This window comes from Rhizohabitans arisaemae (assembly GCF_025996515.1).
GTDB lineage: Bacteria > Actinomycetota > Actinomycetes > Streptosporangiales > Streptosporangiaceae > Rhizohabitans > Rhizohabitans arisaemae.
The window spans coordinates 1,377,962-1,491,856 of sequence record NZ_BLRH01000060.1 but is presented as its reverse complement, the minus strand read 5'-3'; the positions used below and the strand labels follow the sequence as shown (position 1 = coordinate 1,491,856).

General features: G+C 67.2%; 109 protein-coding genes, 3 tRNA genes and 1 pseudogene (2 of these 113 only partly in view). 41 read left to right on the top strand and 72 right to left on the bottom strand.

The window, feature by feature from the left end; all coding sequences use genetic code 11:
• Positions 1-330 carry the 3' portion of a potassium channel family protein gene (locus tag RUR_RS35340; RefSeq protein ID WP_283139580.1) on the top strand. It extends 153 nt beyond the left edge of the window, so the window shows 330 of its 483 coding nt (coding positions 154-483); its start codon lies off the left edge, out of view; its stop codon occupies positions 328-330.
• Positions 331-481: 151 nt separating this feature from the next.
• Here the strand turns inward: RUR_RS35340 and RUR_RS35335 are convergent, their stop codons facing one another.
• Positions 482-1,036, bottom strand: coding sequence for a GNAT family N-acetyltransferase (locus RUR_RS35335; protein ID WP_283139579.1), 555 nt, complete (start codon positions 1,034-1,036; stop codon positions 482-484).
• A 241-nt stretch (positions 1,037-1,277) separates the two neighbouring features.
• On the opposite strand from RUR_RS35335, the gene RUR_RS35330 reads away from it, so the two are divergent.
• Positions 1,278-2,600, top strand: a complete 1,323-nt coding sequence (locus RUR_RS35330) for an aspartyl protease family protein (protein ID WP_283139578.1) — start codon at positions 1,278-1,280, stop codon at positions 2,598-2,600.
• A gap of 53 nt (positions 2,601-2,653) precedes the next feature.
• Here RUR_RS35330 and RUR_RS36905 read toward each other — a convergent pair whose 3' ends face one another.
• From RUR_RS36905 to RUR_RS35265, 13 genes are all read right to left on the bottom strand, one after another.
• Positions 2,654-3,025, bottom strand: coding sequence for a ClpX C4-type zinc finger protein (locus tag RUR_RS36905; protein ID WP_428847044.1), 372 nt, complete (start codon positions 3,023-3,025; stop codon positions 2,654-2,656).
• Between the two features lie 227 nt (positions 3,026-3,252).
• On the bottom strand, positions 3,253-3,636 hold the full coding sequence (locus tag RUR_RS35320) for a VOC family protein (protein ID WP_283139577.1): 384 nt from the start codon (positions 3,634-3,636) through the stop codon (positions 3,253-3,255).
• Positions 3,637-3,739: 103 nt separating this feature from the next.
• Complete coding sequence (locus RUR_RS35315) at positions 3,740-4,006, bottom strand: hypothetical protein (protein WP_283139576.1); 267 nt, start codon at positions 4,004-4,006, stop codon at positions 3,740-3,742.
• A gap of 688 nt (positions 4,007-4,694) precedes the next feature.
• The gene (locus tag RUR_RS35310; protein ID WP_283139575.1) at positions 4,695-5,123 is read right to left on the bottom strand and encodes an NUDIX hydrolase; all 429 of its coding nucleotides are present in this window, start codon (positions 5,121-5,123) and stop codon (positions 4,695-4,697) included.
• A gap of 5 nt (positions 5,124-5,128) precedes the next feature.
• Positions 5,129-5,620: an NUDIX domain-containing protein gene (locus RUR_RS35305; RefSeq protein WP_346349093.1), complete on the bottom strand. Its 492-nt coding sequence runs from the start codon at positions 5,618-5,620 to the stop codon at positions 5,129-5,131.
• Positions 5,621-5,658: 38 nt separating this feature from the next.
• Positions 5,659-6,012 (bottom strand): signal peptidase I, encoded by a 354-nt coding sequence (locus tag RUR_RS35300; protein WP_283139574.1) that lies wholly within the window; start codon positions 6,010-6,012, stop codon positions 5,659-5,661.
• A gap of 321 nt (positions 6,013-6,333) precedes the next feature.
• Positions 6,334-6,406: transfer RNA gene (locus RUR_RS35295), tRNA-Ala, on the bottom strand.
• A 17-nt stretch (positions 6,407-6,423) separates the two neighbouring features.
• Positions 6,424-7,152: an HAD family hydrolase gene (locus RUR_RS35290; RefSeq protein WP_283139573.1), complete on the bottom strand. Its 729-nt coding sequence runs from the start codon at positions 7,150-7,152 to the stop codon at positions 6,424-6,426.
• Between the two features lie 69 nt (positions 7,153-7,221).
• Positions 7,222-7,341, bottom strand: coding sequence for a DLW-39 family protein (locus RUR_RS35285; RefSeq protein ID WP_283139572.1), 120 nt, complete (start codon positions 7,339-7,341; stop codon positions 7,222-7,224).
• A gap of 241 nt (positions 7,342-7,582) precedes the next feature.
• On the bottom strand, positions 7,583-9,934 hold the full coding sequence (locus tag RUR_RS35280) for an FAD-dependent oxidoreductase (protein ID WP_283139571.1): 2,352 nt from the start codon (positions 9,932-9,934) through the stop codon (positions 7,583-7,585).
• The gene (locus RUR_RS35275; protein WP_283139570.1) at positions 9,934-11,034 is read right to left on the bottom strand and encodes an alpha/beta fold hydrolase; all 1,101 of its coding nucleotides are present in this window, start codon (positions 11,032-11,034) and stop codon (positions 9,934-9,936) included. Before RUR_RS35275 ends, RUR_RS35280 begins: the two co-directional genes overlap by 1 nt.
• A 122-nt stretch (positions 11,035-11,156) precedes the next feature.
• Entirely contained in the window at positions 11,157-14,072 is a 2,916-nt protein-coding gene (locus RUR_RS35270) for a helix-turn-helix transcriptional regulator (protein WP_283139569.1), read from the bottom strand.
• A 298-nt stretch (positions 14,073-14,370) separates the two neighbouring features.
• Complete coding sequence (locus RUR_RS35265; protein ID WP_283139568.1) at positions 14,371-17,523, bottom strand: AfsR/SARP family transcriptional regulator; 3,153 nt, start codon at positions 17,521-17,523, stop codon at positions 14,371-14,373.
• Between the two features lie 227 nt (positions 17,524-17,750).
• On the opposite strand from RUR_RS35265, the gene RUR_RS35260 reads away from it, so the two are divergent.
• The 3 genes from RUR_RS35260 to RUR_RS35250 all read left to right on the top strand — a co-directional run bounded on the left by RUR_RS35260 (position 17,751) and on the right by RUR_RS35250 (position 20,137).
• The gene (locus RUR_RS35260) at positions 17,751-17,993 is read left to right on the top strand and encodes a hypothetical protein (protein ID WP_283139567.1); all 243 of its coding nucleotides are present in this window, start codon (positions 17,751-17,753) and stop codon (positions 17,991-17,993) included.
• Between the two features lie 546 nt (positions 17,994-18,539).
• A complete protein-coding gene (locus tag RUR_RS35255) occupies positions 18,540-19,736 on the top strand; it encodes a hypothetical protein (protein ID WP_283139566.1) in 1,197 nt (398 codons plus the stop codon).
• Complete coding sequence (locus RUR_RS35250) at positions 19,733-20,137, top strand: hypothetical protein (protein ID WP_283139565.1); 405 nt, start codon at positions 19,733-19,735, stop codon at positions 20,135-20,137. The genes RUR_RS35255 and RUR_RS35250 overlap by 4 nt, the downstream gene beginning before the upstream one ends.
• Here RUR_RS35250 and RUR_RS35245 read toward each other — a convergent pair.
• From RUR_RS35245 to RUR_RS35235, 3 genes are all read right to left on the bottom strand, one after another.
• Entirely contained in the window at positions 20,073-22,085 is a 2,013-nt protein-coding gene (locus RUR_RS35245; protein WP_283139564.1) for a tetratricopeptide repeat protein, read from the bottom strand. The two genes, RUR_RS35250 and RUR_RS35245, sit on opposite strands and share 65 nt — an antisense overlap.
• A 730-nt stretch (positions 22,086-22,815) precedes the next feature.
• Entirely contained in the window at positions 22,816-23,187 is a 372-nt protein-coding gene (locus RUR_RS35240; RefSeq protein WP_283139563.1) for a hypothetical protein, read from the bottom strand.
• A gap of 206 nt (positions 23,188-23,393) precedes the next feature.
• A complete protein-coding gene (locus RUR_RS35235; protein ID WP_283139562.1) occupies positions 23,394-23,651 on the bottom strand; it encodes a hypothetical protein in 258 nt (85 codons plus the stop codon).
• A gap of 86 nt (positions 23,652-23,737) precedes the next feature.
• On the opposite strand from RUR_RS35235, the gene RUR_RS35230 reads away from it, so the two are divergent.
• Complete coding sequence (locus tag RUR_RS35230; RefSeq protein ID WP_283139561.1) at positions 23,738-23,965, top strand: DUF2277 domain-containing protein; 228 nt, start codon at positions 23,738-23,740, stop codon at positions 23,963-23,965.
• Positions 23,966-23,969: 4 nt separating this feature from the next.
• Here RUR_RS35230 and RUR_RS35225 read toward each other — a convergent pair whose 3' ends face one another.
• The 12 genes from RUR_RS35225 to RUR_RS35170 all read right to left on the bottom strand — a co-directional run bounded on the left by RUR_RS35225 (position 23,970) and on the right by RUR_RS35170 (position 34,457).
• Positions 23,970-25,211, bottom strand: a complete 1,242-nt coding sequence (locus RUR_RS35225; protein WP_283139560.1) for an MFS transporter — start codon at positions 25,209-25,211, stop codon at positions 23,970-23,972.
• A 113-nt stretch (positions 25,212-25,324) separates the two neighbouring features.
• Positions 25,325-25,690, bottom strand: coding sequence for a hypothetical protein (locus tag RUR_RS35220; RefSeq protein WP_283139559.1), 366 nt, complete (start codon positions 25,688-25,690; stop codon positions 25,325-25,327).
• Positions 25,691-25,772: 82 nt separating this feature from the next.
• The gene (locus tag RUR_RS35215) at positions 25,773-26,417 is read right to left on the bottom strand and encodes a class I SAM-dependent methyltransferase (RefSeq protein WP_283139558.1); all 645 of its coding nucleotides are present in this window, start codon (positions 26,415-26,417) and stop codon (positions 25,773-25,775) included.
• A gap of 117 nt (positions 26,418-26,534) precedes the next feature.
• Positions 26,535-27,203: a response regulator gene (locus tag RUR_RS35210; RefSeq protein ID WP_283139557.1), complete on the bottom strand. Its 669-nt coding sequence runs from the start codon at positions 27,201-27,203 to the stop codon at positions 26,535-26,537.
• Positions 27,178-28,539, bottom strand: coding sequence for a sensor histidine kinase (locus tag RUR_RS35205; protein WP_283139556.1), 1,362 nt, complete (start codon positions 28,537-28,539; stop codon positions 27,178-27,180). Before RUR_RS35205 ends, RUR_RS35210 begins: the two co-directional genes overlap by 26 nt.
• Positions 28,540-28,588: 49 nt before the next feature.
• On the bottom strand, positions 28,589-29,482 hold the full coding sequence (pucL, locus tag RUR_RS35200) for a factor-independent urate hydroxylase (protein ID WP_283139555.1): 894 nt from the start codon (positions 29,480-29,482) through the stop codon (positions 28,589-28,591).
• Positions 29,483-29,484: 2 nt separating this feature from the next.
• Positions 29,485-29,799 carry a hydroxyisourate hydrolase gene (uraH, locus tag RUR_RS35195; RefSeq protein ID WP_283139554.1) on the bottom strand — a complete coding sequence of 105 codons (315 nt, stop codon included), beginning with the start codon at positions 29,797-29,799 and terminating at the stop codon, positions 29,485-29,487.
• Positions 29,796-30,287, bottom strand: a complete 492-nt coding sequence (gene uraD / locus RUR_RS35190; protein WP_283139553.1) for a 2-oxo-4-hydroxy-4-carboxy-5-ureidoimidazoline decarboxylase — start codon at positions 30,285-30,287, stop codon at positions 29,796-29,798. The genes uraH and uraD overlap by 4 nt, the downstream gene beginning before the upstream one ends.
• Entirely contained in the window at positions 30,284-31,312 is a 1,029-nt protein-coding gene (gene alc, locus RUR_RS35185) for an allantoicase (protein ID WP_283139552.1), read from the bottom strand. Before alc ends, uraD begins: the two co-directional genes overlap by 4 nt.
• Positions 31,313-31,421: 109 nt before the next feature.
• On the bottom strand, positions 31,422-32,375 hold the full coding sequence (locus tag RUR_RS35180) for a PDR/VanB family oxidoreductase (RefSeq protein ID WP_283139551.1): 954 nt from the start codon (positions 32,373-32,375) through the stop codon (positions 31,422-31,424).
• A 14-nt stretch (positions 32,376-32,389) separates the two neighbouring features.
• Positions 32,390-33,370, bottom strand: coding sequence for a DUF1152 domain-containing protein (locus RUR_RS35175; protein WP_283139550.1), 981 nt, complete (start codon positions 33,368-33,370; stop codon positions 32,390-32,392).
• Between the two features lie 97 nt (positions 33,371-33,467).
• Complete coding sequence (locus RUR_RS35170; protein WP_283139549.1) at positions 33,468-34,457, bottom strand: nucleoside hydrolase; 990 nt, start codon at positions 34,455-34,457, stop codon at positions 33,468-33,470.
• Positions 34,458-34,556: 99 nt separating this feature from the next.
• On the opposite strand from RUR_RS35170, the gene RUR_RS35165 reads away from it, so the two are divergent.
• Complete coding sequence (locus RUR_RS35165; RefSeq protein WP_283139548.1) at positions 34,557-35,084, top strand: MarR family winged helix-turn-helix transcriptional regulator; 528 nt, start codon at positions 34,557-34,559, stop codon at positions 35,082-35,084.
• A 56-nt stretch (positions 35,085-35,140) separates the two neighbouring features.
• Here the strand turns inward: RUR_RS35165 and RUR_RS35160 are convergent, their stop codons facing one another.
• From RUR_RS35160 to RUR_RS35130, 7 genes are read right to left on the bottom strand one after another with little or no spacing between them, the layout of a single operon-like run.
• Complete coding sequence (locus RUR_RS35160) at positions 35,141-36,064, bottom strand: ABC transporter permease (RefSeq protein WP_283139547.1); 924 nt, start codon at positions 36,062-36,064, stop codon at positions 35,141-35,143.
• A complete protein-coding gene (locus RUR_RS35155) occupies positions 36,057-37,196 on the bottom strand; it encodes an ABC transporter permease (protein ID WP_283139546.1) in 1,140 nt (379 codons plus the stop codon). The genes RUR_RS35160 and RUR_RS35155 overlap by 8 nt, the downstream gene beginning before the upstream one ends.
• Positions 37,193-38,806 (bottom strand): ABC transporter ATP-binding protein, encoded by a 1,614-nt coding sequence (locus RUR_RS35150; RefSeq protein WP_283139545.1) that lies wholly within the window; start codon positions 38,804-38,806, stop codon positions 37,193-37,195. Before RUR_RS35150 ends, RUR_RS35155 begins: the two co-directional genes overlap by 4 nt.
• Positions 38,806-39,888 (bottom strand): BMP family lipoprotein, encoded by a 1,083-nt coding sequence (locus RUR_RS35145; protein ID WP_283139544.1) that lies wholly within the window; start codon positions 39,886-39,888, stop codon positions 38,806-38,808. The genes RUR_RS35150 and RUR_RS35145 overlap by 1 nt, the downstream gene beginning before the upstream one ends.
• A gap of 5 nt (positions 39,889-39,893) precedes the next feature.
• Positions 39,894-40,976 carry an aromatic ring-hydroxylating dioxygenase subunit alpha gene (locus tag RUR_RS35140; RefSeq protein WP_283139543.1) on the bottom strand — a complete coding sequence of 361 codons (1,083 nt, stop codon included), beginning with the start codon at positions 40,974-40,976 and terminating at the stop codon, positions 39,894-39,896.
• A 34-nt stretch (positions 40,977-41,010) separates the two neighbouring features.
• The gene (locus tag RUR_RS35135) at positions 41,011-42,009 is read right to left on the bottom strand and encodes an aldo/keto reductase (protein ID WP_283139542.1); all 999 of its coding nucleotides are present in this window, start codon (positions 42,007-42,009) and stop codon (positions 41,011-41,013) included.
• 13 nt (positions 42,010-42,022) lie between these two features.
• Entirely contained in the window at positions 42,023-43,360 is a 1,338-nt protein-coding gene (locus tag RUR_RS35130; RefSeq protein ID WP_283139541.1) for an amidohydrolase, read from the bottom strand.
• Between the two features lie 104 nt (positions 43,361-43,464).
• On the opposite strand from RUR_RS35130, the gene RUR_RS35125 reads away from it, so the two are divergent.
• On the top strand, positions 43,465-44,442 hold the full coding sequence (locus tag RUR_RS35125) for a ribokinase (RefSeq protein ID WP_283139540.1): 978 nt from the start codon (positions 43,465-43,467) through the stop codon (positions 44,440-44,442).
• On the top strand, positions 44,439-45,212 hold the full coding sequence (locus tag RUR_RS35120) for an SDR family NAD(P)-dependent oxidoreductase (RefSeq protein ID WP_283139539.1): 774 nt from the start codon (positions 44,439-44,441) through the stop codon (positions 45,210-45,212). The genes RUR_RS35125 and RUR_RS35120 overlap by 4 nt, the downstream gene beginning before the upstream one ends.
• 87 nt (positions 45,213-45,299) lie before the next feature.
• On the opposite strand, the gene RUR_RS35115 is transcribed toward RUR_RS35120, so the two are convergent.
• The 11 genes and pseudogenes from RUR_RS35115 to dnaA all read right to left on the bottom strand — a co-directional run.
• Positions 45,300-45,659: a hypothetical protein gene (locus RUR_RS35115; protein WP_283139538.1), complete on the bottom strand. Its 360-nt coding sequence runs from the start codon at positions 45,657-45,659 to the stop codon at positions 45,300-45,302.
• A gap of 120 nt (positions 45,660-45,779) precedes the next feature.
• A complete protein-coding gene (locus RUR_RS35110) occupies positions 45,780-46,061 on the bottom strand; it encodes a hypothetical protein (RefSeq protein ID WP_283139537.1) in 282 nt (93 codons plus the stop codon).
• A gap of 385 nt (positions 46,062-46,446) precedes the next feature.
• Positions 46,447-46,520: transfer RNA gene (locus tag RUR_RS35105), tRNA-Ile, on the bottom strand.
• 110 nt (positions 46,521-46,630) lie between these two features.
• A complete protein-coding gene (locus tag RUR_RS35100; protein ID WP_283139536.1) occupies positions 46,631-47,383 on the bottom strand; it encodes a DUF3566 domain-containing protein in 753 nt (250 codons plus the stop codon).
• A 135-nt stretch (positions 47,384-47,518) separates the two neighbouring features.
• Positions 47,519-50,029 carry a DNA gyrase subunit A gene (gene gyrA / locus RUR_RS35095; RefSeq protein ID WP_283139535.1) on the bottom strand — a complete coding sequence of 837 codons (2,511 nt, stop codon included), beginning with the start codon at positions 50,027-50,029 and terminating at the stop codon, positions 47,519-47,521.
• A gap of 53 nt (positions 50,030-50,082) precedes the next feature.
• Positions 50,083-52,026, bottom strand: a complete 1,944-nt coding sequence (gene gyrB, locus RUR_RS35090) for a DNA topoisomerase (ATP-hydrolyzing) subunit B (protein ID WP_428847043.1) — start codon at positions 52,024-52,026, stop codon at positions 50,083-50,085.
• A 378-nt stretch (positions 52,027-52,404) separates the two neighbouring features.
• Positions 52,405-52,971 (bottom strand): DciA family protein, encoded by a 567-nt coding sequence (locus tag RUR_RS35085; protein WP_283139533.1) that lies wholly within the window; start codon positions 52,969-52,971, stop codon positions 52,405-52,407.
• Positions 52,961-54,079 carry a DNA replication/repair protein RecF gene (gene recF, locus RUR_RS35080; RefSeq protein WP_283139532.1) on the bottom strand — a complete coding sequence of 373 codons (1,119 nt, stop codon included), beginning with the start codon at positions 54,077-54,079 and terminating at the stop codon, positions 52,961-52,963. The genes RUR_RS35085 and recF overlap by 11 nt, the downstream gene beginning before the upstream one ends.
• A gap of 77 nt (positions 54,080-54,156) precedes the next feature.
• The gene (gene gnd, locus RUR_RS35075) at positions 54,157-55,032 is read right to left on the bottom strand and encodes a phosphogluconate dehydrogenase (NAD(+)-dependent, decarboxylating) (protein WP_283139531.1); all 876 of its coding nucleotides are present in this window, start codon (positions 55,030-55,032) and stop codon (positions 54,157-54,159) included.
• 58 nt (positions 55,033-55,090) lie between these two features.
• The gene (gene dnaN / locus RUR_RS35070; RefSeq protein ID WP_283139530.1) at positions 55,091-56,227 is read right to left on the bottom strand and encodes a DNA polymerase III subunit beta; all 1,137 of its coding nucleotides are present in this window, start codon (positions 56,225-56,227) and stop codon (positions 55,091-55,093) included.
• 406 nt (positions 56,228-56,633) lie between these two features.
• Positions 56,634-58,010: pseudogene (gene dnaA / locus RUR_RS35065) on the bottom strand (chromosomal replication initiator protein DnaA); the annotation flags it as partial.
• A gap of 953 nt (positions 58,011-58,963) precedes the next feature.
• Here dnaA and rpmH point away from each other — a divergent pair.
• The 8 genes from rpmH (at position 58,964) to RUR_RS35025 (ending at position 64,474) form a co-directional block, all read left to right on the top strand.
• Complete coding sequence (gene rpmH / locus RUR_RS35060) at positions 58,964-59,101, top strand: 50S ribosomal protein L34 (RefSeq protein WP_283139528.1); 138 nt, start codon at positions 58,964-58,966, stop codon at positions 59,099-59,101.
• A gap of 112 nt (positions 59,102-59,213) precedes the next feature.
• Positions 59,214-59,552 (top strand): ribonuclease P protein component, encoded by a 339-nt coding sequence (gene rnpA / locus RUR_RS35055; RefSeq protein ID WP_428847062.1) that lies wholly within the window; start codon positions 59,214-59,216, stop codon positions 59,550-59,552.
• Positions 59,553-59,678: 126 nt separating this feature from the next.
• Positions 59,679-59,909, top strand: a complete 231-nt coding sequence (gene yidD, locus RUR_RS35050) for a membrane protein insertion efficiency factor YidD (protein WP_283139885.1) — start codon at positions 59,679-59,681, stop codon at positions 59,907-59,909.
• 4 nt (positions 59,910-59,913) lie between these two features.
• Positions 59,914-60,861, top strand: a complete 948-nt coding sequence (gene yidC / locus RUR_RS35045; RefSeq protein WP_283139526.1) for a membrane protein insertase YidC — start codon at positions 59,914-59,916, stop codon at positions 60,859-60,861.
• A gap of 64 nt (positions 60,862-60,925) precedes the next feature.
• The gene (locus RUR_RS35040; protein ID WP_283139884.1) at positions 60,926-61,420 is read left to right on the top strand and encodes a Jag family protein; all 495 of its coding nucleotides are present in this window, start codon (positions 60,926-60,928) and stop codon (positions 61,418-61,420) included.
• A 238-nt stretch (positions 61,421-61,658) separates the two neighbouring features.
• Entirely contained in the window at positions 61,659-62,333 is a 675-nt protein-coding gene (gene rsmG, locus RUR_RS35035; RefSeq protein ID WP_428847061.1) for a 16S rRNA (guanine(527)-N(7))-methyltransferase RsmG, read from the top strand.
• A gap of 173 nt (positions 62,334-62,506) precedes the next feature.
• Entirely contained in the window at positions 62,507-63,463 is a 957-nt protein-coding gene (locus tag RUR_RS35030; protein WP_428847060.1) for a ParA family protein, read from the top strand.
• A 78-nt stretch (positions 63,464-63,541) separates the two neighbouring features.
• Positions 63,542-64,474: a ParB/RepB/Spo0J family partition protein gene (locus tag RUR_RS35025; RefSeq protein WP_283139525.1), complete on the top strand. Its 933-nt coding sequence runs from the start codon at positions 63,542-63,544 to the stop codon at positions 64,472-64,474.
• A 634-nt stretch (positions 64,475-65,108) separates the two neighbouring features.
• Here RUR_RS35025 and RUR_RS35020 read toward each other — a convergent pair.
• From RUR_RS35020 to RUR_RS35010, 3 genes are read right to left on the bottom strand one after another with little or no spacing between them, the layout of a single operon-like run.
• Positions 65,109-66,155, bottom strand: coding sequence for a threonine aldolase family protein (locus RUR_RS35020; RefSeq protein ID WP_283139524.1), 1,047 nt, complete (start codon positions 66,153-66,155; stop codon positions 65,109-65,111).
• A 31-nt stretch (positions 66,156-66,186) separates the two neighbouring features.
• A complete protein-coding gene (locus tag RUR_RS35015) occupies positions 66,187-67,134 on the bottom strand; it encodes a D-alanine--D-alanine ligase family protein (RefSeq protein WP_283139523.1) in 948 nt (315 codons plus the stop codon).
• Positions 67,135-67,189: 55 nt separating this feature from the next.
• Positions 67,190-68,437 carry an aminotransferase-like domain-containing protein gene (locus tag RUR_RS35010; protein ID WP_428847059.1) on the bottom strand — a complete coding sequence of 416 codons (1,248 nt, stop codon included), beginning with the start codon at positions 68,435-68,437 and terminating at the stop codon, positions 67,190-67,192.
• A gap of 344 nt (positions 68,438-68,781) precedes the next feature.
• On the opposite strand from RUR_RS35010, the gene RUR_RS35005 reads away from it, so the two are divergent.
• Positions 68,782-69,330 carry a GNAT family N-acetyltransferase gene (locus RUR_RS35005; RefSeq protein WP_283139522.1) on the top strand — a complete coding sequence of 183 codons (549 nt, stop codon included), beginning with the start codon at positions 68,782-68,784 and terminating at the stop codon, positions 69,328-69,330.
• A 68-nt stretch (positions 69,331-69,398) separates the two neighbouring features.
• On the opposite strand, the gene trxA is transcribed toward RUR_RS35005, so the two are convergent.
• The 8 genes from trxA to RUR_RS34965 form a co-directional block, all read right to left on the bottom strand.
• A complete protein-coding gene (trxA, locus tag RUR_RS35000) occupies positions 69,399-69,725 on the bottom strand; it encodes a thioredoxin (RefSeq protein WP_283139521.1) in 327 nt (108 codons plus the stop codon).
• A 32-nt stretch (positions 69,726-69,757) separates the two neighbouring features.
• Positions 69,758-70,687: a thioredoxin-disulfide reductase gene (gene trxB, locus RUR_RS34995; RefSeq protein WP_283139520.1), complete on the bottom strand. Its 930-nt coding sequence runs from the start codon at positions 70,685-70,687 to the stop codon at positions 69,758-69,760.
• A 141-nt stretch (positions 70,688-70,828) separates the two neighbouring features.
• Positions 70,829-71,680: an anti-sigma factor family protein gene (locus RUR_RS34990; protein WP_283139519.1), complete on the bottom strand. Its 852-nt coding sequence runs from the start codon at positions 71,678-71,680 to the stop codon at positions 70,829-70,831.
• A 20-nt stretch (positions 71,681-71,700) separates the two neighbouring features.
• Entirely contained in the window at positions 71,701-72,303 is a 603-nt protein-coding gene (sigM, locus tag RUR_RS34985; RefSeq protein WP_283139880.1) for an RNA polymerase sigma factor SigM, read from the bottom strand.
• Between the two features lie 180 nt (positions 72,304-72,483).
• Complete coding sequence (locus RUR_RS34980) at positions 72,484-73,983, bottom strand: protein kinase family protein (RefSeq protein ID WP_283139518.1); 1,500 nt, start codon at positions 73,981-73,983, stop codon at positions 72,484-72,486.
• Between the two features lie 261 nt (positions 73,984-74,244).
• Positions 74,245-75,870 carry a murein biosynthesis integral membrane protein MurJ gene (gene murJ, locus RUR_RS34975; protein WP_283139517.1) on the bottom strand — a complete coding sequence of 542 codons (1,626 nt, stop codon included), beginning with the start codon at positions 75,868-75,870 and terminating at the stop codon, positions 74,245-74,247.
• Positions 75,867-77,981 (bottom strand): DUF6049 family protein, encoded by a 2,115-nt coding sequence (locus RUR_RS34970; protein ID WP_283139516.1) that lies wholly within the window; start codon positions 77,979-77,981, stop codon positions 75,867-75,869. The genes murJ and RUR_RS34970 overlap by 4 nt, the downstream gene beginning before the upstream one ends.
• An 89-nt stretch (positions 77,982-78,070) precedes the next feature.
• Positions 78,071-78,604: an aminoacyl-tRNA deacylase gene (locus RUR_RS34965; RefSeq protein ID WP_283139515.1), complete on the bottom strand. Its 534-nt coding sequence runs from the start codon at positions 78,602-78,604 to the stop codon at positions 78,071-78,073.
• 132 nt (positions 78,605-78,736) lie between these two features.
• On the opposite strand from RUR_RS34965, the gene RUR_RS34960 reads away from it, so the two are divergent.
• Complete coding sequence (locus RUR_RS34960; protein WP_283139514.1) at positions 78,737-80,182, top strand: CCA tRNA nucleotidyltransferase; 1,446 nt, start codon at positions 78,737-78,739, stop codon at positions 80,180-80,182.
• Positions 80,172-81,440, top strand: a complete 1,269-nt coding sequence (locus RUR_RS34955; protein WP_283139513.1) for an adenosylmethionine--8-amino-7-oxononanoate transaminase — start codon at positions 80,172-80,174, stop codon at positions 81,438-81,440. The genes RUR_RS34960 and RUR_RS34955 overlap by 11 nt, the downstream gene beginning before the upstream one ends.
• Here the strand turns inward: RUR_RS34955 and RUR_RS34950 are convergent.
• Positions 81,381-82,697, bottom strand: a complete 1,317-nt coding sequence (locus RUR_RS34950) for an MFS transporter (protein WP_283139512.1) — start codon at positions 82,695-82,697, stop codon at positions 81,381-81,383. The genes RUR_RS34955 and RUR_RS34950 overlap by 60 nt on opposite strands.
• A gap of 123 nt (positions 82,698-82,820) precedes the next feature.
• Here RUR_RS34950 and idi point away from each other — a divergent pair, with 123 nt between their 5' ends.
• Positions 82,821-83,417, top strand: coding sequence for an isopentenyl-diphosphate Delta-isomerase (gene idi / locus RUR_RS34945; protein ID WP_283139511.1), 597 nt, complete (start codon positions 82,821-82,823; stop codon positions 83,415-83,417).
• Positions 83,418-83,513: 96 nt separating this feature from the next.
• Here idi and RUR_RS34940 read toward each other — a convergent pair whose 3' ends face one another.
• Together RUR_RS34940 and RUR_RS34935 are read right to left on the bottom strand one after the other, a co-directional pair.
• A complete protein-coding gene (locus RUR_RS34940) occupies positions 83,514-84,593 on the bottom strand; it encodes an inositol-3-phosphate synthase (protein ID WP_283139510.1) in 1,080 nt (359 codons plus the stop codon).
• A 12-nt stretch (positions 84,594-84,605) separates the two neighbouring features.
• Complete coding sequence (locus RUR_RS34935) at positions 84,606-85,280, bottom strand: PadR family transcriptional regulator (protein WP_283139509.1); 675 nt, start codon at positions 85,278-85,280, stop codon at positions 84,606-84,608.
• A 62-nt stretch (positions 85,281-85,342) separates the two neighbouring features.
• On the opposite strand from RUR_RS34935, the gene RUR_RS34930 reads away from it, so the two are divergent.
• From RUR_RS34930 to RUR_RS34910, 5 genes are all read left to right on the top strand, one after another.
• A complete protein-coding gene (locus RUR_RS34930; protein ID WP_346349090.1) occupies positions 85,343-85,810 on the top strand; it encodes a DUF5318 family protein in 468 nt (155 codons plus the stop codon).
• 516 nt (positions 85,811-86,326) lie between these two features.
• Positions 86,327-88,495 (top strand): transglycosylase domain-containing protein, encoded by a 2,169-nt coding sequence (locus RUR_RS34925; protein WP_283139507.1) that lies wholly within the window; start codon positions 86,327-86,329, stop codon positions 88,493-88,495.
• 4 nt (positions 88,496-88,499) lie between these two features.
• Positions 88,500-89,840 (top strand): glycosyltransferase family 87 protein, encoded by a 1,341-nt coding sequence (locus tag RUR_RS34920; RefSeq protein WP_283139506.1) that lies wholly within the window; start codon positions 88,500-88,502, stop codon positions 89,838-89,840.
• The gene (locus tag RUR_RS34915; protein ID WP_283139505.1) at positions 89,837-90,955 is read left to right on the top strand and encodes a mannosyltransferase family protein; all 1,119 of its coding nucleotides are present in this window, start codon (positions 89,837-89,839) and stop codon (positions 90,953-90,955) included. Before RUR_RS34920 ends, RUR_RS34915 begins: the two co-directional genes overlap by 4 nt.
• A gap of 64 nt (positions 90,956-91,019) precedes the next feature.
• Entirely contained in the window at positions 91,020-92,492 is a 1,473-nt protein-coding gene (locus RUR_RS34910) for an FG-GAP repeat protein (RefSeq protein WP_283139504.1), read from the top strand.
• Here the strand turns inward: RUR_RS34910 and RUR_RS34905 are convergent.
• Positions 92,447-93,208: a deoxyribonuclease IV gene (locus RUR_RS34905; RefSeq protein WP_283139503.1), complete on the bottom strand. Its 762-nt coding sequence runs from the start codon at positions 93,206-93,208 to the stop codon at positions 92,447-92,449. The two genes, RUR_RS34910 and RUR_RS34905, sit on opposite strands and share 46 nt — an antisense overlap.
• Positions 93,209-93,256: 48 nt before the next feature.
• A complete protein-coding gene (locus RUR_RS34900; protein WP_283139502.1) occupies positions 93,257-93,577 on the bottom strand; it encodes a hypothetical protein in 321 nt (106 codons plus the stop codon).
• Between the two features lie 170 nt (positions 93,578-93,747).
• Between RUR_RS34900 and rpsF the strand changes: the two genes are divergently transcribed.
• The 4 genes from rpsF (at position 93,748) to rplI (ending at position 95,509) form a co-directional block, all read left to right on the top strand.
• Positions 93,748-94,038 carry a 30S ribosomal protein S6 gene (gene rpsF, locus RUR_RS34895; RefSeq protein ID WP_283139501.1) on the top strand — a complete coding sequence of 97 codons (291 nt, stop codon included), beginning with the start codon at positions 93,748-93,750 and terminating at the stop codon, positions 94,036-94,038.
• A 191-nt stretch (positions 94,039-94,229) separates the two neighbouring features.
• A complete protein-coding gene (locus RUR_RS34890; protein WP_283139500.1) occupies positions 94,230-94,748 on the top strand; it encodes a single-stranded DNA-binding protein in 519 nt (172 codons plus the stop codon).
• 63 nt (positions 94,749-94,811) lie between these two features.
• On the top strand, positions 94,812-95,048 hold the full coding sequence (gene rpsR, locus RUR_RS34885) for a 30S ribosomal protein S18 (protein WP_283139499.1): 237 nt from the start codon (positions 94,812-94,814) through the stop codon (positions 95,046-95,048).
• Between the two features lie 14 nt (positions 95,049-95,062).
• Complete coding sequence (rplI, locus tag RUR_RS34880) at positions 95,063-95,509, top strand: 50S ribosomal protein L9 (RefSeq protein WP_283139498.1); 447 nt, start codon at positions 95,063-95,065, stop codon at positions 95,507-95,509.
• 69 nt (positions 95,510-95,578) lie between these two features.
• Here the strand turns inward: rplI and RUR_RS34875 are convergent, their stop codons facing one another.
• Positions 95,579-97,030: an amino acid permease gene (locus RUR_RS34875; protein ID WP_283139497.1), complete on the bottom strand. Its 1,452-nt coding sequence runs from the start codon at positions 97,028-97,030 to the stop codon at positions 95,579-95,581.
• Between the two features lie 306 nt (positions 97,031-97,336).
• On the opposite strand from RUR_RS34875, the gene RUR_RS34870 reads away from it, so the two are divergent.
• From RUR_RS34870 to RUR_RS34860, 3 genes are all read left to right on the top strand, one after another.
• The gene (locus tag RUR_RS34870) at positions 97,337-98,107 is read left to right on the top strand and encodes a peptidoglycan recognition protein family protein (RefSeq protein ID WP_283139496.1); all 771 of its coding nucleotides are present in this window, start codon (positions 97,337-97,339) and stop codon (positions 98,105-98,107) included.
• Positions 98,108-98,403: 296 nt separating this feature from the next.
• Positions 98,404-100,788, top strand: a complete 2,385-nt coding sequence (gene dnaB / locus RUR_RS34865; protein ID WP_283139495.1) for a replicative DNA helicase — start codon at positions 98,404-98,406, stop codon at positions 100,786-100,788.
• Between the two features lie 61 nt (positions 100,789-100,849).
• The gene (locus RUR_RS34860) at positions 100,850-101,278 is read left to right on the top strand and encodes a nucleoside deaminase (protein WP_283139494.1); all 429 of its coding nucleotides are present in this window, start codon (positions 100,850-100,852) and stop codon (positions 101,276-101,278) included.
• Between the two features lie 386 nt (positions 101,279-101,664).
• On the opposite strand, the gene RUR_RS34855 is transcribed toward RUR_RS34860, so the two are convergent.
• The gene (locus RUR_RS34855) at positions 101,665-102,342 is read right to left on the bottom strand and encodes a LysE family translocator (RefSeq protein ID WP_283139493.1); all 678 of its coding nucleotides are present in this window, start codon (positions 102,340-102,342) and stop codon (positions 101,665-101,667) included.
• Positions 102,343-102,410: 68 nt separating this feature from the next.
• Here RUR_RS34855 and RUR_RS34850 point away from each other — a divergent pair, with 68 nt between their 5' ends.
• Both RUR_RS34850 and dnaN (RUR_RS34845) read left to right on the top strand, forming a co-directional pair.
• Entirely contained in the window at positions 102,411-103,928 is a 1,518-nt protein-coding gene (locus RUR_RS34850; RefSeq protein WP_283139492.1) for an aminotransferase-like domain-containing protein, read from the top strand.
• A 35-nt stretch (positions 103,929-103,963) separates the two neighbouring features.
• A complete protein-coding gene (gene dnaN, locus RUR_RS34845) occupies positions 103,964-105,049 on the top strand; it encodes a DNA polymerase III subunit beta (protein WP_283139491.1) in 1,086 nt (361 codons plus the stop codon).
• 12 nt (positions 105,050-105,061) lie between these two features.
• On the opposite strand, the gene RUR_RS34840 is transcribed toward dnaN (RUR_RS34845), so the two are convergent.
• From RUR_RS34840 to upp, 6 genes are all read right to left on the bottom strand, one after another.
• On the bottom strand, positions 105,062-105,754 hold the full coding sequence (locus RUR_RS34840; protein ID WP_283139490.1) for a FadR/GntR family transcriptional regulator: 693 nt from the start codon (positions 105,752-105,754) through the stop codon (positions 105,062-105,064).
• A 114-nt stretch (positions 105,755-105,868) separates the two neighbouring features.
• Complete coding sequence (locus RUR_RS34835) at positions 105,869-107,212, bottom strand: helix-turn-helix domain-containing protein (protein WP_283139489.1); 1,344 nt, start codon at positions 107,210-107,212, stop codon at positions 105,869-105,871.
• A gap of 116 nt (positions 107,213-107,328) precedes the next feature.
• The gene (locus tag RUR_RS34830; protein ID WP_283139488.1) at positions 107,329-107,856 is read right to left on the bottom strand and encodes a PH domain-containing protein; all 528 of its coding nucleotides are present in this window, start codon (positions 107,854-107,856) and stop codon (positions 107,329-107,331) included.
• Positions 107,853-108,014, bottom strand: a complete 162-nt coding sequence (locus RUR_RS34825) for a hypothetical protein (protein ID WP_283139487.1) — start codon at positions 108,012-108,014, stop codon at positions 107,853-107,855. The genes RUR_RS34830 and RUR_RS34825 overlap by 4 nt, the downstream gene beginning before the upstream one ends.
• A gap of 132 nt (positions 108,015-108,146) precedes the next feature.
• Entirely contained in the window at positions 108,147-108,371 is a 225-nt protein-coding gene (locus tag RUR_RS34820; protein WP_283139486.1) for a hypothetical protein, read from the bottom strand.
• 114 nt (positions 108,372-108,485) lie between these two features.
• Positions 108,486-109,124, bottom strand: a complete 639-nt coding sequence (gene upp / locus RUR_RS34815; RefSeq protein ID WP_283139485.1) for a uracil phosphoribosyltransferase — start codon at positions 109,122-109,124, stop codon at positions 108,486-108,488.
• 184 nt (positions 109,125-109,308) lie between these two features.
• Here upp and RUR_RS34810 point away from each other — a divergent pair, with 184 nt between their 5' ends.
• From RUR_RS34810 to RUR_RS34795, 4 genes are all read left to right on the top strand, one after another.
• Positions 109,309-109,800 carry a tRNA adenosine deaminase-associated protein gene (locus tag RUR_RS34810; RefSeq protein WP_283139484.1) on the top strand — a complete coding sequence of 164 codons (492 nt, stop codon included), beginning with the start codon at positions 109,309-109,311 and terminating at the stop codon, positions 109,798-109,800.
• A 15-nt stretch (positions 109,801-109,815) separates the two neighbouring features.
• Positions 109,816-110,304: a tRNA adenosine deaminase-associated protein gene (locus RUR_RS34805; protein WP_283139483.1), complete on the top strand. Its 489-nt coding sequence runs from the start codon at positions 109,816-109,818 to the stop codon at positions 110,302-110,304.
• A complete protein-coding gene (gene tadA / locus RUR_RS34800; RefSeq protein WP_283139482.1) occupies positions 110,304-110,756 on the top strand; it encodes a tRNA adenosine(34) deaminase TadA in 453 nt (150 codons plus the stop codon). The genes RUR_RS34805 and tadA overlap by 1 nt, the downstream gene beginning before the upstream one ends.
• A gap of 35 nt (positions 110,757-110,791) precedes the next feature.
• A tRNA-Ser gene (locus tag RUR_RS34795) sits at positions 110,792-110,878 on the top strand.
• Positions 110,879-111,210: 332 nt separating this feature from the next.
• Here the strand turns inward: RUR_RS34795 and RUR_RS34790 are convergent.
• Positions 111,211-112,512, bottom strand: coding sequence for an aspartate aminotransferase family protein (locus RUR_RS34790; protein ID WP_283139481.1), 1,302 nt, complete (start codon positions 112,510-112,512; stop codon positions 111,211-111,213).
• A gap of 115 nt (positions 112,513-112,627) precedes the next feature.
• Between RUR_RS34790 and RUR_RS34785 the strand changes: the two genes are divergently transcribed.
• Both RUR_RS34785 and RUR_RS34780 read left to right on the top strand, forming a co-directional pair.
• Positions 112,628-113,488 (top strand): fumarylacetoacetate hydrolase family protein, encoded by an 861-nt coding sequence (locus RUR_RS34785; RefSeq protein ID WP_283139480.1) that lies wholly within the window; start codon positions 112,628-112,630, stop codon positions 113,486-113,488.
• 40 nt (positions 113,489-113,528) lie between these two features.
• A protein-coding gene (locus tag RUR_RS34780) for a helix-turn-helix transcriptional regulator (protein WP_283139479.1) crosses the window boundary here: on the top strand, positions 113,529-113,895 show its beginning. 692 nt of this gene lie beyond the right edge of the window; only the first 367 of its 1,059 coding nucleotides appear in the window; it begins with the start codon at positions 113,529-113,531; its stop codon lies beyond the right edge, outside the window.

Below are 113,895 nucleotides of genomic sequence, written 5' to 3'. Positions count from 1 at the left end.
CTCACCCTGGTTTTCGCCCGACGGACACTCAGGATGATGCGCGGGGAACCCGCCCGAATCCGTGATCTCCTTCTGCTCCTCTACATAGCCACCACGTTCTTCGCCCTGTCCCATTACGTCATCGCCACCAGCAGCCCGGAGCAGTTCGCCCAGCTGAACACCCGGACCGACGCGCTCTACTTCACCATGGCCACCATCGCCACCGTGGGTTTCGGAGACGTACACGCCCAAGGTCAACTCGCCCGGGCGTTCGTGACGGTGAACATCGCCTTCAACCTGGTGATCCTCGCTTCCCTGGTCGGCAGCTTCAGGCGTGCCTTCAAACAGTGAAAGCCCCGGGCGAGTGGACCACCCGCCGGGCGACGGGCGGTCATAGATCACCGCGTGGGGCCAATCGGGTCGACTTTACGCAGGTAGCTTCTTCAAGCCACCGCTGATCGATGTGGTCCTTCCAGCGGACCCGAATGCCCGATGGCCGCCTTCACCGGGCCGACCCATACGACGGGTTGGTGACTCGATAGAGGACGTGCCGGCGCAGCCGGCTACCCTCGGGCACCACAGGATGGTCGAAATCACCCTCGGTGTCGCGCACCATCCCGATTCGCTGCATGACGGCCTGTGACCGCTCGTTCGTCACCGCTGTGAACGACACCACCTCGCTGAGCCCAAGCCTCCCGAACGCGTCGTCCAGTACGGCTGCCGCCGCCTCACTCGCGTAGCCGTACCCCCATGCGGAGCGGGCGAGCCGCCAGCCGATCTCGACACAGGGCGTGAAATGCGCGGTGAACCGTGGCACCGAAAGGCCGGTGAAGCCGATGAACGCCCCTGCCGCCTCCACCGCCCAAAACCCGAAGCCGTGCATGTCGAACCCCGCCTTGATGCGATCGACCATCGCATCGCTCTCCTCCCGCGAGAATATGGCGGGGAAGTGCTCCATCACCTCGGGGTCGGCGTTCAGCGCCGCGAACGGCTCCCTGTCGCCGTCGCGCCAGCTCCGCAGAACGAGCCGCTCGGTCTCAATCACCATGTCAGTCATCAATCGACGATATCGGGTGGACACTCCCATTCGGGTCTCCCGAAAACCCGTCGCCTGCCACTCCCATCCCACCTGTCCGCACCCACCAACGATGGCGATACAGCCGACCAGCGGCGGATAGCCGTGAATGTGAAGGTCGTGCACTTATGCCCGTTGAACACCTCGGTGGATTGACTGGCCCTCCGCCCACATTGATCAACGCGGCGGCGTAAGACAAACGAGAATCACGTCAGGAGCCGACATGACCTCCCGAGACGATATTCACACCTTCGACAGGCGCATGTTCCTACGCGGGGTCGGCCTGACCGCGGCCGCCGGCGCCGCGCTTCCGCTGATGGGTTCGGGTTCGGCGGCTTTCGCCTCTCCCCCGGATCCGGACCAGCTTTTCAAGAACGGCAAGTTCGCCGAAGCCGAACGCGGCTACCGGCACCTGCTCCGCAAGAACCCGCAGAACGCGCACGCCGCCGCCCGGCTCGGCTACATCGCCCTGCTGTCCAACCGGTTCCACGCGGCCGAGAACTTCCTGTCCCGGGCTATCAGCCTGGCTCCCGCCGACATCGCCTCGAAGCAGCGGCTCGCCGAGTGCTTCGTACGGCAAGATCAGCACGCCCGCGCCGTACCACTGCTGCGTCAGACCGGCGACCAGCGCGACGCGGCCTTCGCCACCGTCTTCGCCAATCTCGCCGGCACACCGTGGCGGATACAGGGGGCGGCCGAAGCACATCTGCCTTTCCACACCCTCGACCCCGTACCCTCCGTCGAAGCGTCCCTCAACGGCGGAGCGACCAAGAAATTCCTGCTCGACACCTATTCGACCCTCGACCTGTCTCCGGAGGCGGCGGAAGAGGCGGGACTGCAGGCGCTGGCCACCGTCTCGGGAGGGGTCGTCAACAACACGCCGATCACCATGTACCTGGGCGTGCTGAACTCGTTCCGGGTCGGGGAGATCGAAATCCGCAACCTCCCCGTCCAGTGGATCGACACCCAGCGGCCGCCTCTTCCCGACGGCTCCCAGCCCGCCGGCGTGATCGGAACGACGGTGTTCTACCACTTCCTGACCACCATGGACTATGCCGGCCAAGCGCTGATCCTCCGCCGTAAGACCGAGGCCCAGCGACGGAAGTTCCGGGCGCAGGCCCGTCGTTCCCGGGTCGACGAGCTCCCCCTGTGGCTGGCCGGGGACCACTACCCCTGCACCGTGGGCAGTCTCCTCAACTCCGGGCCACGGCTCGTCACCGTCGACACCGGCGGCATTGCCCACGCCCTCGACACGACGGTGGAGATCGCCGAACGGACCGGGATCGAGGTGGATTACGCCAACCCGGTCGAGCACAACCGGAGAAAGTACTATCCGATCACGCCCGACCGGGTCAGCCTCGGCAAGGCCGTGGGGCGCAACGTGCGCGGCTACGCCTGGGAAACGGTCTTCCCGGGCCTTCCCGGCCCCGGCCAGTCCGCTCGCTTCGGCTTCGACCTGCTCGCCAACTTCACCCACGAGTTCTTCAAGCCGTTCGCCATCACATTCGACTACACCGACATGGACTTCATCATCACTCGCGGATGACCCGACAGTCGAAGTCGTTCTCTGGACAAGCAGACCTCGGTGCCGGGTTCGCGTCACTCTTCGCCGGAGAACCGCTCCCAGGCGGACTGGCGGGTGATTCCGAGAGCTTCGCCGATCTTTCGCCAGGTCACGCCGCGTCGGCGCAGTTCCTGCACCCATGAGCGCAGGTCGGCCTCGGCCTGGTCGATGTGCTCGGCGACGCGCGGAATGTGGCTCAGCATCTCCTCGTCCGCCAGCGACGCCCAGACAGGCACCCGCGGCCCCACGGGACTGTCGAGGCTTCCTTCGATGACCATCGCGGAGAGAGCCACACACTCATTGCAGATGTACACGCCGGCGCCGGCGACCAGCTTGTCGACCTCGGTGTCCGACTTGCCGCAGAAGGAACACCGAGCAAGTCCGGCCAGAGTGTCAGACGAAATCACAGCACACTCCTAAGGGGTCAGAAGCCCTAAGCTGTCAGGAACTTCCTGACAGCTTAGGGCGTCAGGGACTCCCTGACAACCGGGGTGCGAGTCCGAACCAGGAGACTGCCGTCACCGAAACACGCTCCTAACCGACCGGAACGCCAAAGGTCACCCAGGCGAAGCGTCAGCTCAGGTAGCCGACCTCAATCGACCGGCCGAGCGGCTTGGTGCCAAGACACACGTGATCAGAGGGGCTGAAGCCGGGTGCGCAGGAGGCAGAACTCGTTGCCTTCCGGGTCGGCCAGAACGTGCCAGCTCTCGGTGCCGGTCTGGCCGACGTCAACGGGCTTGGCCCCGACAGCGAGCAACCGCTCCAGCTCGGCGTCCTGGTCGCGGTCGGTGGCGCTGACGTCGATGTGCAGTCGAAGCTTCCCGGTTCGCGGGGCGCTACTGGGGCTGAGAACAAGGGTGGGCTGCAGGCCGCCGAAGCCGACGTCGGCCGGCCCGATCTCGATGCTCCCGTCGTCCTCCCGGCCGAGTTCGACGTAACCGAGAACCTCGCTCCAGAATGCGGCGAGCCGATCAGGATCGGCGGCGTCGATAACCAACTCACTGATGCGACAGGCCATGCCCGTCAGTGTACGCAACCAACGATCTTGTCGATCGGGCGACTCCATCCATTACGTCGGCGATCCGCCTGTCTACAACCCCTAGACGGAATCGCCCGGAGCTTCACTCGTCAATGTTTGCAGGCCGCCGTTTTGTCCGCGCGTACACAAGGAGAGCAGCCCCCACCCCAACCAGCAGAGCACCGACGCTCAGTGCGACGAGATTCACCAAGTTTGCATACGCGACTTCCTCGGCGTACTTCTTCGAGATCTCCGGCGTCGGATCCTGGTAAGGCAGATACGTTCCCGAGGTCACCATGAAAGCGATAACGGGCAGGAATAGGCCGACACAGACGGCCCAAGCCCCAACCGTCCTCTTCGTGATCGTCATGCGTGCAGGCCAAGCACCGAATCGGCCAGCCCAACGGCGCGGGCTGGACAAGCGAGCCGACCACCTCGGATCGGATCGGGCGTCAAGCGCCAGTACCTATAAGAGTTGTTCTTCTCATAGTCGGGGCGGGCGCGTCTGTACATAATCCGGTGCTGCGCATCGAACGGTCGATCCGCCACTCTGCACCTGCTGATCCCGCCTCCGACCACTTCTTCATCGCAACCAACCCTGCCCAAGATGCTCCCCCATGTCACACGTGCGCCCGGATCCGTTCCCGCCGTACCGCCTCGAACCCGAGGAATAGAGTGAGGTTAGAGGTCACCACTGACGAACAGCTTGTCGATCACTGGGAGGCCTGGGAGGCCACAGGCCAGGTGAGATCCACCCACCCGGCCACGATGACCCGGTACCGCACCCCCGGCTTACCCACCCCGTGGCTTTGGGTCGTGTGCATGCCCGTGCGATCGTGACGGTGCATGTCGGTGACACGACACTGACGATCGAGCTTCCCGACGATGTCCGTGTGGTCCGCCGCACCACGACTCAGCCTGTTCGCAGTGTCAAGGCGGCCCGGCCCCGCAAGGCCGGTCATGTTTCCTAGGGTGCCTGTCATGTATGTGGTGGGACCGAAGTGTCAAACATCAAATGGGACTAGACACCCGCGATGCAGGTCACGGAGCTTCACAGCTCAGAGCAGGCGGGTTCCGTCGTGGTGGCGGACAGCGGGCACCTGATCGTCGCGAATGGCGTCAATGACCCGGACGGCGAAGGCTTCGGATGCAAGTGAGCGGACCTCGTCGGCGGTGACCCATCGGAAGGAACGGGCCTCGTCGGTCTCGGTGAGCCGGCCACCGATCACTTTGCAGCGGAAGACCAGGGCGATGATCGCACGGGTCATGTTCTTGTAGACCCCAGTGAGGGCAAGAGGCTCGACTTCAAGGCCGGTCTCCTCCCTGACTTCGCGGACCAGGCCGGTGATGACGTCCTCGTCGCGTTCGAGGACTCCCCCGGGCGCCTCCCAACGGCCGTTGTCACGTCGCTGGATCAGGAGTGCCCTGCCCTCGTCGTCGACGACCACGCCTGCCACGCTCACAGAGTGCGTGATGTGGTGATCCATCCGGGCTACCTGTGGCATCCCATGAGATCAGTCGGCAACTGCTCGCCGTGCTCCAGGTAGAGCGTGCGGCCGAGTCTGCGGGCCGTGACGGCGGCGGTGACCCTGTGGGCAAGTCGCTTGATGAGCAGGTGAGGGAGTTCCTCGACGGGGTGGAAGCCGAATCCGGTGAGCTCGGCCTCAAGGGTGATGCGGTCGACGGTGGCAGGAGCCAACGTCCCGCCGTCGAACACGAACAGAACTTTGTCCCCTTCGGCAGGATGGGGCGCCCAGTCGACCACGAGCAGGCCACCGACGGGCGGCCGAATGCCGAGTTCCTCGTGAACCTCGCGCACGCAGGCTTGAAAAGGGGTCTCCCCCGGTTCGACGTAGCCCCCGGGTATGTCCAGGTGCTCCTTGTAGGCGGGCTCAAGCAGGAGAACCCGGCCGCGGTCATCGAGGAAGAGCGCTCCGGCCGCTGCTCTGGCGTGGGCCATGGGCGGGGTGTGCGCGTTGCTCACGGACTCGACTTTAGGGGAGCCCGAGATGCCTGCCACGCTTACGGGAGGGACGGCCACCGAACGGTCAATAGGACGGAGTCCTCTTCGGCCTCCCAGGAGTGATCGATTCCCGGCCCCCACACGACATAGTCACCCTGCCGTTTCAGGACCACTTCGCCAACGGTGAGGTCAAGGCGGAAGCGGCCTTGGATCAGCATGAGAAGGGTGGTCCGCTGTTCGTCGGTACTCCACTCGGGTCGACGCTCGCCGGCCGGGTGTGTGCCCCACTTCACTTCAAGGGCTCCCGTCGAGCGCACGCCTCCGGCCCCAGGGTCGATGAAGTGCCCCATGAGCCAGCCCCGGTGGCGGTCGGCGTCCTCGGTGGCGTTGCCGGTGTACCAGTTGTCGGCCACGGTGCTAACAGCTCCAATTCGAGAGTCGGAAGATCGACCCGGCTATGGCCGCGGTCGTCGAAGAAGAGCGCTCCAGCTGCAGCTCTGGCATGGACCATGGGCAACGTCTGCACATCGCTCATGATCTCGACTCCAAGGAATCCCCCGGCGAATGTGAGCCCGGCCGCACCCAGGCGAACCACCTCCCACCCGCAATGGCGAAGCCGAGCAAAGGGGGGGTGCGGGTGGCGAAGCCCCCGCCCGCGAGGCGAAGCCGAGCAAAAAAATGACGAGGCGACCAAGGTCCGCGCCCTCCGCGGACATAGGTCGCCTATCGCCGAGTGGAGCCTAGGGGACTCGAACCCCTGACCCCCTGCTTGCAAAGCAGGTGCTCTTCCAGCTGAGCTAAGGCCCCGTGAAGCTCTGCATAGCCTACCGGGCGGCGGACGGTATCTGGTGCGTGGAGAGGTCTTTGTCGAGGACCAATGCCGGAAAGTCGGCGATTGTGTCGACGATGTGTGTGGCGCCGGCTTGTTGGAGTCTGTCTTTGCTGTGTGCTCCGGTGAGTACACCGGCGACGATCGCGGCTCCGGCTCGGCGTCCGGAGAGGATGTCGGCTTCGGTGTCGCCGATGACGGCGACTTTTCGCACGTCGTCGATTTCGAGTTGGGTGAGGGCACGCAGGATCGTGTCCGGCCAGGGACGTCCTCGTTCGACGTCGTCGGAGCACAGGTGGAGGTCGATGCATCCGTGCCAGCCGAGGAGGGTGAGGATGCGTTCGAAGGTTTTGCGGCGGAAGCCGGTGACGAGGCAGGTTTTCACGCCTGAGCTGCGCAGCTTTTCGAGGGCCTCGAGGGCGCCGGGGAGGGGGGTCATTCCCAGGCGGTCGAGTGCGGATTCGTAGGAGCGCTCGAAGGCGAGGTTGGTGACTTGAGCTCTTGCCTCGTTGTCGGGGAAGATCCCTCGGAAGACGTCGATGGACGGGCACCCCCGGAACCGATGCACGTGGACCATCGCCCGTGCGTAGGCACTGGTTCCGGGGACTACACCCTGTGTCGCGATCGCCTCCGCGAAAGCCCGTTCTACCGTTCCTGCGTCACCTGCGGTGGTTCCCGACAGGTCGAGGCAGGCCAGCTTGATGGGCACGGGGATGTCGATCACGCAGACACCCCCGTCAAAGCGTCGGACCTTCGCGTCGCCGTCACCGGCATGTCTGCCGCCGATGGCTGGTCAGTTGTCGCTGCCGGTGGCCTCGGTCCAGAGATCCAGCTCGGCGCGGTCCGCCTGCACCTTGCGCCAGATGAGGAGCCCTCCGATGGCGATGATCACCAAGACGAGCAGCTTCTTCATGGTGTGACCCCACTTCTCAACGGTCTCACCATCCCGGGGTGAGACATCGCCCGGCCCTAACAATTACTAGCAGCCTAGCAAGGTATTGGGCCGCCGCCGGGTTCAGATGCCAAGCCAGGATCGCCAAATGGGGGTCAACGGAGATCCACACTGATCCGGCAATGGTCGTTCTAGCAGCAAGAATCCTGAACCTTGCCGCCGGAACGATAGAAAGAGGTCACCTTCGCGTGTCCTGGATGGGCTACTTCAGGTGGGGTCCGTACACGTCCCAGAGCTGGCCGAGGAAGAACTTTCCGAACCTGGCGAGCGAGAACGCCGCTTCGGGGCCGGACGCTCTGAAGGTGGTGAGGATCTGCACGAGGTCGGCGGGTCTGATCCGCAGGGTGCCCGCGCCGAGCACGGTGGCCTTCTCCTCGTCGCTCTCGGTGAGGTGCCCGTCGAGGAGCCGGGCGTACAGTGTCGAGCTGTCGAGCCACAGCCGGGTCGGCGGCCCGTCGTGGATGTCCTTCCAGCCGCTGAGGGTGCGGGGCTGGTTCTCTCCGTCGTAGAAGTACAACCGGTAACGCATTTCACGGCGGTCCGGTGTGCTCCCTGGGGTGAACAGGTTGAACCAGCCCCGCTCTATGCGACGCCGGCCCCCGCATATGGCGGCATCAATCCATCCCTCAGCCCGGGCCAGGTGCTCGGGATAACTCAAGAACCGATCAACGTCATCGGCGGTGATGGTGAGTTGAAAGCCGAACTGTTCGCCGTGCAGTCTTCCGATCAGCTCTCCCTCAAGTGGATCACCGGTACCGGCGGTGAAGTATCCGCGCATGGCCTCGGTGAACGAGAGCGATGTCACCGCGGTCTCCATTTCGTCGAGCACTTTCCCACCTCTGGTCGCTACGCTCATGGATGTGCTCTCCAGTAGTCGTGTGCACATGCGGTCCGCCATCGCCGCGATCGTGAGTGCGGGGTTGGCCCCCACCGGACCTGGAATCGCCGCCCCGTCGGCGATGTGAAGGCCCGGATAACCGAACACCTCGCCGTAGGTATCGCACACCCCTTCATCAGGACTCACCCCCATCGGAGCGCCACCGAGTGGATGTACGGTGACGACACGTCTGCCGAACCAGACGGGGCTGTCCGCGTACTCGGCCCCGAGTACGTCGGCGATCCGCCGCATGGTCCCGCGAAGCCTTTCGAAGTACTCGTCGCTCGATTCGCCGCTCCAGATGACGTCCAGCTTGCCGTCGCGCAACCGTAGCCGCCCGTCCGGAACGTCTCTCCCCATCCCCAGCAGCGGAAGCGAACTCCCGGAGAACTCCCCGTCGCCCAGCAGGTCCGAGATCTCCGCGGAGAGGTTGGTGTCGTGGGTGACGAAGGCGCGGAGCCGTTCGATCAGGAAGCGCATCACCCTGCTGAACTCGTTGCCCACGTCGGCGCCTTCGACCAGCCAGTCGACGAACCCCGGGTAACCCCCGTCTTCGATGTACGCACCGCGGTGTCCCCAGCTCGCCGAGGGGGAGCCGTCCCAGCCGTCCGCGAGGCGTATGGCACTCGTGATCACCGGGCCCTGGCTGGCGTTGATCGGTCGGGTACGGCTGCGGTCGGTGGCCCGCAGCAGGAACGAGAGCAGGTCGCCGTTGCCCGAGAACCGGGTGCCGAGGGCTTTGCTCATCCCGGGGAAGTTGAGCCGGCTCCGGAGCAGCAGGTAGGACGTGCCGTAGGTGCCGGCGGCGAGGATCAGCCGGTCGCAGCCGATCGTGTGGATCGGAAGGTCGCGCGGGCCGGTCTGCGGGTCGTGGCGGACGTAGTCGACCTCGTAGCCGCCTCCCGCCCGCGGGCGGATCGCCAGGACCTCATGCCAGGTACGCAGGTCTGCCCCGTGGTGACGCGCGGCGGCCAGGTAGGTGTGATCGAGGCTGTTCTTGGCGCCGTCGTTGCATCCGATGTTGCATTCGCCGCAGAGCCGGCACGTCCTGCGGGGCATACCGTGCAGGTTGCCGTACTCGCGGTCGACGATCGGCAGGGCGAGCCCGGGACGCTCACCGTAGGCGGGGGCGAAGCTGACTCCGAGCGGGGGCAGGGACCATTCGAGACCGAGTTCGGCCGCCGCGTCCTGCATCGCCCGGGTCTTGGCGGTGTCGGCGTAGATCGGCTGGTCGAGCGGAAACGGCATCGCGCCGAGCATCGCTTCGACGGCTTCGTAGTGCGGTTCGAGGTCGTCGCGGGTCATCGGCCACGACTCGTATCCCCCGCCGGGGAGCGGGTCGGCCTTGACGAACCATTCCTCGTCTTTTCTGAGCAGCACGTTGGCGTAGATCAGCGAGCCGCCGCCGAGACCGCTGGAGACCACCGAGTCGCAACCCCGGAAACTCCATACGTCAAACATCCCGTAGAGCCCTTTGGCAGGGTCCCAGAATGCCCGTCCCATCTGTGACGGGCTCCGGGGGAACGTGCCGGGCGGGTAGGCTCGGCCTCGTTCGAGGAGGACCACGGAGTGTCCCGCCTCGGCCAGCCTGTACGCCGAGACGGAACCTCCGAACCCCGAGCCGACGACCACGACGTCCACATGCTCGCCTGTGCCGCCGGTTTTGCGATACGACATCACGCGGCCTGTCTTTTCAGGAAGTCGACGATCTGGGGGAACACATCGAGGTAGGCGTTCTTCCCGATGAAGGGGTCGATATGGCCGTACCCGGGGATGATCTGCAGCTCATGGATCCCGGGAACGACCTGGGACAATATGCGATGGCAGACCACGTTGGAGTCCGCGAAGACATCGTTGTGGTCGCCCGTGACAAAGAGAATCGGTGTGGTCACGAGAGCCGCGTCATCAAGATAATCGTTGGGCAGATCGCGGTGGCGCGGATCCCGCGAGTCGTACTTCACTGCCCTGCCGGCTTCGACCATCTTGTGAACATGCCGGTAATAGTGCACGTCTGAGGCACCATTGAGATCGGCGAGACGCTCGTGAATATGGGTCTCCGGCAAGATGTTGGCATGCCGGTACATGGCCGGTTTTCCGCTGCCCCACATGAAGCTCTGCATGTGACAGGCGGATGCCCGGCATTCAGGGTGGAACAGTGACACCATCCGTGCGAGCAGCCGGCGTCGGCTGAGTGGTGGTGCCGCTTCGAAACGCGGATCGAGATAGGACAGGCCAAGCCCGTACTCCAGAAGGGTCGGGCCGAACTTGAGCTTCAGCCGCGACCAGGCGGGCACTCTCGGAGTGAGCCCGACACTGTTGGCGACCATACTGGTGATGCCGGTGACGGTCTGGCCGAACAGACTCATCATGAACGACACCGAGCCGAGACAGTGAGCGATCACGTGCACCCGTCGACTCCCCACGTGACGGCGGAGTGCCCGTACCGCGGCCGGAATGTCGTAGAGGGCGATGTCGTCGAGATTGTGACGACGGGTCTCCACGTTGTACGGAAACCGGCTGCTCATCCGGAAGTCGAGCGCCCAGACGTCGGTGAAACCGCTTGCGAGCAGGTGGTTCACCAGGTTGCGCTGCTCCGGCATGATGAACATGTCGCTGGATGAGGTCAGACCGTGAATCAGTAGCACGACGTCGTCAGAGTCTTCGCGCCGGAATCGGGTCAAGGTGAGCCCGAGTTCGTCTTCGGTCGCGAAGGGGTACACCGACACTTCGGCATCGGCGACACCATCGTGCGTGTACCGAGGAATGCGGTGTTCCATCTGGCCGTCCTTCCGTCCTCTGTCAACTCCAAGAATGCCAACGGCGGTGAAGGTACGGCATCGTGGAAAACCCGTACTTTCGGCTGGGCCGGGAGGGTTCGCTTGGGATGCCCGCGACGGTCCTACGGCTGCCGGTTGAGCGCCGTGGCGACTCCGACTCGCGAAGTCACCCCTAGCTTCATGAAAACCCTGGACAGATGCGTCTCAACGGTTCGAACGCTGAGAAAAAGCCTCTTAGCGATCTGCTGGTTGGTGTTGCCCTCCGCCACCAGCTTGGCTATCTCCAGCTCCCTGGGCGAAAGCCCGTGCGGACCGTCGCCACGCGCCGACGGCACGTGCACCCGTACACCGAGACGCCGCTGCTCCCGTACGGCCTGCGCATGGAGTGTCCGGGCCCCGCAGCGGTCGAACATCTCCGTCGCCGAACGCAGATTCTCCCGGGCCCGGCCGGAGTCCCCGGCGTCCCGATAGGCGAGTCCCGCCGTGAACATGGCCCGACCGGCGTCGACGCGCCGCCCGTACGCGACGAACAGCTCGGAGGCCCGGACGGCGAGGCCTGCGGCTCCCACCGGATCACTCGCCCGGGTCGCGTGCGCCCGGGCCAGGGCCACGAGCCCGGAGTCGATCTCCAAGTCCGGGTGGGCGACCGATTCCGCCCGAGCCGCCCACCCCGCCGACGCGTCGGCTCTCCCCTGCGCCGCCTCGATGGAAGCCATCACCTCACAGCAGGCCACCAGGGTGCCCGGATCGAGGGACGGCGTGGACGCATCGCCGCAAAGATCAAGGATCACCTCCGCGCCCTCGTCCACCTGACCCGAGTTGATCAAAGCCGTCCCCCGTGCGTATCGGGCCATCCCCTGCCACCACTCGCCCCCGCCGACGCTCATCCGCACCGCCTCCGCCCCCGTCCCCAGCGCGGCCTCGTGATCACCCGCCCACGCCGCCGCCAGCGAATGCTGCGCCATCGCGAAGACCAGCGCCTCCCCGGAACGGAGGAGCCGAGCCACCTCCGCGGCCTCCTCGGCCGCGGTCAAGGCGTCCGACAAACGGCCTAGCCGAGTGAACGTGAGAGCCTGCCCGGCGAGAAGATAGGTCAGGATGTAGCTCTGCCCCGTACGGCGGGCCACGCTGAGGGTCCGGTCGAAGTGGCGGAGCGCGTCGTCGTACCGCCCCATCATCATCTCGGTGTAACAGAGCCAGACCACGGCGTCGAGCCACTCGGCGAGGTGCTCGTCACGTGCGGACGCCACCAGCCGATCGGCTGCCTCCAGATACCGTACGGCGTCCGCGATGCGGCCGGCCGCGTAGGCGGGCATCGGCCGTACCGCGGCGACCGCCACGATCAGTCCGGGCTCCCAGTCGTCGGCCTTGTCCGGCATGAGGTCGAGTACGGCCTGCGCGGCCCGGAAATCCACGCGCATCAAACTCTCGGCCACCAGCCGCATGCGCAGCTCTATGGCCGCCGGCGCGTGCGGATGCGGAATCTGGCGCAGTTCGTCGAGAAGTAGGGCACGCGCCTCATGCGGGTGACCGAGTTGCCGCTCCATGACCCCGCAGAGCCGCGCCACCCTGGCCCGCCTGGCGTAGTCCTCGGACGGCAGCAGGCGCAGCAGCTTGCGCGCCGTGTCCCTGCCCTCGGCGAGCCGACCGCTCACGCTCTGCGCTCTGGCGAGCTCCATGAGCAGCCCCAGCCGGGTCTCCCTTCCGACCAGGTCGTCCGGCATGAGGCGCAACGCCACCTTGAGCCAGTGCGCCGCCGTGGCCGGAGCCTGGGTGGCCACCGCTCGCGCCGCCTCGGTCAGCGTCGAGATCGCCCGCTGATCACCAAAGGATCCCGAGCGCTCCACGTGGTGTGCCTGCGCTATGGCGGGCGCGCCGAGAACGGCCAGCCGACGCGCTGTCCGTGCATGGGCGGCCAGGCGCCACCCCGCTGCGGCCGACTCGTACGCCGCCTGCCGGACCAGAGGGTGCCGGAATCTGAACCGCCCGGCCGGCGAGAACGGGCGGACGATGTCGCGGGCGACGAGTTCGTTGATCGCGTTGAGCGTGGACTCCTCGGACACCTCGGCCGCCACCGCGGCGAGCGCGGGCTCGAACTCGTCGGCGGTGACCGCGGCCGCCTGAGCCACCAGAAGCGCGCCGGACGACAGATCCCCCAGTTCGACGTGGAGTGCGGCGCGCACCGAGGAGGGCAGCTCGTCGACCCCGCGCTCACTCATCCGGGCCAGCGCCTCAAGGTAGAAGGGGTTGCCGCGACTCGCCTGGTACAGCTCCCTCCGCCGAGCCTGGCTCACCTGGGGACCGAGAAACTCGTCGACCTCCGACTGGGTGAGCGGTCCCACCCCGATCTCGAACGCGTGGCTGCCCGCCGCGTGCGCGAGGGCGCTCAGCCGGGGTGGAGCCTGGGCCGGCCGGTAGGCGACGGCCACCAGCAACGGGGCGCGGGGTGGGTGCCGGACCAGATAGTCGAGAAACTCAAGTGAGGTGTCGTCGGCCCAGTGCACGTCATCCAAGATCAGCGCAAGTCCGGACGGGTGGGAGATTCCATCGAGGAGTTGCCGGACCGCCCGATACGAGCGGTAGCGGACAAGCCCGGTCTGATCGAATCCGGCCGGAAGCGCCTCGGTGCCCGGCGCGGCGTGTGCCAGCGTGGGGAAGACCTCGGCGAGCAGGCTGAGCTGCGCCTGCCCCATGCTCGCCAGCAGGTCGGCGGAGCTCTCCTCCAGGTGGTCGTCGAGCGCGTCCACCACCGCGCTGAACGGCATCATCTGCTCGAACTCGGCGGCACGGCCCCACAGGGCGGTGACACTCCGACGACTCGCCTCGGCGACAAGCTCCTGCAGCAGCCGGGTCTTGCCCGCCCCGGGGTCGCCGACCAAGGTCACGAAACGGAACGCGCCGCTCGCCGTGGTCTCCAGCGCGCGACCGAAGACGTCCAACGCGGCGTGCCGCCCCACCAGCGGCGTGGGGGCGTGGGGAAATGCCTCATACCTGGTGTCAGTCATCGCGTCGACCGACTGAATCGCGGGATCCTCCATGCCTACACCCCACAGCGACGCGGAGACAGCAGCACATCATGATCATTGGCGCCAAGTTTCAGAGGTGAGAAACTTTACAGGTCACGTCGTGACGGAGACCGCCAATGTGGCGTAGCACTAAAGCGGACGACTGAACATCCTGTATTCAATCAAAATATGAGTCCTGCGTGCACTGGTTATTCGAGTACAAATCGGCATCCGACAGAGCAGGGGCGGGTAGGTTCCTTGATCGAAAAACTCGACGAGTCAACCTGGTTCCGTGACGCGCGAGCAGCCTATCTCCCAGTCGAGAAGAGTGTCACAAATCAGAAGAAATGTGCCGATTGTCCAGATTAGGCAATCGTTGGGGAATCGAGTCCTCCAGGCTCTGCAAGCGGATGTCGATCTCCTCCGCACGCTTCAAACCGAGCTCCCGGAACAGCACATGGGCCTGCCGAAGCGATATGCGGGCGGCCTCACGCCCCTCGCGCTGAGTGATCGCGTCAGCCATTCGCTCGTGAATCTGTGCCTCCTCATAGCGTCCGCCGATGCCACGCGCCAGCGACAATGCCTCCTCGTAGCCGCCGAGCGCGGACTCCAGCCGCCCGAGGGCCCGATCCACATCGGCGACGCCGATCAACGCGAGGATCTTCTCGTATCGATCACCGATCTCCTCGGCCAGGCGCAAGGCCTGCTGGAAGTGGACGAGCGCCTCCCTCTTGTACCCCATGTCGAGATAGGTCGTCCCGATACTGTGGAGCACATCGGCCTGGTTTCGTCGATCACCCAGATGCACGTACTCAGCTCTTGCCATGCGATACGCGGAGAGCGCCTCCTCATGTCGGCCCTTGTACTGACATATGTTGCCCACGTTGTTGTTGATGATGGCGATATTCTGCCGACCGGGGATCTTCTTAAAGATCTCCAGCGACTCCTCGTAGAGCCTCATCGCATGCCGATGATAGCCACGATGTCGCTGCATGTCGCCGGCGTTGTTCAGCGCCTTGGCATAGCCACGGATGTTCCCGATCTCGCGGTGAATCTCCAATACCATCTCTATGAGCTGCCAAGACTCCTGATAGAGGCCAAGATTCCAGTAGGCGAGCGCGCTGTGCCCTAAAGTGTCCGCCTCTCCCAAGCGGTTACTCAGCTCCCGGTGAATCGCCAGGGCATCCTCGTAGTACGCGAGGGCCTCGCGGAAATTACCGGAGGCCCATTTCACGATGCCCACACGATCCAGCACCAAGGCTTCCCCTGCCCGATCCTTGAGCGCTCTGTATATGGAGAGAGCATGACGGTTGTCACGAAGTGCGGCGTCGTGGTTCCCCAGCCGATACCGGATGAATCCCAGATCCACCAGGGCCTGGGCCTGGGCGCGACGATCGCCGAGCTCCTCGGCACACCGCACCGCCAGCCGATGCCCGGCCTCGGCGTCTCCCCAGTGCCCTTCGGTGTCCAGGTACTCCGCGATCGCGTGAACCAGTTCGACGCACTCCGAATGCCTCTCGTGGTCCGCGGCATATCTCGCGATCTCCAGGACGTTTCTCCACTCCTCATCCAGCCATCGCTTCGCGGCCTCCGAAGAGATCGGCTTGGCGGAGTGGACCGGCGGCCTACCTCGTTGCGGATAGAGAGCGCCGTCGGCACCGTCCACCACACGGAGGTAGTGGTCTATAAGACGTCTCATGGAGGATCTTTGAACGCTTAGCGATTCTTCGCGTAGTACACGCCTATGAAGATATTCGTAGATCACATCGTGGAATCGATAACTCTCAGGTCCTATCTCCTGCAGCAAGTGGTGCTTACCGATGGTGACGAGCAGGTCCCGAGTGGGACCGATATCCCGATTGATGAGGACCGACGCCATCTTTACCGAGAAGACTCTGCCCGGGCACAAACTCAAGAGGCGAACGACTTGCTGCTGAACCACGGTGAGATCCCGGTAGGAGAACTCGACGGCGGTCGACAGCACCTTCATCACTTCAGCCGGCAGCTCGTTCTCCCCTATGCCGCCGAGCCTGGTCGACTCGGTGATAGAGCCGATATGCGGTGCCAGCAGTCGAATCAGCAGCGGCAGACCCGAGCTGACCTCGACAACACGCCCGACCGCTCTGGACGTGCGGTGCCAGCCGGTCAGACGGGCGCACAGGTCACCGGCGTCCGCCGTCGGAAGACCGTCGAGGGGGAGATACGTCAGGCCGTCGGTTGCCTCCGCGTCCAACCGGACCCTGCTCGTGATCAGAATCAGGCTCGCCGTCGAACGGGTCAGAATCGGTCGTATCTGCTCCATGTCCGCGACGTCATCCAGGACCACCAGCATCCGGCGGTGGGTAATCTCCGCCTTCCACAGCGCCGATCGACCCTCCAGGGTCGCCGGTATGCGTGACGACCGCACGTTCAACATTCCCAGCAACATGGACAGCGCCGTCGCCGGCTCAAGCCGCGGAGCCTGCGGGTCGTGCGAACGCATGTCCAGATACAGGTTCGCATCCGGATATCGCATGGCGAGTCGGTGCGCGACATGGACGGCGAGAGCCGTCTTTCCGACACCGGGCATTCCATGGATCAGCACTGTTGAACCTGGTGAATCCATCGTTCCGGAGAGGCCTGCGATGACATCCACCTCGTTCGCACGCCCGGTGAATTCCCGAACGTCCTTGATCTGGGTATCAGGCTGCGAGGTCCCTTCCTGCCCCCGATATGCGGGTGTTACCGCCAAATCGGCGTCCTGCCGCAGAATCCTCTCGTACAGTTCGCTGATCAGCGGGCCCGGAGAAATCCCTTCGCTCACCCGGAGCGTGCGGCTCACCCGACGATAGAGCCCCAGCGCGTCCGAACGGCGACCGCACCGATACAGCGCGGTCATCAGGTGGGTCGCCACGGTTTCGTCCGCCGGCTGCTGCCGGTGCATCTCGTCGAGCTCGCCCATCACCTGGACATGGCGTCCCAATTCGAGTTCGAACTCGATGTATTTCAGTCGGACCTCGTGCAGCTCCGCCAGGTATCGCTCGCCGACGCCTGCCGCCCATGTCCCAGGCAGCCCGGCGAGCGGCTTACCACTCAGGAGCTCTTCAGCTTGACGGAGCCGTTCAACGGCTAGATTGAGGTCCCCCGTGTCTGCCACCGCATACGCCTGTTGCTTCAGGCTTTCAAACCTAAACAGGTCGACCGCTTCCTGATCGATCTCCAGGACGTAACTGCCTCCGTCACATGGAGGGATACGTATTCTTTCCCCTACGGCAGCACCCAGTCGGCTTCGAAGCCTCGATATATAGGTGTGGAGCGTCTCCCGGGCCTTTAAAGGCGGGCGATTATCCCAAATAAGTTCGATGATCTTATCTATGGTAACGGGGCGACCGCGAGCCAGAAGCAGAATGGCGAGGACACACTGCTCCCGTGGCGTTCCCAGGTGGTGCTTCCGCTCGGCGACATAGAGACCTAATCCAACCCCCGAGACAAACCTGAAGTTCATCTCTGCCCCTCTGCAGAGCCCTAACCCTATTCAGCTCATCCTTCGGACTCTCTCACGCCCCCTGGATTCCCGCCAGAACCCATACCAAAGAAGCCCGATTGAAAATTGCCAAACCAGCTAATGGCCAATCAGGAATCTTCCGTTCGCCATACTCACCAGAAGATCACAAAAGTTTACATATCACCCATACGCATAGAAACCAGAACCAGTAGGTATATAGTGCCCCAATGAAGCACAAAACCCTAGGTATAGCAGCAACGGCGCTGCTGGTACCTGTCTGCCTCCTCGCCTTCGCTGGCACAGCCAACGCTCAGGCAGCTGCGGACAGGCCACGCCTGACCAATAGCACCAGTAACACCAGCTTGCACACCCCATCAAGGCCGTCGGCCAACGACCGCTCGGTATTCATGATTCGAGCTGCGATCACCGTGATCAAGGCTTACACCAAGCTGGCCAGGCTCACCCACTGATCACATCGCTGGTACTCCAACTTCTTCGGGCACCCAATCGGGTGCCCGATTCTTAGAGATATGTGCATCTGAAACTCATAAGGTCGCTCAAACGAGACGAGTCGATTCCCACGTCCTGATCTCCATGGAGCGGGCTCTGAGGGACAGCCCAGAGAGGCTCGACATCAACAAGCCCTTGTGGATGGACCGGAGAAACGTCGATTCCGGGTCACGTCCCGAACCCGGCCTGCTGGATGTGCCCGCTTTGACCCGGAAACTCAGGCGGTCCCTCGCGGCCAGGGTGCCATGGGTTAAGCGGTCAGCCGCCCAGGCGGGCGACGATCATGGAGGTAAGATCCGGAACTTGGGTTGTTGGCTACGGAGATGCGTGTGGGCCCGTATCGGAGCCCGATGAAGAGTTGCAAGCATTCCGTCAAGCGCTCCGCAAGGGTTCCATCCAGGCTGCTTCCCCACGCTCGAACCAGGCCCGATCAGGGGTCGTTCGACGACGGTGAAGCGAGGATCACCATGATGTACGGAGATCAGAACGTTCAAGGTCCTTTTACGTTGGACGCGGCCAAAGGCGGGACACGCCGGGGCCTGCGCACGGTGCTGGGCGTTGCGCATCACGTGGCCGGGGTCACCCGGTTGCTCGATGTGCTGCCCCTCATCGAGGGCGACCCCAGGATTCACGTGGCGTACACCGTGCCCCCGAACTCGATCTTCACGGGGGGAACCGACCGGTTCCTGGACGACCTGGGAGCACACGTCATTCCCTGGAAGCAGGCCATACTGAGCCGGTTCGACCTGGCGGTCACCGCTGGACAGGGGCTGCTGCAGCAGCTCCATGCCCCGATCATGTCCCTCTCCCATGGGGCGGGACCCAACGTCTTCGCGCATCGCTGGGACGGCCCCGGGCTTTCCGCCGCCCTCTCCGTCAACAGCACGGTGACGCAGTCCCTCGTCTGCCACGGACGAGTGGTTCCATCCGCGATCATGCTGGGCCACGAGGAGCACCGTGCCGGATTGGCGCAAGTCTGCCCGGACGCACTCCCGGCAGCCGTCGTCGCAGGTGACCCCTGCTTCGATCGGATCACGGCCAGCATCGGGCAGCGCACCCGCTATCGGCAGGCGCTGGGCGTCGACCCGGAACATCGGCTCGTGGTCGTCACCTCCACCTGGGGGATGACGTCGACCCTCGGCAGCCTTCCCGCCGGCTTTCTCACCCGCCTGGCCGCGGAGCTCCCCCGGGAGGCGTACCGGATCGTGGGGGTCATCCACCCCAACTTCTGGACGTGGCACGGCCGGCGGCAGGTGCGTTCCTGGCACGCCGAATGCGAACGCGCCGGTGTCCTCCTGCTTCCCCCGGAGGAGGGCTGGCGAGCCGCCTTGGTGGCCGCGGACGCGCTCATCGGCGACCACGGGTCGGTGACCTGCTACGGGGCCGCACTGGGCGTTCCCACCCTCTTGGCCTCGTTCCCGGCCGAGAGGGTCGTACCCGGGTCGGTGCTCGAGTGCCTCGGTGGGCTCGCTCCGCGTCTGGGTCTCGACCGGGATCTGGCATCCCAGCTCGATTCGGCGATGAGGGAATGGTCTCCCGACGGCTCCGAGCTGCTGCGCGGACGGCTTACCTCCGTACCGGGGCAGTCCGCCGAGATCATTCGGGCTGAGATGTATCGACTCATCGGGCTGGCCGAACCCACGCTCCCTGCCGAGACCCGGGTCGTCCCCAGACCGGTCCCGTTCCGGGACGTGATCGCATGACGGCGGTCTGGGTCCGTGCGGTCGTCTCCTCGCCGGGCATGGCGTCGGTCCTGATCGACGAGCATCTCCGCACCGACCTTCAGGACCAGGCGTGGCTGCCCTTAGCGGATGTGATCGTGGTACGGGATCACTCCCCCGGCGTCAATGCCTGGACCTTGCTCGCGGAGGTGTTTCTCCGGCATCCGGGATGCCTGGTCGCCGCGGTCGACTGCCGCCGGACCCGTGTTGTGGGGACCCGAGACGGTTGGGTGACGGTCATCCGGGAACCCGACTCCGGCCGGGCGGCCTCCGCCGTACACGCTTGGACGGTGGCCGGGGGAGAGCTGACGAATCGGGTCACGGTGGAGGCAACGTGGCCAGTAGTTTCCGAGCGGTCTCCGCTTCAGGCGCGTCGAGCGTGAGGAAGATCTCCAGAGCCTTCTCGAGGTGAGGCCTGGCGGCCGAGTGGTCGCCCAGGGTGGTGACGGCATCGGCCATAAGCATGCGGGCAACGGCGTGCTTATGGTCGGCACCCATGTGAGTGGTGATCCGCATCGCCTCGGTGATGAAGCCGACCGAAGCCTCGGGACGTCCGGCCGACAGGTGGGCACGCGCTAGCGCGATCAGGCTTCCGGCACGGTTGTAATCGTCCCCGGTTTCGGCGAAGTAGTCCCGCGCGGGCAGCAGGTGACGTACGGCCTCCTCGAAGTCTCCGGCCGCCCGGTAGGCGTCGCCCAAGCTCATCGAGGCGATCGCGGCTCCACGGTGCTGCGAGATCCTCTTATAGATCGACTGTGCTCGCCGGAAGTAGTCGATCGCTTGCTCCGGCCGTTCCAGGCCCAGGTGCGCCGTACCGAGCCGTTCCAGGGCTAGGGCCTCCCCGAGTGGGCGGCCTCCGGCGCGTTCTCGCTCCGCCATCGGTTCGCAGAGCTCGACGACGCGGGAGAAGCGATGGAGATTGAGGAAGGCTGATGCGAGAGCTCCCGCCATGCGGGACTCCGCACGCTCGTCCTGGCACCGCCGCGCCGAAGCCAGACCGAGTTCATGGGTCTTCACCCATTGCCGGTAGTACTTGCGGTGTACGAAAAGGCCCCAGAGTGACTCACAGAGCTGCCAGACATACTCGTCGAGCCCGTTTTCTTCTGCTTCATACAGAACCGCAAGCAAATTGGGTAGTTCGACTTCCAGCCAGTCGAGGGCTTCGGCCACGGTGCCGAAAGCCGACCGCTCGCGTTTGAGCTCCGCGTACACGGTCCCCAAGTGCCATCGGCCGGGTATCACCACCAAGTCGGCTGCGGCTGCGCTGCGCAGGTACCACCTGGTGAGGCGGATGATTCCTTTGCGGCGTTCGTCGGAGCTCTCCGATTCGGCTTTGTCGGCGGCGTGCAGGCGAAGGAGATCGTGGAAGCTGAAACGCTCCTCGCTCGGACTTTCCTGGACCAGGCTGGCACCACTGAGATGATCGAGCATCTGTGCCGCGTCGTCCTCGTCGACGCCCGCTACGGCGGCGGCGGCTCCCAGCCCGAAGTCGGGGCCCGGATGGAGCCCGAGCCGACGGTAGAACGCCGCCTGCTCGTCGGACAACCCGTGGTACGAAAGGTCGAACACCGCCTGCAATGAGATGTCGCCCTCAACGCTGAGCATCGCGAGCCGTCTCGTGGCGTCACGAAGCTCCCCGACGGCCCGCTTGATCGGCCAATTGGGGCGCAGCGCCAGACGAGCGGCGGCCGCGCACACCGCGATGGGTAGATTGCCGCACAGTTTTACCAGGGAACGAGCGGCCTCGGGCTCACGACTCGTCCGTTCGCTGTCCAGCATCCGATCGAGGAGCGCCAGCGCATCGGCGCCCTCGAACGGGGCGACCTCCAGGAATCTCGCCCCGTCCACGGTGAGCCCGGAGAGCCGTGCCCGGGTGGTCACCACCACGAGGTTCGGACCTGGACCGGGCAGGGTCGCGCGGACCTGGGCGGCGGAGATCGCGTTCTCGATCAGAATGATCAAACGTTTGCCTGTGGTCAGGGAGCGGAACATGGTCAGCCGCTCGTCCGGCGTCCGCGGGATTCGGTCCGGTGCCACGCCCAACGCGCGCAGGTGTCGCTCCAGCACCTCATCTGGATGGATCACTTCTGCCGCCGAGGGTGCGGAGCCACGGAGGTCGACATAGAGCTGGCCGTCCCGGTAGTCGTCCCGGATGTCGTGCAACCAGCGAAGTGCCAGGGAAGTCTTACCCACGCCGCCCAGACCGCTGAGCACGATGAGAGTCGACCGGCCTCCCTGTTCACCCAGGAATCGGGTCAGCTCGGTCAGCTCGTTCTTGCGATTGGTGAAGACTGCGGGAGCCGGTCCCAGTTGGGCGGGAATCGGAGTCACCGCTGTGCTGCCCAGGGTGAGCCGAATTCCTCCGTAGACCGCCCCCGCTTGGAGTGCCGGGCCGGCTACCGTCCCACTGATCTGATAGGTCCCTAGGTCGCCATCGGTGACGCTGAGCTCATCTCGTTCGCTCGGTTCCACCAATACCAACCCCACCCCACAGCCCTAAAATCAGTCGATAATGCCATTAAATACGATACTTATTGTGCTGAAAAGTTCCATGAGGCTTCTCCAAGAAATGGCCATCCTAATCATACGGTAGCGGACCTCTACTATTCACACTGCGGATGCGATTGATGCCATATTTATGACTATGTCCGATCAGTGATGCCCGCACCCCACGCGCCATGGTGACCTGGTCAGATACATCGGATACACGGGCTCTTGCCGACAATGAGGACCTGGAGCACCAACCGCCCGAATATTGCCAATAGTAATGACCGATTACCTGATGCATGTCGGAGACATACGTGGCAATTGGTAGACCAGCTCGCCGTACTGACAGGGACAACGCACCCAACATGGGTCTCAGTCCTGGAGACCCACTCCTTGCCGGGCCGAAAGCTCCCTTTCACGCAGAAGATCCTGCCCAGGCGGACAGGATCTTCCGAGTCGGCGACTTACCGGGATCGCCCCTCCCGTCATACAGGGTTATGCGATCCGACATCAGACCCGCCTGGGACCTGTACGGCCCCAGGCGGGTCTGATTCCGAACCCCGGGCGGATCCGGTCAGCTGACCGTGGCGCAGATGACGAAGACGCTGATCCCGACATCGCGGTAGCCAGGCTGGCGGCCGATGCCGATCCAGCCCCTGCCGTCGTCGGTGGGGAAGGAGCCGACCAGGACCGCTTCGTTGCCCTGTGCCTCGGCACCTCCCCCGATGGCCCGCTTACCGGCCGGGCACCACACCGTACGGCGCTGGAAGTTGGGAACATTGGCGTTCGGAAGCTTGATGAGCTGGTAGTCGGTGAAGTTCGCAGCCTGCTGAGGAGCAGCGATGGGTGCCACCTGCGACTGAGGAGCCGCCGCCCCCATCGTGACGAACCCGGTGCCGCCGATGAGCGCGGTCAGTGCGAGCGTCCTAAGCCACCGTGATTGCATGTGCCCTCCTTGTGGGGCTCCCCGATTCAGCTCACATCCAAGCGCCGGCAACGGGCCGGGGAACGCGTGACCGCCACGTCCGCGAGAACGACCCGAATCGGAGAGTAGTCAAACCGTCGCTCTGAGTATTCACAGCAGGGTGGCGTGTGTCCAGCCTTGGTGAGGCGAGGCGCCGACCGCTCCGCTCAGTATGTGAACTTCGGCGTCTACCGGTCTTCCGCGTCGAGGGCGATCACCATCTCGCGACCGTTCGAGTAGCTGATCACCGGCCGCTGCAGAATGAGCCCCACTCTGCGCGTCACGTCCTGGAAGAGACGGCGCATGTCGTCGGTCTTGGCGGTCACCCGCACCGATCCCTTCGCCGCCACCTCACCGCTCAGCATCTCGGCCATCGTCGCCGTGAACCGAGTCTCCTCCTGATCGGAGAGCGGGGTGACCGGCGTGCTTCGCGATACATCGGTCATCTGCTGACAACTCCCTCGGCTATTCAGGACACGTGGTCCAAGATAGATCAACACATGCCGTCCGGGACATGGCGTACGGTCGAACCATGTGCCGAAGTATCAAAACCCTGCGCGAGCCGTACACCGCCGATGTGACCGAGGAGGACGTACGGGCTGCCGCCCTGCAGTACGTCCGGAAGATCTCGGGCTACCGGTCGCCCTCCGCCCGCAACGCCGAAGCCTTCGAACGGGCCGTCGAGGCTGTGGCCTCGGCGACTCAGGATCTGCTCGATGAGCTGTACTCCAGGAAGCCGTCCGAGGCCCGTACGGGCTAGAAGCTCACGTCGCCGCCGCGGGAGCCGGAGCGCGAAGGCCCCGTACCCCGGGGGAGAGGAGCGCGGCGAGTGAGGAGAGCACCACGACCGCGGCGCACGCCAGTATCGCCGGCTTCAAGCCGATGAGGATCGACAGCGGCCCCGCGATCAGCAGTCCGATCGGTCCGAACATCAACGACCCGAGCGCGTCGTAGGAGCTCACCCGGGACAGCGACTCCGTGGGGACCTCGCGCTGCATCGTGGTGTTCCAGAGCACCCCGATCACGTCGAAGCAGACGCCCATCAGCGCCGCTCCGACGATGATGGCCCAGAGGGGTGCGCCCGACCCCAGGAGCACGTAGGGCAGTGCCGTCGGCACGCTCAGAATGGCGATAACCAGGATCGGACGCTTGGGCTGCAACCGCAGCGCGATGAACACCCCGCAGATCATGCCGACGGCTTCGCCCGCCAGGATCGCCGACCAGGCCGGTGCTCCGCCCAGATGCTCCTTGGCCATCAGCGGGCCGAGCACCCCGTGGGCGGCCTGCATGGCCATGATCAGCACGGAGAACTGGGCGACCACCACCCACAGCCATTGGCGGGAGATGAACTCACGCCATCCGGCGCGCAGGTCGGCGAGGACGGAGTACCGTGCCTCCGCCGAGCGCTCCGCCGGGGTCAGCCGCAACGCGCTCACCATCAACGCCGCCCCGGCGAACATGGCACCGCTGACGGCGAGCGCCCACCCGCCGCCGATCAGCACCACGGTGCCCCCGCTCAGGACGAGCCCGGCCACGCGTGCGCTGTTGGTCCCCAACCCGATCAGGGCGTTGGCCGTCTGGAGACGATCGGCTGGCACGAGTTCCGGCACGATCCCGGCCAAGGCGGGGAAGAGGATCGCGATGGCCACCCCGCTCAACGCCGCGGCGCCCATCAGAACCGGCAGCGGGGTCCAGCCGCTGATGATCATGACGGACAGGCCGAAGAACGCCATCGCGTTGACCGTCTCACCGATCATGATCACCCGGTGCCGGGGGAATCTGTCGGCGATAACCCCGCCGACCAGCATGAACACCACCATGGGCAGCGCTTCGGCGGTCAGGACCAGCGACAACGTCGTGGCGTTCGAACCTGGAAGAGCCAGCACGCTGAACGCCAGGGCGACCGGGGCGAACGAGCTCCCCAGCATGGAGATCGTCCGGGTCGCGAGCAGAAGAGTGAAACGCCGGTCCTTGAGCATGCCGAGATCTCGACTGTAGCTGTGCACCGACCGTTCCCCCGTTCGTCTTGCAAGGGGAACCATCTTGCCCTCGCGACACCTGATTGTCGTATCAATTATTCAGGCCGCGATTCCACCACCAAGGACCGGCTTGCCGGTACTCAGCAGGGGAAGGTGGTGACCGGGATCGCGTTGCCGAAGGCCGAGGGATTGCCGGACGTGTCGACGGTGCGAAGTGTGATCACACTCACTCCGGGGTGCCGGGCGTAGGCGAATCCACGCAGCGGCGTACGACCCCAGTCCCAGATCTCGCCGATGAACGCGCCGTCGGCGAACACCTCGTAGATCAGGGCCGACTGCGGGTCCTGGTTGTCGGTGGACCTGTTGAAGAGCACGGCCACCTCCAAGCACTGGTAGCCGTCCGCGTAGAGCAGCGAGGGGACCGTGGGTGGGGTGGTGTCCGCTCCGGCCAGGGCCGGAGTACCGGAGATCGTGAGCATCGCGGCCAGCGTGAGAGCGAGTGGCATCCGTCGCCGAATGGACATCGAACCTCCCGAAGGTGTACGAGCCTGTGCCTCCTACCACGCATCGGGTATCCGAACGGTTCAGCTACTGATGGGCCTGGTAGAGGGAGACGGAGAACGGGCGGTGCGCGGTGGTGTCCACAACCTCGTCGATCTTCACTACCGCGGGGTCGGCGTCCAGGTAGCGGTGCAGCCGGGCGGCCTCCGGCCACGGGTGAACCATGACCAGGAGCCCGCCGGGGACGAGCAACTCGCCGAGCCCTGCGGAAGCCTGCCGGAGCCGGTCGGGACGGCCTAGGTAGTAGAGGGTCTCCGCACAGAAGACCAGGTCGAAGTGTCGGCCTGGCCGGTGGGTCACGATGTTGGCGTGCAGGAACTCGACCTTGGCCGCGGTGTTCCGGGCCCGGGCGCGTTCCAGGGCGCGCTGGGAGATGTCGATCCCGGTGATCTCAGCCTGGGGGTACACCGCCGCCAGTTCACGGGTGAAGACGCCCTCACTGCATCCCACCTCCAAGATCCTCTTGTACGGGCGAGCGGGGAGCAGCCCGAGAGTGGTCTTGTACTTGTGCAGCTCATAGCCGTCGGTTCCCAGAGCCCAGGGGTCGGGCTTGCGATGCCACCAGTCGAAGTACCCGCGGAGAATCGCTCCCTGCTTTTGCGGTGTCAGCAACGACAGTGTTCTGAAGAGCGCGCGATGCATGACTTCTGGAATCTCCCGCACGACGTTCACGGACTCCCCTTCGCTGAGACGAAACCGATGTCACCGGCTTAACGGGAATCTACGAGCGGCGACTGTGAACGTCATGCCCCCTGAGCGCCATAATGTGATCTGGCTCTGAAGTATGAGTCAGATCGTTTCGGCCGGCTCCTCGCCGGGCTTCACCAATCCCGTCTCGAAGGCGTATATCGCCGCTTGGGTACGATCACGCAATCCAAGCTTGGTGAGAATATTGCTCACATGGGTTTTCACGGTTTGATCGGCAATCGAGAGGTGATCGGCGATCTCTGAGTTCGACATCCCGCTCGCGATGAGCAGGAGAATCTCGGTCTCGCGTTCGGTCAGCTGGTCAACCTTGATCAGACTGCTCGCCCGCGGCTGACCGAGCCGGGAGAAGGTGTCGATAAGACGCCGGGTCACCGAGGGCGCCAGCAGCGCGTCGCCGCCCGCGACCACGCGAACGGCATCGCTCAGCTCCCGCCCCGATGCGCTTTTCAACAGGAATCCACTGGCGCCGGCCCGCAACGCCTCGAAGACGTACTCGTCCAGGTCGAAAGTGGTCAGCACTATCACCTTGGTGCGGCTCCCGACCTTACGGGTGGCCGCCAAGCCGTTCAGCAACGGCATTCGCACATCCATGAGGACGACGTCGGGCCGGAGCTCGTCGACCTTGGCCACGGCGTCCCGTCCGTCCGTCGCCTCGCCGACCACCTCGATGTCGGGCTGAGCGTTGAGCAGTACGGAGAGCCCCTCACGCACCATGGCCTGATCGTCAGCGATCAGTACTCGAACGGTCACCCGTTCCCCTTTCACCCAGTGGCAGTCGTGCGGTGACCGCGAAGCCCCCGTCGGGCCGGGACCCGGCCTCCAGTTCTCCCCCGAGCATGGCGGCGCGCTCCCGCATGCCAAGGAGCCCGTGCCCGGGTGAAGCGGGGACGACCGAGGCTCCCCCGGACGGCCGGTTGACCACCTCAAGCTCCAGGAAATCCGCTCGATACACGACGCGAACCAGGACCTCCGCACCGGGAGCGTGCCGGAGGACGTTGCTCAGTCCCTCCTGCACGATGCGGTAGGCGGAGAGTTCCAGGCCGGGGGGAGCCGGGACCTTGGCACCGCTCCGCTCCACGCTGACGTCCAGCCCCGCTTCCCGTACCTTCGCCACGAGGTCGTCCAGCCGGTCGAGTGTCGGCTGCGGGTCCAGTTCCCCGTTCGGGCCGCCCTCCCGCAGCAGGCCCAGCACCCGGTGCAGCTCGGTGAGCGCGTCCAGCGCATGGCTCCGGATCACGGCGAAGCTCCGGGCCAGTTCCTCGGGGGGGTCCGCGACCCGGTAGGGCGCCGCCTCCGCCTGAATGGCGACCACGGACATGTGGTGGGCCACCACGTCGTGGAGCTCCCTGGCCAGCCGGGCCCGTTCCTCCAGCAGGGCCCGGCGGGCCTGCTCCTCGCCGCGGACCAGTTCGGCCCGGTTCATCCTGCCGACCGCTTCGCTTCGCTCGCGGATCGCCCCGACCGCGATCAGTACGGCCCCGGAGAGCACCGTCATCTCCACGGTCCCGAGCAGGTTGCCGTCCCCCGCCGACGTGAAGGACAGCAGGACCCCCGTCACCAGGGTGATGGCCCACATCTCCAGCAGCACCCGGTGCCGGACCGTGAGCCCGACCAGGGCCAGGACGCTCACATGGCTTGCGAGCAGGGGCACCGGCCAGACCACACCATGCGTCCCGGAACCGGCGACAGCGGTCAGTACGGCTGCCGCCAGCGATATCCACCAGGCGCACACAGGCAGGTACAGGCTGGTGACCAGAGCCGCGGAGAGGGCCAGGGCGAGCATCACGGCGTGCTCGTTGCCGACGCCGTAGTCCTCGATCAAGGTATGCCATGTGATCGCGCCGAGCAGTGTCGCGTACAGCACGACGAGCACCTGAACCAGCCAGCCGGCTGAGGAGACCCGATCCGGGGGCAGGGAGAACAGCGACCGGCCCGCGGTGGGGGAGAGGTCCCCGCACAGCGCCCGGAGCCCGGCGGAGACTCTTCCGCGGGGCCGGGATCTCGGCTGCCGGGTCAGGGCGGGGTACCTCCAGCGGGCAGGCCGGAGTGCGCTCCGGCGCGACGTCCCTCCAGTCTGCCCAAACACCGACTCACCTGGTCAACTTAGACCCAAGCGGGTTTCCGGCGGATGAACGTCAGATGTACCCGGGCAGGTCGCGCCAGGCTTCGGGTACCGGCCGGTGTCTGTCGTTCGCCACGGTGACTTCGATGAGGCCGAAGGGACGGTCCTGCGCCCAGAAGACCTCCCCGGGGTTCGGCAGCCCGAAAGGCGCGAGGTCGGCGAGAATGTGGTGTCTGTTGGGCGCGGACAGGCGGATCTCGGCGATGTCGTCGCGCGCTTCGAGGACGGCCTTGCCCATACGCCACAGGGTTTGCTGCAGCGCCAGACTGTGGACCTTCGCGAACCGGGCGACCAGGATCGCCCGGATCTCGTCGTAGGCGGCGTCCGGGTCGTCGGGCACGGCCGACCACCGCCAGCGGCTCGCCAGGGAGGTGGCCAGCACGCGGTCGACGGTGGGGGCGAGGGTGGTGTACCGGTCGGCCAGGAATCCGTGGAACTCCGACCCGGTGGACTTGAGCAGGACGAGATCGCGGAGCCCGGACAGCACATGGGTGTGCCCGTTCCCGGCGGTGACGGCGACGGTCCTGACGGCGCGGTCGGTCTGGGTGAACGTGTGGTCGTGGGGATCGCCGTCGACGGTCGCCCTGGTCCAGGTGTGTTCGTCGACGGTGACGCGGGCCGAGGTCACGGTCGCCACATCGTCGATGAAATGCCGGGCCAGGGCGACGGCGAACGCTTCGGGGGAGGCGACGCCGACCTGCTTGGCGTAGGCGAACACGGTGTTCTTCTGGGTGTCGGTGGGGAGCACGGCGGACTGGTCGCCGGTGGTGTGCGCCTCGTCGAAGCGGCCGTGCAGCGAGGTGGAGACCACAAGGTCGCGGATCCGGTGGCGCGGGGTGTCGCGTACGACGCGGACGACGTGGGTTTCGGCTTTGCCGTACCGGTTGCCGCCGAGCACGATGCCCATCGTCAGCTCCCTCGGTAGGTGGAATAGGAGTACGGCGAGAGGAGCAGGGGTATGTGGTGGTGTCCCTCGCCGAGGGTGACGGTCACCGGGACCTGGGGATAGAAGGTGGTGCGACCGGCGGCGGCGAACCATTCGCCGGTGACGAAGACGAGCCGGTGCTCACCGGGTCCGGCCGCGCCGAGGCTGGCCCGGCCGTCGTGATCGGTACGGGCCTCGGCCAGGACGGTCCCGTCCGCGCGCTGGAGCCGTACGGGCAGGTCCGCGGCCGGTCGGCCGAGGGCGGTGTCGAGGACGTGGGTGGTCACCGTCGTGGTCACGGGTCCTCCTGCGCCAGCCGCCGCAGCCGCAGTCGGTTGATCTTGGCGAGTTCGTCGCGTACCACCCGGCGTTCGGCGGCGCCGTCGTTGCCGAGACGGGCGCGCAGGAGGGCCAGCAGTTCCCCTCCGGTACGGCCGTCGGCGCACACCAGGTAGATGTGCCCGAACCTGGCCTCGTACTCGCGGTTGGCGGCGGCGAGCTCGGCGAGCGTCTCGGCGCCCGACACGCGAGCCTGTTCCCGGTGCGCGACGGGGTCGGCGCCGCGTTCCCCGATCCGGGGATGGCCGGCGAGGGCCTCGTCGACGTCGGCCTCGGTGAGCTGGGCCGATGCCGCGTCCGCAGCGGCGAGAAGGGCTTGCGTGTGCCGGTACGGCCGGGCCGCGGACACCACCTCGACCCATCGGAGGGAACTGCAGACGGTGTGCAGGGCGGCACGCAGGTCGGCGATCGGCATCCGGTCCAGACGCGTGATCAGGTCGTCGCTCATGGGGCGGTCGCCTGCCAGCGCGAGTGCAGGGCGGCGAGCCCGTCGCCGGTCGGGGTGCCCCAGAGCCGGAGCCGGGCCATGCCGCCGTCGGGGTGGATGTCGAGCCGTACGTGCGTGGCCGGGTCTGCGGCGTCGATCACGATTAAGTGCCTTGTGTCGGGTTGCAGGGGAGTGCGGGGGAGCAGGGGACGCCACGACGTGTCGCCGGGCGGGTCGCCCGGTCCGTCGTAGGCGGAGAGCGCCGCGAACGCGGGGGCGTTGCCGAGAAACCAGGTGGTGTCGAGTTCGGCGACCCGGACCGTGCCCCGTGCGGCGAGGCGCAGCTCCACCCAGTCGTTGCCGGGCCCGCGGCGGCGGGCCGTTTCCCAGCCTTCACCCATGGACCGGGCGGGCCCGGGTTCGATGAGCCGCTGCGGTTCCCCGTAGAACCGGTTGCTGCAGCGGATGACGCGCCCGCCGACCCCGACGCCGACGAGGTCCACGGTGCCGAGGGCCGCCACCAGGTGCGGATCGGCGACCGCCTCGCCGTGGACCCGCAGCCGGGCCACGCCGCCGTCGGGGTGGATGGTCAGGCGGATGTGGGTCCACCGCCGGTCGGAGGCGACCGGGAACGCGTTGGCGCCGTCGGGGCGCAGCGGTGATCGCGGGACCAGCGGGGTCCAGGTGGCCGCCCGCAGGTCGTCGGCGGACGGGTGGCCGTCCCGGCACAGGGCCTCGATCGACGCCGAGGTGGGGGAGTTCCCGGTGAAATGGGTGGTGTCGACGACGACGAGGTGCACCAGGCCGGGGATTCCGAGGCGGACGATGGCCGCGTCGTGCCCGGGTTCGCGGCGCCGCCGGGTCTCCCATCCGTCGTAGACCTGGCCTTTGGCCCCGAAGGTGCGCGGGGTGAACGAGGGCGGCCACGGGTTCACCAGGTTCTCCCGGCCGGCGAACAGTTCGTCGTTGGCCCAGACGACACCGCCGCCGAGGGTGCGGACGGCGAGGTCCGGCAGGGCGCGCGGGTCGGCGGCGGGCACCGGCATGTCAGGGCGTCCTTTCGCAGCTCGGCAGGGTCGGGTTGGGTACGGCGGCCGCCCGTGCTCGCGCGTGGACGGTCCGCGCCGCTAAACGTCACGCGGTTGTCGGTCGCGGTCAGAGGTCGAGCACGAGGCGCCGGGACGCCGCCCGGGAGACGCAGATCATCATCGTGCCTTCGGCTCCGTCGGGCAGCACCGAGTCGCGGTGGTCGGGTGTGCCGTCCAGGACGGTGGTCTCGCAGGTCCCGCAGATGCCTTCCAGGCAGGAGCCGAACACGTCGGCACCGGCTTCCTCGGCGACCTGCAGAATGCTCCGTCCGGGTGGGATCGTGCAGGTGACCCCGGTGCGAACCAGTTCCACCTCGAACTCGCCGTCCGCGGTCTCGTCGCTCTTGCGGGCCTTGGGCGCGAACCGTTCGAGGTGCGGGGGCCGCCGGCCGGCCGTCCGGCAGGTCGATTCGACGGCGTCGAGCAGGCCGGCGGGACCGCAGCAGTACACGGCGGTCGTCGCCGCGGCCGTACGGACGATCGCGTCGATGTCCGGCAGTCCGTGCTCGTCCTGCGGGATCAGGGTGACGCGGTCCGGGTGCGTCGTCGCGAGTGGTTCGGCGAACGCCATCCTGGTCCGTGTCCGGCCCCCGTAGTACAGCCGCCATGGCGTACCGGTTCGCTCCGCTTCGGCGATCATGGGGAGCAGGGGCGTGATCCCGATGCCGCCGGCGATGAACAGGTACTCCGGCGCCGGCTCCAGCGGAAAGTTGTTGCGCGGGCCGCGTACGGCCGTGGCGGCGCCTTCGTGCAGGTGGTCGTGGATGTGCGCCGAGCCGCCGCGGCCGGACTGCTCGCGCAGTACGGCGATTCGCCAGCGGGTGCCGTCGCCGACGTCGCCGCACAGGGAGTACTGGCGGGGGAGCGGAGCCTCCGCACCGATGTCGAGGAGCAGGTCGATGTGTGATCCGGGGCTCCACGAATCCAGCGGCAGCCCGTCGGCCCGCACCAGGTCGAGGACGACCACGTCGGCGCACTCGGCCGTACGACGGCCGACGATCACGGGAATCGCGGAGCCCATGGCGGTTCCCGCGGTCAGCGCTGGAAGTCGACGAAGCGGGGCAGGCTGATCTCGGGTATGCGCCCGAGTGAGCGGTAGGTCTGCTCGGCCTCCGCGTCCGTCGTCGTCGGCACGAGGTCTTTCGCGTGCGCGGCGACGCTGTCGGCCACGATCCGCGGGTCGAAGACCCAGACCGGCAGGGCGGCCGGCCCGACCCGGACGACCTCGCCGAACGGGTTGCTCTTGAGGGTTCGGTGGAGCCCGAAATCACCGCGTCCCGCCTTGATGACGAGGCTGCCGACCGGGTCGTAGGCCTCGTCGTGCAGGGTGGCCACCCGCTCGATGGCCGCGTTGCTGGCGGTCACGACGCCGCGCAGCGCGCCCGCCTTGACCGCGGTGCTCAGGTTCCGGTCCAGCTCTTCGATCTCCATCTCGCCGTCCACGCCGTATCCGGCCAGGGCGAAGTAGCTGCGGCACTCCTGCTGGAGTAACCCGGCCAGGGTGAGGTGGTCGGCCAGTGAGGTCTGCGTGGGCCGGATCTCGTTGCCGGTGGAGAGCGTGTCGGAGCCGACGTCCACGCTGACCAGCAGGTCCGCGCCGTAGTGCGCGATGACCTGCCGCATCCCGTCGGCGACGCCCCGGCCGCCGCCGCGCAAGGAGACGACGAACGCCTCCCCGCCGAAGTGGCGGGCGGCGGTCGCCTCATGCGGCTGACGGCCGTCGATCTGCGTATCCGGAAGGACGATCACGGCGTTCTCCCCGAGCGGCTGGGCCGGCTTCAGGTCGAGGGGCTGGTAGAAGTCCGGGCCCACGGTCGTCCGCCGGATTTTCGGCTCCGCGTCCGCCGGAAGCCACCACTGGCAGGCGACCCCGCCGAGGATGATGCGCTGGACGCCGAGTCGGCCCAGCCAGTCGGCGACCAGGGACGCGACCAGGCAGTCGCTCCCTCCGCCATGGCCCATGACCAGGGCGGTCCTGGACGTCAGGGCGGCTTCTTCAATCGTTGGCAGAGTCACGGAGAGTCCTTCCCGAACGGCGGGTTCAGCGGACCTCATGATCACGGTCCGCATCGCGATATTAGTTCGTACCTTTATTATTAGATTAGTTCGTACCTTAACTAATTTGCAAGAGGTGACTCCCGGCGAAAAGTTCGCGAACCAGACGGCGGAACCTCGAGACGTCGGCGTCGAGTGCCACGGCCACCGGACTGCCGTCCGCCGCGGCGTTGCCGTCGTCCGGAAGCGTCGCCCCACCGGACCGTCGCCGGGCCAGGGGCCGCATGTCCACAACCGTCTGACCCCACGCGGCGCTCCCCCCGGTGTCCACGGCGACCGGGAGAACCTCGGCCGTCACCAGGGTCGGATCCACGCAGGCCATCGCCGCCAGGAGATCGTGGCAGGGGGTCTGCCCCGGTGGGCACAGACCGGCGCCGAAGCGCCGGTACACGGCCAGCGGGCCGTCCAGGAAATCGGCGGCCGGAGTGAGCCGGCGACGCAGCAGGCCGAGCTCGTCGTCGGTCAGGGTCGCCGTGTGGGTCACATCCAGTCCGATCATGAGTGGGGGAGCGGCCCAATCGGCCGCGAGCACCGCCGCCGCGGCCGAGGGGTCGTGGGCGATGTTCGCCTCCGCGCCCGGGCGGGCGTTGCCGCCGGCCCGGGCGCTGCCGCCCATCAGGGTCAGCCGGGCTTTCGCGGTCCCCGCGGACGAACGGACGGCGGCCGCCACATTGGTCAGGGGGCCGAGCGTGAGCAGCGAGGTACCGGCGGAGACCTCGCGCGCGATCACCTCCGGCCCGGTCGGCGCGGTCAGCGCCGGCTCCACGGGAACCCTGGGGCCGAGATCTCCGAGCCCGTCGTGACCGTGAATGAGAACCGGCCTGCGGGTCGGCGGCGCCGGGCCGGTCGGGTCGAGCCCGACGTGGACCGGGATGTCCGGGCGACCGGCCGCCTCCAGGATGACGCGAAGGTTACGCCCCGCATCGTGTACGGGCACACTGCCGCCGACGGCCGTGACGGCGACGACGTCGACATCGGACCTGCCGCACAGCCACCAGAGCGCCACGGCGTCGTCGATCCCGCCGTCGCTGTCGACGATGAGTTTCATGGGTCACCTCTGTTCCTCGATGAGATCGGATACGTCGACCGCGCCGGCGCGGCCACTAGACTGGCGCCATGAGATCTTCCGCAGGGATAAGGTGCGGGAATGGCGCGAGCTGACGCGCCGAATGCCTTCGATGCCACTGGGAATCTTGACGAAATCGCACTCGAAGAGGCATTGCGCCACCATTCGGCCGGCAACACCCCCGGTTTCCTGCTGCGGCACGCGACACTCCGCTGGCAGCGCCACGTGGCGGCCGCGCTCGCCGACATGTCGCTGACCCACGTCCAGTTCCTCGTGCTGAGCAGCACGTGGTGGCTCGGGCGCACCGGCGAGGCTCCCCGGCAGCGCGACGTGGCCGAGCATGCCGGTTTGGAGGCCGTGATGACCTCCCAGGTGCTCAAGGTGCTGGAGCGGGACGGGCACATCGAGCGGGTCCGGGACACCGATGACGCCCGGGCGGTCCGGGTGATGGTCACGGCGCAAGGGCGGGATCTCGCCCGCCGCTGCGTGGTGATCATGGGCCGGATCGACGTGGACTACTTCGCGGAGGCGCGGGCGATCCCCGGTTTCATGGACGGGCTGCGCCTGCTGGCGGGCCGCGACATCACCGGCAGCCCGACGCCGTCGTAAGGCGGCGGCCCGGCACCGTGGGCACCTCCTGCCTCCCCCGGTGCCGGAGCGGCGGCTCACCGCCGGGTGAACGGCCGGCCGATCGCCGCCGGGGCGGCGGCGCGGCCGACGAACGTGGCCAGGGCGAGCACCGCCAGCAGGTAGGGCAGCGCGATCAGCAGCTCGTGCGGGATCGCGGACTCTATGATCTGCAGCCGGAGCTGGAGGGCGTCCACCAGGCTGAACAGCAGGCACACCGCGACCGCCGGCCATACCCGCCACTTGCCGAACAGCAACGCGGCGAGGGCGAGGAAGCCCCGGCCCTGACTCATGGACGCCACGAACAGGCCGATGGTCGCCAGGGACAGGCTGGCACCGCCGAGTGCGGCGAGCCCGCCGGCGCACAGCTGCGCGACCACGCGCAGACGCCGTACCGGCACCCCGGCGGTGTCCGCCGCCTCGGGCGACTCCCCGCACGCGCGCAGCTGCAAGCCGAGGTGCGTGCGGAACAGCAGCCACCAGACGGCGACGGCCAGGCCGAACGCCGCGTAGTCCAGCACGGTGAGTTTGGTGAAGACGTCCCCCAGGATGGGCAGGGACGACAATCCCGGCACACTCACCGCCGGTATCCGCGCCACCTCCGGGCTGATGCCGTCCACCCCCCAGACGATGGGCACCAACGCGGCGGTCAGCCCCGCCCCGACCAGGTTGACCGCGGTGGCGGCGACGATCTGGTCCGCGTGGATCCCGATGGTCAAGGCGGCGAACACCAGCCCGCAGAGGACACCGGCGCCGACCGCGGCCGCCAGGCCCAGCACCGCGCTGCCGGTCAGATAGCTGACCAGTACCCCGGTGAACGCGCCGACCAGCATCTGGCCTTCCAGCCCGATGTTGATGACGCCGCTGCGTTCGCTGATCAGCCCGCCGAGCATCGCCAGGATCAGCGGGGTGGCCAGCGTGATCGCGCTGACCACCCACGCCAGATTCAGCACGTCAGACATGTGCGCTCCTCGCATCGACGTCGGCCGGTGCCGCCGAGGCGTCCTCGCCCTGCCCGCTCGCCTGCCGCTTCCGGCGGCGGCGCAAGTACGCACCGATGAGCGCCGGTTGGGCCGCGACGAACCCGACGACCAGACCGGAGACAACGTTGATCAGCTCTCGGCTGATCCCGACGGACTGCAACCCCACCGAACCCGCGGCCAGCATGCCGAAGAACGCCGCCGCAGCGAGAACCCCGAGTGGGGTGAGCATCCCCATCAGGGCGATGGCGATCGCCTGGAAGCCGTAGCCGGGGGAGAAGGAATCCAGGTATCGCCCGTACAGGCCCAGGATCTCGCTTGCTCCGGCGAGACCGGCCAGCGCCCCCGAGCCCATCAGCGCCCCGATCTGCACCCGGCGTACGCCGACGCCGTGAAACGACGCGGTCGTCGGATTGGCGCCGACCATACGCAGCTTGAAGCCGGCCGGTGTCCGGTAGAGGAACCAGCCGACCGCGATCACCGCGGCGACCGCCAGCAGCACACCGCTGTGGATACGGGTTGTCTCGGTCAGCGCCGGCAACCGCGCGCCGTCGGCAACCGGGTCGGAGGCCGACGGCTGGGTCGCGGACGCGAGCCCTCCGCCCGGGGCCACCAGGTGGCGGGAAAGCCCGAACGCCAGGTAGTTGAACATGATCGTCGTGACGACCTCGTGCACACCGCGCCACGCTTTGAGGACCGCGGGGATGGCGGCCCACGCCGCGCCCGCGGCGGCGCCGGTCAGCACCGCCACGGGCAGATGGACGGCGGCGGGCAGGTCCAGGTTCACCCCGACCGCGGCGGCTGCGAGGCCGCCCACGACCAGTTGGCCTTCCACGCCGATGTTGAACAGCCCTGCGTGGAACGCCAGCGCCACCGCGAGGCCGCCAACGAGCAGCGGAGTCGCCTGTACGACCGTCTCGCTGAGCGCGTACTGGTCGCCGACGCTCCCGCGCAGCAGGGCACCGTAGGCCGTCACCGGATCGGTGCCGGCGAGATAGATGAGCGGGACGGCCGCGGCCAGCGCCAGCGCCAGCGTGCCCAGGAAGGAGCCGGCGGACAGGAACGGACGGCTGGACAACCCTTGCTGGATCTTGATCGCGGGTAGCCGGATCATGCGCCCACCAGTTTCTGCTCGGACGGCTGGACGCCCTTTTGCTCGGACGGCTGGGCGCCGGTCATCCAGCCGCCGAGCGTGTCCACATCGGCGTCGGCGGCGGGGACGTCGCCGACGATCCGGCCCGAGCGCATGACCACGATGCGGTCGGCCACGGCGAGCACCTCGGTCAGGTCCATGCTGACCAGCAGGACGCCGGCGCCGCCGTCACGCAGCGCCGCGAGCTCGCGATGCACGTCGCCGGCGGCGCCGATGTCCAGACCTCTGGTCGGCTGGCCCGCGATCAGCACGCTCGGGTCGCGTGCCAGCTCGCGTCCGACGACCAGCTTCTGCTGGTTGCCTCCGGACAGACCTTCGATGTTGGCCCCGAGGCCCGGCAGCCGTACCGACATCCGGTCGACGATGGACCCGGCGTGTGCCCGCATGGTGCGGGCGGGCAGCCACCACCGCCGGCCCATCCGGGCGCCGACGAAGCCGAACGCGGCGTTCGCCGTCACGCTCATCCGGGTGGCGATCGCCGCCGCGTGGCGATCCTCGGCGATGTGGCCGAGGCCGCATGCCAGCCGCGTTCTCGGGCCGTCCGAGCTCACATCCCGCGAGCCGAGGAGGACCCGGCCGGTGCGGAGCCGTCGGACCCCGACGATCAGCTCGATCAGCTCGGCCTGACCGTTGCCCTCCACACCGGCCACCGCGACGATCTCCCCGGCGTGCACGGAGAGGTCGACCGGCCCCACCCGGGCGCCGTCGCCGACGCCGTGCAGGACGAGCCGGGGCGACCCCGGCGCGGCGGCACGGGCGGGCGGGTCCGGGCGGGGCCGGCCGATCATCGCCTGGACCAGGTCGGCCTCCAGGCGGTCCCGCCGTGGGCCGGGGTCACGATCGTCGGCGCCGATGGACAGCCGCCTGCTGACCCGGCCGTCGCGCAGGACCGTCACCTCATCGCAGACCGCCAGGATCTCCGGCATCTTATGGCTGATCAGGATCACCGTCGCCCCCTGCTCCCGCAGGGTGAGCAGCGTGCTGAGCAGCTCCTGCGCCTCCACGGGCGACAACGACGCGGTGGGCTCATCCATGATCACGACCTGGGCGTGGTGCCAGAGCGCCTTCATGATCTCCACGCGCTGGCGCGCCCCGACGCCGAGCGACCCGCAGCGGGCCCGCGGGTCCACGGCGAACCGCAGCCGGTCGGCCAGCAGGCGTGCCCGCTCCTCGATGCCGACGAGGTCCACCGGCATGACGCAGCGGCGCGGCCACGACGACGGGCGGGCGACGAGCGCCAGATTCTCCACCACCGTCAGCCGGTCGATCAGGCTGAAGTGCTGGTGCACCATGCCGATGCCCGCCGCTCGGGCGTCCGACGTGGTACGCAGCCGAACCGGGCGCCCGTCGACCTCGATGCGCCCGCCGTCCGGTCGCACACTGCCGTTGAGGATGTTCATCAGCGTCGACTTACCGGCGCCGTTCTCACCGAGCAGGCCGTGGATCGTGCCCCGGGCGACGTCGAGGGTCACGTGGTCGTTCGCGCGGAACGCGTCGTACGTCTTGGTGATGTCGCAGAGCCGCACCGCAGGGGAGTCCTCCCCGGCCGGTACCGGTCGCCGGGTCGTCATTACGGCGCCGTCGGGGTGAAGCGGCTGAGCTCGTCCGGCGTCGACGGGACCGTGATCTTACCGCTGCCGACCGCCTCCTTCGCCTTCTCCACCAGATCCTTCACCTCGGCGGGCAGACCGGCGAAAGTCTCCTCACACACGCCCACCGCCTTCTCGGCCAGGCCGAGGGAGATCTCCCCGCCGGTGAACTTCCCGTCGGCGGCGGCCTGGTTCTGCCGGAGCACCGCACCGGGGACGTCCTTGGTCGCCGCGGTCAGGTAGTTGTCCGGTGCCAGCCGCTGCTTGCAGGTGTCCGTACCCACCACCCAGACACCCGGGCCACGGGTCTTCGCCGCGTCGTAGACTCCGAGCCCGCCGCCGCCGGCGACCTCGAAGACGATGTCGGCACCGGCGTCGAAGTGCGCGGTCGCCAGCCCCTTCCCCTTGGCGGAGTCGTTGAAGTTGCCCAGGTAGGCGGTGCGTACGGAGGCACTCGGGTTGGCCTGCTTCACGCCGGCCTGGAAACCGGTGAGGAACCGGACGACGGACGGCAGTTCGACACCCCCGACGAAGCCGAGCTTGTTGGTCTTCGTGGTCTTGCCGGCGATGATGCCCGCCAGGAAAGCCGCCTCATGCTCGCGGAACCTGATTCCGGCCACATTGGGCAGCGACTTGCCGGCCGCGTCCACGGCGACCGCGTCGACCAGGATGAACCGGCTGTTCGGATGCGCCTTGGCGACCTGGGTCACGGCGTCGGCCAGGGCGAACCCCACCGCCGTCACGGTGGTGGAGCCCGAGGCGACGGCCTGCTGGAGGTTGGGGACGAACTGGCTCTGCGAACCGGACTGGATCACCGACGCCTTGCCGCCCAAGGACTCGGCGGATTCTTCGACGCCCTGCTTGCCCAGGTCGTTGAATCCCTGGTCGCCGAGCCCGTTGGCGTCGGTCACCAGGGACCACAGGTGCGGGCCGCCGGCTGTGGACCCTCCGTTGCCGGCAGTACCGTTCCCGGACTCTCCGCCGCCGCAGGCCGACAGGGTGAACAAGCTGAAGAGCAGGATCGCCGTCCTGCGGCGGTACCGCCTTCTGATCGGGTAGGTCATCGGTTTCACCCCTGCTCACGCGGGTTGGTCGCGGTCTTGACGGAAGCACGGGCCGCGTCCACGAAGGGCCGGGACCAGGTACGGTCGGGTGGAACCAGGGAGCTTTCGCTTGCGAGTTCGGCGAGAATCCGGCGGTACTCCACGGTCATCCGGTCGGTGCGGGTGTGCATCTCGGTCTGCATCTCCAGCGGGAACTCCGGCCGGATCTGTTCGAGGAGCTCCTTGTCCTCACTCTGGATCTTCCGGTCGAGGGCGACGATGCCTGCGACCTTGTCCTCGTCCGGGTTGTCGTTGCGGGCGACGAACTGGCAGAACAGCGTGTGCGTGTCGTCCACCGGGGTCGCCGTCTTGAACAGCACGTGGCGCAGCCCGTTCTCGTACTCCATCACGTCGCGGAACACGAACGGCTGGACCAGTTCGGAGTTGGTCACCCGGGTGGTGAAGTCCCCGGAGAGTCCGGTGTTACGCCGCTGCTCGGGGGTGAGCCGCGAGATGTAGCTGACCCGCGAACGCAGCACCTGGCCGACTCGCTCGACCTTGAGGTTGTTCATGCGGGGGTTGGACGAGTCGCCGATGGTGTTCCGGTGCGTCCAGGCCAGGTGGGAGACGTCGAGCGCGTTGTCGATCACTCTGGGGGCCGACGCCCGCCACACCTCCATGAGCTCGTGGATGAGCGTGAACTGCGGGTCGTCGGCCTCGGGCAGCTCGGGAACGCTCTCCCGCGGCATACCTGGACAGATCCAGACCAGGCCGTAGCGCTCCTCGACGAGCACCGACAGGGCCCGGGCCCGCGGCGGGATCGGGGCGTCCGGGTCGTTCTGAGGGATACGGGTACAGGCGCCCGAGGGAGCGAACGCCCAGCCGTGGTAGCCGCAGACCAGATCGCCGTTCTCGATCCAGCCCTGCGACAGCCGGGAACCGCGGTGCGGGCACTCGTCGACGGCGGCGCCGACGACTCCCTCCCGGCCGCGCCAGATGACGTAGTCCTCACCGAGCACGCGGGCCGGGCGCGGCACCTGGACCACGTCGGCGGAGTAGGCGACGGGATACCAATATTCTTTGAAGGCCGGAACTTGGCTGACGAGCATGACGCTCTCCTTCGTTGGCGGACTACCTTCGGTCTCACGGGTTGCTGGTCGGATAGTCGGCGGGCCGGCGGCGACGGTGCCGCGTGGTGAGCGCGTCCGGGTGCCAGCCGGTGTTGCGGGGATCCAGGTCGACGCCTGGGGGAACCACCTGGTCGATCGCGTCGAGCATCGCCTCGTCAAGGGAGACGGCCTGGGCCGCCGTCACCCCGTCGAGCTGGCCCGGCGTGCGGGGGCCGAGCAGAACCGAGGTCACCGCCGGGTGTTCCAGGCACCAGGCCAGGGCCAGGTCGGCCAGCCGCAGTCCCGCGTCTTGCGCGATCTTCTCCAGCGACTCGACGGCGGTGAGCTTGGCGGTGTCGGTGGGGACGACGAACGGGTTGCCGCGCGCCGCGCGCGAATCCGGCGGAGGCGGCTGACCCCGGCGGTACTTGCCGGTCAGCCACCCGCCGTTGAGCGGGCTCCAGGTGATCACGCCGACGCCGAATCGGCGGCAGGTGTGCAGCACGGACCGTTCCGCGGAGCGGACCAGCATCGAGTACGCGGGCTGCTCACTGCAGCACGCCGCCAAGGCATGCCGTTGACTGAGCCACTGTGCTTCCACGAGCTGCTCGGCCGGATACGCGGAGGTACCGGTGAACCGCACCTTTCCCTCGGTGACCAGGTCGTGCAGCGCCTCAAGCGTCTCCGCCAGCGGGGTCTCGGGATCCGGCCGATGTGCCTGATACAGGTCGATGTGGTCGACCCGCAGCCGCCGCAGGCTGCCCTCCACCGCCGTGCGGATCCATCGTGCCGAGCACCCGCGGGCCTTGGGATCCGATCCCATCGGCAGGCCGAACTTGGTGGCCAGCACGATCTTCTCGCGCCGCTCCGCGGTCAGCACCCGGCCGAGCAGCTCCTCGACCCGCCCGTCGCCGTACACGTCCGCGGTGTCGAGCAGGGTGATCCCGGCGTCCAGCGCCGCCCCGACGATCCGGTCGGCGTCTTCGGGGCTCGCTCCGGCCAGCGCCATGGTACCGAGACCGAACCTCGACACGACCGGTCCGCGCTCACCCAGCCTGGCGTACCGCACGGCGTTCCCTCATTCGCTCCACCACTCGCCGCCGGGCCGCGAACGCGTCCCGTTCGATGTCACGCAGACACCCGTGAACCAGCTCGCCGTCCTCGACCACGACCCGCCCGTCCACGAGTACGGCCGTCACCCGGCGGTCGGGTGCGAACACGACGTGCGTAGCGGGATCGGCCGTCTCGTGGAGGTGTCCCGCCTCCGGGGTCCGCATGACCACGATGTCGGCGAGTCGGCCGACCTCCACCGTTCCGGCGTCCAGCCCCAGCGCCCGAGCGCCCGCTACCGTACCGAGCGTGAGAGCACGCTGTGCCCCCATCGCGCCGGCCCCCGACCGAGGGCGGTGCACCAGGGCGGCCATCCGCATCTCGTCCAGGGCGTCCAGGCTGTTGTTGCAGGCGGCGCCGTCGGTGCCGATGCCCACGTTGACACCCCGGGCCAGCAGCTCCGGTACGGGCGCGACACCCGAGCCGAGCTTGAGGTTGGCGGTGGGGCAGTGCGCGACGTTCGTACCGGACCACGCCAGCAACGACATCTCCTGGTCGGTGAGCCACACGCAGTGCGCCAGCACCGTACGGGGCCCCAGGGCGCCAAGCCCGTCGAGTACCTCGACGTCGCGTCCGCCGTTGAAATCGGAGACGAGCTCCGCCTGGCCCCGGTTCTCGTTCACATGGGTGTGGACGACGAGCCGGCGTCGCCGCGCCAGCTCCAGGCCGTCGCGCCACATCCGTTCCGTCGCCGAACTCGGGGCGCGCGGGGCGACCGACGCCCGCAGCCGGCCGTCCGCGGCGCCGTGCCAGCGATCCACCAGCCGGGTGAGGTCCGCCAAGGCTTCGTCGGTCGTCTCGCCGAGCAGGTCGGTACCGGGTTCCCGCCGATCCATCAACGCCTTGCCGACGACGGCCCGGGCGCCCAGGTCCGCGGCCGCCTCGAACACCGCGTCGGTGTGCCGCGCGGTCTCCATCGCGTTGAACGCCGTCGTGCCCGACAGGAGCAGCTGCGCGATCCCCCACCGAGCGGAAGCGGCCGTGGCCTCGCGGTCCAGGGCCTGCTCCAACGGCCAGATCCACCGGTCGAGCCACTCCATGACGTCCAGGTCCTCCGCCAGCCCGCGAAACAGGGTCTGGCACAGGTGGACGTGGGTCTGCACGAAACCGGGCAGCACCCAGCAGCCCGAGGCGTCGATCTCCACATCCGCTTTCCCGGGCGAGACACGCCCGACCTCGGCGATGCGGTTGCCTTCCACCGCGACGTCGCCGCGGAGGAAGCCCGGCGGCCCCATCGTCAGCACGGCGCCGCCACGGATTACGGTCCTAGCCATCCGCCCTCCCATCACTTAATGTACGAATAATAAAGGTACGTACTATTTTGGGCTAGAGGTCTTGTGGAACTTTCCGCAGGCCGGAGAGACGATCAGGACGGCGAATGAAACCTCAAGTACTCGTGGTCGGCTCCATCAACCGCGACCTGGTCACCACCGTCGACACCCTTCCGGTGCCCGGCCAGACCGTGTTCGCCCTCGGCACCTTCGACGGCCTCGGCGGCAAAGGGGCGAACCAAGCGGTCGCGGCGGCGCGCATGGGCGCGAGCACGACCCTCCTCGGCGCGGTCGGGGACGACCCCGCCGCGGACCAGACGATCACCGAGCTCGCCGCCGAAGGGCTCGACACATCCGCGATCCAGCGAATACCCGACTGCCCAACCGGACGGGCGTACGTCACCGTGGACCGGACCGGCGAGAACAGCATCGTCGTCGTGACCGGCGCCAACGGCCGCCTCGACACCGCCCTCGCAGCCGACCGGGTGAGCCGGTTCCTGGAACACGCCCGCCCGCACCGGCCGGTCGTGCTCATGCAGGGCGAACTCGGCGGCGATTCGATAGACCGGGTCGTGGCCCTGGCGACACCGCACGCGGTGCCGGTGATCCTCAACCTGGCTCCGATCGTCACCGTCCGGCGGTCCACACTGTCCGCCGTGGACCTGTTGATCCTGAACACCGTCGAGGCGGGGCAACTCCTGGACGAGAACCCCACCGAAGCGCCGTACCTCGCCGCCCGGCTCGCACACCGCCACGGCACCACCGTGATCGTCACCGCCGGCGCCCGAGGAGCCGCGTACGCGACCACCGAGGACGTCGTGTGGACGCAGCCGGCCGCACCGGTGGAGCGGGTCGTCGACACGACCGGCGCCGGGGACACCTTCGCAGGCACGCTCGCCGCCGAAATCGCCGCCGGCCACGGGCTCCGCGACGCGGTCCGAATGGCCACGGCCGCAGCCGGCCTCGCCGTCCAGACCCACGGCACCGTCGGCGCGGGCCCCGACCGGCCGACCGTGATCCGCGCGCTCGCCGCGACTCCCCAGCCGCAGACAACCGTCACGCCCTACCGCGGAGGTGACCGATGAACCTCGGCCTGGCCGGCAAATCCTTCCTGGTCACCGGCGCGACCGGACAGATCGGGCAGGCGATCGTCCGAACCCTGGCCACCGAAGGCGCCCACGTCGCCATCCACTACCGCGGTGACCGGGACACCGCGGAGTCGCTGGCCGAGGAGACCGGCGGCCACCCGGTCGCGGCGGACCTCCGCGACGAGAAGGAGGTCGCCGCACTGGTCGCGGCGGCGACGAAACGGTTCGACCGGCTCGACGGCTTGGTCGCGGGCGCCGGCCGATGGCCCGTACCCCCCGTACCGGTCGCCGACATGCCCCTCGACCGGTGGACCGCGACCATCGGCGACAACCTCACCATCACCTTCCTGACCTGCCGCGAGTACCTCCGGCACCTGCGACGCACAGGCGACGGCGCCATCGTGCTCATCGCCTCCGCAGCAGGACGGTTCGGTGAGGCCGGCCACGCCGACTACGCCGCCGCCAAAGCCGCGGTCGCCTACGGGCTGGCCCTCAGCCTCAAGAACGAGATGGTGCGCGACGCCCCACACGCCCGGATCAACGTGGTCTCCCCGGGATGGACGCCACCGCCGGAAAAGCCGGCCGCAACCGATCCGGCCCTCCTGAACCGCGCGATGTCCACCGTCGCCCTCAACAAGCCCGCGAAAGCGCAGGACGTGGCGAACGCCGTCGCCTGGCTCCTGTCTCCCGTCACCGCCGGCCACCTGACCGGCGAAGTGATCGGCGTAACCGGCGGCATGGAAGGCCGCTTGCTCCACCTCCCTTAAGCCTTAAGTGGATGCGAAGCGACCACTTTCGATCTTTGGAAACATGAGTGGGCCTGCCAGGACACGCCTTCGCCATCCGGGAAGGACTTACGGGCGTGTCCCGGCGCCGACACCGGTTCGGTGGGTAGCGGCGATCAGGACGAGTACGGCGACGGCGCCGTAGAGCGGGAGCACGAACGAGAGCCCCTGCGAACCCGAAGGGCAGTCAGGGGAGAAGAAGGCGACGGTGGAGAGCGCGTAGTAGGCGGCCGTCAGGAGCGCCCCACCCGCTGCAACCCGAGTCAGGAGACTTCTCCGGCCTGGTGATCGCCAAGCAGCCACCGCGGAAACCACCAGGACAAGGGGGAGAAGCATGGCCAAGGCGCCGAAGCCCAGCCCGAGCACGGCGCGACCGGTGTACCCGTTCTCGGTGTCCAGGTAGGCGCAGACGTGGATCTCCGAATCCACCTGCAACGACCCCCAATGCGGAAGAAGCGACAGCAAGATCGCCCCAATCCAACACAGCACGGCAACCCAGGGTCGTATGGCCACACCCGTGATCATCTCAGGTTGGATCCTGAGGCAGGATCAAGGGTTGCCTCTCTGCCATGTGTCGAATTGCAGTGCGGGCGGGTTGATGAATTCGCTGAGCTGCTTCACCCTGTTCACACAGTCGGAGCAGATGGGATGCTTCACCGCCCTGACGGTGGCTTCCGGCGTCGGCTCACGGAAAACACCTGAAATCGTCATGCCTAGCGGAAGATTGGATGCGGGGTCTATCGCGACTGTCATGACGGTCGCAGGGGTGAAGCCGAAGGTTCGCTTGCACATGTGGCATCTGCCGATTGTCGTGATCTGCTCGTCTGCCATTAAGCGTCAGCCCTCCTCCCCAGCACCGTACAACGTGCAGCCCGGCAGCGGACCCTCCGGCAATGGGGATCTCAGTGGCGAAGCCTCCCGGCTGAGACCCCGGCTGTTTCGCGCCAGCCCGTGGAAAGGCCAGCCCCGGCGATGGGAGTCCGGGGGCGAAGCCCTCCGGCTGGGGTCTGGGGGGCTAAGCCCCGGACAAGCTTCCTCTCCACGCGACCGTGGAGACCCCAGCCGTTCCGTGCCAGCCCGTGGAAAGGCCAGCCGGGGTGATGGGGGTCCGGGGGCGAAGCCCTCCGGCTCGGGGTCTGGGGGCGAGGCCCCCAGAAAAAATAAAGCGGCGAGGCAGGCCTGCGTTCTCCGCAGGCATACCTCGCCTCTCGTCGCGTGGGGCTACCAGGACTTGAACCTGGGACCTCTTCCTTATCAGGGAAGCGCTCTAACCGACTGAGCTATAGCCCCGTGCGTTTGTGGACGCCGAAACGGTATCGCATCTGGGGCTCGAAGGTGAAATCGAGCCCCTGCGACGACCGCAAGCTTACCTGCCTCGGCGTCCACGAGCACCCTGTTATCTATTCGGCTTCGCTGAACGTTACTTCGACGCCGCCGACCAGGTCGGAGGCGACGTTGTAGATCACGGCGCCAAGGGTGGAGAGCGCCGTGATCAGGATGACGTTGAGCGCACCGAGGAGCGCGGTGTAGCCCAGTACCCGTACCGCGTCGAACCATTCGGCGGCGTTGATCCCTCCGCCGGCGTTCCCGTCGACGAGGACTTGGTTGACCATGTTGACGATGGCGTCGAAGACGCCGGCTGCGGAGAGGATTCCGTACAGCACGGCAACGGCCACGAAAAGTACGACGAAGCAGACGAGGGAGAGGACGAAGCTGAACTTCATCATCGACCACGGCTCGACGCGCCGGAGGACGAGGTGGGCCTTACGCGGCGTTCTTGCGGATTTCTTCCCCGTGGTCGGCGATCCGCTTTTCCCGGTTCCCGAGCTCGCCGGAGGCACCGGCTTGGTCGGCGGCGCCTGATCTTTCAGCGGCGCCTTCGGCGGCGGGGAACCCGTGGGTGCGGCTCCGACCGTGAACCGTGTTCCACCGGGACCCCGTTCGGTGGTGACACTCGAGTTGCCGGAGTTCTCCTTGGTCCGATCCCACGGCGCGGGCGGCCAGGACGGAGCCGCGGCAGAGTTCGCCTCCAGCGGACTGATCGGCCGGAGGCCGGGGTCCGTCGTCTCCGCCGCGGACGGCTCCGAGTTGTCTTTACGACCAGCGGGCTTCTTACCCGATTCGTTGGGGCCCGGCTGGGATCCACTGTTCACTGAATTCACAGTCTTTTCCACGGTATCGGAGTCGGAGCTGCGGGGTTCGTACCCGGCACCCCCACCTGTTGCTCCGGGACGGTTGTTCGAGTTTCTGTTTGTACCGGACCCGGAAGCGACATGGGTGCTCACCGCTTACTCTCCTCCCCCGTTCTCATCCGTCTCCGGCGTGGCCTCAAGCGAGGTCTCCAAGGACTCCGCGTTGCGTGCGACACCGACTACGGAATCTCCCTTGCCCAGGTTGATGAGCTGAACGCCCATAGTGTCACGACCGGTGTCGCGTACCTCGGCGACGCGAGTTCGAATCACACCACCCCCGCTGGTGATGGCCATCACCTCATCGGTCTCGTCCACGACGAGTGCCCCGACGAGATGACCACGTCCTTCGACTATCTTCGCCGCCTTGATACCCAGACCGCCCCGACCCTGTACACGATATTCCTCAACCGCGGTCCGCTTCGCGAATCCGCCGTCGGTGGCCGTGAAGACAAACGTTCCCTCACGGATCACGTTCATGGACAGCAGGTCGTCGCCGTCGCGGAAGCTCATCCCCTTCACGCCGGAGGTCGCACGGCCCATCGGCCTCAGCGCCTCGTCGGAGGCGGTGAAGCGGATGGCCTGGGCGCCCCGGGAGACGAGGAGCAGGTCGTCGCTCTCCGAGATCAGTCTGGCGGCGATCACCTCGTCATCCTCTCGCAGGTTGATCGCGATGAGGCCACCTGAACGCGGTGAGTCGTACTCGGAAAGACGGGTCTTCTTGACCAACCCCGACCTTGTGGCCAGGACGAGGTACGGCGCCGCCTCGTAGTCACGGAGGTCGAGCACCTCCATGATCCGCTCGTCGGCCTGGAGGGCGAGCAGGTTGGCCACATGCTGGCCACGTGCGTCCCTGGCGGTGTCGGGCAGCTCGTAGGCCTTGATCCGGTAGACCCGGCCGCGGTCGGTGAAGAACAGCAGCCAGTGGTGGGTCGTGGTCACGAAGAAGTGGTCGACGATGTCGTCCTGGCGGAGCGCCGCCCCGCGGACGCCCTTACCGCCGCGTCGCTGCGCCCGGTAGAGGTCGGTCTTGGTGCGCTTGGCGTAACCGCCCCTGGTGATGGTCACGACGACGTCGTCTTCGGCGATCAGGTCCTCGACCGACATGTCGCCGTCGTAGGCGATGATCTGGGTCCTGCGCTCGTCGCCGTACCTGGCGACGATCTCGGCGAGCTCCTCGGAGACGATGGTCCGCTGCCGGGTCTCGGAGGCCAGGATGTCCTGGTAATCCGCGATCTGGGTCATCAGCGCGGCGTGCTCGTCGACGATCTGCTGACGTTCGAGCGCGGCCAGCTTGCGCAGCTGCATGTCCAGGATGGCCTGCGCCTGGATCTCATCGATCTCCAGCAGGTCCATGAGGCCCCGCTGCGCGGCGGCGGCGGATTCGGACGCCCTGATGAGCGCGATGACGTCGTCCAGCCGATCCAGCGCCTTGAGCAGCGCGCGCAGGATGTGGGCGCGCTCCTCGGCCTTCCTGAGCAGGTAGCGTGTCCGCCGTACCACCACTTCGATCTGGTGCGTCACATAGTGGCGGACGAACTGATCGAGCCGCAGGGTACGGGGCACACCGTCCACAAGGGCCAGCATGTTCGCGCCGAAGGTGTCCTGGAGCTGGGTGTGCTTGTAGAGGTTGTTCAGCACGACCTTGGCGACGGCGTCGCGCTTGAGCACGATCACCAGGCGCTGGCCGGTCCGCGCGGATGTCTCGTCCCGGACGTCGGCGATGCCGGAGATCTTGCCTTCCTTCACCTGCTCGGCGATCTTCAGGGCGAGATTGTCCGGGTTGACCTGATAGGGAAGCTCGGTCACGACGAGGCACTGGCGTCCCTTGACGTCCTCCTCGACCTCCACGACGGCGCGCATGGTGATCGAGCCCCGGCCGGTCCGGTACGCTTCCTCGATGCCCTTGCGGCCGACGATCAGGGCCGAGGTCGGGAAGTCCGGGCCCTTGATCCGCAGCATCAGCGCGGCGAGGAGCTCGTCGTCGGAGACGCCGGGGTTGTCCAGACACCACTGGACGCCCTCGGCGACCTCGCGGAGGTTGTGCGGCGGGATGTTGGTCGCCATGCCCACCGCGATGCCGGCCGATCCGTTGACCAGCAGGTTCGGGAACCGGGAGGGGAGAACCTTCGGCTCCTGCGACCGGCCGTCGTAGTTCGGCTGGAAGTCGACGGTGTCCTTGTCGATGTCGCGGAGCATCTCCATGGCGATGGGCGCGAGCTTGGACTCGGTGTACCGCATCGCCGCCGCGGTGTCGTTGCCCGGGGATCCGAAGTTGCCCTGCCCGTCCACCAGCGGGTACCGCAACGACCAGGGCTGGGCCAGCCGGACCAGCGCGTCGTAGATCGGGGCGTCACCGTGGGGGTGGAAGGACCCCATGACGTCACCGACGACGCGGGAGCACTTGAAGTACCCCCGATCCGGCCGATAGCCGCCGTCGTACATCGCGTAGAGCACTCGCCGATGTACCGGCTTGAGTCCGTCACGGACGTCCGGCAGTGCCCGGGTGACGATGACGGACATCGCGTAGTCGATGTAGCTCCGCTGCATCTCGACCTGGATGTCGACCGGCTCGATCCGATCGGTGGGCGGCGTGTTCACTTCCGTCACGGGTTGAGGTTCCCTTTCCTAATAAGTCGTACGGCTACCGCGGCGGCTGACCACTAGACGTCGAGGAATCGCACATCCCGGGCGTTTCTGGTGATGAAGTTACGCCGTGCCTCAACGTCCTCACCCATGAGCACGCTGAACATCTCATCCGCTTGGGCGGCATCGTCCAAGGTCACCTGGAGCAGGACCCGCGTGTCCGGGTTCATCGTCGTATCCCAGAGCTGGCCCGCGTTCATCTCGCCCAGTCCCTTGAACCGCTGAACGTTGTCGTGGAGGCGCGGGTCACGGCGTCCCGCGGCGAGCCCGGCCTCGATGATGGCGTCCCGCTCCCGGTCGGAATAGGCGTAGCTCGCGTCCTCGCCCTTCCTGTCCCACTTGATCTTGTAGAGCGGGGGCTGCGCGACGTACACGTGACCGGCCTCGATCAGCGGCCGCATGAACCGGAACAGCAGAGTGAGAAGCAAGGTCCGGATGTGCTGGCCGTCGACGTCGGCGTCGGCCATCAGAATCAGCTTGTGGTAGCGGAGCTTCGCCAGGTCGAACTCGGCGTGGACGCCCGTCCCCAGTGCGGTGATCAGCGCCTGGACCTCGTTGTTCTTGAGGACCTTGTCGATCCGCGCCTTCTCGACGTTCAGGATCTTGCCGCGGATCGGGAGGATCGCCTGGAACTTGGAGTCCCGGCCGCCCTTCGCCGAGCCGCCGGCCGAGTCACCCTCGACGATGAAGAGCTCACACTTCTCGGGGTCCGTCCACTGGCAGTCCGCCAGCTTTCCGGGAAGACCGCTCCCGGACTCCAGCAGGCTCTTCCGCCGGGTGAGGTCACGCGCCTGACGTGCCGCGATCCGCGCCCTGGCCGCCTGGGTCGCCTTCTGGATGACCTCCTTGGCCTCACCGGGGTTGCGCTCGAACCAGTCGCGTAGATGGTCGTTGCACGCCTTCTGCACGAACGACTTGGCCTCGGTGTTGCCCAGCTTGGTCTTGGTCTGACCTTCGAACTGGGGATCGGCCAGCTTGATCGAGATGATCGCCGTCAGGCCCTCGCGGACGTCCTCACCGGTGAGCTTGTCGTCCTTGCCGTCCCTGAGCAGCTTCTGCTCGAAGGCGTACCGGTTCACGATCGAGGTGAGCGCGGCGCGGAAGCCCTCCTCATGGGTCCCACCCTCAGCCGTGTTGATCGTGTTGGCGAAGGTGTAGACCGACTCTGAGTAGCTCTGGTTCCACTGCATGGCGATCTCAACGGAGATCCCGACGTTCTCTTCGCTGAACTCGATGACCGACTGGTGGGCGGCCTCCTTCTTCGAGTTGAGGTGACGGACGAAGTCCGCGATCCCTCCCTCGTAGTGGTACCTGACCGACACCGGTCCCTCGTCCACCCGGTCCGGCCGCTCATCGGTGAGCTCGATGGTCAGGCCGCGGTTGAGGAACGCCATCTCCTGGAACCGCCGGGAGAGGGTCTCGAAGTTCCAGGCCGTGGTCTCGAAGATGTCCTCATCGGGCCAGAAGACGATCGTCGTCCCGGTCTCGTCGGTCGGTTCGTCCTTGGACAGCGGCGCCGCCGGCTTGGAGCCCAGATAGGTCTGCCGCCAGACGTGCCCGTGCAGGCGGATCTCGACGTCGAGTTTCCTGGAGAGGGCGTTGACCACCGAGACGCCGACGCCGTGCAGACCGCCGGAGACCGCGTAGGACTTGCCGTCGAACTTGCCACCCGCGTGCAGCACGGTGAGGACGACCTCGACCGCGGGACGCTTCTCTACCGGGTGCATGTCCACCGGGATGCCACGCCCGTTGTCCACGACACGGACGCCGCCGTCTGAGAGCAACGTCACACTGATGGTGTCGCAGTACCCGGCCAGCGCCTCGTCGACGGAGTTGTCGACGACCTCGTAGACCAAATGGTGGAGTCCCCGCTCACCGGTGGACCCGATGTACATGCCGGGACGCTTTCGGACTGCGTCAAGGCCTTCTAGGACAGTGATTGAGCCTGCATCGTAGGACAAGTGCGAAATCCTCCTGCCGCGGACACGCGGGTGGAGGCGCTGCGTCATGCTTGCTGCGCTACCCCTGCGATGCCCGACACCGTCGTGCTGTGCCTGCCTTGAACTGGCCACCGCCACTCCACAGCGTCGACCCGCCGCCCCCGAATCGGAGCGAGCGCGCCCACGCCGTCCCACCCGCCACTCCAAACAGCGCATCTCAGGTTCCCCTGGCACGCCGGAGCGACACGCAAGCGGACGTGTCCGGAATCCGGTTTCATTCTACCGGCCAACGGGGCTCTAAGGGGCATTGACAGCCGCTGTGGCGCCTTGTCCGCCTTCGACCCTCCCAGGCAAGCATCCCCCCACTGGGAATGGGGGTCTATGGCTCAAAGCGCGGCTCTAGCCGTACGTATCGCGCGGACCGCGGCTTCCGCCCACTCTGAGCCCACCTGCCGACTTGGCTCCGAACTGCGGTCCACGTACCTTGACCCGCCGTACCGTCCCCTCGCCGAGCTCCTCGTTCAACCGCCGCACCAGATTCGCGGCGAGCAGCCGTACCTGCGTCGCCCAGGCGGTCGAATCCGCGGTTATCAGCACTTCGCCGTCCGAAAAGCTTTCCGGCACCGTGTGAACGGCCAGTTCCGGACCGACGATCTCCTTCCACCGGCCGAACACGCCGCCGACGGCCGCCGGCTCCTCCCAACCGCGATCGGCGAGCAGATCGGCGATGGCCCGGCCGAGCAGCTGGGGATCGCCCGAATCACGTCTGATGCCGGCCGCGGGGCGCCGACGGGGCTCGCGGCGGGGGAGCTGCCCTCGTCGCAGCGCGTCCGCCTTCGCCTGAGCGAGCTTCTCCCTGGCCAGCGCGGCCCCCCTGGCCGCGGTCCCGACCGCCGGGGCCGCACCGCGCTCCGACCTGGGCGTGGTACGGGCTCCGCCGGGTCGCTCGACCTGCTCACCGGACACGGTTCACCCTCCCATCCCCAACGTCGAATCTCGCCCCCGCGAGGCTTCCCGGCACGTCCGCCGGAACAGCCGCGGTGATGAGCACCTGTTCGGCTGGGCCGACGAGTTCGGCGAGGTGTGCCCGGCGTTCGGCGTCGAGTTCGGCGAAGACGTCATCGAGGATGAGGACGGGATCCCCTCCGTCGATGCGAAGTAAATCGTACGCCGCCAGACGGAGGGCGAGGGCGAAAGACCACGATTCACCGTGACTGGCGTAGCCACGGGCGGGAAGCTCCCCCAACCGGAGCGCGAGCTCGTCCCGATGCGGCCCGACGAGGGTGATCCCCCGCTCCAGCTCATTGCGCCTGGCGTTCTCCAGGCCCGCAAGGAGCGCGGCCTCCAGCATCGCGCGATCCGGCGAGGTCTCCTCGATCGAGCCGCGGTAGTCGAAATCCGCCGAACCGGACGAGGGGGCGAGCGCCGCGTAGGCCTTGGCCACGAGCGGCCGCAGCGCCGCGACCAGCTCCAGCCGGGCGGCGAGCAGCTCCGCGCCGCAGCGGCTGAGATGGGCGTCCCAGACGTCCAGGGTGGCCGGCGGCCCACCTCGTCCGCGGCCCAGCTGGGCCGCGGACCTCAGCAAGGCGTTTCGCTGTTTCAGCACCCGCTCGTAGTCGGCGCGGACACCGGCGAACCGAGGCGCGCGGGTCACCAGAAGATCGTCGAGGAACCTCCGGCGCTCACCGGGATCGCCCTTGACCAGCGCCAGGTCCTCCGGCGCGAAGAGCACCGTACGCAGCAGACCGACCACATCCCGGGGACGGGGCACGGGGGAGCGGTTGAGCCGCGCCCGATTGGCCCGCCCCGGGTTGATCTCCAGCTCGACGAGTGCTCTGCGGTCACCCCTGACCACGGCCGCGCGGATGATCGCCCGGGCCGCGCCGTGCCGTACCAACGGGGCGTCGGTCGCGACCCGATGGCTGCCGTGCGCCGTCAGGTAGCCGAGGGACTCCACCAGGTTGGTCTTGCCTTGCCCGTTGTCGCCGACGAACGTCGTCACCCCGGGTTCGAAGGCCAGTTCCACGGAGTCGTAGGACCGGAAGTCCGCCAGGGCGAGGTGAGCGACATGCACGGTTCGAGATTAACGGCCCTTGTACGGCCGCCGCGCCAGAAATCGGCCCGCTCACCCGATCCCCGGGCGGACGGAACTCACTTCTTGCTGACCTCGTGCCCGCCGAACTGATGCCGCAGCGCGGCCACGACCCGCATGGCCGGCGAGTCTTCCTGTCGTGAGGCGAATCGGGCGAACAGCGCCGCACTGATCACCGGCATGGGGACCGCGTGGTCGATCGCCGCCTGCACGGTCCAGCGCCCTTCACCGGAGTCCTGGACGTGGCCGCGCAGATCGTCCAGCTCGGGATCCCGCTCAAGCGCGCGGACCATCAGATCCAGCAACCACGATCGGATGACCGTCCCGGTACGCCAGCTCTTGATGGTCCCCGCGACATCGGTCACGATGTCGGACGCCGTGAGGAGCTCGAACCCCTCGGCGAAGGACTGCATCATGCCGTACTCGATGCCGTTGTGGACCATCTTGGCGAAGTGCCCGGCGCCCACGCTCCCCGCGTGCACGAAACCGTCCTCCCCCGACGGCTTGAGCGTCTCGAAGATCGGCATCGCCCTGGCGACCGTGGCGTCCGCGCCACCGACCATCAGCGCGTAGCCGTTCTCCAGCCCCCAGACGCCCCCGCTGACCCCGGCGTCGATGAACTCGATGCCTTGGGTGCCGAGCTTGTCGGCGTGCCGACGGTCATCCACATAGTGTGAATTCCCTCCGTCGATGACGGTGTCGCCGGAGGAGAGGAGCGACCCCAGCTCATCGATGGTCGCATGGGTGGGGTCGCCCGCCGGCACCATCACCCAGACGGTGCGCGGCGCGTCGAGTCGTTCCACAAGTTCCCGCAGCGTGCCGACATCGCTGATCGACGGATCCCGGTCGTACCCCACGACCTCGTGTCCGCCTCGGCGGAGCCGCTCGGCCATGTTGCCCCCCATGCGGCCCAGCCCGACCATGCCGATCTGCATTGCTGACTCCCCCTCTGGCTGCTCACCCGGAATGCGGCTCGCTCGATCCTGTCACACCTCAGCTGGAGAGCCGGATCGGCATGATCAGGTATCGGTAGTCGGCGACGCCCGTGTCTTCCACAGGCTTTCCCCCGGTGAGGATGGCCGGCTTGGTCGAGGTGGTGAACTCCAGCCGGGCGATGTCGGAGTCGATGGCGCCGAGCCCGTCGAGGAGATAACCCGGGTTGAAGGCGATGTCGATCTCATCGCCGTGGAAGTCGGCCTCGAGGACCTCGACGGCCTGCGCCTCGTCGCCGCTCCCCGCTTCGAGGACCACCTCACCCTCCCGGAACGACATGCGGACCGGGGTGTTGCGCTCGGCGACGAGGGCGACCCGCTTCACCGCTTCGACGAAGGAACTCGTCGTCAGGTCGGCCTTGGCGCTGAACGAGCTGGGGAGGAGCGAGCGGTACTTGGGGAACTCCGGGTGCAGCAGACGGGTGGTGGTACGCCTCCCGCCGCTCTCGAAGCCGATCATCCCCTCGCCCGTTTCCTTCGGCGCGCTGAGCGCTATGGAGATCTGGGCCCCGGTGGTCAGGGATTTCGCGGTGTCAGCGAGGGTACGGCCAGGGATCATGGCGATCGCCGAGATGTCCGCCTGCTCCGGCTGCCAGCGGAGCTCCCGTACGGCGAGTCGATACCGGTCGGTGGAGGCGAGGGTCACCTTGTCGCCCTCAAGCTCCATCCGGACCCCGGTGAGCATGGGGAGCGTCTCGTCGCGGCCCACGGCGATGGCCACCTGGGCGACCGCGGCACCGAACACATCGCTGCCGATGACGCCGGCGGGGGGAGGCATCGCCGGGAGGGAGGGATAGTCCTCCACAGGCATGGTCATCAAGGTGAATCGAGCGCTGCCACAGGTGACGACGGCCTTGGATCCCTCCACAACCAGGTTCACCGGCTGTGCGGGGAGCGAGCGCGTGATCTCGGCGAGGAGCTTGCCGGAGACCAGGACGACGCCGGGCTCACCGGACTGGATGTCCAAGGTCACCTGGGCGGACACCTCGTAGTCGAAGCCGGACAGTCTGAGTTGCTGGTCGTCGGTGACCTCAAGACGCATGCCGGCGAGTACGGCCACCGATGGCCGGGCCGGCAACGTCCGTGCCGTCCACGCCACCGCCTCCGCGAGCACGTCTCTGTCGACCCGGAACTTCATGCGGACACGCCTCCTGGCTGTGGGCTGAGCGAGGCCGCGCGCCTCGCGCGCTGACGCCTACTTTTGATTTTGATTCCTCATAGAGAGATAGGTAAGTCACCGTAGTAGGGGCTGTGGATATGGGGATAACCGTAGTTACCGCAGGTCACGCGGCAAGTTTTATCCACCGGCCCTGTGGGTAAACGGTGGGTAACGAAGCGTGCCCTGGGGATGAACATTGGTTATCCCACAGGCCGTCCCCAGATGACGCCCAGTTGTCCACGGCTGTCTGCTGGTTATCCACGACTTATCCACGGGTTATCCACGGGGGGATAAATCGTGGTTTGGTGCCTCATTACCGATTTTCCGTAGTGATCCACAGGGGTTATCCACAGGCTGTGTATTGTCGTGATGCCCCTCCCATAAGTCAGACATTTCGTGATTGCTGCTTGATGCGGTTGGTCAGCTCCGTGACCTGGTTGTACAGCGACCGTCGCTCCGGGAGCAGCTGACGGATCTTCCGGTCGGCGTGCATCACCGTCGTGTGGTCCCGGCCGCCGAACTGCTGGCCGATCTTGGGCAGGGACATGTCGGTGAGCTCGCGGCAGAGGTACATCGCGACCTGGCGGGCGGTGACCAGCCCACGGGACCGGGAGCCGCCGCAGAGGTCGTCGATCGAGAGCCCGAAGTACGCGGCGGTCTGCGCCATGATGGTCGCCACGGTGATCTCCGGGCTGCCGTCCTCGTCGATCAGGTCCTTGAGCACCGCCTCCGCGAGCGGAAGGTCGACCGGCTGACGTTGCAGGCTCGCCCACGCGGTGACGCGGATCAAGGCGCCTTCGAGCTCCCGGATGTTGGTCGAGATCTTGCTGGCGATGAACTCCAGCACGTTGGAGGGCGCCGCCGAACCCTCCTGGATGGCCTTCTTCCGCAGGATCGCGATACGCGTCTCCAGCTCGGGGGGGAGAACGTCGGTGAACAGACCCCACTCGAACCGGTTGCGCAGGCGGTCCTCCAGAGTCACCAGCTGTTTGGGTGCCCGGTCACTGGAGATCACGATCTGTTTGTTCGCGTTGTGCAGGGTGTTGAACGTGTGGAAGAACTCCTCCTGCGTCTGCTCCTTGTTCTCCAGGAACTGGATGTCGTCCACCAGGAGGATGTCGACGTCCCGGTAGCGGCGCCGGAATCCGTCGGCCTTGCCGTCCCGGATCGAGTTGATGAAGTCGTTGGTGAACTCCTCCGAGCTCACGTACCGCACGCGTGCGCCGTCGTACAGACTCTGGGCGTAGTGGCCGATGGCGTGGAGCAGGTGTGTCTTGCCGAGCCCCGAGTCGCCGTAGATGAAGAGCGGGTTGTACGCCTTGGCCGGGGCCTCGGCCACCGCGACCGCGGCCGCGTGGGCGAATCGGTTGCTCGACCCGATGACAAAGGTCTCGAAGGTGTACTTCGGATTGAGCCGGGCCGGCTCCGCGGGCCGTCCCCCCCGGGAGTCCCATCCTCGGCTCGGCGGAGGAGGGGCCGGAGCGAAGGACTCCTTGTCGCCACGGGGGTTCTGAGCCGGTGGGGCGGACTCCGTCGTCGCTCTGTCCCCGTCTTCCTCCGGCGTTAGGGACAACTGCGGCTGTGCCTGTGGATAACTTGTGGATTGTGCACCGTACGGGGGTTGAGGGGGGTCGTACGGAGGCTGAGGGGGATAGGGGGACGACTGCCCGCCCGGCGAGCCGTAAGCCTGCTGCTGGGAACTCTGCACATACGGCGGCGGAGCGGCCGGGGGAGCGGGATACCCCGGTGCCGAAGGCGGTTGCGGATAAGGCGGCGGCTCTCCATAAGAGGAGTAGGGCGAGATGTCCGCAGGCTGCGACGGGTAGGCGGGTCCCGGCGGCGGGAGCATCGGGACACCGGACTCCGACGTGCGCACAGCCTGCTGTTTCTGCTTCTCCGCGCGTTCGGCCGCGTGCGGGTCTATGGTGACGGCGACTCCGATGGGCCGTCCGATCTCCCGCGACAGCGCATGCACGATCACCGGGCGCAGCCGGTTCTCCACCACATCCTTGGCGAAGTCGTTAGGTGCGGCGAGGAGTGCGGTATCCCCGAGGAGGCCGAGAGGATGGATCATCCCCAGCCATGCGCGTTGCTGAGGCGGGACGGTTCCGTCGGCGAGTCCCTCGATCGCGCGGAACCACACCGAGGCAAGGTCCTCGTTCTCCACCGCTCAGCTCCCCCTCACCATCGGCTGGCTGTGCACATCCAGCTTGTTTTCCACACGCCGTCGTCTGCTCGACTGCGGGTCCCGCTTCTCAGGACCGCATACGGTATCCGCCTCGCAAGGTTATCCACATCAATACCCTCAGGTTGTCCACATGGTTATCCACAGGGTGTGAATAGTTAGCTCATCGACGTTGCCAATGGTGTTCATGGGTTTGAGGGGAGCGTCTGGAGGGTTGACCCTAGCCGTGTCCACAGCCCGCTTCAAGACGGGCTGTACACAGGCGCGTCGTTGTCCACAGCCTAGGGGAGTGGGTGGCGATCCCGTGCCGGGGGTTGTGGATAATGGTTGGGGTCACGTGCGAAACGGAGGGCGCCAAGACCGAGTCGGTTTGACCTGAGGTCTTCCCTGCCCGTAACGTACGACGGTCGGCTTGTCGCGCGACGGTCCTTTGGAGTGCGTTGGGTCGGCCCCTGTGGCCGTACGGCACCGGCCTCTCCCCGGCAAGCACGTGACATGGAATAACCAGCTTTCGGACCTGGAGCCCACGAGTGAGCAAGCGTACCTACCAGCCGAACAACCGTCGGCGCGCGAAGACCCACGGCTTCCGGCTGCGCATGCGCACCCGGGCCGGCCGTGCCATTCTCGCCGCTCGTCGCCGCAAGGGCCGTCAGGAACTGTCGGCCTGACCGTGAACAGGCGCGGGCGCCTGCGGATCGCCGGCTGCGGTGTTCCGATCGGGCGCCCGCTTTCCTGACCTCAAAGAGATCAGGTAGCGGAGTGTTGCCGACCGAGTCTCGTATGCGGCGGCGTCAGGAGTTCAGCCTGGCGGTCCGGCGTGGGTCTCGTGCTGGACGCCCCACGCTCGTCGTACACCTGGCGGACTCCGGTAAAGAGGGCGATCCGCCGCATGTCGGTTTTGTTGTGAGTCGTGCGGTTGGCGGGGCTGTTGTGCGTAGTCGCGTTAAACGACGATTGCGACATCTCATCCGGGAGCGTCTGGACGCACTACCGCAAGGTAGCCTGCTTGTAGTGCGCGCCAACCCCCCAGCCGCTCATGCCTCGAGCGAGCAGCTGGCCGCCGAGCTTGAGATCGCACTCCAACGTTTGCTCAAGCGGCATGGCGCGGCAGGCCGCTAAGGAGAAGCCCGCATGACGGTGCACGACAGACAGATGGCCCCGGCCACGGCGGCAGCCGTACCGGCCGATCGGTCGTCGCGCGCACGCGCGGACGTTCCTGATCGCCAGGTTTCGCCGGTCGCTCGGATGCTGATGACGGCGATCGGTTTCTATCGCCGCTTCATCAGCCCGATGCTCGGGCCTCGCTGCCGGTTCGAGCCTTCGTGCAGCGCCTACGGCTTTGAGGCGATAGCCGTGCACGGCGCGCTCCGGGGGACCTGGCTGACGGCCCGCAGGATCGGCCGGTGTCATCCGTTCCATCCTGGAGGTTTTGACCCGGTGCCCCCGCGCGGGGACAACGTTCCGAGGGGAGACTAGCTAGGTGGAAATCTCCTGGCTCAATTGGCTCTACACGTCTGTGGCCTGGGTGCTGCAGAAGATCCACGCCGGCTACAGCACCTTCCTGGCGCCGGACAGTGGGCTGAACTGGGCTCTGACCATTGTGACGATTACCGTCATCATGCGGATCCTGATCTTCCCGCTGTTCATGAAGCAGATCCACTCCTCTCGGAAGATGCAGGAGCTCGCTCCCAAGGTTCAGGAGCTGCGCAAGCGTTACAAGAACGACAAGCAGCGGATGAACCAGGAGGTCATGAAGCTCTACCAGGGCGCCGGTGCGAACCCGCTCGGGGGATGTCTTCCGCTGCTCGCCCAGTTCCCGATCTTCATCTCGATGTTCACCGTTCTCCAGGCGATGGCAGCGGGACCGGCCAAGTTCGGGATGACCCAGGAGTTCGTGGACAGCGCCCGTGCCGCGCACATCTTCGGCGCCCCGGTGCCCGCCACCTTCTTCACCAGTGCGGCCGACATCGAGAAGTTCGGTGCCGACCCCGTCGTGACGAAGGTCGTGCTGGCCGTCTTTGTGGCGCTCAGCTCGCTGACCACCTTCCTCACCGTCCGGCAGAGCGTGACCCGCTCGATCGCGCAGATGCCGGACAACCCGATGGCGCAGCAGCAGAAGATCCTGATGTACATCTCGCCGTTCTTCGCGTTCTTCAGCCTCCAGTTCCCGCTGGGCCTCATCCTTTACTGGGTGACCACCAACACCTGGACCCTGGTGCAGCAGCACTGGGTGTACAGCCGTTATCCGGCGCCGGGCGCCGAGGAGGACACCGCCAAGGCCAAGGGCTCCACGGGTCTGATGGGCAAGTTGAAGCGCGGTGGCAAGGCGGAGCCTGAGCCCGTCGAAGAGCCACCCGCTCCTAAAATCGTGAGGCAGCAGCCGAATCGCCAGACACGCAGCAAGCGCACTGGTAGCAAGAAGAGCTGACCCTCGCTCAAGTCTGTTCATGCCTTCGAAGGAGAGCCCGGCAGTGACCGAAGCCCAGGCGAGTATGGCGACTCCCGAAGTCGCGGAGCGTGTAGTACCCGACGTCGCCGCGTTGGAACAGGAAGGTGAGATCGCGGCGGACTACCTGGAGGGTCTGCTCGACATCGCCGACTTGGACGGCGACATCGACATGGACGTCGAAGGCGACCGTGCGATGGTCTCCGTCGTCGGGATCGAGGGTGGGGATCTGGTCGGGCCGCACGGCGAGGTTCTGGAGGCGCTGCAAGAGCTGACCCGCCTCGCCGTCCACCGCCAGACCGGCGAGCGCTCGCGTCTCATGCTGGATGTGGCCGGATACCGGGAGCGTCGCCGGGCCGAGCTGACCAAGCTCGGCACCGAGGTGGCCGAGGAGGTCCGCCGGAGTGGAGAGCCGAAGCCGCTTCAGCCGATGACGCCCTTCGAGCGCAAGGTGGTCCATGACGCGGTCGCCGCGGCGGGCCTCCAGAGCGAATCCGAGGGGGAGGAGCCCGAGCGGTACGTCGTGGTTCTTCCTGTCTGACCGTAGTGGTCCCAGGCCGCCGTCTCCATGGAGACGGCGGCTTTTGGTTTGTACGGGGACTTCGGTCCGCGAAAGGCCGGGGGCACCATGACATATGCCATGAAAAGCGACCGGCAGCGGGACGGTACGACGACACAGTCATGACCGAAGCCGACCTGGACCAGGGGAGCGGCTACCCTTGCAGGGGTTGGAGCGGCGTAATGGGTTTTCAGGGGCTCTTTAAGGGTTGAGTGAGAAATTGTCGGACACTATTGAGCTGCCGGACGCCCCAGAAGCGGCATACACCGTGTTCACCGGGCCGGCCTGGGAGCGAGCGGTGACCTATGCTCGGCTGTTGGCGGGTCCCGCTGTGCTCCGTGGTTTGGTCGGCCCCCGGGAAGTCGCCCGAGTGTGGGACCGGCATCTGCTGAACTGTGCGGTCGTCGCCGAGGCGATTCCGGAAAACGCTCGCATCGTCGATATCGGCTCGGGGGCGGGGCTTCCCGGCATTGTGATCGCCATCATTCGCCCGGACGTCTCGGTCACCCTGCTGGAGCCGTTGCTCCGCCGTACCGTCTTCCTCTCCGAATGCGTGCAGGAGTTGGGACTGCGCAATGTCGAAGTCGTGCGTGGGCGCGCCGAGGAGTTCGCGGGGGAACGCGCCTTCGACGTCGCGACGGCACGCGCCGTCGCACCGCTCGACCGTCTCGCGAAGTGGGCGCTGCCTCTGCTCAGGCCCGGGGGAGAGCTGCTGGCGCTGAAAGGGGAGCGGGCGGCGGAGGAGATTGAGCAGGCACGTCCCCAATTGCGGGCTCTCGACGCGCAAACGGCTGAGCTAGTGACGGTTGGGCACGGTAAAGTCGATCCGCCTGCCACTCTCGTTCGTGTGGTAGCCGGGAGCCGGCGGAGTCCGCAGCGCAAACGGAAGAGGTGACGGTCATGCCGGAAGGTCTGGGCTGGCCGACCGCGACTGACGGCAGGCTCGACGACCGTCCCTCGGGACTTGGGTGGCCTGGAGAATCAATGAGTTCTGAGCGCGTCAACACGGCCAACGGTGCGACTTATCCGGTACAGACACCGTTCGGCGCAGACAACACGACCCAAGCGATGGGAGTGACCGCGCCACAAGGGGAGGCACCCCTGGTGCGGGAAGCACTCAGCTCAGTTGTTTCACGTGAAACACTGCGATCGCCTGGTGTACCGGAGGTCTCTTTCGTCGCCCCCCAGGCTGAGGCAGGCCGGCGACACAAGACCGACGCCGGGTGGCCGAAGCCGGCTCGCTGCCGAGTGCTCACGGTGGCCAACCAGAAGGGGGGAGTGGGTAAGACCACGACGACGGTCAACCTGGCTGCCTCCTTGGCGATGAACGGCCTGCGGGTGCTCGTCGTCGACCTGGACCCTCAGGGAAACGCGTCCACCGCCCTCTCCGTCGAACACCGGGGTGACATTCCCTCCGTCTATCAGATGCTGGTGGAGGACATGCCGCTGGCCGAGGTGGTGAAGGAGGTTCCGGAAATGCCGGGCCTCTACTGTGCCCCGGCGACCATCGACCTCGCAGGCGCGGAGATCGAGCTCGTCTCGCTGGTCGCCCGTGAGTCGCGGTTGAAGCGGGCGCTCATGGCCTACGACGCGATGGAGCTCGACTACATCCTCATCGACTGTCCGCCGTCGCTGGGACTGCTGACCGTGAACGCGCTCGTCGCCGGCGACGAGGTGCTCATCCCGATCCAGTGTGAGTACTACGCGCTGGAGGGGCTGGGCCAGCTCATCCGCAACGTCGATCTGGTGCGGGCACACCTCAACCCCAATCTTGAAGTCACCACCATCCTGCTGACGATGTACGACGCACGGACGAGACTCGCGTCGCAAGTCGCGGGTGAGGTGCGGTCCCATTTCGGCGACGTCGTACTTCGCACGGTGATCCCGAGGAGCGTCCGTGTCTCAGAGGCGCCGAGCTACGGTCAGTCCGTCATGACATACGACCCGGGATCGAGCGGTGCCCTCGCCTACAAGGACGCGGCACGGGAGATGGCCTTCCGCGGGGCGCAGAAGACAACCGCATAAGTGGCTTCGACCGGATTTTGGGTGAGGTGACGATACGCTCGCCCTGACCGGTGGTGTTCGAGAGTGCGGGAGTAATCGGTGAGTCAGCAACGGCGGGGACTGGGCAAGGGCCTGGGCGCTCTCATTCCGATGGGGCCACCACCGGTCGCCGACGGGGCGGTGTCCGTCGTGCCGGCGGGTGCGCCGGTAGGGGGAGCTCATTTCGAGGAGATCCCGATCTCGACGATCGAGCCCAACCCGTGTCAGCCTCGGACCGGTTTCGACGCCGACGCATTGGACGAGCTCGCCGCCTCGATCCGTGAAGTCGGTCTCCTCCAACCGGTGGTGGTGCGGCCGGTCGGGGAAGGCCGCTACGAACTCGTCATGGGGGAGCGGCGGTGGCGCGCCTCCAAGATCGCTGGTCTGGAGCGGATTCCGGCGATCGTGCGGATCACCCATGACAACGATCTGCTGAGAGACGCCCTCATCGAGAACATCCAGCGTCAGCAGCTCAACCCCCTCGATGAGGCCGCCGCCTACCAGCAGCTGCTCAACGACTTCGGTGCGACGCATGAACAGCTCGGTAGCCGGATCGGACGGTCGCGCTCTCACATCACCAACACCCTCCGGCTCCTCAACCTCCCCCCCAAGGTTCAACTCCGGGTGGCGGCGGGCGTGTTGAGCGCCGGCCACGCCCGCGCCCTGCTCGCTCTGGAGGATCCCGCAGCGCAGGACAGACTCGCCCAGCGGATTGTCGAGGAACAGCTGTCCGTCCGCGCGGTCGAAGAGATTGTGGCGATGGGGGATGCCTCCGCGGCTCCACAGGTGCGGGCGCGTCCGATCCGGCAGCCCGCATCCCCCGGTCTGGTGAGTCTGGCCGATCAGCTTTCCGATCGCTTCGAGACGAAGGTGCGAGTCGACCTGGGTAAGAAGAAGGGCCGGATCGTGGTTGAGTTCGCGACGATGGACGATCTGGAGCGCATCATCGGGGCGATGGCGCCCGACGCCGTGGAGAGCATGCACGCCGAGTAGACCGCATCCGCCTCACGGTGCAGGCCTGAACGTGAAACCCGATCGGGCTGCCCTGCCCGGTATCGGCGGCGAATGTGTCGGCCCCTTGGCGCGCTGGACCCTTCATCGATGGGACCTCTCCTCCGGAAGTCCGGATTTGGAGGGCCCGGTGAGTCGTGCGGTGTTTCACGTGAAACCTGGCCGCTGTGGAGCTGTGGCCTGTGGTTCCCGGAGCGGCTTCCTCCCGGACATCGGTCGAAGCGATCCAGGTAAGGCCGAAATGCTCAGCCCCCAGAGAATCATGCGGTGTTTCACGTGAAACCCGGTCTGGCTGCCCCGGCCTGGAGTGGCTGCTCAGGTATCGGCAGACCCCCACCGGTAGGCAGGCGGTCAGTCGACCTCTCCTCCGGAAGTCCGGATTTGGAGGAGCCCTGGTGAGTCGTGCGGTGTTTCACGTGAAACCTGGCCGCTGTGGAGCTGTGGCCTGTGGTTCCCGGAGCGGCCTCCTCCCGGACATCGGTCGAAGCGATCCAGGTAAGGCCGAAATGTTCAGCCCCCAGTGAGGCCGGTCGCCATTGGCCGATCGGTCGGCGCCGGCCTCCGCGAAGTCTGAAGTGCGGTGCCGGTGTTTCACGTGAAACAGGGGAGAGGTCGCCTACCCCAGACTGAGGACCTCCCGGGTATCGGCGATGAGCGCGTCGACCTCCTCTTTGGTGGTCTCGAACGACGTCACCCAGCGGACCACCCCGTTGGCCTCATCCCAGACGTGGAACCGATGCCGCCGCTGGAGCTCTGCGATGGCGTGGCCGGGGAGCCTGGGGAAGACCGCGTTCGATTCGACGGGATAGTGGAGCGAAACCTCGGGGAGTCCGGCGACGCCCTCGACGATCCTCCGAGCCATGGCGTTGGCATGCGCGGCGTTGGCGTGCCACAGACCTTCGGTCAGCAGCGCCACCCACTGCGCGGCGACGAACCTCATCTTCGAGGCGAGCTGCATGCCCTGCTTGCGGAGGAACAGCGCCGAGCCGTCGAGGGAGGGGTTGAGTACCACCAGAGCCTCCGCACCCAGTGCCCCGTTCTTGGTGGCGCCGAAGGTCAGCACGTCGACACCGGAATCCGTGGTGATCTCCCGGAGGGAGCAACCGAGGTGGGCGGCGGCGTTCGCGAGCCGGGCGCCGTCCATGTGGAGAAGGAGACCTCGGGAGTGGACCGCGTCCGCGAGGGCGGCGATCTCGGCGGGTGTGTAGCAGGTGCCGGTCTCGGCGACTTGGGAGATGGAGACCACGTGTGGCTGGGCGGCCTGGGTGAAGCCGAGAACGGAGAGTCTGGGCAGGATGTCGTCCGCGGTGAGTTTGCCGTCCTCGGTGGGGATGGGGATCAGCTTCACGCCGAGGAAGCGCTCGGCGGCTCCGCATTCATGGGTGTTGATATGGGCGGTGGCCGGGCAGAGCACGGCTTCGTAGGGTCGGAGCATCAGGCTGAGACCGACGACGTTGGCCCCTGTTCCGTTGAACATCACATACGCGGTGCTCTCGGCACCGAATTCATGCCGGAAGAGGTCGTTCATCCGCCGGGTCCACCGGTCGGCGCCGTAGGCCGGCGCGTCTCCGATGTTGGCTTCGGCGATGGCGGCCATCACGGCCGGGTGGACACCGGCGTGATTGTCGCTGGCGAAGTTCGCGGGGGTTGTGGCGTTGGGCATGCGGACAGAGTAGTCCGGCGGAATCGGGTGGCTAGCGGGCTCGTGCCACTTCGAGCAGCCCGCGGCACACGGCTCCGAAGTCGTGTCCCGCGGCTTCGACGGCCATGGGGAAGGTGCTGACCTCGGTCATGCCGGGAGCGACGTTCACCTCCAGGAAGTGCGGCTGTCCGAAGGCGTCGACGATGAGGTCGGTGCGCGACAGGTCACGCAGTCCGAGTGCGCGATGCGCGGTGACCGCCATCTCGGCGCACGCGGCCGACACCTCCGCCGACAGGCGGGCGGGGGCGAAGAATTCGGTACGGCCTGCGGTGTACCTGGCCGCGTAGTCGTAGACGCCGCCGTCGGGCGTGATCTCGACCGGCGGGAGGGCCCGCGGCCCCTCGCCGAGATCGATGACGGAGACCGCGATCTCGATCCCGGAGATGTACCGCTCGATCAGCGCGGTGTCGCCGTACGCGAAACAGCCGACCATGGCGGCGGGAAGCTCTTCCGCCGCGTGGACGACCGAGGCGCCGAGGGCGGAGCCGCCGCGTGACGGTTTGACGAAGAGGGGCAGCCCGAGGCGCGCGACGATCCGGGAGAGTACGGCCGCCGCACCCAGATCGTGGAACGTCTCCTTGGGGAGCGCGACGGAGTCGGGCGTGGGCAGGCCGACCGAGCGGATCGCCGCCTTGGCCGTGGGTTTGTCGTAGGCGATCCGGCAGGCGTCGGGTCCCGCACCCACATAGGGGACGTTCAGGAGTTCGAGGATCTCGCGGATCGCCCCGTCTTCTCCGTTGCCTCCGTGCAGGGTGACGAAGACGGCGTCGGGTGGGTCGGCGAGCACCGTCGGCACCAGGCTCGCATCGGCGTCGCGGGTTTCGACGTCGACGTCGATGCTTCGCAGTGCCTCGCTGACCCTTCGCCCCGACCGGAGTGACACTTCCCGCTCGTAGGACAGTCCACCGGCCAGCACGAGAACACGGCCGAGATCGCTCATCGAGTCGGGCCTTCCTTCTTCCGCCATATCAGGGTGGGACGATACCTGCCGGGTCTCACGCCAGGTTGGGGCCTGGGGTGTCCACGCCGGATCGGCCGCGGTTGGTGACAGAGCCGAAGGTATCGCGAAGTTCCAGTTCTTCCCTGATTACCCCCGCGAGTCGCCGTACCCCTTCCCGGATGCGACTCGGCTCGGGATAGCAGTAGGAGAGCCGCATGTGCTGGGAGCCCTCGTCGCCGGCGTAGAAACCCGTCCCGGGCACGAAGGCGACCCGGGCGTTGACGGCACGGGGCAGGATCGCCTTGGAGTCCAGCCCTTCGGGCAGGGTCATCCAGACGAAGAAGCCGCCGCCGGGCCTCGTCCAGGTGCACCCGGGTGGCATGAGTGCCTCAAGTGAGGTGAGCAGGGCGTCTCGGCGCTCGCGGTACAGCTCGCGGAAGGTTTTGATCTGTTCGCGCCACGGCTGGGTGGCGAGGTACTGTCCGACGGCGAGCTGGGCGAAGGACGAGTGGCTGAGTACGGCCGATTCCATCGCGAGCACGAGTTTTTCCCGTACGGCGTGCGGGGCCAGTGCCCAGCCGACCCGGAATCCGGGCGCGAGGGTCTTGGAGAACGACCCGAGGTAGACGACTCCGTCGGCGTCGGAGGCGCGGATCGCCGGCAGCGGATCCCCGTCGAAGCCGAGCAGGCCGTACGGATTGTCCTCGATGATCAGCAGGTTCGCGCGCTGGCAGATGCGGAGTATCTCGGCCCGTCTCGCCGCGGTCAGGGTGACGCCCGCGGGGTTCTGGTAGTTGGGGATGGTGTACAGGAACTTGATCCGTCTCCCGGTCGCGGCGAGACCGGTGATCGTCTCTGCGAGCGCCTCGGGGATCAGCCCATACTCGTCCATCGGTACGTGAACCACGGTGGCCTGATAGGCGGAGAAGGTGCCGAGCGCGCCCACGTAGGAAGGCCCCTCGGCCAGGACCACGTCACCCGGGTCGATGAAGATCCGGGTGATGAGATCGAGCGCTTGCTGGGATCCGACGGTGACCACGACGTCGTCGGCGTGGGCGTCGATCCCCTCCAGGCGCATCACCTCGCAGATCTGCTCGCGCAGATGCGCGTCACCTTGGCCGGATCCGTACTGCAGGGCGACCGGGCCGCGTCTGGCGACGAGATCGGCGACAAGTTCGCCGACGACGTCGAGGGGGAGGGCTGTGACGTAGGGCATGCCGCCGGCGAGCGAGACCACCTCGGGTCGCGACGCGACGGCGAAAAGAGCTCGGACTTCAGAAGCGATCATCCCGCGGGCGCGCATCGCATAGCGGTCGACGTAGGCGTCGATGCGCGATCCGTGGGGCGGACGAGACTCTTCGGGGACTCCGGGGACGTGTTCCCCGTGAGCCTCCGTGTGACCATGTGACATGGCCCACCTCCCGTTGTCGCCAAGAAACCAGGGTACGGCAGAGCATCACATCGAACTCACACTGCCCTAGCTGGGTTACGATGCCACCTGGAGACGCCGCATTCGCGTGGTTTTCTTTCGCACGGCTCTCAAACCCGCTGATCAATTCGGCAGAGTAGGGGTGGAGAGTGTCTCGTCGGCTCGCCAACATCACGTTGGACAATGTGGACGATCTCCCTCGCCGGTGTCGTCACTGCGTGTTCTGGGAGCTCGATCCCATGAGCGGGGAGCGGGCGGTGAAGGCGGGCGATCCCGGTCTGGAGAAGGAGGCCTGGGTCTCCACCACCCTCCTCGAGTGGGGAAGCTGCGGCAAGATCGCATATGTGGACGGTGTGTCCGCCGGCTTCATGATGTACGCGCCGCCGATGTACGTGCCGCGTTCCGTTGCGTTCCCCACCTCGCCGGTGAGCGCCGACGCGGTGCTGCTGATGACCGCCCACATCATCCCGGAGTTCTCGGGCGGAGGGCTGGGGCGCATGCTCGTCCAGGCGGTGGCGAAGGATCTGACCCGACGGGGCGTCCGGGCGATCGAGGCGTTCGGCGATCTGAAGTGGGAGCAGCCGTCTTGCGTGATGCCTGCTGAGTATCTCCTCGCGGTGGGGTTTAAGACGGTACGGCCGCACATGCGGTTTCCACGGCTCCGGCTGGAGCTGAAGAACGCCATCTCCTGGCGTGAGGACGTCGAGGTGGCCTTGGAGCGGCTCCTGGGCTCAATGAGTCCTGAACGCGCTCTACGCCCCGTTTAAGGGCCTTTCCGGGGCATCTGGCGGCATGTCAAAGCCCCTGGGAGATGCTCACCAGGGGCTTTGATCGACTAGGAGATGTAGTCCTCGAGCTCGCGGAGGAGCCTCGCCTTGGGGTGGGCGCCGATGATCTGCTTGACGACCTCCCCGCCCTTGAAGACGTTCATGGTGGGAAGCTTGAGGATTCCGTAGTCCCGCTGGACCTCCGGGTTCTCATCTATATTGATCTTGGCGACGGTCAGCTTGTCCGCGTGCTCCTTCGCGATCTCCTCAAGGATCGGCGCGATCTGCCGGCACGGCCCGCACCACTCCGCCCAGAAGTCGACGAGCACCGGCTTGTCGCTCTTGAGGACCTCGCTGCTGAAGGTCGCGTCGGTCACGGTCTTGGTAGCGCCCACGTGTTGACTCCCCTGCGTGAGTGTTTGGTGATTCAGGAGTTCTCCGACAGCCAGCGCTCGGCGTCGAGCGAGGCCGCACAGCCGGTACCCGCCGCGGTGATCGCCTGGCGGTAGGTGTGGTCCACGACGTCACCACAGGCGAACACGCCAGGCAGCTTGGTCCGGGTGCTGGGCGACTCCACGAGGAGGTACCCCTCCGAGTCGAGATCCAGCTGCCTCGTGAAGAGCTCGGTCCGCGGGTCGTGCCCGATCGCGATGAACAGGCCCGAGGCGGGGAGGTCGCTCTCCTCGCCGGTGACGACGTTGCGCAGCCGTACCCCGGTCACCCGGTCTTCGCCGTGGACGTCCACGACCTCGCTGTCCCAGATGAAGCGGATCTTCTCGTTGGCGAAGGCCCGGTCCTGCATGATCTTGCTGGCGCGGAGCTCCTTGCGGCGGTGGACCACGGTCACCGAGCGGCCGAAGCGGGTGAGGAAGATGGCCTCCTCCATCGCGGTGTCGCCGCCCCCGACGACGACGATGTCCTGCTCGCGGAAGAAGAAGCCGTCACAGGTGGCGCACCAGGAGACGCCGTGGCCGGACAGCCGCTTCTCATTCGGCAGGCCCAGCTCGCGGTACCGGGAGCCGGTGGCGATGATCACGGACTTGGCCAGATGCACCTGATCACCGGTCTTGACGACCTTGGGGTCGGCCTCCAGGTCGACCTCGGTGACGTCGTCGGCGACGAGCTCCGCCCCAAAGCGCTCAGCCTGCTTGCGCAGGTTGTCCATGAGATCCGGACCCATGATGCCGTCGGGGAAGCCCGGGAAGTTCTCCACATCGGTGGTGTTCATGAGGGCGCCACCTGCCGTGATGGAGCCCTCGAAGACGAGCGGCCTGAGTTCGGCCCGGGCCGCGTAGATCGCTGCCGTGTAGCCGGCCGGGCCCGACCCGATAATGATCACATTCCGGACGTCACTCACGAGGTTGCCTTTCGTCGGGGCTGAGGGCCGCCTCCCGGGCGTGCCAGTGGCGACAACAGATCCTAGGCCGCGCAGATTCCCGGTACATGCAACGACCCGGACGGAATTTCCGTCCGGGCCGTCGACTGTTGTCAGTGGTCGTTACCAGCGACCGGGGATCGCCTTGGCGATGATGTCTCCCTCGGTCGCCGAGCACTTCAGGCCGACGACCCACGTCTCCGCGACCTCACCGGCTTGTCCGCCGAGGAAGACGAGGACGGTGGCCGGCCTGCCCTGGTACTTGGCACGATAAACGATATGCGGATCCCGACCGTGGGATGTTCCGTCGATGATGCGCTTCACGCATCCATCCAGCCGGTTCCCTTCCGAGGAGCCCAAAAGCTTCCCGGCGTTCCCCTTCTGGTTGGCTGCCGAATCGACACCGAACCAACCGCTCAGCGGAGTCTTCGCCAGATCCTTGCGGGTGAAGTTCTCAATCCCCGTGATCAAGGAGTACGTGGACTTGCCCGGAGCGGGTGGGGCGGCTATCGGAGCCGGAGTGGAGGGTCCCTGGCCGACGGTCGCGGGGGCCAGCAGGCCACTCGAGACGACCGCCGAACCCACAACCACGGCTGCCGCGCTTGCGGCCACGAGCGGAGCCCAACGCTTCCACCGCCGTCGCGCCGTACGACGCGCAGGCTTGATCGAACCGTCGTCTCCGACCACGCCGATTGGTCCTGGGTGGTTGTCCTCCAATTCTCCCCCCGCCGACGCCACCGCAGTAAGGATCGGTGTCGCCGCTCTGGCCTGAACCTCCGCCTCGATGGCGAAGTCAAGCTGAAGGGCTACCGATGAAGGCATCACGGGGACGGGAGTGGCCGCGAGGAGCTCACGTATCGCGGCAAGGTCGGCCATATAGTCACCGCAGGGCGTACAGACCGCCAGGTGGTCTCGTACGCTCATCGCGGTTGCATCGTCGAGGAGACCTTCGGCCAAATCGGCCAAGGTGTCCAAGTCGAAGTGCGTGTCACGCGTCACGAAGATTCTGCTCCCTTCACCGATGAGACGCGAGTTCCTTCCGGTCGGTTCCGTAGATGTTGGAGAAATGGAGCAAGCCTGGCGCGACCTCGGGCGCAGCGGCTCTTCACCGTGCCGGCGGGTACCTGGAGAACCCTGGCGGCCTCCTCGACGGCGTACCCCATCATGTCCACCAGGACGAGTGCCGCTCGCTGGTCGGGAGGGAGGTGTTTGAGAGCCGTGGAGACCTCCATGGCGATCTCACGCTCCCCGGTCTGATCCGGTGTGGGAGCACTGCGCTCGGCCGCTTCGATCAGCTCGTCGTCGGCCACGGGCCTGAGCGCCTTGCGTCGTAGTCGGTCAAGGCATGCGTTGACCACGATGCGATGCAGCCATGTGGTGACGGCCGCTTCCCCTCGGAAGCTCGCGGCTTTTCGAAACGCCGATACGAACGCGTCTTGTACGGCGTCCGCAGCCTCATCCGCATCGCCGAGCGTGCGGAGGGCGACAGCCCACATCCGGTCTCGATGCCTACGTACTATTTCGCTGAACGCCGCGGGATCCCCCTCGATGTGCCGCGTCAGCAGTTCGGCGTCGGATGGCTCCGATGCCGCGCCAATCGTCGGACCGTCCCCGTGGGGTCCGCGGTGGGGGTGCGTTGGAGGGTTCACCAGCTTCTCTATAGTCCGGGGGCAATATCACTACTACGGGATAGATGGTGCCACGAAACAGGGGCCAACAGTGTCCCAACCCGGATGAAGAGGCAAAGAGAAGCAGTTAACCGGAGAATCCCGATCTCGCTAGACCCCCTTGACGGTGATCTCGTAGACGGTGCCGCGGTACTTGTGGTTCTCAAAGGGGACCTTGGTGAACCACAGCACGAGATAGCGGCCGGTCGTGGCCTTCTCCGGGGTGAGCGTCGTCTCACCGGAGGCCCCGCTCACCTTGGCCACGGTGGACATGGAGTCCAGGTCCGGGGAGTTGCCCACCTTCAGTTCGACCGACGAGCCGGGCGCCTTGCCCAGCGTGGCGGTCACGCTGCTGAGGGAGACCTGCCGGCCGAGATCGACCAACAACCCGACACCCGACTTGAGACGGCCCAGCTCGGCTGAGACATACGTATCGGTATGCCACTCCGTGGATGGCTTGCCGTCGGTGGCGTTCTTGAGGTACTCGGGATTCTCTTCGTTGTCGCCGAGGGGGTCGAAGTCCTTGACGCTCGCCAGCTTGATCGTCGTCGCGCTGCTCGTCTTGTCGGTGGTGGACACCGACGGAGTCGGCTGCACGATGGCGGGGGGCTTTCCGCCGATCGTGCGCCCGAGGGTCCAGGCACCCACCCCGATCGCGATCATGACGAGCACCACGAGCAGCGTCACCAGGGCGCGTGCGACGAAGCTCCCGCCGTTCGGGGAGCGCCTCAGCGGCGGTGGGGCGAGCGGCAGGTGTGTCGGTCGCAGCGCGTCCACGGTGTCCATCGGCCCGCTGAGCGAGGGGTCGACGGCCGGTGGGTGGAGCATCGCGGTCTGCGGGATGGCCGGACGCCGAGGCAGTTCACCCAGCGCCTGAGCCAGGTCCCCGGGAGTGCTCAGCGGAGGCTGGCCCCGGCGGGGCTCCTGAAGCAGGGCTCGGCAGGTGATCGCGTCGATGGTGCTGGGCACGCCGGCGAGGACCTGGCGCGGGGTACACGGTTTTCCGTCGTCCAGGGGCGCCGGGGGAAGGTCCGTCTCGTCGTGACCCGGCCAGTGCCCGGTCAGCGCCGCGTAAAGCAGCCGCGCGAGCCCTTCGGTGTCTTCCCGGGCCGGGTCCTCGCTGGTCACGTCGCCAAGCGCGGCGTCCACCCCCAGGCCCAGGAGTTTCACCGAGCCTCCGCTGCTCCAGACCAGGCACGCCGGGGTGATGCAGAGGTGGGTGAGCCCCGCCGCGTGCGCGACGCCCAGCGCCTCCGCGGCCTCGGCGATGAGATTCACGGCGCGGTCCGGTTCGAGCGGACCCCCTTCGAGCAGGTCGACGAGCGTTTCACCCGTCACCCACTCGCTCACCACATAGGAGTGGTCGTCTTCGTCGGCGGCGTCGAAGACCTGGGTGAGCCTGGGGTCGCTGAGCCGGCTGGCGGCGCGTGCGGCGGTCACCACCTCGGTGATTCTCGGAAAACCGGCCGCGAAGGTGCGGACGGCGACAGGGCGGGCCAGTACCTCGTCGATGGCCTTCCACAGGGTCGAGCCACCGGACTCGCTGACCCGGTCCTCCAACCGGAACCGATCGGCCAGCCGGGCACCCGGCTCCACCGTGGACGTACTCATGCGCGCCCTTCGGCTTGCTGCTCGGTTGTCTCGTGAATTCGGGGGTACGGCGCTTCGCCGCGCTCAAGCGCGCGCCCGCCAGGATGAGTCATGCGACGATCACCGGCCCATGTCTATCGCAGGGGTCCGCTCGTGTCGCCCAATGCTGGTTGGGTCCGCCCACGACCCTCCTGCCCTGTTTCACTGGCGTGCCGTGCACCATCGTAGTGCGCTGCCGGGGTAGCCGCCCTCTTATGAGGGACGTGTGGCCCCACTCCTGGACTATGCCCCAGGACGCAGCCGCGCAGCCACCATTCCAACGATCGAACTGACCTCGGGGATGCGCATTCGATGGGCGGTACCAAGATAGGCCAGCCCGCCGAGCCCGCCGCCGACTACGAGCACCAGGATCGAGCTGACGAGGTTGAGTCCCACCGTCGCGTCGGCGATCCACAGGGCGATGAACGCGATCAGGACGGCCGGCACCGCGGCCACGTGCTGCTTGGCCAGCACCGAGGTGAACCGCCATCCGTCGAGGCCGCCGAGCCTGCGGGAGAGGAGGAACCAGGCGCAGCCCGTACCGCAGACGTAGGAGAGGGCGAAGGCCAGGGCGATGCCCATGACGACCATCCCCGGGGGGAGCACCTCGTAGGCGATCAACCCGAGCCCGCCGAGGACGGCGACGTTGGCGACGGCGATCAGTGCCGGGGTACGGGTGTCCCCGAGGGCGTAGAAGATCCTCAGGAGCATCTGGAAGATCGAGAACGGCACCAGGGCGAGCCCGAAAACCTGCAGCACGTTCCCCATGTAGATCGCGTCGTTGAGCGAGGTGCCGCCTCGGTGGTACAGCGGGACGGTGATCGCGGCACCGAGGACGAGCAGCAGCATGCCGGCGGGCACGATCGCCGCGCAGACCAGGCGCAGCCCCGAGGAGAATTCCTCCCGGACCGAGTCGAGCCTGCCGTCCGCGGCCAAGGCGCTCATCCGGGGGAGCAGCGCGGTGATCACAGAGACGGCGATGAGGGCGTAGGGGAACTGGAAGAGCTGGTACGAATAGTTGTAGATGGAGAATCCGGCCTCGTGGCCGACGGCGCTCTTGCGCGCGGCGGCCCCGGCCGCGTTGCCGACGTTCGCGACGACCATGAAACCGGCTTGGACGATGACGACGTAGGCGAAGGTCCAGACGGCGGTCCGCCCCATCTCCCCCAGACGGGCGTTGTGGAAGTCGAAGCGCGGCCGGAACCGGAAGCCCACCCGGTGCAGGGAGATCACCAGGGCGACGGCCTGCAGGACGATCCCGGCGGTGGTGCCGATGCCGAGCAGGCGCAGGTCGCCCGGGGTGACGGCGGCGATGTCGGTGCCCCCCTCGCTCACCAGCAGGTACGTGACCGCCACACCGATGACGACGACGTTGTTGAGCACCGGGGCCCAGACCGGCGCGCCGAACCGCTCACGGGTGTTGAGGAAGGCCCCGGCGAGTGCCCCGACGCCGAAGAAGGCGATCTGAGGAAGGATGAACCGGGCGAGCGTCGTGGCGACGTCACGCTCCAGCGACGTCCAGGCCTGGCCGTACAGGTCGATCAGAGGACCAGCGGCGAGCACCCCCAGGACGCTGACCGTGATGAGGATCAGCGTGACGAGGGTGAGCAGACGCTGTTCGTAGGCGCGTCCCCCGTCCGGGTCGCGTTTTTGCGCCCGGACGACCATGGGCACGACGACGCTGCTGAGGATCCCGTTGAGCAGCAGGTCGAACAGGATGAACGGGATTATGTAGGCCGTGGTGTAGGCGTCGCTGAGCGCGCCCACCCCGATCGCCGCCGCGAGCACGATCGTCCGGACGAAACCGCTGACGCGGGAGGCCATCGTGCCGACGGCCATGATCGCGCCGGCCCGCAGCAGCGTGCTCATTCAGCGTCCTTCTGCCTGCGTCGGAGAATGCGCGCCCCCACCGAGAGGAGCATGACCGCGACCGCCCCGCTCGCGATGACCAAGGCGATCGCGGTGTAGCCGGTGGCCTTCACCGTCACCCGGACCGGTTCGCCGTAGGGCGTCCCGTCCAGGGTGGTCAGCTGGAGGACGATGTCGGTGTCGCCGTCGGCGAGGGCGTTCAGCTGAATCGGGACGGTCTGGCTGTTCCGCTTCTCGATCTGGACGTCGTCGGTGAGGTCGACGGGACCCCCCGAGGGCGAGACCGCGTGCGGACCGGTCCCCGCGGCCTCCGCCGGAGGCGTCGTGATCCTCAGCCGTTCGGGGTCGGACGAGGTGACCTTCAGCCGGAGCACGACCTTGTAGTCCAGGAGGTTGGAGATGCTGATCGGGAGGGTGCCGTTGGCGCCGGCCAGCGTGGGCGGACGGTCACTCGTGATGCGGATCTTCTTGATCTGTTCCTGTATCGCCTGATCCACGGTCTTGCAGATCGCGACGACCCTTCCCGTCCGCGTCGGGCAGACGGCGTTCTTCCCGACGGAGCCCGAGGTGCGGCCCCGCCACGCGGACGAGGCCATCCGCAGCACGGCGACCTTGAACCTCGGTGGCTGCTCGGGGTTGACCGCCACGGTGAGGTCGGCTGAGCGCGCCATCCGCGCCACCTGCCGCATGTAGGGGCGGTTCAGTTCGGTCGCCTGGTTCTGCGCCGTGTAGGTGAGGCTCCCGCGAGGGGTCGCCGTGCCCTTGGGGAGCGGGCGCTGCGCGGTCAGCGGCACCTGCCGGAGCCAGGGGACGCTCCCCGAGGCGTCGAGCAGCGCGGTGAGGAACTGGGGGTTGGGGTTCCAGCGGCGAGGCGGGGTGATGACCACCCCGCGGGCCAGATTGGGCATCTCCGCTGTGATCATCGCGGTCTCGGCGAGGAAGCGCTGCAGGGTGAGCGCCGCGGCACCGGGGGCCCGGACGTCGCCGGCGACGAGCTGGCTGAGGGCGGAGTCGGCGAGAAGCGCCTTCATCGGACCGTAGACGGTGGGGACCGTGGTGGCGGCCTCGGGGGTGTAGGCGGGCCGGGGCGCGGCCGGAAGGCTGTTCTCGTTCAGGACGACGGTCCGCACGCCGTGCGCGGCGAGGCTGTCGAGGGTGTCGTGGTCGGCGTACCCGCCTACCGGCCAGGCGATCTCCTTGGCGGCCGGCTTGCCGAGGACCCTCCGCACGGTCTCCGCCCCGATTTCGAACGCGGACTTGGTCTGGGCGTCGAGCCCGTGCCGGGCGAGCGCGGCGACGTCGGCGTCCGCGTACGGGGTTCCGGCGACCGTGGACTCGGCGGCGAGTCCACGCAACCGGTCGAGCCACGTCGCACCCGCGGGGTCGGCGCCACGCCGCTCCGACTTGATCTCGTGATCCCGGCCGAGTGCGGACACGTCGTCCAGGACCGCGGGATCGATCAGCCAGGTGAGGGGCGTGGGGTTCCGCGCGTTCTCAACGGCCTGGAGAAGGTTGGACAGGCGTCCGCCCTTGGCGATGCTCTTGTGCAGGGTGTTCCCGACGAACTTGCCGTCGGTGGACTGGTGGGGCTGGTCCACGATCGGGAGCAGCCAGGAGATCCGGGTCTTCTGCACACTCTGCCCGGACGGGAAGTACGGCAGGAAGGTCCGCTGAACCGCGAGCGTGGTGCCGGCCGGGTCGAGCACCTCGACGCTGAGCGGGTACACGCCGAACGAGGTGAGCTCCAGCTGGACCGGGGTCACCGAGATCGACCAGGGGGTCGCCTGACCGGGGGTGGGGACGGGCAGCTGCAGCGTGGAGGAGATGTGTGCCTTATCGACGGGTGCGCCGGGCAGCCCCTTGGCGTACATGTCCAGTTCGGCGCGGTTGCCCAGGCGCTGATTCGACCACCTCAGCCGGACCCGCAGCGAGGTGTGATCCGTCTTGACCGTCCCGGACAGGGTGATCGGGGCGACCCGGGTCCGCACGGAGTAGGGAGTGATCTTGTCGATCACCACCTCGGCCTGCTGGCGGGCAGCCGTCACCGTCACCGGACTCGCGAGCGCGGGTGAGACGCTCGGCGAGAGCCCGATGACGGCCGCGGCGAGCATGGGCGCGAGCCTTCGGATCACTTGGTGCCTGTCGTCGGTCGGGGGCGCACGCCCCAAATCGTAGGCGACCCCTTGGGCCTGCGTGGCCGCTAAACCTTGCTCCGGGTGATCGAGCCATGGGTTCGCGGTACCGGTATCCGGACTCGTCCCCCTAGATCCACCGGCCTCGCGCCGATGAGACCGAACAGGTCGGCCGCCATGATTTTGAGTGCGGTACGGCGTTCGCCCGTCGCCGCGTAGACCGGGTGCTCCGCTCCGGCGGCGGCCGCGAACAGCCGTTGATCCACCAGGAGGTTCATCGCCTGCGGCAGCAGGACCGGGCTCACCAGATCGGCCGCGTACTCCGTGCCCAGGTTGATCCGCAAAGGGGAGGCGGGACGGAGATGGCGGCTGCCGAGCACCGCCGCCACGGCGTCGGTGTTCGGGGTCTCTTTCGCAAAGGTCAGGACTGCGGTAAGAATCCTCCCGTCGTCGAACACGGTGACCGAGACGCAGCGTCTCGGCAGCAGACCGAGGATCTCCGGGAGGTCGTCCGCGCATGTCAACGGTCGCGGAAGCCGTACGATCTCATGGTGAATCTGGTGGGCGAGGAGCCAGCGGTGGATCGCGAGGGCGTCTTTCATCTGACCTGCTCCCTGCTCAAGCGGCGCCCCCGAAGTGGAACCCTGGACCGTAACCCGATGGTGTATGCCTTGAGGGTCACACCCACGGCGGAGCGGGATAATCTGTTTCCGTAACCAAAGGACCTACCCAGCTTGGCCTCTTTAAATCTCACCGAAAGCCAGCGCACGGCGGTGACGGAGCTGTTCCGGCGGATCGCTCCGGTCATCGGCGAGCTTGGCGACCTGTTCGTCGCGCACGGCCACGAGCTCGCCCTGGTCGGGGGTTCGGTCCGTGACGTGCTGCTGGGGCGGATAGGCAACGATCTCGACCTGACCACGGACGCCAAGCCCGAGAGGGTTCTGGAGATCGTCAAGGAGTGGGCCGACGCGGTCTGGACGATCGGCATCAACTTCGGCACGATCGGCGTCCGCAAGTCGAACTGGCAGCTGGAGATCACCACCTACCGCAGCGAGACGTACGACCCCGCCTCCCGCAAACCGGAGGTGTCGTACGGCGACACGCTCGCGGGGGATCTGGCCCGGCGGGACTTCGCGGTCAACGCGATGGCGATCCGGCTGCCGGGGCACGAGTTCGTCGACCCGCACGGTGGGCTGCCCGATCTCACCGGCCGGATCCTGCGGACCCCCGGCACGCCCGAGCAGTCCTTCGGGGACGATCCGCTGCGCATGTTGCGCGCGGCGCGTTTCGCCGCGCAGCTCGATTTCACCGTGGCCGGGGAGGTCGTCGCCGCGATGACGGCGATGGCGGGCCGCATCGAGATCGTCTCCGCGGAGCGGATCCGGGATGAACTGGACAAGCTTCTGCGCAGCCCGCATCCGCGCCTCGGGCTGGCGCTGCTGGTCGACACCGGGCTCGCCGCCCATGTGCTGCCGGAACTGCCCAAGCTGCGGCTGGAGATCGACGAGCACCATCGGCACAAGGACGTCTACGAGCACACGCTGACCGTCCTCGATCAGGCGATCGATCTGGAGGGGGACGCGGGGCCGGATCCGGTTCTGCGCTGGGCGGCGCTCCTCCACGACATCGGCAAGCCCAAGACCCGTCGGCATGAGCCGGGGGGCAGGGTCTCGTTCCACCACCACGAGGTGGTCGGCGCGCAGATGACCAAGAAGCGGCTGATGGAGCTGCGGTTCCCCAAGGACGTCGTGTCGGATGTGGCCAAGCTGGTCGAGCTGCACCTGCGTTTCCACGGATACGGCACCGGGGAGTGGACGGACTCCGCCGTACGGCGATATGTCCGTGACGCCGGACATTTGCTGGAACGGTTGCACAAACTCACTCGGGCCGACTGCACGACGCGGAACAGGCGCAAGGCGCTCGCGCTAGCCCGTACCTATGACGATCTGGAACGGCGCATAGCGCGGCTCGCGGAGGCGGAGGAGATCGCCAAAATCCGTCCGGAGCTCGACGGAAACGAGATCCAGCAGATTCTGGGCATCTCACCCGGCCCCGCGGTGGGCCAGGCCTACAAGCACCTGCTGGAGGTCCGGATGGACAAGGGCGTGATAGGTAAGGAAGCCGCGGCCGAGGAGCTGCTGCGATGGGCCGCCGAAACAGGGGTCGCCGGTGACGCCTGACGAGCTTGTCGCGTTCGATCAGGAGCACCTCTGGCATCCCTACGCCACCACGCCGTCGGCCGTACCGCCCTATCCGGTGGTCTCCGCCTCCGGGGTACGGCTGACGCTCGCGGACGGGCGGGAGCTGATCGACGGGATGTCGTCCTGGTGGGCCGCGATCCACGGCTACCGGCACCCCCGGCTCGACGCCGCGATCCACGACCAGCTCGGCCGGATGTCCCATGTGATGTTCGGCGGGCTGACCCACGCCCCCGCGGTGGAGCTCGCCGGGCTCCTGACCGAGCTGACCGGCCTGCCGAAGGTCTTCCTCTGCGACTCCGGCTCGGTCTCCGTCGAGGTCGCGATCAAAATGGCCCTCCAGTACCAGCAGGCCCTGGGCCGGACGCGGCGACGGCGTCTGCTCACCGTCCGGGGCGGCTACCACGGCGACACCTTCGGCGCCATGGCCGTGTGCGATCCGGTGAACGGCATGCACCACCTCTTCGCCGAAGCCCTTCCCCGGCACGTCTTCGCGTCCAGACCTCCGGCCGGGTACGGGGCGGAGCCCGACCCCGGATATCTCGCCGAGCTCGCCCGTACCGTCGAATCCCACACCGACGAGCTTGCCGCGATCATCGTCGAGCCCGTGGTCCAGGGGGCCGGCGGAATGTACTTCTACTCGCCCGCCTATCTGAGCGCACTCCGGGAACTGGCGGACGCGCACGGTCTCCTGCTGATCGCCGATGAGATCGCCACCGGTTTCGGGCGGACCGGTGAGCTCTTCGGCTGTGAGCACGCCCGGGTCAAGCCGGACATCATGTGCCTCGGCAAGGCGATGACGGGCGGATATCTCACGATGGCCGCCGCCCTGTGCACCGAACGGGTGGCCGAGGTCGTCTCGGCCGGCGGCGGTCTCATGCACGGGCCGACCTTCATGGCCAACCCGCTCGCCGCCGCGGTGTCCTCGGCCTCGATCCGGCTGCTGCTGGAGCGCCCGTGGCGCCGGGAGGTGGCCGGGATCGAGGCCGCGCTGCGCTCCGGGCTCGCCCCGGCCGCGGAGCTGCCCGGCGTCGCGGACGTCCGCGTCCTCGGCGCCATCGGGGTCGTCGAGACTCAGGCACCGGTGGATGTGGGCCTGGCGCAGAAGGCGGCCGTGGATCACGGGGTCTGGCTGAGGCCGTTCAATCGCCTCATCTACACCATGCCGCCGTTCATCACCTCAACGGACGACGTCGTCCGTATCGCGGAGGCTGTGGTCGCCGCCGCGCGTACGGTCTGAGGACCCGAACCAGTACCCCACCGCGCCCAGCAGGTAGCCCGTGGCGACGATCCCCAGGACGAGGTAGGACTTCCCGTCGGCGGGGAGCAGGGGCACCGCGACCACCGCGGCGACCACGAAGGTCGCGTTGAAGATCATGTCGTAGATGGAGAACACCCGGCCGAGGTAGACGTCGTCCACCTCGCGCTGCACGATCGAGTCCACGCAGATCTTGATGCCCTGTGCCGCCACCCCCAGGACGAACGCCAGTCCCAGGACGGCGTACTCGTTGAAGGAGACGCCCGCCGTACCCGTCACCACCCCGGCCAGGGCGAGCAGGAGGGCGATGAAGGTACGGGGCCGGATCCGGTCGACGACCCAGGGGGTGATCGGGGCGGCGGCGAAGTAGCCGAGCCCGGAGACGGCGATGACCAGGGTGAACTTGTCGAGGCCCGCTTCGGCGTCGTTGGTGAAGTAGAAGCGGAACAGCAGGACGGTCATGAGGAACGCCATGCCGTAGAAGAACCGGTGGACGGCGAACGCGCCGAGCGCGGCGGCGGCCTGCCTCCGGTGCAGGACGTGGCGGGCCCCGGCCATCAGGCCCGTGACGACGGTCTTCAGCGCCTCGGCCATCTGCGGCCGGCCCTGGTCCACATCGGGGCCGAGCAGATCGCGACGCATCCGGACCGCGACCAGGGAACTCAGGCCGACGAGGACTCCGGAGCAAGCCAGCAGGGTTGTGGTGCCCAGGTCACCGGGGCCGAAGGCGCTGCGGAGCAGGTATCCCGCACCGGCCCCCAGGAAGGTTAGGACCGTGCCCGAGGTGGGCGCCACCGCGTTCGCCATCACCAGCTGTTCCCGCGGGACGACATGGGGGAGCGAGGCGCCGAGCGCGGCGAGGAAGAAGCGGTTGACCCCGAGCACGCCGAGCGCGGTCGTGTAGAAGAGGGCTTCCGGGGCGTCGAAGTAGACCAGGCCCGCCGCGAGAAGCAGGAGCACACCGCGGATGACCGGGGCGACCACCAGGATCTGCCGGCGTGACCAGCGGTCGATGAAGACACCCGCGAACGGGCCGACCAGGGAGTACGGCAGGAGCAGGACCGCGAAGGCCGTGGCCGCCTCGGCCGCGGAGGTCTGCTTTTCCGGGGTGAAGAACGCGTAACCCGCCACGGCGAACTGGAAGACGCCGTCCGCGAACTGGGAGACGAGCCGGGTGGCGAACAGACGCCGGAAATCCCGCCCGGCCAGGACGGTGCGGAGGTCGGCGGCGAATGACACCCGATCAGCCTACGTGCCGCGCACCATTCTGTTGTAAGCCTTTTAGCCCCGGTGTACGACCTTTCCCCTCGTCCGGGCGGGTGGGTGGTTACCCCGGCTCCCCTTCTCCCATAAAGTCGAAGTGTGATCGCTCAACTGGATTCCGAGCACGTTGTCCTGGTCGGCGACGCCGGACAGGCGATCGGAGTCGCGCCGAAGGACGAGGTCCACGGTCGCGACACCCCTCTGCATCTGGCGTTCTCGTGTTATGTCTTCGACGCCGAAGGCAGGGTCCTGCTGACACGGCGGGCCGACGACAAGCTCACCTGGCCCGGGGTGTGGACCAACAGCTGCTGTGGCCATCCACAGCCGTCGGAGCCGATCGCCCGGGCGGTGGCCCGCCGGCTCCGGCACGAACTGGGCTTGGCGGCGTCGCGCATCGATTTGATGTTGCCGCGCTTCCGCTATCGGGCGGTGATGGCGAGCGGGATCGTCGAGTACGAGGTCTGCCCGGTCTATCGGGCGATCGTGGAGACGGATCCGCAGGCCAACCCCGAAGAGGTCGGCGCCGTGCGCTGGATGTCGTGGGCCGGGTTCGCCGAAGGGGTGCTCAGCGGCGACCTCGAGATCTCCCCTTGGTGCCGGGAGCAGGTGCCGGAGCTCGTCGCGATCGGTGACGACCCGCTGCGATGGCCGTCGGCCGATGTCGCGCTGCTGCCGCCCGCCGCGATCCCGGATTGAATGATCACAGCTTATCCACAGGCTGTGGATAAGCTGTGATCAAACATTGAATCTTGAAGAAGATTCTTGATTCTTTCCGGTCGGGACCGATGCCGATCAGCGATCGACCTCGCCGCGGATGAACCGCTCCACCGCCTCGTGCGCGTCGTCGTCGGCGTACTGCACCGGCGGCGACTTCATGAAGTACGACGAGGCGGACAGGATCGGGCCGCCGATCCCCCGGTCTTTGGCGATCTTCGCGGCGCGGACGGCATCGATGATCACGCCCGCGGAGTTCGGCGAGTCCCAGACCTCAAGCTTGTACTCGAGGTTGAGCGGGGTGTCGCCGAACGACTTCCCCTCCAGGCGGACGTAGGCCCACTTGCGGTCGTCCAGCCACGGCACGTGGTCCGACGGGCCGATGTGGACGTCGGACTTGCCCATCTCGTGCGGGATCTGGGAGGTGACGGACTGGGTCTTGGAAATCTTCTTGGACTGGAGGCGCTTACGCTCCAGCATGTTCATGAAGTCCATGTTCCCGCCGAAGTTGAGCTGGTACGTGCGGAGCAGCTCAACCCCGCGGTCCTCGAACAGCTTGGCCATCACCCGGTGGGTGATGGTGGCTCCGACCTGGGACTTGATGTCGTCGCCCACGATCGGCACGCCCGCCGCCTCGAACTTGGCGGCCCACTCGGGGTCGGAGGCGATGAAGACCGGGAGGGCGTTGACGAAGGCGACCTTGGCGTCCAGCGCGCACTGCGCGTAGAAGCGGTCCGCCTCCTCCGAACCCACCGGCAGGTAGGAAACCAGCACGTCGGCCTTGGATTCCCGGAGAATCCGCACGACATCCTCGGGTTCCTCGTCGGATTCGTGGATGATCTCGCGGTAGTACTCGCCGAGACCGTCGAATGTCGGCCCCCGGCGTACGGTGACCCCGAGCGGGGGCACGTCGCAGATCTTGATGGTGTTGTTCTCCGAGGCGACGATCGCTTCGGAGAGATCGCGGCCGACCTTCTTCGCGTCGACGTCGAACGCCGCGACGAACTCGACGTCCCCGACGTGGTAGTCGCCGAACTTGACGTGCATCAGGCCGGGTACGCGGGTGCCAGGGTCGGCATCCCGGTAGAAGTGGACGCCTTGAACCAGCGATGCGGCGCAGTTGCCGACGCCGACGATGGCTACACGCACCGAACCCATCGCATTTTCTCCTTACTCATCCTTCTCATATGGTTCGCGCCGGACGGTGTCCCGATCGGCATTTCTCCCCGTGTTCGTGGTGGTGGCGGGGCGGTCGTTCGCGCCGCGGGCGGGATGCCGCGGATCGCCCGCCACGTCCGCCCTTCGCTCCGTCGCGATCAGCTCGTTGAGCCAGCGGACCTCACGCTCCACCGATTCCAAGCCGTGTCTTTGCAACTCCAGGGTGTAACTGTCGAGGCGTTCGCGGGTACGGGCGAGTGCCGTGCGCACGTTGTCCAATCGCTCTTCGAGGCGGCTGCGACGACCCTCGAGGATGCGCATTCTGACTTCGGCTTCGGTATGTCTGAAGAATGCGAAACGTACGCCGAAGCTCTCGTCCTCCCAGGACGCGGGCCCCGACTGGGTGAGGAGTTCCTGGAGGCGCTCCTTGCCGTCCGCGGTCAGCTTGTAAACGATCTTTGACCGCCGGCCGGTCAGCGGAGGGTTCGCATCGGCCGAAGGCTCCTCCTCCATGATCAGCCCCGCGCTCAGCAGCTCACGCAGACAGGGATAGAGGGAGCCGTAGGAGAAGGCGCGGAACATGCCGAGCAACGCGTTCAGTTGCTTGCGTAGCTCATAGCCGTGCAGAGGGGTTTCCCGGAGCAACCCCAAAACGGCGAGCTCAAGCACGCCGCCTCTGCTTCCCATCGGCTGACCCCTCCTCTCGATGTATCGACTCGATACATCGCCAAGATACGTCGACTCGGCATATGGAGCAAGTCGTGAGAAGCGTGTGGAGTTGGGGAGGCTTTGGAAAGCGTCGTAATCTTGCTCGCATGCGGTCGAAGTGTCTGGGCGTGGGACGGCGCCTTGCCAGGTCGGCGGGGTGTGTCGCGGACGCGGCCGCATCCCGCACCCGGTCGTGCCGCCCCGAGACGGCCGGGCACCCCCGTCAACCGGCCGAGACCGGCCTCCGGCGTGACGCGACCAGGGTCGCCTGTCGTCGGTACAGCGGGTCAGGTTGTGGCGAAGGCCACGTAAAACCCGTGGCAGAGTCCCCCGTGACAGCCCAGGAATATGGAGAATTCCGGGTCTACGTCATCGAGGTCTGCCATGGTTGTGGATGGAACTTCCTTACGGTCTCGTTCGTCCCTGGGACTGGCGAGCCGCGTGATCGTCGCGGGACACCCGCGTTCGGCCGCGGGAGGTTCCTCTCACCCGCCTGCCGGCAGTCGTAGACCTGCTCCGAACGCCCTATGACCGAACGAGGACGCGTGAGTTACAGTCAGGACAACTCCAGACCCGGTGCGAGTCAGCCGGGTCGGCGCCGTCGACACGACGCAGGACCTCCCCCGGGCGACGCCGGGCGCGATCGGCTGCCGAACGCGGGCCCGGGCTGGGATGACGGAGGGGGGCGACCCCGCGCTCAAGCCAGCCGGTCCGGCCACGACGGTCCCACCGGCCCGCGGAGCAGACCCGCGGACCCGTACGGCCCGCCGGCGCAGCCCGTACCGGGCCCGATGGGACCGGGTGCCGGGGAGCACCCGACTCAGGTCGGTTACCCCGCCGACGAAACTCCGCCGGGGCGCGGACGGCAGGGGGGGCGGCGACGCGGCAGAGGCGGTCCGGGTGGGCCGTCGCGACCGGGTGGGCCGCGGGGTCCGGTCGGGCCGGGCGGGGGTGACGGGGAGGAACCCGAGGGCAAGCGGACCAAACGCGTCGGATGGCGGAGGTTCGTCCCCTCCTGGAAGATCGTGGTCGCGACCGGGACCCTGGGGATCGTCTCGGTCACGGTGATGATCGGGATCGCTTACTCAAACACCGATCTCCCCACTGACCAGCAGGTCCAGGATCAGGCCGTCGCGCAGGAGAGCGTGATCTACTACGCGGACAAGACCGTTCTCGCCCGATTGGGGACGAAGCGGCAACCGGTCAAGCTCAGCCAGGTCCCCGAACACGTCAGGGACGCGGTGATCGGAGCTGAGAACACGACCTTCCGCCAGGACGTGGGGATCTCCATCCGCGGTCTGTCCCGGGCGGTCTACAACATGGCCACCGGCGGTCAGGTCCAGGGCGGATCGACGATCACCCAGCAGCTCGCCCGGAACTACTACGACGGGTTGAGCCAGCAACAGACCATCCAGCGCAAGATCAAAGAGATCTTCATCTCCATCAAACTCGACCAGGAGAAGAGCAAGGACAAGATCCTTGAGCTCTACCTGAACACGATCTCATTCGGGCGCAACACCTACGGCATCGCCGCCGCCGCCAGGGAGTTCTTCAACCAGCCGGACGTCTCCAAACTCACGGTGGCGCAGGGCGCCTACCTCGCCGGGCGCATCCAGAACCCCACGGGGTTCGACGCGGCGGAGAGCAGGGGCGACTTCGGACCCACCAAGGCCCGGTTCGAGTACGCCCTCGGACGAATGAAAGAGGTCGACCCCAAGTACGCGGACCTGGAAGGCAAGGTCGCCTTTCCCAAGGTCCGGGTGCCCAAGAAGACCAAGGACCTGCTCGGCGGCTACAACGGCTACATGATCCAGCATGTGCTGGAGGAGCTTAAGGCGCGGGGTATCAGCGAGGAAGAGGTCAAGAGCCAGGGCTACAAGATCTACACCAGCTTCGACAAGAAGCTAATGCATGCGGCCAAGGAGGCGGTGGAGAAGAACATCGCCCCGTACGGCAAGGGCGTGTACGCCGGGCTCGCCGCGATAAACCACGCCAACGGCAGAGTCGTCGCCTTCTACAGCGGCAAGGACTACCTCAAGGACTTCAACAACCGGGCCTTTGACGCGGAGAAGCAGGCCGCCTCGGCGTTCAAGCCGTACGTCCTCGCCGCGTGGCTTCAGGAGGGGTACAGCCTCAAAAGCAATCTGCAGGGGAACTCTCCCTACAAAGCCCCAGGCACTGAGACGATCAACAACGCCGGCGGGAAGAGCTGGGGGGTCATCAACGCGATCAAGGCGATGGAGCAGTCGGTGAACAGCGCCTTCGTCCAGATGGGGGAGAAGCTCGGTACCGAGAAGGTTCGTGCCTTGGCGGCCGCAGCAGGATTGAACGACATGCGGTTGGAGTACGCCCAGAGGAGGCACAGCTTCGCGATGATGATCGGCACCGCGCTGGTGACCCCGGTGCGGCAGGCGGCCGGGTACTCGGTGTTCGCCAACGGAGGCAAGTATTTCAAGCCGCACGCGGTCATCAGGGTCGTCGACAAGTTCGGCAGGAACAAGCTCACCGAATCCACCACACCGCAGCAGGTGATCTCGCCGGAGACCGCCGCCGACGTCACCGCCGCCCTAGAGACGGTGGTGAAGACCGGTACGGGCACAGCGGCCCGCCTGCCCAATCACCCGGCCGCGGGAAAGACCGGAACGAACAACGGGTCCAAGGAGGCGTGGTTCGTGGGATACACGCCACAGTTCTCTGCTGCGGTCGGCATGTACAAGGAGCAAAAGGTCAAGGGGAAAGACGGCAAGACCACCGTCAAGGAGGTGTTGCTCCCCGGCAACATCGGGGGTGGCACGGTACCGACCCGAGTCTGGCATGACTTCATGGCGGTGGCGATGGAAGGCAAGGAGCCGGGGGAGTTCCCGCCCCCCGCCAACGCCGGCGAACCGCTTGACCTTGAGACCCCGCCGCCGCCCACCCCCACGCCGTCCGTTCCCGCCCCTGACCAGCCCTGGCCGTCGGACGGGGGCCCCACGGCGCCGCCGACCGAATGCAGCTGGCCGGACGACTGCGACGGGCAGAACAACCCCGGCGAGCCCGGCAACCCCAACCCGGACCTTCCCGAACCGGGCAATCCAGGTGACCCCGGGAACCCGGGGAACCCGGAGAACCCGGCCGACGAGGTGCGCGGCAAGCGTGTCATCCCGGTCCCCACACCTCGTCCGTCGGGCCAGGAGGCCCGGCGGGCCGGCTGAGACCATGCTTGAGTCATTGAAGTCCCGGATTCCCGTCGCCTCGCTCGGGCTGGTGCTCTTCGCGACGATCGGCGGGATCCTGGCCTTCTGGCAGAAGGTCCCCTGTCGGTTCGGCGGCGCCTGGAACTATGGTGACCAGCAGTTCGCCCGGCTCTGCTACACCGACATTTATCCCCTGTACTTCGGGCGCGGCATGGTCGACGGAAAGGTGCCCTATCTCGAACACGAGATGGAGTACCCCGTCGGCATCGGCATGTTCATGCATTTCGTCGCCGAACTCGTCCGTCCGCTGGCCGACCACCCGGCCGGCCGAGCCGTCCTGTTCTTCGACGTCACCGTGATCGTCATGGCCGTGTGCCTGATCATCGGCACATTGGCGATGTCGTTCCTCGCAGGGCCGGCCCGGCGCTGGGACGCCGTCTGGTACGCGATCTCGCCCGCCGTGGTGCTGACCGCCTACATCAACTGGGACCTGCTGGTGGGCGCGATCGTCCTGGTGGGCCTGGTGGCTTGGGCGCGGGGACAGCAGGTGGTGGCCGGCGTGCTTCTCGGCTTGGCGATCGCGACCAAGTTCTACCCGGTGGTCCTGCTGGGACCGCTTCTGGTCTTGACGATCCGGACCGGGAAGTGGCGCGCGCTCGGGGTCACCGCCGGGGCCGCGGCGGCGGCCTGGCTGGCTGTCAACCTGCCGATCATGCTTACCGACTTCAAGGGCTGGGCCCGCTTCTACGAGTTCAGCGCCGAGCGTGGGGTTGACTGGGGTTCGATCTGGTTCTATTTCACCCGCAAGGCCTGGCCGGTGCTCGGTGACCCGGAATCGCTGGACACCATAGGGATCGTCTCGCTTGCCGTACTCTGCCTGGCGATAGCCGTACTCGTCCTTACCGCTCCGCGGCGCCCCCGGTTCATGCAGGTGTGCTTCCTGGTGGTCGCGGCGTTCATGCTGACCAACAAGGTCTGGTCGCCGCAGTATGTGCTCTGGCTGGTGCCCTTCGCCGTGCTGGCCCGGCCTCGCTGGCCTGCGCTGGCCGTCTGGATGGCGACCGAGATCTGGTACTTCGTCGCCATCTGGCGTTACCTGCTGGCTCAGCAGACCGACAGTCCGCTCGCCGTCCAGGGAATCTCCGAGGACCTGTACTTCACCGCGGTGGGCGGGCGCGCGCTGGCGGTCGTGCTGCTCATGGCCCTGGTGGTGTGGGACATTCTCCGGCCCGCGTCCGACATCGTCCGCAGAGACGGTGTCGACGATCCCTCGGGTGGGGTCTTCGCCGGGGCGCCGGACCGCTTCCTGCTCCGTGTCAGACCGAGGTCTCAGACGCCGGACCTGGTACCAAAGAACACGTGAGGTTGGGGAGCAAGGCCGACAGGGACGCGCTTTTCCTGTGGGTGGCCACCCGGCTCGGCATCGTGGTCATCGCCACGGTCGGGTACGGAGTGCTCTCGGCCGGTCGCCCGCCGGTCGCGTTGCTGCAGCGGCTGGAGCACTGGGACACCAGGCTCCTCATCGAGATCGCGGTCCACGGCTACGACGGGGATCCCGCCCAGGAGCCCGACCCCGGGCTTCCCGCGTTCTTTCCCGGCATGCCGCTCCTGCTGCGGCTGGTCCATCTGGCCCTGCCGAACTGGGTGCTGGCCGGACTGCTGATCTCGCTGGTCGCGGGCGCGGTGGCCGTGGTCGCCCTCGCCCGGCTCGGCGAGTACGAAGGCCCCGCCGGGACCGGGCGGCGCGCCGTACTCGGGCTGCTGCTCGCCCCGCCCGCGGTCTTTCTTTTCGCCGGTTACAGCGAGGCGCTCTTCCTGGGTTTCGCCATTCCGGCGTGGCTGGCCGCGCGCAAGGGGAACTGGTGGGCGGCGTCGCTGCTGGCGGCGGGCGCGTCCTGTGTCCGGATCACTGGGCTGTTTCTGGCGATCGCCCTGATCGTGGAGTACTTCACCGGCTTGTGGCGGAAACGGGGGACCGGTGTCCGGCGGTGGTGGCACGGCGGGCTGCTCATCGTGCCGTTTCTCCCGTTGGTCGCATACTCCGCGTACCAGTTCGGCCGTACCGGTGACTGGCTGGAGTGGAAACGGGCCCAGGAGGCCGGCTGGGGGCGGAACCTGGTCTGGCCGTGGGAGTCCTTCGCGACGACCTGGGACTCCGCCTTCGCCGGGAACCAGTTCTCCTGGCCGTTCCGGCTGGAGATCGCGGCGGCGGTGATCGGCGTCGGGTTCACCCTCTGGCTGCTGATCGCCCGCCGCTGGAGCGAGTTCGTCTACGTCGGCCTGCAGGTGGCGGCGCTCGTCCTCTCCTCGTACTATCTCTCGATCCCGCGTTCGACGTTGCTGTGGTGGCCGCTCTGGCTGGCGCTGGGACGATTGGCAGTGCGCAGACCCCGACTTTTCGTGATCTATTGCGTGCTGGCGGCGCCCCTGATGGTGGTCAACGCGATCGCCTACCTCAACGGGTCCTGGGCCGGATAGCGGCGGCGTGTCTGCGCGGGAGGCGGGAAACCCCTGCCTAGCATCACTCTTGATGATGATCTGGATGCGTATTGTGATGGCCGGGGTCTGTGTCGCCCTCATCCCGGGTACGGCCTCGGCCTACGACCTCACCGGAGACGGCGTGGACGACCTCGTGGCCGGGCTGGGCGCCTGCCAGGGTCCACGGGTGGCACCCGAGCAGGGGGGCTCGGTCCTGTTGATCCCCGGTGGCGACACCCGGCGACTCCGGCTCTTCAGCCAGGACGCCCCACAGGGCGTCCCCGGCAAAGGCGAGTCCGGCGACGGATTCGGTACGGCCGTCGCGGCGGGAGACTTCGACGGCGACGGGCGGACCGAGGTCGCCGTCGGGTCGCCCGGCGAGGACCTGCACAAGCACGCCGACGCCGGAGTGGTGACGATCCTGCCGATTCAAGGGCCCGCCCGGCTGCTGAGCCAGGTGACGAAACGGGTCCCCGGGGTGGTCGGCGAGTTCAACTGGTTCGGCGCCGACCTCGCCGTCGGCGACTTCAACGGCGACGGCGTCGACGACCTGGCGGTGGGGGCACCGGGCGACGGCGTCGACGGCAATCCCGGAGCCGGCACCGTCACGGTCTTCCACGGCGGCAAGGCCGGGCCCGTACCCGCCCGGGTCCTCAGCGAAGCGACCCCGGGGATTCCCGGGAAACCCGAGGCCTCGGACTTCTTCGGTACGGCCCTGGCGGCCGGGGACGTCACCGGGGACGGGATCGACGACCTCGTCGTCACCGCGGACCACGAGAAGGTGAAGGGCACCCGTGCGGCGTCGGGGACGGTCTATCTCGTTCCCGGAAGCCGGACCGGCCTCAGCGGAGCGGGAACGACCGTCGTCGGCGTCGGGCGGCTGGCGGTCAAGGGCACCTTGGGCGACGCGGTGGCGGTGGGCCGCCTCGATGAGGACGCCTACGCCGATGTGGTGGTCTACGCGGAGACCCCGGCGAGCGGTCCGGACGGTGCGGGGGCCCTGGTACGGCTGAACGGCGGCCGGGACGGGTTGAGCGCCGACCGGGCCACCGTGATCGGACAGGGCGACGTCGGCGGGGTCGGCGAGGTGAAGGACGCCTTCGGGAGCGCGATCGCCCTGGCCGACCTGGACGGCGACGGGCTGCAGGATCTCGTGACCGGGGCGTTCGCCAAGGACGACGGTCGCGGCAGGATCTGGATCCTCCCCGGTGGGGATCCCCGGCGGGCGCTCGCCCACCACTCCCCGACGGGGTACGGCTCCCTCTTCGGGATGGCGGTGACGACCGCCGATTTCGACGGTGTGCCGGGTACGGAGGTGGTCGTGAGCGCCCCGGGTGAGGGGACCTTGCACATCCTGGCCTTCGAAGGGCTGCAGGTCGTACGGTCGACGAAGATCACCCGCTCGGATCTCGGGGATGTCTCCGCCTACGATCTGAGCGCTCCGCTGCTGGGCGGTTCGTCGGCGTACCTGCCCACCGACGTGGGTCCGGCTCAGCCGCCCAGCTGCTCCCTGAGGAAGGCGATGTCGTCGGCCTGACCCGCACTCGGGGTCTCCAGCACGATCGGCGCCCCGGCGGACCGGCAGACGGCGACGATCAGTTCGGGGTCGATCTGCCCGGCCCCGAGGTTGGCGTGCCGGTCGGCTCCCGAGTCGAACGCGTCCCGCGAGTCGTTGCAGTGGACGAGGTCGATCCGCCCGGTGATCGCCTTGATCCGGTCCACGATGTCGACGAGGTCCTCACCGCCCGCGTGCGCATGGCAGGTGTCCAGGCAGAAGCCGACGTCGAAACCGTCGAGGGCCTCCCAGAGCCGGGCGATGCGGTCGAGCCTGCGCGCCATCGCGTTGCCGCCGCCCGCCGTGTTCTCGATGAGCACGGGGATGGGGCACTCCATGCGCTCGAAGACCTTGCGCCAGTTGTCGAAGCCGACCTGCGGGTCGTCCCCGGAGTTCAGGTGGCCTCCGTGCACGACGAGACCCTTGGCGCCCAGGCCCGCCGCGGCCTCCAGCTGACTCGCCAGGAGTTTGCGGCTGGGGATCCGGATCCGGTTGTTGGCCGTGGCCACGTTGAGCACGTACGGCGCGTGGATGTAGACGTCCACGTCGGCCGACTTGAGGGCCTCGGCGTCCTCCGGAAGCACCGGACCCTTCCAGCCTTGGGGGTCGCCGAGGAAGAACTGGACGACGTCCGCTCCGCGGGCCGCCGCGTGGGCCAGCGGGTCGTCCTGGTCGACGTGAGCTCCGATCCGCACCATGAGAGCGAGCTTAAGGCGTCGGCCGGAGGTTTGCGCCCTCCGGCTCGGTCAGGGCATGAAGCCGCCGGCCGCGATGCCGAGGGCGAGCCCGACGAAGGAGCCGACGATGCCGATGATGTTGAGGGAACGCTGCGGGGTGGTGATCGAGACATACTGGGACCAGAATCCGACGAGCATGCCGATCAACCCCACCCAGGACGCGATGACGTGGGCGCTGGAGATGATTCCGGTGATGAATCCCACGATTCCGCACAGAAGCGTGCTGACCGCGAGGGTGTTCTCGACCGGGTGTCGCCGCCCGTCGGTGTTGAGGGTCCACTGGAAGGGCTGGTCTTCGACGGGGCGAAGCAGATGTGGCAAGGCAGCCACCTCCTCTCGCGATGTGGATTCCCGCACAGCTCGGTCGGGAACCGTCGCCGGAGCCTGGTAATCTGATTCGGCTGCGCAGGGTCCTGCGGAATCCACCGCGGACACGCAGCGTCCTCCTGTCACGACAAGGCGTCGTGACCGCAAGAGTCCAGAGGAGGTTGGAAGCTCGCATGCGCCGTTACGAAATGATGGTCATTCTCGACCCAAGCATGGATGAGCGCGCCGTTCAGCCGTCGCTCGAGCAGTTCCTCGCCGTCGTCCGCAATGACGGCGGCACGGTGGAGAAGGTGGATGTCTGGGGCCGTCGTCGGCTCTCCTACGACATCGAGAAGAAGTCCGAGGGGATCTACGCCGTCGTCGACCTCACCGCAACCCCCGCCACCGTCAAGGAGCTGGACCGTCAGCTCAACCTGAACGAGGGCATCATGCGGACCAAGGTCCTCCGTCCCGAGCTCCACTGACCGTTTCACCGCGGTCCGCGGCCGGTGTACGGCCGACGGCGGGGAGCGCATCGCCTCCGGTTCAGAGGTCGTTCTTTGTCTTCGGACCCTGCGGCCGTAACCAGGCCCGAAACGTCGGTGCCGGACCGTAGTCTGGCCCCGTCACATCCGCAAGAGGCTGTGCCGACGGCACAGGAAGGCGACAACGAACGATGGCAGCAGGCGACACTCAAATCACCCTCGTCGGCAACCTCGTCGAGGATCCGGAGCTGCGCTTCACCCCGAGTGGTCAGGCAGTGGCCAAGTTCCGCATCGCCTCCACTCCTCGTTTCATGGATCGACAGACGAACGAGTGGAAGGACGGCGAAAGCCTCTTCCTGACCTGCAACGTCTGGCGGCAGGCGGCGGAGAACGTCGCCGAGAGCCTCCAGCGCGGAATGCGGGTCATCGTCCAGGGCCGGCTCCGGCAGCGGACCTGGGAGTCCAAGGAAGGCGAGAAGCGCACGTCCTATGAGGTCGAGGTCGACGAGGTCGGCCCGTCTCTCCGAAACGCCACCGCAAAGGTCAACCGCACCGCCCGTCAGGGCGGCGGCGGTGGCTTCGGCGCTGGTCCGGCTGACGACCCGTGGGCGACTGCCTCCCCTTCTCCGCCCGGCGGCGGAGGTGGAGGCAACTTCAGTGGGGGCGGAAACCCCGGCGGTGGGTTCGACAGCGACGAACCGCCTTTCTAATCCCAATCAGCAACCGAATGACCATTCCCGCTTGACGCGGGGCTCTCTTGGAGGAGCACCATGATGGCCAAGCCGGCACTACGCAAACCGAAGAAGAAGGTTTGCCTGTTCTGCCATGACAAGATCTCCTACGTCGACTACAAGGACACGGGGCTGCTGCGGAAGTTCATCTCCGACCGCGGCAAGATCCGTGCCCGCCGGGTCACCGGTAACTGCACCCAGCACCAGCGCGACGTGGCCACCGCAATCAAGAACGCCCGTGAGATGGCCCTGCTGCCGTACACGAGCACGACGCGGTAAGGAGGTCGACAGATATGAAACTCATTCTCACGCATGAGGTCACCGGTCTCGGTGCTCCTGGCGACGTCGTCGAGGTGAAGGACGGCTACGGCCGCAACTACCTCATCCCCCGGGGATACGCGATCCGGTGGACCCGGGGCGCCGAGACCCAGATCTCCACGATCAAGAAGGCGCGCGACGCCCGGGAGATCCGCGACCTCGGCACCGCCAAGGAGGTCGCCGGGCGCCTCGGCTCGCTCAAGGTGAAGCTCCGGACGCGCGCCGGTGAGAGCGGCCGCCTGTTCGGTTCGATCACCACGGGCGACATCGTCGAGGCGGTCAAGGCCGCGGGCGGTCCCATGCTGGACCGGCGTCGGATCGAGATCGGTAACCCGATCAAGAGTGTCGGCTCGCACGCGGTCGCCGTACGGCTCCACCCCGAGGTGCGGGCGAAGGTTGACGTCGAGGTCATCGGCGTCTGACCTGCGTCCGATCCGGGACCATGGCGATTGAAGGTCCTCCCCGTTCGCCGGGGAGGACCTTTCGTCGTCTCACCGGGCGTGTCGGCCGCGGCGTTTTCCGGTGTACACCTCCGGGGCGAGGATGCTGTGCTTCCGGCCGTACAGCAGGTAGATGGCGAGGCCGACCGCCATCCAGATCAGGAAGTAGATCCAGGTCTGGATGGAGAGGTTCACCATGAGCCAGAGGGTCGCGGCGATGGAGAGCACCGGCAGGACGGGCATCATGGGGACGCGGAAACCACGCGGCAGATCAGGCATCGTGTACCGCATGGCGATCGTTCCCGCAGCGACGAAGAGGAACGCGAAGAGGGTCCCGATGACGACCATCTGTTCGAGGGTGAGGACCGGGACCACCTGAGAGATCACGATGGCGACGGCGCCGATGAACAGGGTCGCCTTGGTGGGGGTCCGGAATCCCTTGCTGATTTCGGCCAGGCCTCCGGGCAGCAGTCCGTCCCGGGCCATTGAGAAGATCACGCGGGTCTGGCCCACGAGGAGCACCAGGATGACGGTGGTCAACCCGAGGACGGCGCCGAGCCCGATCACATGGGGCATGAAGCCCTCTCCCGCGGTCTGGAACGCGCTGGGCAGCGGTGTCTTTGGGTCGATCTTGTCGTATCGGACCATGCCCACCATGACGACCGCAACGGCGATGTACAGGACCGTGGCGATGGCGAGGCTGCGGATCATGCCCTGGGGGACGCTCCGCGGCGCGTCCTCGGCCTCCTCCGACGCGGTGGCCACGATGTCGAAGCCGAGGTAGGCGAAGGTGATCGCGGGGGCCGCGGCGAAGATACCGAACCAGCCGAAGGAACTCGTGGTACCGGTGAGCGCGCCGAGAACGGTGTCGGGTGTCACCGTGCCGGTCTGGGAGGGTACGACCAGGTCCGCGATGTTCGCAGGGTTGAAGTGTTTGAAGCCGACCACGATGACCAGGCCGATCGCCACCAGTTTGGCGATCACCATGAACCAGAGGGCCCGGAGTCCGATCCGAGCGCCCAGCGCCACCGTCGCGGTGAGCACGACCAGGATGAACAGGGCGAAAAGGTCGAATCCCTCCGGCTGCCCGACCATACCGGCGAAGGGCTCGGGGATTGTTATCCCCAGCCCCTTCAGGGTCCCGGCGGCGTAAAGCGACCAGGCCCGTGCGACCACCGCGGCGGCGAGTTCCATCTCCAGGACCAGCGCCCACCCGATGATCCAGGCCCAGACCTCGCCGAAGATGACGTAGGTGAACGTGTAGGCGCTTCCCGAGGTCGGCAGGGTCGAGGAGAGCTCGGCGAAGCAGAGCGCGGCGAGCAGCGCGGCGATGCCTGCGATCATGAAGGACAGGATCACCCCGGGCCCGGCCGTGGCGTGGGCCTGTCTCCCCGCCACGTTGAAGATTCCTGCGCCGATCATGACACCGAGCCCCAGAATGATCAGATCGCTGCGGAGATAGATCTGGCTCAGCCGATGGCGTGCGCCGGTTCGCAGCCCCATCGCTTCATCGGGAGGCAGGCGCCGGAGCACCGATAAAGTGCGTGGCTGGGGCTGTGTGGACACGGAACAACCAATCGTGCTTATGCGTGCAAATGCGGCGGAGATGTTCGGCGCTCAGCCTGCCTTAACGCAAAGATCTCTTCAAGCCTCCTTCGGACACAGTGCTATATGACCTTGATTTCTTTCTTGTTCCGGGCGAACAGGTATGAGCACTCCGTAATCGGGGGATGTGGCTCTCCGACCAGCTAGCGAACCTCCCGAACGTTCCGGGATCCCCGAGGATCCCCGTACACCGGGAGACTGCGCGTGTCCATCGAGCGCCGAATGCTATTGCTGAACGGGGTGGCCCTCGCCGGAGGGCTGGGACCGGCGTTTTTCCTGCCGACGGTGGATGGGTGGCGGGTTCGGCGGGGGGTGCGACCCCGGATTTACTCACGTGAGGAGTGGCGGGCCCGGCACCCCAAGGGGCAGACGATCGTACTGAACCGGCGGCCGGAGCGGATCGTCGTTCATCACACCGCAACGCAAAATGTTGAAGATTTCAGTGTTGAAGCCGCGTTTCGCCTGTCTAGATCGATCCAGCATTATCATATGTCTAAACATCGATGGGAAGACATTGGCGAGCACTTCACGATAAGTCGGGGCGGCCACATTATGGAGGGCCGGAATAAGACGCTCCGTGCGATCGGCAGAGGCGCCCATGTCCTCGGGGCACATGCCGCCGATCTGAACAAGCGCGCGATAGGTATCGAGAACGAAGGTATCTACACCAAGATCAAACCGCCGGCTCGCATGGTGAAGTCTCTGGTGGACCTCCTGGCCTGGCTCTGCGATGAGTACCGGCTCGACCCCTACATCGCGATCATCGGTCACCGGGACGTCAACCCCACCTCCTGCCCGGGGGAGCAGCTCTACGCGATGCTCCCCGAGCTGCGCCGGCGGGTGGCGGTGCAGCTGGGCCTTCCGCAACGTCAGGACGCGCGTAGATTGATGCGGGGACCGAGGATGTACGGGCCGATCGCCCCGTTCGATCACGGTCCGGCGATCGGTCCTCTCGACTCTGTCGACCCTTGTTGATCAGCTGCGTCAGCGGCTCTCATCCTGTGGACGGCGTGTCGTTACAACTTTCTTTCCTCCACAGACAGTGGATGAAATTTTCGCAGGTCAGAGCGTTTTCAAGGATGCAGCTGGAAGATATCCACAAGGTTGTCCACAGGGTCGCCCACATGTGAATCGGTGCTTTGCACAGGTTGTCCACAGGCTCATCAACAGGCTGCGTTGCCGATGGCGGGTGAAGGCGGAAAACTGTCGGTCCTGGTGACTAGATGTGGGTGTCGTGGGGTCGCAGGGTTCACGAGTGAGGGGGGTGCACCGTGAGTATCGCCGAACCACCCGTCTTCGAGGCGGCCTTCGAGCGAACGCCTCCCAACAACATGGAAGCCGAGCAGTGCGTCCTCGGTGGCATGCTGCTCTCCAAGGACGCCATCGCGGACGTGGTCGAAGTGATCAGGTCCGAGGACTTCTACCGCCCCGCACATCAGATGGTCTTCGACATGATCTTGGACCTGTACGGCCGCGGGGAGCCGGCCGATCCCGTCACCGTCGCCAATGAGCTGGGCAAACGAGGCGAACTCGCCAGAGTCGGCGGCGCGCCGTACCTCCACACCCTCCTGTCCGCGGTGCCGACCGCCGCCAACGCCGGGTACTACGCCAAGATCGTTCGGGAGCAGGCGGTCATGCGGCGCCTGATCGAGGCCGGCACGAGGATCGTCGGGTTCGGATACGGCGGGAGCGGTGAAGAGGTCGACGAGCTCGTCGACCGGGCCCAAGCCGAGATCTACGCGGTGACCGAGCGGCGGACCAGCGAGGACTACCGGCCGCTTTCGGAGATCATGCCGGGCGCGCTCGACGAGATCGAGGCGATCGGGAGCCGGAGCGGCCAGATGGTCGGCGTGCCCACCGGCTTCAGGGAACTCGACAACCTGATGAACGGGCTCCATCCGGGACAGATGATCGTGGTCGCCGCACGCCCCGCGATCGGCAAGGCCCTCGCGCTGGACACCCCGCTCCCCACCCCCACCGGCTGGACCACCATGGGCGAGGTCAGGACCGGGGACCAGCTGATCGGCGCGGACGGAAGACCGACCCGCGTGGTCGCCGCAACCGAGGTCATGACCGGGCGGCCCTGCTTCGAGGTCGAGTTCAGCGACGGGACCGTGGTGGTCGCGGACGCCGAGCACCAGTGGCTCACCGACACCCGATCCGCACGCCGGGCGGCCGGGAAGCCGATGGAACGTCGCCGGCAGAGCCCGTTCCCGGCCGTGAAGACCACCGCCGAGATCGCCGACACCCTGCGGTGCGCCACCGCCGATCGCCGGCCGAACCACTCCGTCGCCTTGGCGAACCCCCTCGACCTTCCGGAGCGGACCCTCCCGCTGCCGCCCTACCTGCTCGGCGCATGGCTCGGAGCGGGCCGGGACGACGGTGAGATCGTCGCCTCGGATCCGGAGCTCGGCGTCCACCTCACGGCCGAAGGCCGCCATGTCGGGCGCACCCCCACCGGTTACCGCATCTGCCCCGACTGCGGTGTGGAGGAGTGCCGCCACGAGGACGCCGGCCTGCGGACGACGCTGGCGGCGCTGGACGTCCTGGCGGAGCGGCACATCCCCGCCGGCTACCTCCGGGGGTCGGCCGCCCAGCGGCGTGCCCTGCTGGCCGGACTGCTGGACACCCGGGGGCGGGTGAACGCGGGCGGGACCGTCCACTTCATCGTCGCCCACCGGCGGCTGGCCGAGGAGACCCGGGAGCTGATTCTCAGCCTCGGATACCGGGCGACGATGACGACGCGACCGGTCCGGCGAGGCGGGACCCGCCACACGGTCACCTTCACGCCGGGTGACAAGGTCTTCCGGCTCACCGGAAAGATCGCCCGGCAGTGCACCCGCGAACATCCCACGACGCTCCGGCGCTACATCACCGACGTCCGGCCGATCGAGTCGGTTCCGGTGCGGTGCGTCGAGGTGGACAACGCCGACCACCTCTACCTGGCGAGCCGCGCCTGGATTCCCACGCACAACTCGACCCTCGGGCTGGACTTCGCGAGATCGGCGGCGATCAAGCACCACATGACCACCGTCGTGTTCAGCCTGGAGATGAGCCGGAACGAGATCACCATGCGGTTGCTCTCGGCCGAGGCCCAGGTGGCGCTGCACTCGATGCGGTCGGGCACGATGAGCGACGAGGATTGGACCCGGCTGGCCCGCCGGATGAGCGAGGTGGCGGAGGCACCGCTGTTCATCGACGACTCGCCGAACATGTCGATGATGGAGATCCGGGCCAAGTGCCGGCGGTTGAAACAGCGTCACGATCTTCGCTTCGTCATCGTCGACTACCTGCAACTCATGAGCTCGCCGAAGCGCACGGAGAGCCGTCAGCAGGAGGTCTCCGAGATCTCCCGGGCGCTCAAGCTGCTCGCCAAGGAGCTTGAGGTCCCCGTCATCGCCATCTCCCAGCTCAACCGTGGCCCGGAGATGAGGCAGGACAAACGTCCGCAGGTGTCGGACCTGCGGGAGTCCGGGTCGATCGAGCAGGACGCCGACGTGGTCATCCTCCTGCATCGGGAGGACGCCTACGAGCGTGAATCCCCCCGAGCCGGTGAGGCCGACCTCATCGTGGCGAAGCACCGTAACGGACCCACCCAGACCGTGACGGTCGCCTTCCAAGGTCATTACAGCCGCTTCGTCGACATGGCCCACTGAGCGCCGCCGGTCCATCAAGGCGCCGGTCGGTCCCAGCGCGGTTTCGAGACAAGGGGAATGAGTGTTGACGCAGGATGACGAGCGACTGCTCCGCAGGGCTGTCGACCTCGCCCACGAGGCCCTGGAGACGGGGAATCCGCCGTTCGGATCGCTGCTGGCGGGACCGGACGGCACGGTGATCGCCGAAGATCGGAACACCACCGTCACCGAGGCCGACATCACCGCTCATCCCGAGCTGAAGCTGGCCCGCTGGGCGGCACGGGAACTCGACCCGGCCACGGCGGCGGGCACGACCATGTACACGAGCTGTCAGCCTTGCGGCATGTGCGCGGGGGCGATCGAACGGTCCGGTCTCGGCCGTGTCGTGTTCGCGCTCTCCGCCGAGCAGCTCGGCGGACTCAAGCCGGCCCCGGCCGCAGTCGCCGTACGGCAGGAGGGCCCGGCGCTGTTCGACGAGGCGCGCGTCCCCGTGGAGGTCTACTACCGCTGAGCCGGGAGCTCCCGCCGAAGTCCGGGGAGGGGAGGGACGATCGTCGGGTGTCAGCCGGACGGAGGGTTCCCGCATGAAGCTCCTTCGAAGCCTTGTGGAGTACGGCCGGAAAGATACCGCCGCGGTCCGACAGGATGCCCCGGCCGACCGAGTTCACCCGTCGGCCGAAACCGGGCGGGTCCCGGATTCGGCGGTGGCGAATCCGCGCGGCCGGTACGGGATCCCGTACCGGCTCAGGTCGTGGATTCGGTACGGCCGGCACGGCGTGTTCCCGCCGGTGACCCGGGCTTGGCCGCGCTCCGCGATGAGGGAGCCCGTACCGGCTCCGATCGGGCGCCTGCGCCGTACCCGATCGCGGGCGGGACCTGCGGTGTGCGGCGCGGCGGTCAGCGGACGACGGCGAGGTGGACGGCGAGGCCGGCCAGCACGGTACCCATCGCGTAGCGCTGGATTCGCAGCCACCGCGGTCGCCGGTTCAGCAAGGAGGCGAGGGATCCCGCGGTGAGGATGAACAAGGCGTTCCCGGTGAGCGCGACGACGATTTGGATCAGTCCCAGCAGGAGGCTCTGCAGAGCCACCTGGCCCCGTTCGGGCTCGATGAACTGCGGAAGCAGCGACAGGTAGAGGATGGCGCTTTTGGGGTTGAGGAGGTTGGTGACCAGGCCCATCGTGAAGAGTCTGCGTGGCGGGTCGGGAGGGAGCGGCTTGGGGGAGAAGACCGATTCGCCGCCGGGGCGGACGGCACGCCAGGCCAGCCAGAGCAGGTAGAGGCACCCCGCGATCCGCATCGCGTCGTAGGCGGTGGGGACCAGGGCGAGGACGGTGGAGACCCCCGCCGCCGCAGCCGTCATGTACACCAGGAACCCGGCCCCGACCCCCGCGAGCGAGATCAGTCCGGCCCGGGATCCCTGCGCGATCGACCTCGACACGAGGTAGATCATGTTCGGTCCCGGGGTGAGCACCATTCCCAGTGCCACCGCCGCGATGCCCGAGGCGGCCGTGAGGCCGATCACGACTTGCCCGGCCGGTACCGGGGAACGGATGTCGACATGGATCCTCCTCACATGATCAGTCGCCACCTTAGGGACGGGATCCGCCCAAGTGCTTGATCCAATTTCGAGATACTGGACCAATGGCGGACCTCCGAGCCTTCGTGGCGAGCCTGGGTGACTGGCGCAACGCCGATCGTGGTCTGGCCAGGTCCCTGGCGGCGGCGATCCGCGACGCGGTGGTGGACGGCCGGTTGCCGGTCGGCACCACGCTGCCCGCGGAACGGACGCTCGCCGCCGCCCTCGAACTGAGCCGGGGCACGGTCGTCGCCGGCCTTGCCCTCCTGCGGGAGGACGGGTGGCTACGGACCCGGCACGGGGGCGGGAGCGTGGTGCTGCTCCCGGAGCACATCGTCGAACGCACGACTCCGCTCTCCCTGGACCGGTGGGGTGACGGGCGGTTCCTGGACATGACCGTGTCGGTGAGCTCGGCGCCGCACCACGCCTATCGCAGGGCACTGGAGCGGGCCGCGGAACGCCTGCCGCCGCTGCTCGTCGACTCCGGCCTGCCGACGTCGGGCCTGCCGGTCCTGCGGGAACTCCTCGCCGAGCGGTACACGGCACGAGGTCTCCCCACCCGTCCGGAGCAGATTCTGATCACTTCCGGGGCGCGGAGCGCCCTCGCCCTGGTGCTGGAGCGGTTCCACGATCGGCGGCGGTCGGTCGTCGTGGAGAACCCCACGTTCCACGGGGCGCTCGCCCTTGTCCGGCGGCGCAGAGCGCGGCTCGTCGGAGTCCCCGTCACGGGAGACGGCTGGGACGTCGACCGGCTGACGGCGGCGATGCGCGCGCCGGACACCGGTCTCGCCTATCTCACCCCGGATTTTCACAATCCGACCGGGGCGCTCATGGGCGAACGCGACCGTGCCCGGCTACTCTCGCTCACCCGGGCCGGAGCGGTGATGCTCGTGACGGACGAGACCATGCGTGACCTGGACCTGAGACCTTCGCCCACACCCCCGTCGCACCTCGGCGGTCCCGGGACCCTGATCATCGGCTCGACCGCCAAGGTGCTCTGGAGCGGGCTCCGGGTCGGCTGGATTCGGGCCGGGTCCGCGGGGTGGGTCCGCGAACTCCTGCTCAACCCGCTCCAGGCGCAGTTCTCCCCGCCGCCGCTCGAACAGCTGATCGCCCATGAGCTCCTGCTCGATCTGGAGCGGATTCTCGATGAACGTCGAGCCCGGCTACGCGCCCAGCGCGACCGCCTCGCCGACCTGCTCGCCGGAACGGACGCATGGACCTACACGGTTCCACCGGGCGGTCTCACCCTCTGGCTACGCCTGCGGCACGTCTTCGCCGAGAACCTCGCCCGGCGGGCCGGAACCCACGGGCTCACGCTCGCCACCGGGCCGTACTTCTCCGCCGACCGGGGGCTCTCCCGCCACCTCCGCCTCCCCTTCACCGCCTCCCCGGAGCTCCTGGACAAGGCGGTGGCCGTCCTGCGGACCGCGCACGCGGAGCTCCGAGGGCACCCAGACGATCCCGTCCGTACGGCCGGCGCGGCGTCATCCGGACTCCGAACCGGTACGGCCCGCCCGGCCGTCATGTCCATCGGGCCGGGTTCAGCCGGTGGCCGTCGAACTGTCCGTCGCTCGCGCTAACGTGTTCGTGCCGACAGAGCTGCGGGAGGGGCACGATGAGATTCCTGATCGACCGAGACGCGATGGCGGAGGCCGTCGCCTGGACCGTTCGCGCGCTGCCGGCCCGTCCCGCCATGCCGGTCCTCGCGGGAATGCTCATCGACGTCGGGGAGCGGCTGGAACTCTCCTGCTTCGACTACGAGGTCTCGGCCAAGGCCGCCGCCGAGGTGACGGTGCTGGAGCCAGGCCGGGTGCTCGTGCCGGGGCGGCTCCTCGCCGACATCGTGCGGAGTCTCCCCGCGGGGCGGATCGAGATCGCCACCGTCGGTTCGGAGACGATTCTCACCTGCGGCGGTTCGGAGTTCGGGCTGGTGACGATGCCGGTCGAGGACTATCCGACGCTCCCGGAGATGCCGCCCACGGTGGGCACGGTCTCGGGGGAGACGCTGGCCACCGCGGTGAGTCAGGTCGCCGTGGCCTCAAGCAAGGACGACACCCTGCCGATGCTCACCGCGGTCCGGATGGACGTGGCGGACGAGCTGGTCAGTCTGGCGTGCACGGACCGGTTCCGGATCGCCGGGCGAGACCTGGTGTGGACCCCGGCTCGGCCGGAGCTCACCGCGGAGGTGATGATCCCGGCGAAGGTGCTGGTGGACGCGACCAAGTCCCTGCGGACCGGAGAGGTCTCGGTGGGATTGAGTGAGACGCTGATCGGGTTCTCGGCGGACGGCCGCAGCATGACGACCCGGCTCATGGACGAACAGTTCATCGAGTACCGGTCACGCCTGGTGGTGAAGTGGAACTCCCGGGCCGAGATCGAGGTGGCTCCGCTGATCGACGCGGTGAAGAGAATCGCCATCGTCGCCGAGCGCAACAGCCCGATCACGCTCTCGTTCACGGGCGGCGAGGTCGTGGTGCGAGGTGGCTCCGCGGACGCCTCTCGGGGGGTCGAGGTTCTCAAATGCGGTCTGGAGGGCGACGACATCACCCTCGCCTTCCAGCCTCAGTGGTTCCTCGACGGTCTCGCCGGGGTGCAGTCGGAGCTTGTTCGCCTGGAGTGCACGACCCCGACGCGGCCGGTTCTCATCACCGGCGAGACCTTGGACTACCGCTATCTGGTGATGCCGCTGCGGCAGGGTTGATCGGGTGCCGGTTCAGCGGGCGCCCAGCGGCTCCCCTGACGTGGTGGCGATGAGGATGTGTTCCATGCAGGTGTGCGTGGCACGCTCGGCGGCGGCCGCGTCCCCGGCCCGGATCGCGGTGAAGATGGCGTCGTGGGGGATGTAGGGCTGCTCCGTGCCCGTCCCCGCCGCCGCGATGCTGATCCGGAGCGCCTCGGAGAAGTCCGTGTACAACTCGATCAGCACCCGGTTGTGGGTGGCCTCGACGACGGCGATGTGGAAATCCAGATCGGCTTCGACGAAGGCCGGGTAGTCGCCTTGGCTCCAGGTCTCCTCCCGGAGCGCCAACGCCTCCTCGATGGCGATGACGTCGGAGGGGGTACGGCGTGCCGCGGCGAGCTTGGCCGCCTCCACCTCCAGCGCCCGCCGCACCTCGATGATCTCCAGCAGCTCGGCGCTGCGCAGACGGCGCAGCATCGCGCTGGAGAGTTCGCTGGTCGCGCGGACGTAGGTTCCGTCGCCTTGGCGGCACTCAAGTAAACCGGCGTGGGTGAGTGCGCGTACGGCTTCGCGGACGGTGTTGCGCCCGACGCTTAGCTGTTCGGCCAGCGCCGTCTCAGTGGGAATCCGTTGGTCGACCTGCCACGTGCCATCGGTGATCTGGCCTTTCAGCTGGTCGATCACCTGGTCAACGAGTGAGGCGCGCTGTGCCGTGCGCAGAGTCACTGCAATGCTCCTGCCGAAAACCGATCATCGGATGATTCAATGAAAGGTAGAGAGTAATTATTCCCCTGCCCCGAAAACAAATCGAGGCAGGGATCGGCAGCTGACGGATATGGATCAACCAGTCGGCACGGCTTGCGTCGGTGCGGTACTGATCTCAGGCGAGGACGGGCGGAGGCCGATCGAACGCAGCGCACTGCGGTAGGCGGCGACCATCGCCTCGTGGTTCCCGGTCTGGCCGAACAGGTCACCGAGCTCGCGCCAGGCTTTGGCGGCTTCCCGGCTCGGGGGCACCTGATTGAGCAGCTGGGCGGCTGAGGTGAGCTCCGACCGCGCCGCCGCCTTGTCCGGTCCGGCGCCCACGAGGTGGGCGAGCCCGAGAACGATGTGCGCGGACACGGTCTCGACCCGCTCCGAGCCGTTGAGGAGCGCGATGGCCTCGTTCGCGAGGGAAACCGCCTGGGCGGATTCACTTCGGGCGACCTCGACCCTGGCCAGGACGATGAGGCAGCGAGCCTTGTCGGCGGGCCTGGTGAACGCGCGCTGGGCGGTTCTGATGAACGCCGGAACCCGGTCGACCACCGCCGGTTCCGCCCGCAGGGCGAGTTCCCCCAGCCCGAGGGCGATCTGCGCCAGTCCCTCGGTCACCCGGCTGTAGGCGCCGGCGGAGAGGGCTTCGTCCGCGAGGCGGACGGCGAGCGCCGGATCCTCGGACTCGGCGGCCTGCAGGCTCGCGTTCCACAGCCTGCCGATCTTTACGTCGACCGCTACCCCGTGCACGTTCGGTGTGGCGGCCAGGACCCGCTCGGCGAACGGAACCGAGTGCTCACCGAGATCGGAGGCGACGGCGATCAGCGCGACACCGAGATCCACGGCGTCCTGCCCGTACACGAGCTCCAGACGTTCCATCTGAGCGAGGGCGGCTGTGCCCAGCTCCCTGGCCCGCATGAGATCCCCGGCGCGCCGGTAGCATCTGCACAGCGCGATGACGATCGGAAGCTCGGCCAGTCGCTCGGGATGGTCGACGGCCTCACGCCGCAGCTGCTCGTACTCCTGTACGGCTTCGCCGATGCGCCCCCGGCGTTCCAGGGCTCGCGCGTGACCAAGCTTGGCGAGTGCGGTGATGGCCGCGCTGTCGTCGGCCGAGGTCTTGACGATCTCGGCGAAGCGCTCTTCCGCGGTGGCCGGATTGCCGTTGAAGAGTTCCAGTTCGGCATGTCGGAGGCCAAGCTCAGCATCGATCCGCTGCCGGGGCTCCACACCGTGGAGAAGGTACTCCGTGGTGCAGCCGAGCCGCTCAGCGAGTAAGCGGGCCACCACCGTGGTGGGGGTGCGCTTGCCGGACTCGATGAGAGAGATGTAGCTGTCGGACAGGCCGGGCCCAGCGAGCTGAGCCTGAGACAGCCGCCGACTCAGGCGAAGACTGCGAACGCGGTCGCCGAGTGAACCCAGACTGGGCATATGATCTCTCAGTGCAGGGGGAATGGTTGATGGTTGTATCAATCATGACATGAAGTGAACTCAACAGGTAACCCACCGTGAAGAATCTTCAGGATTCTCTTAGGTGGATATGTCGGTCAATCGTCCCCATCGTCCTTGCTTGGGAAGATCATGCCGCAGACTTCGAGGTATAGCTGTTCCGGGTAGGGAATGAAGGGCACGGTCCGCAGCGCCTGATCCTGGCCTGCGGACTCCATGACGAACTCGCCGTAGCCCAGCATTCGACCGAGGACCGACCGCTGGAAGCTCATGTCGGTGACCTTGCCGAGCGGCATCATGGCCACCTTGCGGGTGATCAGACCTGTCGTGAGAAGCATCCGCTGGGAGGTGACCACGAAGTAGTCCACCGACCACTCGGCGACCTTCCAGACAAATCTGATGAGGAGCACCAGCCACGCCCACCAGATGATGACCAGCGCGGTGTTGTTGTCGGAGCCGAGTCGGTTGCTCAGGATGCCGGCGAGGATAAGCCCACCGAAGACCTCGGCGACGGGTCGCATGAGCACCGCCGGATGGCGCCGGACGGTGATGACCTGGTGCTCGTGGGGGAGCAGGTAGCGGTTTACCGACGTCGGCGCCGAGTCGCCGGGCGTCACCAACCTCATGGCGTTAGTTCTGTGACGAAGCGCGACAATGACTCAGCGGCCGAGACCACCCCGCTTGCCGCGCTCTCTACCAGACCCGCTGCACCTGTAGGGTTGTTCAGCAAGTAGAAAGCCACAAACGCGATGGCTAGATAGGTAAGAATCTTCTTAACCGGCATGTCGGTCTCCCCTACACATTCACCCACTGCACCCACTGCTTAGAGTACCCATGAGGCCCGCTGGGTAAAGCATCTACGAACTCGCCCGTGTCGGGCTTTTTGCGTACCTGCGAGAACGCAGTGTGAACTGAGTCACTTCTGCTCCGCTGCTACCAGCGCCAGTACTTGAAGGTGCTTGCGGGCAATCCGCTCAACCAGTCCTGGCGGTGCTTCTCCGGTCACTTCAAGAGCTCCGTAATGTGCCGCGTCCACACAACGCGAGACCGTTGCAGCCTGGTGCACCTCGGAGAACTCTTCACACAGTGTGGCAACTATCTGGGCGTATTCCGCCTGATCGTGATCTGAGGTGTGGTTCATCTCGCTCCCTGAAACGGGTCATCGTTACTTCTCGTACCCGTGCGAGCACAGTATGTAACGACGGATGCTTCAAGCGATCGCCTTCGAAGAAATGCGATCAAGTATTTTGGCGGCTCAAACCACGCCGTACAGCCGATCGCCCGCGTCACCGAGACCGGGCAGGATGAAGCCCTGCTCGTTGAGCCTTTCGTCGAGCGCGGCCGTGACCACCCGGACCGGCTTTCCGGTGCCGTCGAAGGTCCTGCGCATCCGGTCGACACCCTCGGGTGCGGCCAGGAGGCAGATGGCGGTGACGTCCACGGCGCCCCGGGCGAGAAGGACCTCGACCGCGGCCGCGAGGGTCCCGCCGGTGGCGAGCATCGGATCGAGGACGTAGCACTGCCGGCCGGACAGGTCCTCGGGAAGGCGGGTGGCGTAGGTCTGCGCCTTGAGCGTGCCCTCGTCGCGGATCATGCCGAGGAAGCCCACCTCGGCCGTGGGCAGGATCCTGGTCATTCCGTCCAGCATGCCGAGGCCGGCCCGGAGAATCGGCACGACGAGGGGGGCGGGCCGCGCCAGCCGTACCCCGTGCGCCGTCATCAGCGGTGTTTCCACCGATACCGGGACGGTCCGCACGTCGCGGGTGGCCTCGTAGGCGAGCAGGGTCACCAATTCATCGGCGAGACGTCTAAACGTCGGCGAGTCCGTACGTACGTCTCGAAGAGCGGTCAGCTTGTGAGCGACGAGCGGGTGATCGACGACCAACGTCTCCATGAAGACTAAGGCTATCGGGTGGCGGCGGCCTGAGATTAAGCCGATCAGGTCTGGGAACGAAGTGAGGATGTGAACCGACCGAATTTGATCACAATTTGGCCGGTCGGCCCTACGAGGGGAGGCGGATTCTGGGACGATAGCTTTGAGCAGGACCACTGAGGCAGATAGGTCGGGCGGGTAATCGATGACGGATCTAGATGCGAACGACTTCGCTGTGGTGGTCTACCGGGAAGACGAGCGCTGGGAAGCCGAAATGCTGCCGGTGGCGCTCACTACCGATCTTCGTGGTCTGATCCACGCCCTCAGGCAGATGCCGGGAGACGGCGGGACGATCGGACTCGTGGCGATCGGCGACGACTTCTTCGTGGCACTGCGGGTGCTCGGGGAGAAGACCAGTGTCTTCCTCTCCGATCTCACCGCCGTCCTCGATGACTGGCCGCTCGCCCACCAGGTCTTGGAATACCTTGATATCCCTGTTCCCGACGATGATGATCTGGATCAGGTTCTCCCCGTCGGGGATCTGTCGATCTTCGCGGACCTCGGGCTCGACGAGATGGAGCTCGGGGCCCTCTCCGGAGATCTCGACCTCTACCCTGACGAGGTGTTGGCCAGTATCGCGACTCGGCTGGGATTCGCTCAGCCGTTCGAGCGTGCTGTGGATGCCGTCATAGGGTGACCGCGGGAGCCGGCCATGCCGTCAAACTTCAGCGAAGCACGACAGAAACCCTTTACCGCCGCCTTTGCCCGAACACCCAGAGGATGGGTCGGCGCAGAAGTCGATCTTTCTGACGCCGAAACCGAGGAAGACGTCGACGAGGCTGTCCGGGACGCGTTGGGACTGGGTGGCCTGATCTTTCTCTGCGCGGAGGTGGAGGAGGAATGGTTCGCCATAATCAGGCTTGAAAACGGGGAACAGGCCCGCGTGTTCGTCTCCGATGTTCAGACCGGACTCCACGACGAGGTCTACGAACTCATCATGGATCTCGCGGGAGCCGTACCCTCGGATGATCCCGATCTCGGCGTGAAGCCGGCCGGGGACGTCGACCTGCTCAGTGATCACGGCGTGGCCGCGGAGGAGCTGGTGGAGCTGAGCATGGAGGAGGGGATTCTCCCCGCCGACACCCTCTCGGTGATCGCCGATCGCCTTGGGTTCGCCGAAGAGCTCGATCGGCTGCGCTGATGAGCTTCACTGGGGCGATGGGCCTTGCGCTCACCCATGCGGCGAAAGCCGGCGACCACGGTGACGTACCCGTGGGGGCGGTCGTCCTGGACGCCGACGGCTTCGTGATCGGGGTGGGCGCGAACGAGCGTGAGCTCCTCGGCGACCCGACCGCGCACGCCGAGGTGATAGCGCTGCGGGCCGCGGCCAAGCACCTCGGGACCTGGCGGCTCGCCGGGTGCACCCTGGTGGTGACCCTGGAGCCCTGCACCATGTGCGCCGGGGCGGCGGTGCTCGCCAGGGTCGAACGTATCGTGTACGGCGCCGTCGACGAGAAAGCCGGCGCCGTCGGTTCCCTCTGGGACGTGGTCCGCGATCGGCGCCTCAACCACCGGCCGGAGGTCGTCTCCGGGGTGCTGGCCGAAGAATGCGCCGAACAATTACGGATCTTCTTCGCAGAACGTCGCGGATGAGCGAGGAGTGGTCATCGTCCGGTAAGCTGCTGGACGGTGAAGTCGCCTAGTGGCCGAGGGCGCACGCCTCGAAAGCGTGTGATGGTGCAAGCCATCCGTGGGTTCAAATCCCACCTTCACCGCCGCTGAAAAATGCCGCTGACCTGCGTGTACAGGTCGGCGGCATTTTTTGTTTCAGGATTTTGGGGCGTCGATTGGGGCGCCAGCGGGGACGGCGGAAGACCCGGTGGCGGTGGAGCCCACCTTCCGAAGGGAAGGAGCTTTATGCGCGATTTCCCGACATTTATCGTGATCGACGCGTGCGAGGTCCGCTACGAGGGGTGGCGAAGGCGACCTGGCCGGGGACACCGCCTGTACGCAGGAGTGACCGCGACGATGCGCCCAGGGGAGGTTCGGGCGACGCGCAGGACCCATCGGCGGCGCCCGCCGGGGCGACGTACGACCGGAAGGGCGCTCACATCACCTTGAGTGCGGAGCTGAAGGCGTCGACGGTGGCGTCGATGTCGGCTGAGGAGTGCTCGGTCGACATGAACCACAGCCCGCGGGGCACCATGTTGACGCCCCGGTCGAGCAGCGCCGCGTGCAGGCGGGACATCATGGCCCGGTCCGTCGCGGCGAAATCGCGATAATTTCGTACGGCGGAAGCATCCGTGAAGTACGTCTGGAACACCGGGCCGGGACCGTCCACCAGCAGGGGAACGCCGGCTTTGGCGGCTGCGGCGCGCAACCCCTCCATGAGTTCGGCCCCGGTCGAGAACAGGGTGCCGTAGACCGCCTCGCGCCGCCGGTCAAGGATGCGCAGGGTCGCCTCGGCCGCCGCGATGCCGACGGGGTGGGAGTTGAAGGTGCCGGCGTGGGCGACCTGGCCCGTGGAGATGTGGTCCATGACCTCGGCCCTGCCCACGAGGGCGGAGACCTGCATCCCGCCCGCCATCGCCTTGCCGAAGACCGACAGGTCGGGGGTGATGCCGAGAAACTCCTGAGCGCCGCCGGGTGCCAGGCGGAAGCCGGTGATGATCTCGTCGAAGACGAGCAGTGTGCCGTGTTCGCGGCAGAGGCGCTGAACCTCTTCCAGATAGCCGGGTTCCGGGGCGATGGCGCCGGTGTTGCAGAGGATGGGTTCGGCGATCACCGCTGCGAGCTGTCCGGCGTGCGCCTCCATCGTCCGGCGCAGTGCCGCGAGGTCGTTCCACGGGCAGACGATCAGGTCGTCGGCGTGGCCCGGCTGCTGCCCCGCCGTGCCCGGGACCGGGCGGGGGGCCTGCGCCGGGCCCGCCGCGTCGAGCGCCGGGTGGACGCTGTAGAGGACGGGGTCGAGCCAGCCGTGGTAGTGGCCTTCGAACTTCAGAACGCGGCTCCGCCCGGTGTAGCCGCGGGCCAGGCGCAGGGCGGCGTGGACAGCCTCGGAGCCCACCGTGTTGAACCTGACCCGTTCGGCGGAGGGCACCATCGCGCACAGCCGTTCGGCGACCCGGACCTCGGCGGCGTGCTGCGCCGAGTAGGCCATGCCGCGCACCGCCTGGGCCGCGACCGCCTCGGCCACCTCGCGCGGGCAGTGGCCGAGGAGCGCGGGCCCTTGGCCGAGGACGTAGTCGATGTAGACGTTGCCGTCGACGTCCCAGAGGCGTGAACCTTCGGCGTGGTCCACATACAGGGGCACGCCGGGCATCCGACGGGCATCGCTGGAGACGCCGCCTGCCAGGTAGCGCTGCGCCTCGGCGTACATCTGGCCGCTTTTGTGCAAGGTCCGGGTCATGGGGCCCATCAAAGTCCCGCTCGCGGCCGGCCGACAAGCAACTGCGCAAGGAGGCGGACGCCATCGCAAGGATGGGTCCTTGTGAGGGCGCGGCCGTGCTGGTGAGCTGAGACACATGTTTCTTGGGCGTATACGGCGGGCTGCCGCCGAGCCGGTGGAAGTGGTGGCCTGGCGGTCGGGCGGCGGGTTGCTCCCCCTCCGCGGGCTCGAGGGCGGCGACGACCCGGTGGCCGTGCTGGGCCACTACGGACTCGATCGGCTCTCGGAGGAGGTGGAGCGGCGCTGGGAGTCGGCGGACGAGCTGCTGGCCGAGGGCGCTGTGCTGTTCGAGCCGCCGGTCGCGACCTGTACGAAGGTGTGCTGCCTGGCGCTCAATTACGTGGAGCACGCCGAGGAGAGCGGGCTTGAGGTGCCGCCCGAGCCGGTGCTGTTCTTCAAACCGCCGTCCGCGCTGGTCGGGCACAACCGACCGGTCCTCGCCCCCGCCCGCACCTCGCACCTCGAGCACGAGGTGGAGCTGGCCGTGGTCATCGGTTCGGTCGTCCGCGACCTGCCGGTCGAGCGCTGGCGCGAAGCGGTGGCCGGCTACACGGTGCTCAACGACATGACGGCCAGGGACTTGCAACTGGCCAACATCGCGAGGAACGTCCCATGGGACCAGTCCAAGGGGTTCGACACCTTTGCTCCGGTCGGTCCGTACCTCGCGACTGTGGACGAGGTGCCCGATCCGCAGGTGCTGGACCTGACGCTTGAGGTCGACGGGGAGGTACGGCAGCGCGCGAACACCAAGCAGATGGTGTTCGGCGTCCCCCGGTTGATCGCGGACCTGTCGGACGGCATGACACTGATGCCCGGTGACCTGATCGCGACCGGCACGATCGCGGGGATCGCGCCGCTGCGCGAGGGCGATGTCATGAGGGCCACGGTCGGCGGCGTCGGAACCCTCGTCAATGAGGTCAGATTTCGGACCGCCTAAACCATAGATATCGGCGGCATATGTTCGTACCCTGGGTCGCATGGAGTACGCCGTGGGTGCCCTTGTCGACATCGACGACTACGTGGTCCAGTCCAGGGCGCGCGGGCCGCAGTGGGCCTCCGCGCAACTGGAGCGGGCCGAGCACGCGATCCGCGAGGTGACCGGCTGCGACCGGCTGCCGGCCGACGAGTGGCTGGTCGTGCTCACCGGACCCGACCCCGACCGGCTCACGCGCCGGGCGACCGCACTGGCCGAGGAGGTGCGCGCGCGTATCGGACGAGCGGGGAACCTCACCGCCACGGTCAGTCTCGGCCGGCCGGGACCCAGGGCGGAGTCCGAGGCCGAGGCCCGCCGCACCAACTCCTACAAGCTTCTCCTGGGCGGCGACCGCGTGATCACGGCGCCCG

Excerpts from the sequence above, each read along its gene's own strand:
- RUR_RS35335 (WP_283139579.1), bottom strand. The coding sequence starts at position 1,036 with ATGACTGACATGGTGATTGAGACCGAGCGGCTCGTTCTGCGGAGCTGG.
- RUR_RS35330 (WP_283139578.1), top strand. The coding sequence starts at position 1,278 with ATGACCTCCCGAGACGATATTCACACCTTCGACAGGCGCATGTTCCTA.
- RUR_RS35320 (WP_283139577.1), bottom strand. The coding sequence starts at position 3,636 with ATGGCCTGTCGCATCAGTGAGTTGGTTATCGACGCCGCCGATCCTGAT.
- RUR_RS35315 (WP_283139576.1), bottom strand. The coding sequence starts at position 4,006 with ATGACGATCACGAAGAGGACGGTTGGGGCTTGGGCCGTCTGTGTCGGC.
- RUR_RS35310 (WP_283139575.1), bottom strand. The coding sequence starts at position 5,123 with ATGGATCACCACATCACGCACTCTGTGAGCGTGGCAGGCGTGGTCGTC.
- RUR_RS35285 (WP_283139572.1), bottom strand. The coding sequence starts at position 7,341 with ATGAAGAAGCTGCTCGTCTTGGTGATCATCGCCATCGGAGGGCTCCTC.
- RUR_RS35280 (WP_283139571.1), bottom strand. The coding sequence starts at position 9,934 with ATGTCGTATCGCAAAACCGGCGGCACAGGCGAGCATGTGGACGTCGTG.
- RUR_RS35275 (WP_283139570.1), bottom strand. The coding sequence starts at position 11,034 with ATGGAACACCGCATTCCTCGGTACACGCACGATGGTGTCGCCGATGCC.
- RUR_RS35270 (WP_283139569.1), bottom strand. The coding sequence starts at position 14,072 with ATGGAGGATCCCGCGATTCAGTCGGTCGACGCGATGACTGACACCAGG.
- RUR_RS35265 (WP_283139568.1), bottom strand. The coding sequence starts at position 17,523 with ATGAACTTCAGGTTTGTCTCGGGGGTTGGATTAGGTCTCTATGTCGCC.
- RUR_RS35260 (WP_283139567.1), top strand. The coding sequence starts at position 17,751 with ATGAAGCACAAAACCCTAGGTATAGCAGCAACGGCGCTGCTGGTACCT.
- RUR_RS35250 (WP_283139565.1), top strand. The coding sequence starts at position 19,733 with ATGACGGCGGTCTGGGTCCGTGCGGTCGTCTCCTCGCCGGGCATGGCG.
- RUR_RS35240 (WP_283139563.1), bottom strand. The coding sequence starts at position 23,187 with ATGCAATCACGGTGGCTTAGGACGCTCGCACTGACCGCGCTCATCGGC.
- RUR_RS35235 (WP_283139562.1), bottom strand. The coding sequence starts at position 23,651 with ATGACCGATGTATCGCGAAGCACGCCGGTCACCCCGCTCTCCGATCAG.
- RUR_RS35230 (WP_283139561.1), top strand. The coding sequence starts at position 23,738 with ATGTGCCGAAGTATCAAAACCCTGCGCGAGCCGTACACCGCCGATGTG.
- RUR_RS35220 (WP_283139559.1), bottom strand. The coding sequence starts at position 25,690 with ATGCCACTCGCTCTCACGCTGGCCGCGATGCTCACGATCTCCGGTACT.
- pucL (WP_283139555.1), bottom strand. The coding sequence starts at position 29,482 with ATGGGCATCGTGCTCGGCGGCAACCGGTACGGCAAAGCCGAAACCCAC.
- uraD (WP_283139553.1), bottom strand. The coding sequence starts at position 30,287 with ATGAGCGACGACCTGATCACGCGTCTGGACCGGATGCCGATCGCCGAC.
- alc (WP_283139552.1), bottom strand. The coding sequence starts at position 31,312 with ATGCCGGTGCCCGCCGCCGACCCGCGCGCCCTGCCGGACCTCGCCGTC.
- RUR_RS35180 (WP_283139551.1), bottom strand. The coding sequence starts at position 32,375 with ATGGGCTCCGCGATTCCCGTGATCGTCGGCCGTCGTACGGCCGAGTGC.
- RUR_RS35170 (WP_283139549.1), bottom strand. The coding sequence starts at position 34,457 with ATGAAACTCATCGTCGACAGCGACGGCGGGATCGACGACGCCGTGGCG.
- RUR_RS35165 (WP_283139548.1), top strand. The coding sequence starts at position 34,557 with ATGGCGCGAGCTGACGCGCCGAATGCCTTCGATGCCACTGGGAATCTT.
- RUR_RS35160 (WP_283139547.1), bottom strand. The coding sequence starts at position 36,064 with ATGTCTGACGTGCTGAATCTGGCGTGGGTGGTCAGCGCGATCACGCTG.
- RUR_RS35155 (WP_283139546.1), bottom strand. The coding sequence starts at position 37,196 with ATGATCCGGCTACCCGCGATCAAGATCCAGCAAGGGTTGTCCAGCCGT.
- RUR_RS35150 (WP_283139545.1), bottom strand. The coding sequence starts at position 38,806 with ATGACGACCCGGCGACCGGTACCGGCCGGGGAGGACTCCCCTGCGGTG.
- RUR_RS35145 (WP_283139544.1), bottom strand. The coding sequence starts at position 39,888 with ATGACCTACCCGATCAGAAGGCGGTACCGCCGCAGGACGGCGATCCTG.
- RUR_RS35140 (WP_283139543.1), bottom strand. The coding sequence starts at position 40,976 with ATGCTCGTCAGCCAAGTTCCGGCCTTCAAAGAATATTGGTATCCCGTC.
- RUR_RS35130 (WP_283139541.1), bottom strand. The coding sequence starts at position 43,360 with ATGGCTAGGACCGTAATCCGTGGCGGCGCCGTGCTGACGATGGGGCCG.
- RUR_RS35125 (WP_283139540.1), top strand. The coding sequence starts at position 43,465 with ATGAAACCTCAAGTACTCGTGGTCGGCTCCATCAACCGCGACCTGGTC.
- RUR_RS35120 (WP_283139539.1), top strand. The coding sequence starts at position 44,439 with ATGAACCTCGGCCTGGCCGGCAAATCCTTCCTGGTCACCGGCGCGACC.
- RUR_RS35110 (WP_283139537.1), bottom strand. The coding sequence starts at position 46,061 with ATGGCAGACGAGCAGATCACGACAATCGGCAGATGCCACATGTGCAAG.
- gnd (WP_283139531.1), bottom strand. The coding sequence starts at position 55,032 with ATGCAGATCGGCATGGTCGGGCTGGGCCGCATGGGGGGCAACATGGCC.
- dnaN (WP_283139530.1), bottom strand. The coding sequence starts at position 56,227 with ATGAAGTTCCGGGTCGACAGAGACGTGCTCGCGGAGGCGGTGGCGTGG.
- rnpA (WP_428847062.1), top strand. The coding sequence starts at position 59,214 with ATGCGGCGGCGTCAGGAGTTCAGCCTGGCGGTCCGGCGTGGGTCTCGT.
- yidD (WP_283139885.1), top strand. The coding sequence starts at position 59,679 with ATGCTGATGACGGCGATCGGTTTCTATCGCCGCTTCATCAGCCCGATG.
- RUR_RS35040 (WP_283139884.1), top strand. The coding sequence starts at position 60,926 with ATGGCGACTCCCGAAGTCGCGGAGCGTGTAGTACCCGACGTCGCCGCG.
- RUR_RS35030 (WP_428847060.1), top strand. The coding sequence starts at position 62,507 with ATGGGAGTGACCGCGCCACAAGGGGAGGCACCCCTGGTGCGGGAAGCA.
- RUR_RS35020 (WP_283139524.1), bottom strand. The coding sequence starts at position 66,155 with ATGCCCAACGCCACAACCCCCGCGAACTTCGCCAGCGACAATCACGCC.
- RUR_RS35015 (WP_283139523.1), bottom strand. The coding sequence starts at position 67,134 with ATGAGCGATCTCGGCCGTGTTCTCGTGCTGGCCGGTGGACTGTCCTAC.
- RUR_RS35010 (WP_428847059.1), bottom strand. The coding sequence starts at position 68,437 with ATGCGCGCCCGCGGGATGATCGCTTCTGAAGTCCGAGCTCTTTTCGCC.
- RUR_RS34980 (WP_283139518.1), bottom strand. The coding sequence starts at position 73,983 with ATGAGTACGTCCACGGTGGAGCCGGGTGCCCGGCTGGCCGATCGGTTC.
- murJ (WP_283139517.1), bottom strand. The coding sequence starts at position 75,870 with ATGAGCACGCTGCTGCGGGCCGGCGCGATCATGGCCGTCGGCACGATG.
- RUR_RS34970 (WP_283139516.1), bottom strand. The coding sequence starts at position 77,981 with ATGCTCGCCGCGGCCGTCATCGGGCTCTCGCCGAGCGTCTCACCCGCG.
- RUR_RS34965 (WP_283139515.1), bottom strand. The coding sequence starts at position 78,604 with ATGAAAGACGCCCTCGCGATCCACCGCTGGCTCCTCGCCCACCAGATT.
- RUR_RS34940 (WP_283139510.1), bottom strand. The coding sequence starts at position 84,593 with ATGGGTTCGGTGCGTGTAGCCATCGTCGGCGTCGGCAACTGCGCCGCA.
- RUR_RS34935 (WP_283139509.1), bottom strand. The coding sequence starts at position 85,280 with ATGGGAAGCAGAGGCGGCGTGCTTGAGCTCGCCGTTTTGGGGTTGCTC.
- RUR_RS34930 (WP_346349090.1), top strand. The coding sequence starts at position 85,343 with ATGGAGCAAGTCGTGAGAAGCGTGTGGAGTTGGGGAGGCTTTGGAAAG.
- RUR_RS34920 (WP_283139506.1), top strand. The coding sequence starts at position 88,500 with ATGCTTGAGTCATTGAAGTCCCGGATTCCCGTCGCCTCGCTCGGGCTG.
- RUR_RS34910 (WP_283139504.1), top strand. The coding sequence starts at position 91,020 with ATGCGTATTGTGATGGCCGGGGTCTGTGTCGCCCTCATCCCGGGTACG.
- RUR_RS34905 (WP_283139503.1), bottom strand. The coding sequence starts at position 93,208 with ATGGTGCGGATCGGAGCTCACGTCGACCAGGACGACCCGCTGGCCCAC.
- rpsF (WP_283139501.1), top strand. The coding sequence starts at position 93,748 with ATGCGCCGTTACGAAATGATGGTCATTCTCGACCCAAGCATGGATGAG.
- RUR_RS34890 (WP_283139500.1), top strand. The coding sequence starts at position 94,230 with ATGGCAGCAGGCGACACTCAAATCACCCTCGTCGGCAACCTCGTCGAG.
- rpsR (WP_283139499.1), top strand. The coding sequence starts at position 94,812 with ATGGCCAAGCCGGCACTACGCAAACCGAAGAAGAAGGTTTGCCTGTTC.
- rplI (WP_283139498.1), top strand. The coding sequence starts at position 95,063 with ATGAAACTCATTCTCACGCATGAGGTCACCGGTCTCGGTGCTCCTGGC.
- RUR_RS34875 (WP_283139497.1), bottom strand. The coding sequence starts at position 97,030 with ATGGGGCTGCGAACCGGCGCACGCCATCGGCTGAGCCAGATCTATCTC.
- RUR_RS34850 (WP_283139492.1), top strand. The coding sequence starts at position 102,411 with ATGGCGGACCTCCGAGCCTTCGTGGCGAGCCTGGGTGACTGGCGCAAC.
- dnaN (WP_283139491.1), top strand. The coding sequence starts at position 103,964 with ATGAGATTCCTGATCGACCGAGACGCGATGGCGGAGGCCGTCGCCTGG.
- RUR_RS34835 (WP_283139489.1), bottom strand. The coding sequence starts at position 107,212 with ATGCCCAGTCTGGGTTCACTCGGCGACCGCGTTCGCAGTCTTCGCCTG.
- RUR_RS34830 (WP_283139488.1), bottom strand. The coding sequence starts at position 107,856 with ATGAGGTTGGTGACGCCCGGCGACTCGGCGCCGACGTCGGTAAACCGC.
- RUR_RS34825 (WP_283139487.1), bottom strand. The coding sequence starts at position 108,014 with ATGCCGGTTAAGAAGATTCTTACCTATCTAGCCATCGCGTTTGTGGCT.
- RUR_RS34820 (WP_283139486.1), bottom strand. The coding sequence starts at position 108,371 with ATGAACCACACCTCAGATCACGATCAGGCGGAATACGCCCAGATAGTT.
- upp (WP_283139485.1), bottom strand. The coding sequence starts at position 109,124 with ATGGAGACGTTGGTCGTCGATCACCCGCTCGTCGCTCACAAGCTGACC.
- RUR_RS34810 (WP_283139484.1), top strand. The coding sequence starts at position 109,309 with ATGACGGATCTAGATGCGAACGACTTCGCTGTGGTGGTCTACCGGGAA.
- RUR_RS34805 (WP_283139483.1), top strand. The coding sequence starts at position 109,816 with ATGCCGTCAAACTTCAGCGAAGCACGACAGAAACCCTTTACCGCCGCC.
- tadA (WP_283139482.1), top strand. The coding sequence starts at position 110,304 with ATGAGCTTCACTGGGGCGATGGGCCTTGCGCTCACCCATGCGGCGAAA.
- RUR_RS34790 (WP_283139481.1), bottom strand. The coding sequence starts at position 112,512 with ATGACCCGGACCTTGCACAAAAGCGGCCAGATGTACGCCGAGGCGCAG.
- RUR_RS34785 (WP_283139480.1), top strand. The coding sequence starts at position 112,628 with ATGTTTCTTGGGCGTATACGGCGGGCTGCCGCCGAGCCGGTGGAAGTG.